96 protein-coding genes, 3 tRNA genes and 2 riboswitches are annotated in these 98,992 nt (G+C 63.0%); of the genes, 60 read left to right on the forward strand and 39 right to left on the reverse strand.

Annotation, left to right across the window (positions count from 1 at the left end):
- Positions 1–894, forward strand: an 894-nt coding sequence (locus GEU01_RS03070; RefSeq protein WP_019084899.1) for an IS630 family transposase, incomplete at its 5' end; no start/stop codon positions are given.
- 20 nt (positions 895–914) lie between these two features.
- Here GEU01_RS03070 and trmB read toward each other — a convergent pair.
- The 6 genes from trmB to GEU01_RS03100 all read right to left on the reverse strand — a co-directional run bounded on the left by trmB (position 915) and on the right by GEU01_RS03100 (position 8,205).
- On the reverse strand, positions 915–1,619 hold the full coding sequence (gene trmB / locus GEU01_RS03075; protein WP_019084900.1) for a tRNA (guanine(46)-N(7))-methyltransferase TrmB: 705 nt from the start codon (positions 1,617–1,619) through the stop codon (positions 915–917).
- Positions 1,620–1,876: 257 nt separating this feature from the next.
- Positions 1,877–3,064 (reverse strand): methionine adenosyltransferase, encoded by a 1,188-nt coding sequence (gene metK / locus GEU01_RS03080; RefSeq protein ID WP_010508604.1) that lies wholly within the window; start codon positions 3,062–3,064, stop codon positions 1,877–1,879.
- A 146-nt stretch (positions 3,065–3,210) separates the two neighbouring features.
- A complete protein-coding gene (gene dapB, locus GEU01_RS03085; protein ID WP_019084901.1) occupies positions 3,211–4,002 on the reverse strand; it encodes a 4-hydroxy-tetrahydrodipicolinate reductase in 792 nt (263 codons plus the stop codon).
- Between the two features lie 181 nt (positions 4,003–4,183).
- On the reverse strand, positions 4,184–5,311 hold the full coding sequence (dnaJ, locus tag GEU01_RS03090) for a molecular chaperone DnaJ (RefSeq protein WP_010508607.1): 1,128 nt from the start codon (positions 5,309–5,311) through the stop codon (positions 4,184–4,186).
- Between the two features lie 188 nt (positions 5,312–5,499).
- Positions 5,500–7,413 carry a molecular chaperone DnaK gene (gene dnaK / locus GEU01_RS03095; RefSeq protein ID WP_019084902.1) on the reverse strand — a complete coding sequence of 638 codons (1,914 nt, stop codon included), beginning with the start codon at positions 7,411–7,413 and terminating at the stop codon, positions 5,500–5,502.
- A gap of 186 nt (positions 7,414–7,599) precedes the next feature.
- Entirely contained in the window at positions 7,600–8,205 is a 606-nt protein-coding gene (locus GEU01_RS03100; protein ID WP_010508609.1) for a nucleotide exchange factor GrpE, read from the reverse strand.
- A gap of 247 nt (positions 8,206–8,452) precedes the next feature.
- Here GEU01_RS03100 and GEU01_RS03105 point away from each other — a divergent pair, with 247 nt between their 5' ends.
- Together GEU01_RS03105 and GEU01_RS03110 are read left to right on the forward strand one after the other, a co-directional pair.
- Complete coding sequence (locus GEU01_RS03105) at positions 8,453–9,163, forward strand: response regulator transcription factor (RefSeq protein WP_010508610.1); 711 nt, start codon at positions 8,453–8,455, stop codon at positions 9,161–9,163.
- A gap of 9 nt (positions 9,164–9,172) precedes the next feature.
- A complete protein-coding gene (locus GEU01_RS03110) occupies positions 9,173–10,951 on the forward strand; it encodes a stimulus-sensing domain-containing protein (RefSeq protein ID WP_026018463.1) in 1,779 nt (592 codons plus the stop codon).
- Here the strand turns inward: GEU01_RS03110 and pqqE are convergent.
- From pqqE to pqqA, 5 genes are read right to left on the reverse strand one after another with little or no spacing between them, the layout of a single operon-like run.
- On the reverse strand, positions 10,932–12,038 hold the full coding sequence (pqqE, locus tag GEU01_RS03115) for a pyrroloquinoline quinone biosynthesis protein PqqE (protein ID WP_010508612.1): 1,107 nt from the start codon (positions 12,036–12,038) through the stop codon (positions 10,932–10,934). The two genes, GEU01_RS03110 and pqqE, sit on opposite strands and share 20 nt — an antisense overlap.
- Positions 12,035–12,319 (reverse strand): pyrroloquinoline quinone biosynthesis peptide chaperone PqqD, encoded by a 285-nt coding sequence (gene pqqD / locus GEU01_RS03120; RefSeq protein ID WP_010508613.1) that lies wholly within the window; start codon positions 12,317–12,319, stop codon positions 12,035–12,037. Before pqqD ends, pqqE begins: the two co-directional genes overlap by 4 nt.
- Positions 12,316–13,053 carry a pyrroloquinoline-quinone synthase PqqC gene (gene pqqC / locus GEU01_RS03125; protein WP_019084905.1) on the reverse strand — a complete coding sequence of 246 codons (738 nt, stop codon included), beginning with the start codon at positions 13,051–13,053 and terminating at the stop codon, positions 12,316–12,318. The genes pqqD and pqqC overlap by 4 nt, the downstream gene beginning before the upstream one ends.
- Positions 13,050–13,973 (reverse strand): pyrroloquinoline quinone biosynthesis protein PqqB, encoded by a 924-nt coding sequence (gene pqqB, locus GEU01_RS03130; protein ID WP_019084906.1) that lies wholly within the window; start codon positions 13,971–13,973, stop codon positions 13,050–13,052. The genes pqqC and pqqB overlap by 4 nt, the downstream gene beginning before the upstream one ends.
- 55 nt (positions 13,974–14,028) lie before the next feature.
- Positions 14,029–14,109 carry a pyrroloquinoline quinone precursor peptide PqqA gene (pqqA, locus tag GEU01_RS22245; RefSeq protein ID WP_010508617.1) on the reverse strand — a complete coding sequence of 27 codons (81 nt, stop codon included), beginning with the start codon at positions 14,107–14,109 and terminating at the stop codon, positions 14,029–14,031.
- A gap of 298 nt (positions 14,110–14,407) precedes the next feature.
- Here pqqA and GEU01_RS03140 point away from each other — a divergent pair, with 298 nt between their 5' ends.
- Positions 14,408–15,670 (forward strand): AI-2E family transporter, encoded by a 1,263-nt coding sequence (locus tag GEU01_RS03140; RefSeq protein WP_373321365.1) that lies wholly within the window; start codon positions 14,408–14,410, stop codon positions 15,668–15,670.
- Here the strand turns inward: GEU01_RS03140 and GEU01_RS03145 are convergent.
- On the reverse strand, positions 15,667–16,431 hold the full coding sequence (locus tag GEU01_RS03145; protein WP_010508619.1) for a Crp/Fnr family transcriptional regulator: 765 nt from the start codon (positions 16,429–16,431) through the stop codon (positions 15,667–15,669). The genes GEU01_RS03140 and GEU01_RS03145 overlap by 4 nt on opposite strands.
- 229 nt (positions 16,432–16,660) lie before the next feature.
- On the opposite strand from GEU01_RS03145, the gene GEU01_RS03150 reads away from it, so the two are divergent.
- The 7 genes from GEU01_RS03150 (at position 16,661) to GEU01_RS03180 (ending at position 23,647) form a co-directional block, all read left to right on the forward strand.
- Complete coding sequence (locus tag GEU01_RS03150; protein WP_019084908.1) at positions 16,661–17,125, forward strand: hypothetical protein; 465 nt, start codon at positions 16,661–16,663, stop codon at positions 17,123–17,125.
- A gap of 119 nt (positions 17,126–17,244) precedes the next feature.
- Positions 17,245–18,030: an OmpW/AlkL family protein gene (locus GEU01_RS03155; RefSeq protein WP_019084909.1), complete on the forward strand. Its 786-nt coding sequence runs from the start codon at positions 17,245–17,247 to the stop codon at positions 18,028–18,030.
- Between the two features lie 4 nt (positions 18,031–18,034).
- Positions 18,035–19,402, forward strand: a complete 1,368-nt coding sequence (gene hemN / locus GEU01_RS03160; RefSeq protein ID WP_019084910.1) for an oxygen-independent coproporphyrinogen III oxidase — start codon at positions 18,035–18,037, stop codon at positions 19,400–19,402.
- A gap of 54 nt (positions 19,403–19,456) precedes the next feature.
- Entirely contained in the window at positions 19,457–20,098 is a 642-nt protein-coding gene (locus tag GEU01_RS03165) for a 2OG-Fe(II) oxygenase (RefSeq protein ID WP_042710766.1), read from the forward strand.
- Between the two features lie 146 nt (positions 20,099–20,244).
- Positions 20,245–21,885, forward strand: a complete 1,641-nt coding sequence (locus GEU01_RS03170) for an electron transfer flavoprotein-ubiquinone oxidoreductase (RefSeq protein ID WP_010508626.1) — start codon at positions 20,245–20,247, stop codon at positions 21,883–21,885.
- 71 nt (positions 21,886–21,956) lie between these two features.
- The gene (locus GEU01_RS03175; RefSeq protein ID WP_019084912.1) at positions 21,957–22,706 is read left to right on the forward strand and encodes an electron transfer flavoprotein subunit beta/FixA family protein; all 750 of its coding nucleotides are present in this window, start codon (positions 21,957–21,959) and stop codon (positions 22,704–22,706) included.
- Positions 22,707–22,708: 2 nt separating this feature from the next.
- Entirely contained in the window at positions 22,709–23,647 is a 939-nt protein-coding gene (locus GEU01_RS03180; RefSeq protein WP_010508628.1) for an electron transfer flavoprotein subunit alpha/FixB family protein, read from the forward strand.
- Positions 23,648–23,718: 71 nt separating this feature from the next.
- Here the strand turns inward: GEU01_RS03180 and GEU01_RS03185 are convergent, their stop codons facing one another.
- Positions 23,719–23,922 carry a hypothetical protein gene (locus GEU01_RS03185; protein ID WP_010508629.1) on the reverse strand — a complete coding sequence of 68 codons (204 nt, stop codon included), beginning with the start codon at positions 23,920–23,922 and terminating at the stop codon, positions 23,719–23,721.
- 520 nt (positions 23,923–24,442) lie between these two features.
- On the opposite strand from GEU01_RS03185, the gene GEU01_RS03190 reads away from it, so the two are divergent.
- Positions 24,443–25,876 carry an MATE family efflux transporter gene (locus GEU01_RS03190; protein WP_019084913.1) on the forward strand — a complete coding sequence of 478 codons (1,434 nt, stop codon included), beginning with the start codon at positions 24,443–24,445 and terminating at the stop codon, positions 25,874–25,876.
- A 112-nt stretch (positions 25,877–25,988) separates the two neighbouring features.
- On the opposite strand, the gene GEU01_RS03195 is transcribed toward GEU01_RS03190, so the two are convergent.
- From GEU01_RS03195 to GEU01_RS03205, 3 genes are all read right to left on the reverse strand, one after another.
- Entirely contained in the window at positions 25,989–26,585 is a 597-nt protein-coding gene (locus GEU01_RS03195; RefSeq protein ID WP_232272389.1) for a dTDP-4-dehydrorhamnose 3,5-epimerase family protein, read from the reverse strand.
- A gap of 423 nt (positions 26,586–27,008) precedes the next feature.
- A tRNA-Ala gene (locus tag GEU01_RS03200) sits at positions 27,009–27,084 on the reverse strand.
- Positions 27,085–27,182: 98 nt separating this feature from the next.
- Positions 27,183–27,827 carry a Maf family protein gene (locus GEU01_RS03205; protein WP_081499924.1) on the reverse strand — a complete coding sequence of 215 codons (645 nt, stop codon included), beginning with the start codon at positions 27,825–27,827 and terminating at the stop codon, positions 27,183–27,185.
- A gap of 406 nt (positions 27,828–28,233) precedes the next feature.
- Between GEU01_RS03205 and hemE the strand changes: the two genes are divergently transcribed.
- Genes hemE through hemJ form a run of 3 tightly spaced genes read left to right on the forward strand, consistent with a single transcriptional unit; the run spans position 28,234 to position 30,454 of the window.
- Entirely contained in the window at positions 28,234–29,295 is a 1,062-nt protein-coding gene (gene hemE, locus GEU01_RS03210; RefSeq protein WP_026018464.1) for a uroporphyrinogen decarboxylase, read from the forward strand.
- 3 nt (positions 29,296–29,298) lie between these two features.
- On the forward strand, positions 29,299–30,012 hold the full coding sequence (locus GEU01_RS03215; RefSeq protein ID WP_010509543.1) for an HAD family hydrolase: 714 nt from the start codon (positions 29,299–29,301) through the stop codon (positions 30,010–30,012).
- The gene (gene hemJ / locus GEU01_RS03220; protein ID WP_019084917.1) at positions 30,005–30,454 is read left to right on the forward strand and encodes a protoporphyrinogen oxidase HemJ; all 450 of its coding nucleotides are present in this window, start codon (positions 30,005–30,007) and stop codon (positions 30,452–30,454) included. Before GEU01_RS03215 ends, hemJ begins: the two co-directional genes overlap by 8 nt.
- Positions 30,455–30,480: 26 nt before the next feature.
- Here hemJ and GEU01_RS03225 read toward each other — a convergent pair whose 3' ends face one another.
- Together GEU01_RS03225 and GEU01_RS03230 are read right to left on the reverse strand one after the other, a co-directional pair.
- Positions 30,481–30,927 carry a YjjA family protein gene (locus GEU01_RS03225; RefSeq protein ID WP_019084918.1) on the reverse strand — a complete coding sequence of 149 codons (447 nt, stop codon included), beginning with the start codon at positions 30,925–30,927 and terminating at the stop codon, positions 30,481–30,483.
- 102 nt (positions 30,928–31,029) lie between these two features.
- Positions 31,030–31,335 (reverse strand): YggT family protein, encoded by a 306-nt coding sequence (locus GEU01_RS03230; protein WP_208620517.1) that lies wholly within the window; start codon positions 31,333–31,335, stop codon positions 31,030–31,032.
- A 159-nt stretch (positions 31,336–31,494) separates the two neighbouring features.
- Here GEU01_RS03230 and GEU01_RS03240 point away from each other — a divergent pair.
- A tRNA-Ala gene (locus GEU01_RS03240) sits at positions 31,495–31,570 on the forward strand.
- Positions 31,571–31,741: 171 nt separating this feature from the next.
- On the opposite strand, the gene GEU01_RS03245 is transcribed toward GEU01_RS03240, so the two are convergent.
- Positions 31,742–32,164 carry a RidA family protein gene (locus GEU01_RS03245; protein WP_019084920.1) on the reverse strand — a complete coding sequence of 141 codons (423 nt, stop codon included), beginning with the start codon at positions 32,162–32,164 and terminating at the stop codon, positions 31,742–31,744.
- A 36-nt stretch (positions 32,165–32,200) separates the two neighbouring features.
- On the opposite strand from GEU01_RS03245, the gene GEU01_RS03250 reads away from it, so the two are divergent.
- The 17 genes from GEU01_RS03250 (at position 32,201) to GEU01_RS26150 (ending at position 46,554) form a co-directional block, all read left to right on the forward strand.
- Entirely contained in the window at positions 32,201–32,644 is a 444-nt protein-coding gene (locus GEU01_RS03250; RefSeq protein ID WP_019084921.1) for an HPr kinase/phosphorylase, read from the forward strand.
- Positions 32,645–32,778: 134 nt separating this feature from the next.
- A complete protein-coding gene (gene rapZ, locus GEU01_RS03255; protein WP_019084922.1) occupies positions 32,779–33,750 on the forward strand; it encodes an RNase adapter RapZ in 972 nt (323 codons plus the stop codon).
- Entirely contained in the window at positions 33,747–34,205 is a 459-nt protein-coding gene (locus GEU01_RS03260; protein WP_010509528.1) for a PTS sugar transporter subunit IIA, read from the forward strand. The genes rapZ and GEU01_RS03260 overlap by 4 nt, the downstream gene beginning before the upstream one ends.
- Positions 34,198–34,494 carry an HPr family phosphocarrier protein gene (locus tag GEU01_RS03265; protein WP_019084923.1) on the forward strand — a complete coding sequence of 99 codons (297 nt, stop codon included), beginning with the start codon at positions 34,198–34,200 and terminating at the stop codon, positions 34,492–34,494. The genes GEU01_RS03260 and GEU01_RS03265 overlap by 8 nt, the downstream gene beginning before the upstream one ends.
- The gene (gene ptsP / locus GEU01_RS03270; protein WP_019084924.1) at positions 34,481–36,319 is read left to right on the forward strand and encodes a phosphoenolpyruvate--protein phosphotransferase; all 1,839 of its coding nucleotides are present in this window, start codon (positions 34,481–34,483) and stop codon (positions 36,317–36,319) included. Before GEU01_RS03265 ends, ptsP begins: the two co-directional genes overlap by 14 nt.
- On the forward strand, positions 36,312–37,694 hold the full coding sequence (locus GEU01_RS03275; protein ID WP_019084925.1) for an anthranilate synthase component I family protein: 1,383 nt from the start codon (positions 36,312–36,314) through the stop codon (positions 37,692–37,694). The genes ptsP and GEU01_RS03275 overlap by 8 nt, the downstream gene beginning before the upstream one ends.
- A complete protein-coding gene (locus tag GEU01_RS03280; RefSeq protein ID WP_019084926.1) occupies positions 37,691–38,503 on the forward strand; it encodes an aminotransferase class IV in 813 nt (270 codons plus the stop codon). The genes GEU01_RS03275 and GEU01_RS03280 overlap by 4 nt, the downstream gene beginning before the upstream one ends.
- Positions 38,504–38,616: 113 nt before the next feature.
- Complete coding sequence (gene purH, locus GEU01_RS03285; protein ID WP_019084927.1) at positions 38,617–40,197, forward strand: bifunctional phosphoribosylaminoimidazolecarboxamide formyltransferase/IMP cyclohydrolase; 1,581 nt, start codon at positions 38,617–38,619, stop codon at positions 40,195–40,197.
- A gap of 100 nt (positions 40,198–40,297) precedes the next feature.
- Positions 40,298–41,071 carry a hypothetical protein gene (locus GEU01_RS03290; RefSeq protein WP_019084928.1) on the forward strand — a complete coding sequence of 258 codons (774 nt, stop codon included), beginning with the start codon at positions 40,298–40,300 and terminating at the stop codon, positions 41,069–41,071.
- Between the two features lie 123 nt (positions 41,072–41,194).
- Positions 41,195–41,536, forward strand: coding sequence for an AtpZ/AtpI family protein (locus tag GEU01_RS03295; RefSeq protein WP_019084929.1), 342 nt, complete (start codon positions 41,195–41,197; stop codon positions 41,534–41,536).
- A gap of 12 nt (positions 41,537–41,548) precedes the next feature.
- The gene (locus GEU01_RS03300) at positions 41,549–42,298 is read left to right on the forward strand and encodes a F0F1 ATP synthase subunit A (RefSeq protein WP_019084930.1); all 750 of its coding nucleotides are present in this window, start codon (positions 41,549–41,551) and stop codon (positions 42,296–42,298) included.
- A 62-nt stretch (positions 42,299–42,360) separates the two neighbouring features.
- Complete coding sequence (locus tag GEU01_RS03305; protein WP_003616715.1) at positions 42,361–42,585, forward strand: ATP synthase subunit C family protein; 225 nt, start codon at positions 42,361–42,363, stop codon at positions 42,583–42,585.
- A 16-nt stretch (positions 42,586–42,601) separates the two neighbouring features.
- Positions 42,602–43,216: a F0F1 ATP synthase subunit B family protein gene (locus GEU01_RS03310; RefSeq protein WP_010509507.1), complete on the forward strand. Its 615-nt coding sequence runs from the start codon at positions 42,602–42,604 to the stop codon at positions 43,214–43,216.
- A gap of 30 nt (positions 43,217–43,246) precedes the next feature.
- Positions 43,247–43,741, forward strand: coding sequence for a F0F1 ATP synthase subunit B family protein (locus tag GEU01_RS03315; RefSeq protein ID WP_010509505.1), 495 nt, complete (start codon positions 43,247–43,249; stop codon positions 43,739–43,741).
- A 21-nt stretch (positions 43,742–43,762) separates the two neighbouring features.
- A complete protein-coding gene (locus GEU01_RS03320) occupies positions 43,763–44,512 on the forward strand; it encodes a glycosyltransferase family 2 protein (RefSeq protein WP_019084931.1) in 750 nt (249 codons plus the stop codon).
- Positions 44,513–44,525: 13 nt separating this feature from the next.
- Positions 44,526–46,193 (forward strand): ArnT family glycosyltransferase, encoded by a 1,668-nt coding sequence (locus tag GEU01_RS03325; RefSeq protein ID WP_019084932.1) that lies wholly within the window; start codon positions 44,526–44,528, stop codon positions 46,191–46,193.
- A gap of 124 nt (positions 46,194–46,317) precedes the next feature.
- Positions 46,318–46,554 (forward strand): hypothetical protein, encoded by a 237-nt coding sequence (locus GEU01_RS26150; RefSeq protein ID WP_198284438.1) that lies wholly within the window; start codon positions 46,318–46,320, stop codon positions 46,552–46,554.
- A gap of 91 nt (positions 46,555–46,645) precedes the next feature.
- Here GEU01_RS26150 and GEU01_RS03335 read toward each other — a convergent pair whose 3' ends face one another.
- From GEU01_RS03335 to gmk, 7 genes are all read right to left on the reverse strand, one after another.
- Positions 46,646–46,882, reverse strand: a complete 237-nt coding sequence (locus tag GEU01_RS03335; protein WP_010509497.1) for a DUF3297 family protein — start codon at positions 46,880–46,882, stop codon at positions 46,646–46,648.
- A gap of 57 nt (positions 46,883–46,939) precedes the next feature.
- On the reverse strand, positions 46,940–47,566 hold the full coding sequence (locus GEU01_RS03340; protein ID WP_019084934.1) for an IMPACT family protein: 627 nt from the start codon (positions 47,564–47,566) through the stop codon (positions 46,940–46,942).
- Positions 47,563–48,969 carry a DNA repair protein RadA gene (gene radA / locus GEU01_RS03345; protein ID WP_019084935.1) on the reverse strand — a complete coding sequence of 469 codons (1,407 nt, stop codon included), beginning with the start codon at positions 48,967–48,969 and terminating at the stop codon, positions 47,563–47,565. Before radA ends, GEU01_RS03340 begins: the two co-directional genes overlap by 4 nt.
- A gap of 192 nt (positions 48,970–49,161) precedes the next feature.
- Positions 49,162–49,956, reverse strand: a complete 795-nt coding sequence (locus GEU01_RS03350; protein ID WP_019084936.1) for an ABC transporter ATP-binding protein — start codon at positions 49,954–49,956, stop codon at positions 49,162–49,164.
- Positions 49,953–50,738 carry an MlaE family ABC transporter permease gene (locus GEU01_RS03355; RefSeq protein ID WP_019084937.1) on the reverse strand — a complete coding sequence of 262 codons (786 nt, stop codon included), beginning with the start codon at positions 50,736–50,738 and terminating at the stop codon, positions 49,953–49,955. Before GEU01_RS03355 ends, GEU01_RS03350 begins: the two co-directional genes overlap by 4 nt.
- 125 nt (positions 50,739–50,863) lie before the next feature.
- Complete coding sequence (locus tag GEU01_RS03360) at positions 50,864–52,147, reverse strand: multidrug effflux MFS transporter (protein ID WP_019084938.1); 1,284 nt, start codon at positions 52,145–52,147, stop codon at positions 50,864–50,866.
- 88 nt (positions 52,148–52,235) lie between these two features.
- Positions 52,236–52,898, reverse strand: a complete 663-nt coding sequence (gmk, locus tag GEU01_RS03365) for a guanylate kinase (RefSeq protein WP_010509485.1) — start codon at positions 52,896–52,898, stop codon at positions 52,236–52,238.
- Positions 52,899–52,982: 84 nt separating this feature from the next.
- Between gmk and GEU01_RS03370 the strand changes: the two genes are divergently transcribed.
- From GEU01_RS03370 to GEU01_RS03390, 5 genes are all read left to right on the forward strand, one after another.
- Entirely contained in the window at positions 52,983–53,825 is an 843-nt protein-coding gene (locus GEU01_RS03370; RefSeq protein ID WP_042710765.1) for an SDR family NAD(P)-dependent oxidoreductase, read from the forward strand.
- Positions 53,826–53,852: 27 nt separating this feature from the next.
- Positions 53,853–57,161, forward strand: coding sequence for an efflux RND transporter permease subunit (locus GEU01_RS03375; protein WP_019084940.1), 3,309 nt, complete (start codon positions 53,853–53,855; stop codon positions 57,159–57,161).
- Positions 57,162–57,216: 55 nt separating this feature from the next.
- Positions 57,217–57,293 (forward strand) — tRNA-Arg (locus tag GEU01_RS03380).
- Positions 57,294–57,498: 205 nt separating this feature from the next.
- Positions 57,499–58,713: a cytochrome b gene (locus GEU01_RS03385; protein WP_019084941.1), complete on the forward strand. Its 1,215-nt coding sequence runs from the start codon at positions 57,499–57,501 to the stop codon at positions 58,711–58,713.
- Positions 58,714–58,775: 62 nt separating this feature from the next.
- Positions 58,776–58,874, forward strand: a riboswitch (TPP riboswitch).
- A 75-nt stretch (positions 58,875–58,949) separates the two neighbouring features.
- Positions 58,950–59,903, forward strand: a complete 954-nt coding sequence (locus GEU01_RS03390) for an ABC transporter substrate-binding protein (protein WP_019084942.1) — start codon at positions 58,950–58,952, stop codon at positions 59,901–59,903.
- An 8-nt stretch (positions 59,904–59,911) separates the two neighbouring features.
- Here the strand turns inward: GEU01_RS03390 and GEU01_RS03395 are convergent, their stop codons facing one another.
- On the reverse strand, positions 59,912–60,427 hold the full coding sequence (locus GEU01_RS03395) for a DUF2721 domain-containing protein (protein ID WP_019084943.1): 516 nt from the start codon (positions 60,425–60,427) through the stop codon (positions 59,912–59,914).
- 92 nt (positions 60,428–60,519) lie between these two features.
- Here GEU01_RS03395 and GEU01_RS03400 point away from each other — a divergent pair, with 92 nt between their 5' ends.
- The 4 genes from GEU01_RS03400 to GEU01_RS27495 all read left to right on the forward strand — a co-directional run bounded on the left by GEU01_RS03400 (position 60,520) and on the right by GEU01_RS27495 (position 64,322).
- Positions 60,520–60,765, forward strand: coding sequence for a hypothetical protein (locus GEU01_RS03400; protein WP_019084944.1), 246 nt, complete (start codon positions 60,520–60,522; stop codon positions 60,763–60,765).
- A 471-nt stretch (positions 60,766–61,236) separates the two neighbouring features.
- A complete protein-coding gene (locus tag GEU01_RS03405; RefSeq protein ID WP_026018466.1) occupies positions 61,237–63,006 on the forward strand; it encodes a porin family protein in 1,770 nt (589 codons plus the stop codon).
- Between the two features lie 234 nt (positions 63,007–63,240).
- Positions 63,241–63,993: a Gfo/Idh/MocA family oxidoreductase gene (locus GEU01_RS22250; protein WP_265000621.1), complete on the forward strand. Its 753-nt coding sequence runs from the start codon at positions 63,241–63,243 to the stop codon at positions 63,991–63,993.
- Entirely contained in the window at positions 63,990–64,322 is a 333-nt protein-coding gene (locus GEU01_RS27495) for a Gfo/Idh/MocA family oxidoreductase (protein ID WP_265000620.1), read from the forward strand. The genes GEU01_RS22250 and GEU01_RS27495 overlap by 4 nt, the downstream gene beginning before the upstream one ends.
- A 125-nt stretch (positions 64,323–64,447) precedes the next feature.
- Here the strand turns inward: GEU01_RS27495 and GEU01_RS03415 are convergent, their stop codons facing one another.
- From GEU01_RS03415 to GEU01_RS03445, 7 genes are all read right to left on the reverse strand, one after another.
- Positions 64,448–67,042 carry an MMPL family transporter gene (locus GEU01_RS03415; RefSeq protein WP_019084946.1) on the reverse strand — a complete coding sequence of 865 codons (2,595 nt, stop codon included), beginning with the start codon at positions 67,040–67,042 and terminating at the stop codon, positions 64,448–64,450.
- A gap of 140 nt (positions 67,043–67,182) precedes the next feature.
- Entirely contained in the window at positions 67,183–68,193 is a 1,011-nt protein-coding gene (locus GEU01_RS03420) for a lysylphosphatidylglycerol synthase domain-containing protein (RefSeq protein ID WP_019084947.1), read from the reverse strand.
- Positions 68,194–68,272: 79 nt separating this feature from the next.
- Positions 68,273–68,758 carry a 6,7-dimethyl-8-ribityllumazine synthase gene (gene ribH / locus GEU01_RS03425; RefSeq protein ID WP_019084948.1) on the reverse strand — a complete coding sequence of 162 codons (486 nt, stop codon included), beginning with the start codon at positions 68,756–68,758 and terminating at the stop codon, positions 68,273–68,275.
- Positions 68,759–68,903: 145 nt separating this feature from the next.
- Positions 68,904–70,154, reverse strand: a complete 1,251-nt coding sequence (locus GEU01_RS03430) for a bifunctional 3,4-dihydroxy-2-butanone-4-phosphate synthase/GTP cyclohydrolase II (protein WP_019084949.1) — start codon at positions 70,152–70,154, stop codon at positions 68,904–68,906.
- Complete coding sequence (locus GEU01_RS03435) at positions 70,154–70,771, reverse strand: riboflavin synthase (RefSeq protein ID WP_019084950.1); 618 nt, start codon at positions 70,769–70,771, stop codon at positions 70,154–70,156. Before GEU01_RS03435 ends, GEU01_RS03430 begins: the two co-directional genes overlap by 1 nt.
- A gap of 2 nt (positions 70,772–70,773) precedes the next feature.
- Complete coding sequence (ribD, locus tag GEU01_RS03440) at positions 70,774–71,778, reverse strand: bifunctional diaminohydroxyphosphoribosylaminopyrimidine deaminase/5-amino-6-(5-phosphoribosylamino)uracil reductase RibD (RefSeq protein ID WP_019084951.1); 1,005 nt, start codon at positions 71,776–71,778, stop codon at positions 70,774–70,776.
- Positions 71,779–71,907: 129 nt separating this feature from the next.
- Positions 71,908–72,072: riboswitch (FMN riboswitch) on the reverse strand.
- Between the two features lie 107 nt (positions 72,073–72,179).
- Positions 72,180–73,070, reverse strand: coding sequence for an MIP/aquaporin family protein (locus tag GEU01_RS03445; protein ID WP_019084952.1), 891 nt, complete (start codon positions 73,068–73,070; stop codon positions 72,180–72,182).
- Between the two features lie 345 nt (positions 73,071–73,415).
- Between GEU01_RS03445 and GEU01_RS03450 the strand changes: the two genes are divergently transcribed.
- Entirely contained in the window at positions 73,416–75,212 is a 1,797-nt protein-coding gene (locus tag GEU01_RS03450; protein ID WP_019084953.1) for a hypothetical protein, read from the forward strand.
- Here the strand turns inward: GEU01_RS03450 and GEU01_RS03455 are convergent.
- Complete coding sequence (locus tag GEU01_RS03455) at positions 75,184–75,717, reverse strand: hypothetical protein (protein ID WP_019084954.1); 534 nt, start codon at positions 75,715–75,717, stop codon at positions 75,184–75,186. The genes GEU01_RS03450 and GEU01_RS03455 overlap by 29 nt on opposite strands.
- Before the next feature lie 292 nt (positions 75,718–76,009).
- On the opposite strand from GEU01_RS03455, the gene GEU01_RS03460 reads away from it, so the two are divergent.
- Positions 76,010–76,237 (forward strand): DUF3126 family protein, encoded by a 228-nt coding sequence (locus GEU01_RS03460; protein ID WP_010513711.1) that lies wholly within the window; start codon positions 76,010–76,012, stop codon positions 76,235–76,237.
- Positions 76,238–76,287: 50 nt separating this feature from the next.
- On the opposite strand, the gene GEU01_RS03465 is transcribed toward GEU01_RS03460, so the two are convergent.
- A complete protein-coding gene (locus tag GEU01_RS03465) occupies positions 76,288–76,911 on the reverse strand; it encodes a DUF2939 domain-containing protein (protein WP_019084955.1) in 624 nt (207 codons plus the stop codon).
- Between the two features lie 197 nt (positions 76,912–77,108).
- Between GEU01_RS03465 and GEU01_RS03470 the strand changes: the two genes are divergently transcribed.
- From GEU01_RS03470 to pyk, 4 genes are read left to right on the forward strand one after another with little or no spacing between them, the layout of a single operon-like run.
- Positions 77,109–77,933, forward strand: a complete 825-nt coding sequence (locus tag GEU01_RS03470; protein WP_026018467.1) for a HesA/MoeB/ThiF family protein — start codon at positions 77,109–77,111, stop codon at positions 77,931–77,933.
- Complete coding sequence (locus GEU01_RS03475) at positions 77,930–78,316, forward strand: DsrE family protein (RefSeq protein WP_019084957.1); 387 nt, start codon at positions 77,930–77,932, stop codon at positions 78,314–78,316. The genes GEU01_RS03470 and GEU01_RS03475 overlap by 4 nt, the downstream gene beginning before the upstream one ends.
- 15 nt (positions 78,317–78,331) lie before the next feature.
- Positions 78,332–79,300, forward strand: a complete 969-nt coding sequence (locus GEU01_RS03480; RefSeq protein WP_019084958.1) for an SH3 domain-containing protein — start codon at positions 78,332–78,334, stop codon at positions 79,298–79,300.
- A gap of 30 nt (positions 79,301–79,330) precedes the next feature.
- Positions 79,331–80,770 carry a pyruvate kinase gene (gene pyk, locus GEU01_RS03485; protein ID WP_026018468.1) on the forward strand — a complete coding sequence of 480 codons (1,440 nt, stop codon included), beginning with the start codon at positions 79,331–79,333 and terminating at the stop codon, positions 80,768–80,770.
- A 128-nt stretch (positions 80,771–80,898) separates the two neighbouring features.
- Here the strand turns inward: pyk and GEU01_RS03490 are convergent, their stop codons facing one another.
- The gene (locus tag GEU01_RS03490; protein ID WP_019084960.1) at positions 80,899–81,801 is read right to left on the reverse strand and encodes a prephenate dehydrogenase/arogenate dehydrogenase family protein; all 903 of its coding nucleotides are present in this window, start codon (positions 81,799–81,801) and stop codon (positions 80,899–80,901) included.
- Positions 81,802–81,844: 43 nt separating this feature from the next.
- Positions 81,845–82,921 (reverse strand): lysylphosphatidylglycerol synthase domain-containing protein, encoded by a 1,077-nt coding sequence (locus tag GEU01_RS03495; protein ID WP_010511506.1) that lies wholly within the window; start codon positions 82,919–82,921, stop codon positions 81,845–81,847.
- Positions 82,922–83,115: 194 nt separating this feature from the next.
- Here GEU01_RS03495 and hpnA point away from each other — a divergent pair, with 194 nt between their 5' ends.
- The 9 genes from hpnA (at position 83,116) to GEU01_RS03540 (ending at position 95,216) form a co-directional block, all read left to right on the forward strand.
- Positions 83,116–84,111, forward strand: coding sequence for a hopanoid-associated sugar epimerase (gene hpnA / locus GEU01_RS03500; RefSeq protein WP_010511505.1), 996 nt, complete (start codon positions 83,116–83,118; stop codon positions 84,109–84,111).
- Positions 84,112–84,121: 10 nt separating this feature from the next.
- Complete coding sequence (locus GEU01_RS03505; protein WP_026018469.1) at positions 84,122–85,354, forward strand: glycosyltransferase; 1,233 nt, start codon at positions 84,122–84,124, stop codon at positions 85,352–85,354.
- On the forward strand, positions 85,351–86,214 hold the full coding sequence (gene hpnC, locus GEU01_RS03510; RefSeq protein WP_010511503.1) for a squalene synthase HpnC: 864 nt from the start codon (positions 85,351–85,353) through the stop codon (positions 86,212–86,214). The genes GEU01_RS03505 and hpnC overlap by 4 nt, the downstream gene beginning before the upstream one ends.
- Positions 86,215–86,297: 83 nt before the next feature.
- Complete coding sequence (hpnD, locus tag GEU01_RS03515; protein WP_019084962.1) at positions 86,298–87,179, forward strand: presqualene diphosphate synthase HpnD; 882 nt, start codon at positions 86,298–86,300, stop codon at positions 87,177–87,179.
- 3 nt (positions 87,180–87,182) lie between these two features.
- Positions 87,183–88,496: a hydroxysqualene dehydroxylase HpnE gene (hpnE, locus tag GEU01_RS03520; protein WP_019084963.1), complete on the forward strand. Its 1,314-nt coding sequence runs from the start codon at positions 87,183–87,185 to the stop codon at positions 88,494–88,496.
- 49 nt (positions 88,497–88,545) lie between these two features.
- Entirely contained in the window at positions 88,546–90,579 is a 2,034-nt protein-coding gene (gene shc / locus GEU01_RS03525; RefSeq protein ID WP_019084964.1) for a squalene--hopene cyclase, read from the forward strand.
- A gap of 20 nt (positions 90,580–90,599) precedes the next feature.
- Positions 90,600–91,280, forward strand: a complete 681-nt coding sequence (locus tag GEU01_RS03530; RefSeq protein ID WP_010511493.1) for a phosphorylase family protein — start codon at positions 90,600–90,602, stop codon at positions 91,278–91,280.
- A gap of 312 nt (positions 91,281–91,592) precedes the next feature.
- On the forward strand, positions 91,593–92,804 hold the full coding sequence (locus tag GEU01_RS03535) for an acetate/propionate family kinase (protein WP_019084966.1): 1,212 nt from the start codon (positions 91,593–91,595) through the stop codon (positions 92,802–92,804).
- 42 nt (positions 92,805–92,846) lie between these two features.
- The gene (locus tag GEU01_RS03540; protein ID WP_019084967.1) at positions 92,847–95,216 is read left to right on the forward strand and encodes a phosphoketolase family protein; all 2,370 of its coding nucleotides are present in this window, start codon (positions 92,847–92,849) and stop codon (positions 95,214–95,216) included.
- A gap of 182 nt (positions 95,217–95,398) precedes the next feature.
- Here GEU01_RS03540 and GEU01_RS27240 read toward each other — a convergent pair whose 3' ends face one another.
- A complete protein-coding gene (locus GEU01_RS27240) occupies positions 95,399–96,433 on the reverse strand; it encodes a hypothetical protein (protein WP_042710767.1) in 1,035 nt (344 codons plus the stop codon).
- Positions 96,434–96,673: 240 nt separating this feature from the next.
- Between GEU01_RS27240 and rfbB the strand changes: the two genes are divergently transcribed.
- From rfbB to GEU01_RS03565, 3 genes are all read left to right on the forward strand, one after another.
- A complete protein-coding gene (gene rfbB, locus GEU01_RS22255; RefSeq protein ID WP_157212813.1) occupies positions 96,674–97,708 on the forward strand; it encodes a dTDP-glucose 4,6-dehydratase in 1,035 nt (344 codons plus the stop codon).
- Complete coding sequence (gene rfbA / locus GEU01_RS03560; protein WP_010510113.1) at positions 97,705–98,610, forward strand: glucose-1-phosphate thymidylyltransferase RfbA; 906 nt, start codon at positions 97,705–97,707, stop codon at positions 98,608–98,610. The genes rfbB and rfbA overlap by 4 nt, the downstream gene beginning before the upstream one ends.
- Positions 98,611–98,691: 81 nt before the next feature.
- A partial coding sequence (locus GEU01_RS03565; protein WP_039794389.1) for an IS5 family transposase occupies positions 98,692–98,992 on the forward strand: 301 nt, incomplete at its 3' end.

Here is a 98,992-nt window from a genome sequence, read left to right on the forward strand (position 1 = left end):
ACGGACCGTCTGGACGGGCTTTACGATGAACCCCGGCCGGGGACACCACGCTCGATCGGCGACGGGGAAATCGCGGAGACGATCCGCCGGACACTGGAAGAAACCCCGCGCGGTGCTACGCATTGGTCGCTGCGCTCGATGGCACAGGCCGTGGGATATGCACCGTCAACGATCCATCGCATCTGGAAAGCGTTCGGGTTACAGCCGCATCGAACAGAGACCTTCAAACTGTCGAACGACCCCCTCTTCGTGGAGAAGGTCCGCGACATCGTTGGTCTGTATATGGCACCGCCGGAGCGTGCGCTGGTACTGTGCGTGGATGAGAAGAGCCAGATCCAGGCGCTGGATCGCAGCCAGCCCATGCTCCCGATGCGGCCCGGCCAGGTCGAGCGGCGGACACATGACTATACCCGCCACGGTACGACCTCACTGTTCGCAGCTCTCGACATTGCCACCGGCACCATCATTGGAAAGTGTTATCCGAAGCACCGATCCACGGAATTCCGCAAATTCCTTGACCAGATCGAAACCAATGTGCCGACTGACCTCGATATCCATCTGGTGATGGATAACTATGCCACCCACAAGACGAAGCTGATCCGTGACTGGTTGGCCAGGCGCCCGCGCTGGCACGTTCATTTTACGCCGACCGGGGCCTCATGGATCAATCAGGTGGAGCGGTTTTTCGCTCTCGTCACTGAAAAGCAGATCAGGCGCGGCATTCACCGTTCGACCGAAGCCCTGGAGGCCGACATCAGGGCTTTCATCGCCGTCCATAACGAACAGCCCAAGCCCTTCAAATGGACCAGATCCGCCGACGACATCCTGCAGGCCGTCAAGCGATTCTGCCTCCGTACTACCAAAATCAGCGAAACTTCAGAATCAGGACACTAGAAGCTTTTCCAGACAGTCCTTCAGCGCCGGATGAAGGTCCAGTACAAGGGCTGGCGTCCCGCCTTCAGCGCCTTGGCTTCGTAACGGGTTGGCGGCCAGCCGTCGGGGCGCACCCTGGCGGGTGGCGCGGTGTCAAACAGGTCCTGCGCGCCCATCACTTCCTCGACCCATGCCTGATAGGTCGGATCGTCACTGGCCACGCGCCAGATCGCGCCGGGACGCAGGATCCGGGCGGCCAGTTTCACCGTCTCGGGGTGGACGAAACGCCGCTTCGCATGGCGGGACTTGGGCCACGGATCAGGAAACATCAGGAACAGGCGGTCAATCGACGCATCGGGCAGGCCGCGCAGCAGGATACGCGCGTCCTCATCCCAGATCCGCAGCATGTCCGGGACGGGCGCGGTTGCTTCCTCATCATCCGGCACGACGCGGGACAGCAGGGAACACAACCCGTTTTCAAAGACTTCGCACGCGATATAGCCAACATCCGGATGGGCGGCATTCTGGGCCAGCGAATGTTCGCCGCCACCAAAGCCGACCTCCAGCCAGATCTGTCCGGGCGCATGCCCGAAAGCTGACGCCGGGTCCGGTATCGCCGCCTCGGGAAAACGCATGCGCGGCAGTGTCTGGTCCAGAAGCCGCTGCTGGCGCGGGCGCAGCGGATGGCCGCGCTGGCGTCCGTAAAGCCGGTCAGGCGATGCCTTTACATCCACGGAGGCCGTCATATGTCCGAAAATCCTGCTCCTGCTGCCGTGGCGCACGCCGCACGGCATGATTGAAAAACACAGCGGGGGCCGCCATGACCGGCTTTTACAAGCAGTCACGGCAGGCCCCCAATGGCTCCGGCACGTTATAGGCCAAAGCGGACGGATTCATGAACCCGCCAGATCGTCAAAAAGTTTTTGGTGAAGCTTTTTTCAAAAAGCTTCACGGAACGCCGCCTTTTTAAAAAAAGGCGGCACCCAAAAACCTTTCCTGTTTTTTAGCGGTTGAACGCGCCACGCAGGGCGTCGACCAGATCGGTCTGTTCCCACGTGAAATCGTCCTTCGCCGCATCCGGCGTGCGGCCGAAATGGCCGTAGGCGGAGGTCTGGGTGTAGATCGGGCGGTTCAGGCGCAGGTGCTTGCGGATACCGCGCGGGGACAGGTCCATGACCTCACGCAGCACACGACCCAGCTTCGCCTCGTCCACATCCTTGCCCGTGTCATCAAGGTCAACATAGACCGACAGCGGGTGGGACACGCCAATGGCATAGGAAATCTGCAGCGTGCAGCGATCGGCCAGGCCTGCGGCCACGACGTTCTTCGCCAGGTAGCGACAGGCATAGGCCGCCGAGCGGTCAACCTTCGTCGGATCCTTGCCCGAGAACGCGCCGCCACCATGCGGTGCCGCACCGCCATAGGTATCCACAATGATCTTGCGCCCGGTCAGGCCGCAATCACCATCCGGACCACCGATGACAAAGACGCCGGTGGGGTTGACGTAGAATTCGTCTTCCGGCGGCATCCAGCCTTCCGGCAGGACATCACGCACGATGCTGCCCAGTTCCTCACGGATGGTGGCCTGGCTGGCCCCTTCAACGTGCTGGGTGGAAATCACGACGGAGGTCGCGCCAACCGGCTTGCCATTGACATAGCGCAGGCTGACCTGGCTCTTGGCATCGGGCTGCAGGGCCGCGGCGCGCGGATCACCCGCCTTGCGCAGGTCACGCACGCGGTGAAGGATGTCATGCGCGTAGAACAGCGGCGCGGGCATGAGGCTTTCGGTTTCACGCGTGGCGAAGCCGAACATGATGCCCTGGTCACCAGCGCCCTCGTCCTTCTCGCCCGCGCTGTCCACGCCCACGGCGATATCGGCGGACTGTGCGTGCAGGTAGTATTCCACCTCGGCATTGCGCCATGAGAAACCGGCCTGGTCGTAGCCGATATCCTTCACCGCGTCGCGCGCACCCTGGATCAGCAGGTCAGGGGTGACAGAGGCCGGGCCACGGACTTCACCAGCCAGGATGATGCGGTTGGTGGTGACCATTGTTTCACACGCAACGCGCGATTCACCGTCTGCGGTCAGGAATGCATCAAGAACGGTATCACTGATCCGGTCGGCGACCTTGTCGGGATGCCCTTCGGATACCGATTCCGATGTAAACAGAAAATCGCCTTTATTACGCATGATGGTCCTGTCTGCCTCGTATGGAGTAGGAGAAATAACGCCTGCGGAACCCGGCGTACGATCGCATGCGTTTGGCGGAAACCGGGTCAGGCGTCAAGCCATTTCCCTGAATACCACCCTCGCAGGGCGCGGGCCCCGTACCCCGGTTACGCCGGGCGTTCCAGCCCCAGTACATCTTCCATATTATAAAGACCCGCCACGCGCGCCCGCAGCCAGCGCGCCGCCCGCACGGCCCCGGTCGCATAGACCCGGCGGTCAAAGGACCGGTGGGTCAGGCTGATCTGTTCATGCCCCGATGTGAAAATGACGGAATGCTCGCCCACGATCTGCCCGCCACGCAGGGCGGCAAACCCGATCGCCCCATCGGCACGCGGGCCGGTATGGCCATCGCGACCGCTTTCGATATGGTCTTCCAGCCGGATTCCACGGCCTTCAGCCACCGCGCGGCCCATGGCCAGCGCCGTGCCGGACGGGGCATCGACCTTCTGCCGATGGTGCATTTCCAGTATCTCGGCATCATATTCGCTGCCGGGCAGGACGGCGGCCATCTGCCGGGCCAACCGGGTGACCAGCGTGACACCGGGGGAAAAATTGGCCGCCTGCACGACCGCGATCCTTTTCGCCGCCGCATCGACAGCCTGCTGCTGGACCGGCGACAGGCCGGTCGTGCCCAGCACCCATGCGATCCCGCTTTCAGCCAGTGCCGTGGCATGCGGGATGACCGTATCGGCGTGGGTGAAATCAATCACGACATCGCAATGGCGCGCAAGTCCGGCAATATCGGCATAAACGGGACAGTCGATCCCAACGACCGTCTGACCATTACGCGTCGTGCCCCCGGCCAGCACGGCGCCACCCGATGGCACTTCTTCCGCCAGAAGGCGACCGACACGCCCATTCAGGCCCGCGATCCCGATACGCAATGGCTGCGCGTCCATGCAGTCTTCTCCACCAGTCCAGATATAGAAATAGCGGCGCGACCGGGGGATCGCGCCGCCTGAGCCTATCCATGGTGCAAGTTGGGGGGGATTCACCATGAATAGTATGATGACCCTACACCTGAATAATCAGTCATTTCAACTGCCGCCCCGTCATGACAGGGCGGGGGAAAGGGCAGGTTTACAGCTTGCCTTCAAAAAAATCCTTCACCTTGCTGAAGAAACCGGTGCTTTCGGGGCTGCCCTTGGCATGGCCTGCGCCGTCGCCCTCGAATTCCTCCAGCAGTTCACGCTGGCGCTTGGTCAGGTGGCGCGGCGTTTCCACCACGACCTGGATATACATGTCCCCGCGCGCGGAAGACCGCAGGACCGAAAAACCCTTGCCCCGCAGGCGGAAATGTTCGCCCGTCTGGGTTCCCGCCGGGATCTTCACCTTGGTGCGTGACCCGTCAACGACCGGTACCTCGATCTCGGTCCCCAGGGCCGCCTGCGCCATGCGCACGGGCACGCGACAGTAGATATTGGCGCCATCGCGCTGGAAGATCGCATGCTGTTCGACCGATACATGGACATACAGGTCGCCCGCGGGCACGCCCTTGCCGCCGGATTCCCCCTCGCCAGAAATACGGATGCGGGTGCCGTCTTCCACGCCGGCGGGGATCGCGACCTCGATGGTACGGTTCTTTTCCACCGTGCCTGTGCCGTGGCATTCCTTGCACGGATTACGGATCAGGTGGCCCGAGCCATGACAGGTGGGGCAGGGACGTTCCACAAAGAAGAAGCCCTGCTGTGCGCGCACCTTGCCCGCGCCATGGCACGATGGGCAGGTTTCGGGCTTCGCATCCTTGTCCGCCGAACCGGTGCCGTCACAGCTTTCACAGGTGACGCGGGTGGGAACGGTGATCTTTTTCTTAACGCCGGAAAAGGCCTCGGCAAAGGTGATGGTGACCTGCACCTGCAGGTCGGCACCCGAGCGGCGGCCACCACGCCGGCCACCCATCATGTCGCCAAACATCTGTTCAAAGATGTCACCCAGGCCGCCACCGCCGAAATCGAAGCCGCCAGCACCGGGGCCACCGCCCTCGAACGCCGCATGGCCGAACCGGTCATAGGCCGCGCGCTTCTGGTCATCCTTCAGCACGTCGTAGGCTTCGTTGATTTCCTTGAACCTGTTTTCCGCATCCGTATCCCCGGGATTCCGGTCGGGGTGGTACTTCATGGCCAGCTTGCGATACGCCCGCTTGATCTCGTCACCATTGGCATCGCGAGAAACTTCAAGGACTGCGTAATAATCTATCTTGGTGGCCATGTGGGTCCTCTAGCAAACGCGATCGCCCGACATCCTCGCGGCACGATCCTCGCGTTCCAGATATTGTTGCTGGGCAGAATATGAAAAGCGCCCGCCTTCACAGAAGCACGGGCGCCACCTTGGTGGAAGGTGGGGCGGACCCGAAGGTCCACCCCTCATTCCGGAGCCTGTATGACGCCTTGCGGCGATCAGGACTTCTTGGAGTCGTCCACGTCTTCGAAGTCGGCGTCGACAACCTTTTCGTCCTTCGGCGCGCCGCCCGGGGCAGCGCCGGCAGCACCCGGTGCGCCTTCGGCCTGGCCTGCCTTGTAGACAGCTTCGCCAACCTTCATGGCAACCTGCGTCAGGCGATCGGTCGCCGTCTTCAGGGCTTCGGCATCGGTGCCTTCCAGTGCCTTGCGCACTTCGGCAATCGCTGCTTCCGCTTCCGTCTTGTCAGCCGCCGGAACCTTGTCGCCTGCTTCGCTCAGGGACTTTTCGACCTGATGGGTCAGACCTTCGGCCTGGTTACGGGCCTCGACCTGTTCCTTCTTCGCCTTGTCGGCGGCGGCATTGGCTTCGGCGTCCTTCACCATCTTTTCGATGTCGGACTCGGACAGACCACCAGAAGCCTGGATCTTGATCTGCTGTTCCTTGCCGGTCGCCTTGTCCTTGGCCGAGACGGACACGATGCCGTTGGCGTCGATGTCGAACGTCACCTCGATCTGCGGCACGCCACGCGGTGCGGGGGCGATGCCGGTCAGGTCGAACGTGCCCAGCAGCTTATTGTCAGCAGACATTTCACGCTCGCCCTGATAGACCTTGATGGTCACGGCGCTCTGGTTGTCTTCCGCGGTCGAGAAGGTCTGGCTCTTCTTCGTCGGGATCGTCGTGTTGCGGTCGATCAGGCGGGTGAACACGCCACCCAGCGTCTCGATACCCAGCGACAGCGGCGTCACATCGAGCAGCAGCACATCCTTGACGTCACCCTGCAGCACCGCGCCCTGAACCGCCGCGCCGATGGCGACCACTTCGTCGGGGTTCACGTTGCGGGCGGGTTCCTTGCCGAAGAACTCCTTAACGGCCTCGATCACCTTGGGCATACGGGTCATGCCGCCGACCAGGATGACTTCGTCAATCTCACCAGCGGAAACCGACGCGTCCTTCATTGCGGCGCGGCAGGGTTCCAGCGTGCGCTGGATCAGGTCGTCCACCAGGCTTTCCAGCTTCGCGCGGGTCAGCTTCACCACAAGATGCTTTGGGCCGGATGCATCAGCCGTGATGAACGGCAGGTTGATCTCGGTCTCCTTGGAGGAGGACAGCTCGATCTTCGCCTTTTCGGCCGCTTCCTTCAGGCGCTGCAGGGCCAGCTTGTCCTGACGCAGGTCGATGCCCTGCTCACGCTTGAACTCGTCAGCCAGGAAGCCGATGATGCGGGCGTCAAAGTCTTCACCGCCGAGGAAGGTGTCACCGTTGGTGGACTTCACCTCGATCACGCCGTCGGAGATCTCGAGGATGGACACGTCGAACGTGCCGCCGCCAAGGTCATAGACCGCAACCGTGCCGCCGTTCTTCTTCTGCAGGCCATAGGCCAGCGCCGCAGCGGTCGGTTCGTTGATGATACGCAGGACTTCCAGACCGGCGATACGGCCGGCGTCCTTGGTGGCCTGGCGCTGTGCGTCGTTGAAGTACGCGGGCACCGTAATGACGGCCTGCGTGACCTTCTCGCCCAGGTAGGATTCGGCAGTTTCCTTCATCTTGCCCAGAATGAAGGCGGAAATCTGCGCGGGGGCGTATTTCTTGCCCTGTGCCTCGACCCATGCGTCGCCGTTGTCGCCCTTTACGATGGCGTAGGGGACCAGTTCCTTGTCCTTCGCCACGGTGGGATCGTCATAGCGGCGGCCGATCAGACGCTTGACCGCATACAGGGTGTTGGCCGGGTTGGTGACCGCCTGGCGCTTCGCCGCCTGACCGACCAGCATTTCGCCGTTATCGGTGAACGCCACCATGGACGGGGTGGTACGTGCGCCTTCGCTGTTCTCGATAACCCGCGTCTCGTCGCCTTCGCGCACGGCAACGCAGGAATTGGTCGTACCAAGGTCGATACCGATAACCTTGCTCATTCAGATACTCTCCTTTTCAGCGGCCTGTCCTGACCCGAAGCATCGGGACAGACCCTTTCTTTCATATCGTCCGGTGACGGGGCGGACTGTCTGTTTCACATCCACCCGGCAGCACCGCTGTTACCATCCGATGTAGGCAGCCCCCGCGCAGCTTTCAAGGGCCTGAAGGCGTGCGCGGAAACGATTTCACCCTGCCTGCGCCGGTCCCTTTGACACGACAACCATGGCCGGCTTGAGCAGCCGCCCGTGCAGCGTCCATGCGGGGGTCCATGCCTCCATCACGGTGCCATGGGCGTGTTCGTCGCTGTGCTGTTCCGCCATGGCCTGATGGAGGTTGGCGTCAAAGGGCTTGCCCTTCGCGTCTTCCGCCTTGATGCCATTGCGTTCCAGAATGCCGATGAACGACCGCTCGGTGCTTTCGATCCCTTCGCGCATGCGGGTCAGGATGCTGTCCTCGCCCTCGGTGGGCTGGGGCAGGCTGGCCACCGCGCGCTTGAGGTTGTCAGCCGCCTCGACCACATCCTTGGCGAATTTCTGCACGGCGTACTGCCGGGCGTCTTCCACCTCGCGCTTGGCGCGGTTGCGGACGTTCTGGGTCTCGGCTTCCGCACGGACCCATTTGTCACGCAGGGTCGCGACCTCGGCCTCCAGTTCGGCCACGCGCGGATCGACCGCGGCGTGCCCGGCTTCGGCCTCCGGCGCATGGCCGGAATGCTCATCAGTCGCGGGATTGGGTGTGCCGTCGCCGGTTGCGGCATTGGCAAAGGGGTTGGGGTCTGTGTTCTCGCTCATGCTCTTACAAGTAGGTAACGGCTGGCCAATGGACAAGGCATTGCGCTCCCGGCAGGCATGCCGTTTTTGCGCAACTTGTCCCGATCCGATGGAACAGCCGGAACGCCAGCGGCGTTCCAGTGAAGCAGGATGCCCGCATCCCCTCATGACATGCGGGCGGATATGACGCTATGGTACATACGTGCGCCGGACAAGGAACCGGCAGACATGCCCCCCCATCCGGCAGAGGAGCGAAAAGAGAGCCCCCATGGAGCCAACGAAACAGACGATCGTGCTGGTTGACGATGACAGGAACATCCTGACCTCCGTGCAGATGACACTGGAGGCGGAGGGATTCATCGTCCGCACCTATACCGATGGCGAAAGCGCGCTGCACGGTCTGTCGTCACGGCCGGCGGATCTGGCGGTGCTGGATATCAAGATGCCGCGCATGGACGGGATGGAACTGCTCCAGCGCCTGCGCGCGCGCTCGCAGCTGCCGGTGATCTTCCTGTCTTCCAAGGATGAGGAAGTGGACCAGCTCATGGGCCTGCGGCTGGGGGCGGATGACTATATCACCAAGCCCTTTTCCCAGCGCCTGCTGCTTGAGCGCATCCGCGCGCTGCTGCGCCGCAATGAAGTCAGCCGCAGCGAGGCCGCGGGCGTAAGCCCCACCGGCACCATGGTGCGCGGCGGGCTGTCGCTGGATGAAACACGCCACCAGTGCCTGTGGCACGGGCGCGACATCCAGCTTACGGTGACCGAATTCCTGCTGGTCAAGGCGCTGGCGGCGCGCCCGGGACTGGTCAAGTCGCGCGACCAGCTGATCGATGCGGCGTATGGCGAGAACATTTATGTCGATGACCGCACGATCGACAGCCACATCAAGCGCGTGCGCAAGAAATTCCGCCAGGTTGATGAGGAATTCAACCAGATCGAGACCCTGTACGGGATCGGCTACCGCTACAAGGAAGAATGATCCAGCCGGATGCCGCGTCCCGTTCTTTCCCTCCCATTTGCAGTGCCCCCCCGACTGCGCCGTCTGATCCCGCGCCGGTGGAGCGGGGAGGGCAGGAACGCGGTCGCGGAATTCATGGAATACCGCACCCGGCTGGTCTCGCCGCTCATGCGGCGTATCCTGCTGGTCAATACACTCCCGCTGGGGCTGCTGGCGCTGACGCTGCTGTACCTGACGCAGTTCCAGAACAGCCTGCTGGAAGCCGAGGTCTCGGCACTGCGTGAACAGGCACGTATCTATGCCGGCGCGCTGGGACAGAGCGCCGTCATCATTTCCCGCCGTGATGTCACGCTGGAACCCACCTTGGCCCGCCCGCTGCTGCTGCGCCTGACGGAACCGAGCCCCAGCGCGCATGCCCGCCTGTTCGCCCCCGACGGGCAGGTCGTGGCGGACAGCCGCGTGGAACAGGCCGGCCACCATGGCGATGCGGGCAGGCTGCCCCCGCCACCGGCGGAAGATGACGAGCATTCGCTCCTGTACCCCCCATCGGTCAACATGGGCGAACGGCTGTACAACTGGCTTCTGGCGCAGCTGCCCACCCTGTCGGGTGAGCGGATCATGACGCTGGACACGCCGGATTCCGACCCCTCCATCCAGCCCGTGACCCAGCCTGATGGCACGCGGGTCATGGAAATCCCGCCCTATATCCGCCGCAATGCCAACCACCAGCTTATGGTCACGGTGGCCGAACCCGTGATGCATGACGGGCGGACGACAGTGGGCATCATCCAGCTTACGCGCGAAGCGCGTGACGTGGACCGTTCGCTGTTTGCCGTGCGGTCGTCCATCCTGTCGCTGTTCCTCATGGCGCTGGCGCTGACCATCCTGCTGTCATGGTACCTGTCGCTGACCATCGCGCGCCCGCTGCTGCGGCTGGCGGCGTCGGCCCATACCATGCGCGAATCCTCCAACCGGACGGACATGGTGCCCGAACGCCTGCTGGCGCGACGTGATGAAATCGGGGAAGTCGCCCGTGCGCTGCAGGACAGCGCCAGCGCGCTATGGGCCCGCATGGACGCCATTGAACGGTTTGCGGCCGATGTCAGCCATGAAATCAAGAACCCGCTGTCCTCCATCCGCTCGGCCATTGAAAGCCTGCTGCGCATCGACGATCCCGAACGCCAGCGACGGCTGCTGTCGATCATCAATGATGACGTGCGACGACTTGACCGCCTGATTACCGATATTTCCGATGCCAGCCGCGTGGATGCGGAACTGTCGCGTGCCCGGGCCGAACCGATTGCCATCGTGCCGCTGCTGTCGGTGCTGACGGAAATACACCAGGCGACCCGCCAGCCGGGACAGCCCTACATGGCCGTGGCCAGCAGTGGCGACAGCCCGGAACGGCGTCTGACCGTCCTTGCGGTGGAAGACAGGCTGGTGCAGGTGCTGCGCAACCTGATCGGCAACGCGATTTCCTTTTCCCCGCCTGATGGCAAGATCCTGCTCAGCGCGGTGCCGGCGGGCAGCATGGTCGAAATTGCGGTCAGTGACGATGGCCCCGGCATTCCGCAGGCCAAGCTGGACAACATTTTCGACCGTTTTTATTCCGAACGCCCCAGCAGCGAGAATTTCGGGCAGCATTCAGGTCTTGGCCTGTCCATCAGCAAGCAGATCATCGAAGCCCTGCGCGGCACCATCAGTGCGGAAAACCGCATTGACGCCGATGGTCACGTGCAGGGCGCGCGTTTCGTGATCTGCCTGCCCCGGGTGGACGTGAAGGCGGAGGTCAGCCGACCTCATCCGTAGCACGCGCGTACCGACGATACCGGAAGGGCGGTGGTTCGGCAGGCAGGGTTTCCAGCACCCTGACAACCCGTTCATGATCGGGCGCGCGGCTGCACACCGGATCGGTCGCCGCAGCATCGCCCGCCAGCGCCAGCGCCTGGCAACGGCAGCCCCCCCAGTCCTTTTCGCGCTGGTCACAGCTACGGCAGGGCTGCGGCATCCAGTCCGTACCCCGGAACATGGAAAATAGCGGGGAATCGCGCCAGATATGCGCCAGCGTGTCGTGGCGCACATCAGGGAAGGCGACATTGGGGATCGTCTCGGCCGCATGACAGGGCAGCACCCGGCCGGACGGGGAGATATTGATGAACCGGCGTCCCCAGCCCCCCATGCATGGCTTGGGACGGTCCGCGTAATAATCCGGCGTCACGTAATCTATGGTCAGGCGACCTGCATATTTCTCCCGTGCGGCCTCCACGGCCTGCGTGGTCTGTTCAAGCTGCTGTGCCGTGGGCATGAGGGCCGCGCGATTGGCCAGCCCCCAGCCATAATACTGCGTATGGGCGATCTCGACCCGGCGGGCACCCATTTCCACCGCTGCCGCCAGCATCTGCGGCACGCGGGCGGCGTTTTCGCGGTAGATGACGAAATTCAGCGTCAGCGGCATGCCATCCGCCACCACCAGTCCTGCCGCTGCCATCTTGCGGGCCTGAGCGCCCTTCATGCCGCCCACATGTTCGGCATTGGCGGTATCAATATCCTGAAAAGACAGCTGGACATGATCCAGCCCGGCATCGACCAGCGCGGGAAAGGTCTTTTCGTTCAGCAGCACGCCAGACGTGATGAGGTTGGTGTACAGCCCCAGCCCCACCGCGTGCCGGACCAGATCCGGCAGGTCCGGGCGGCTCATCGGTTCCCCGCCGGAGAAATGGACCTGCAGCACGCCCATTTCGGCAGCCTGATCCAGCACGCTGATCCAGTCCTGCGTGGACAGTTCGTTGCGGCGGGGTTCAAGTGCGATCGGGTTGGAACAGTACGGACACTGCAACGGGCAGCGATGCGTCAGTTCCGCCAGAAGGCTCATGGGGGAAAGAATGGTTTCTGTCATGCCACCAGCACCTGCCGGGTAATAAGGTCACTGACCATGACATGGACATCCCGGCCGATCACATCAACCGGGGCTGCAAACCGGGTGGCCAGTTCAGCCACGATCTGGCCCAGTGTGCGCGTGCCATCAACCAGCTTCAGCACCTCGGCTGCAATGGGGTCGGGTATGAAGGCCCGTTCCGGGGCCTGTATGATCCACCGTTCACGCACGCGGTCATGCTGCAGCCGGACCCCGCGCGCGAAGCGGATGATGCTGTCGTCTGTCAGGTCCGTGGTGGTCATGCCGCGTCCGGACGGAAGGCGCCGGGGGGAATGCGGCCTGGATTGACATAGGCGTATTCCAGTTCATCCAGCATGGCCCACAGGACACCGCACTTGAACTTCAGCGCATCCAGCACCGCTTTCTGCTGTTCGGGCGTGCGGGCATGTTCCTTTACATAACCCAGCGCGAAATCGGAATCACGCGGGGCCTGTGTCAGGCGCGGCTGGAAATAGGCCAGCGTCTCGGGCGTGATGAAATCATAATGCCGCAGCATGCCCGCCACGCGCTCGCTTATGATGGTGGGCGAGAACAGTTCGGTCAGGGACGAGGCAATGGCTTCAAGGATGGAACGGTCGCGCACGAAAGCCACATAGGCATCCACCGCGAAACGGGTGGCGGGCAGCAGCCCCTCCAGCGACTCCACATAGGTCCGGTCCAGCCCCAGCCCGTCGGTCAGCTTCAGCCAGCGCGCGACGCCGCCCGTGCCCGGTGCGTCACCATCATGGTCCACCAGCCGCCTGCGCCATTCACGCCGCAGTTCCGCCGTGGGCAGGCGGGCCAGCAGGGTCGCGTCCTTGGCCGGGATGCTGGCCTGGTAATAATAGCGGTTCAGCGCCCATGCCTGCACCTGCGCACGGTTCAGCCGTCCGTCATGCAGCGCACGATGGAAGGGGTGCAGGTTATGGTAGCGTTCCGCCCCGATGGCGCGCAGCGCGGCCTCGAGTTCATCGGGGGAAAGCAGTTTTCCGCTCATGCCGTAATCCTCATCCCGTCATGGGAGATTTCCCACCCCGCCGCCTCGACCTGGGCACGTTCGGGCGAGTCCGCCAGCAGGACAGGGTTGGAATTGTTGATGTGTATGAAAATCCTGCGCTTGATGCCCAGGTCACGCAGGGCCGCGATGGTACCATCCATGCCATCCATGGACATGTGACCCATGCGGCGGCCGGTCTTTTCACCCAGGCCCGCACGAACCATCTCGTCATCGACCCACAGCGTGCCGTCAAAGAACACGGCGTCCGCACCACGCAGGCGCACCCGCAGGTTATCGGTCATGCGCGCGCAGCCCGGCACGAAACAGACACGATGGCTACCATCGGATATTTCCAGCCCGACCGTTTCGCCATTTTCACAGATTGCCGCCGGATCAGGCCCGGACTCGGCATAAAGCGGCACCTTGCCGGGTACCGCGAACGGCACGACGGTCAGGCCCGCGGGCGTGCCATCGGTCAGCTTCAGCGCCAGTGGTTCGTCGAGTCCCATGGGCGTGCGGGTCACGACCGCGCGGTTCAGGGCTTCAAAAATGGGATTGGCATCCAGCATGGACAGCACTTCGGGCGTGGCCAGCAGGGTAAAGGGCTGGCGTTCACGCAGGGTGAGCAGCCCGGTAATGGTATCCACCTCGCCACCCGTCAGGATGACACCCGCGATGGGCGTTGAACGCAGGCCTTCGCTGGGATGCAGGGCAGGGGTCTGGTTTATCTGGGTCCGCAGGTCAGGGGAAGCGTTGACCACGAACCAGTTCTTTCCATCCCCACTTATGGCGATGGAAGCCTGTGTGCGGGGCAGGGCTGCCGGATCGCCGGCCCTGGCCCGCCTGCAACCGGGAGCATTGGAATTCCATTGCGGAAATCCGCCACCCGCCGCCGCGCCGAGAACGATAATGTCGATCATGGACGCAGACTGTAAAAGAAAATCGCCGCCTGTGCGAGACAGGCGGCGATGTTCCTTACTTCTTTTCGCCGCAGACGTAGCTGTTGATCTCGGCGCCCAGGGGGACTTCAACGATCTTGGGGGTATTCCAGGCCATGGGACTCTCCATTGATTGCAGTTCCAGAAGGCAGCAAGCCTTCGTCTTACGGTATTTGACCCCTGTCCAATCGTGCTTTCAAGTACCGTCTCCCGCCATATGGGGTCCAAAAATTCACGTTAGCGTGTACCCGGCCCCCGCCCCTGCAATGGCTGCGTAGCGGGAATGTGCCAAAAACCTTGGTCCTGCCTTTCATATATCGCCATAAGGAACGGATTGGTACGATACGAATGACAAGCGGGCACAGGAAACGCCAAACCCATTGGGGCCACGCCAGCACTACCTCAGGACCTGATTGATGCCGCCCGAGACAGAGCCAACCCCACCACAACAGCCCTCTTACGAACAGATACAGCAGCAGCGCGCCATAGAGGTCATGCGCCACAGCCGCATCGACACACGCACCGCCTGCCTGCTGCTGCTGAGTGTACTGGCGGTTTTCTACACCCTGTATTTCGCATCCGCCATCATCCTGCCCATGATCCTGGCGCTGGTGGTGAACCTGCTGCTGTCCACGCCGCTGCGCTTCCTGCATACGCGCCTGCATCTGCCCAAGCCGCTGGCCGCACTGTGCCTGATCCTGTGTGTATTCGGTGTCGTCGGCGCGGTGGGCACCGCCATTTCCGTGCCCGCCACCGGCTGGCTGGAACGCGCGCCAGAGGCGATCAATACGCTGCAGGAACGGCTGGCCTTCCTGCGCGGTCCGTTCCAGCTACTGAACAGCGCATCCGACCGCATCCACAATTTCATGACCATTGCGGGCGGCCACGTGGACCACCCGGCATCCGTGACCGATACGCCTGACGGGCATGTCATTGTGGTCGCGAACCCCGGCGGGGGCGGGCTGGACCGGTTCAGTTCCTCCATCCTGCTGGGCACGCAGGCATTCATGGGCCAGTTCTTCACCATGATCCTGATGCTGTTCTTCCTGCTGGCGCAGGGGGACAGCCTGCTGCGCCGCTTTGTGGAGATCATGCCCACCTTTGCCGACAAGCGCCGCACGGTACAGATCGCCTACCAGATCGAACGCAATGTCTCGCAGTACCTGGCCACCATCACCATCATCAACAGCCTGGTCGGACTGGTGAACATGGTGCAGTGCTGGCTGCTGGGCATGCCCAACCCGCTGCTGTGGGGGGTCATGGCGTTCCTGCTGAACTACATTCCCATTATCGGGCCGATGATGGGGATCATCATCTATTTCCTCGTGGGGCTGTTCATTTACCCGTCCGCGTGGCAGGCGCTGCTGCCACCCGCCATTTACCTGTGCATCCACCTGACGGAAGGCGAGACGATCACCCCCATGGTGCTGGCGCGTCGTTTCACGCTCAACCCGGTGCTGGTCATGGCGTCACTGATGTTCTGGGACTGGCTGTGGGGTATTTTCGGGGCGTTCCTGTCCGTGCCCCTGCTGGCGGTCTTCAAGATCATCTGTGACCATGTGGAGATCCTGACCCCGATCGGCCACATCGTGGGGGGACCGGCGCGCACCACCCCACCCAAACCGCTCTTTACGGATGCAGCCGACCTGTCCGACGACAGGCCGGCTGAAGATGATTAGCTATTGCCCGCCGCCAGCACATCAAGCTTCGCCACCGACAGGATGGTGATGGCATAGCCCTTGCCGACTTCGATCATGCCCTGGCTGCGCATCCAGCTCAGCGTGCGGCTGACGGTTTCGATGGTCAGGCCAAGGTAGTCGGCAATATCGCCCCGCGTCATGGGCAGGTGCAGGCGGCCGCCATTTTCCTGACCGGGCAGCTGGCTTGCGTGCATCTGGTCCAGCAGGAAGCTGGCCACGCGCTCACGCGCGGTCTTGCGTCCCAGCAGCAGCATCTGGTTCTGGGCCGCGACCAGTTCATTGGACGCCTCTTCCAGCAGGCGGCGTTCCAGCTTGGGAAAATCATCCAGCAGGTCGGCCATCTTGTCGCGTGAAAAACGGCATACCCTTACCGTATCCACCGCTTCCGCGCCAAAGGCGTAATTGTCCGACACCGCAAGGCCGAGGAAATGCCCCGGTGAGGCGAAACCCGTGATCTGGCGCCGTCCATCAGGCAATGCCTTGAACAGCTTGACCGTGCCGGAGGTGACATTGAAAAAGTCGGTCGCCGGCGCGCCTTCCTCGATAAAGCCGCGACCGGGGGGAATGATGGTTTCCACCGCCGCTTCGGACAGGCGGGAAATGTCATCCGGCCCGATCACGCTGCATACGCTGGTGGGCCGGACGCTGCATGTCGTGCAGAAATCGGTCTGTGCACCACCCGCGCCGATGACGATACGCCGAGGCCTCGATTCAAACTGACACGAAGGCATATCCGACATAATTATTCCTAATCACTTTCAGGCGCCTGCGTTCCGGCGCCGAAGTAACCGGACATGCCTGGCTCCCTAGAAATACACTAATGCATTTGCCAAGAGCGCCGAGTATGGCGGATGGTTTGATGTAAATCAATGCATTCCGCCGGGAAATATCGGGTAAACAGACACGTATCACAGAAAAATCCCCAAGCCTTTGAGGAAAATCCGACGCGTGCAGGCCGTCCCCCCGCCTATGGTCCGACGACTGGACCGTACAGATGTGCCGCTCCTTTATCCCCTGATCCGGATATCGCTGCCGCATATCTCGCTGCGGGACTGGATACGCATCGGACGCAGGATGGCCCGGCCGGGAACACGCGTGCATGAAGGCATCCTGGTCGCCCATTACGGCCCCGGCCGGCCACCCTGCGCCATGGCCACCTTCCGCCGCGGGTTCGACCTGTATTCGGGCGACACGCTGACGGCGGATTACATCCTGACCCTGTCCTGTACCCACCAGCAGAAGATCATTGATGCACTGCTGCCCGCCATGGAAACACTGGCCCGCGAAATGGGGTGTGATGCAATACGCACGCTGTCCCATAGTAACCGGGTGCTAAATCAGGACACCACGGTCCGGAAACTGTGTTCAACAAGCCACATTACCGAAAGAACAGTCAGGCTGGACCATAATAAGGAAATACTTCACCCATCCTGATTGATTCATATCAAAGCCGAATGTAAGGTGGGCGTGATTTCTGCACCTGACAAATCAAATTGAACATTCTTAACGATCCCGCCTGCATGCCAGCCGGAATAAACTAGGGTCTGCTCACGATGAAGAACATCCGTAAACTCGCCATGTCGGCAGCACTGGGCGCCACGGCACTGGCCCCTGTCGCGGTCCATGCGCAGACGACAGCTCCCTCCACCTACGTCAACGCACCGCTGGCAAAGCCCGTGCCCGTGGCACAGCCCAAGGGTCACTGCGGGATCTTCCAGACCTGCTCGACCACCAAGATCGGCCTGGGCAAGGGTGACTTCATGATCCGCCTGTCCGCTGTGGGCGTGCTGCCCGAAGATCGCGACAGCCGCGTCTGGGCCAACGGCGCGCCACTGGCTGGCACCCGGATTAAGACCACCAACCAGGTCATGCCGGAACTGACGTTCGAATACTTCGTGACCGACAACATCTCGCTGGACCTGATCGCGACCAGCACCCGTCATGAAGTGGCGGCCGAAGGCGGTGCCGTGGGCGGCAAGCTTGACGTGGGCAGCGCATGGGTGCTGCCGCCGACGGTGACCGTCGCGTGGCATTTCCGTCCGCACAAGCGCCTGAACCCGTATGTGGGTGTTGGCGGCACGTTCATGTGGTTCCACAACATGAGTGCTGCGAACAACGGCCTGACCAGCAAGCTGAACTCCGGCTTCACCGGTGGCCCGTCCATCAACGCCGGTGTGGATTACCAGCTGGTTGGCAACTGGTTCTTCAACTTCGACGTGAAGCAGATGTTCGTGCGCATGCACGCATGGGCTGAAAACTCCAGCGAAAGCGTGCATGTCACGGCCCACGACTCGCTGGATCCGACCGTCGTTTCCGCCGGTATCGCCTACCGGTTCTAATGGCATGAACGCGGCGGACAGTTCCCTGCTTTCCCGCTATGGGGGCAACCTGCCGCGTTACACCAGCTACCCCACCGCAGCGCAGTTCAGTGATGCGGTGGGGCCGCAGGACAGCCGCGTATGGCTGTCCTCCCTCCCGGCGGACCAGCCGGTTTCCCTTTACCTGCATGTTCCCTTCTGTGACACGCTATGCCGGTTCTGCGGGTGCAATACCGCCGTGCTGCGCAATGTGGATGCCCGGGCCGCCTATGCCGCCCTGCTGCATGAGGAACTGCGCCGCATCATCGCCCTGATCGGCCCCGGTCGCCGTGTCACTCACCTGCAATGGGGTGGCGGCACGCCCACGACCCTGCCGGGCAGCGCCATGCGCCGCGTGATGCAGGCCATCCGCCGGGATTTCGACATTGCCGCGGATGCTGAAATCAGCATCGAAGTCGATCCCCGTCATCTTCCCCCCGACTATCCCGCCCTGCTGCATGAACTCGGGTTCAACCGTGCCAGCATGGGCGTGCAGGATCTTGACGCGGACGTGCAGGACGCCTGTGGCCGGATCCAGAGCTGGGAACAGACCAGCGACTGCCTGAACGCCCTGCGGGATGCCGGGGTGGACTCCATCAACATCGACCTGATCTATGGCCTGCCACGGCAGGATGCGGCAGGTGTCGCGCGTACGGCGCGCGCGGTGGCCAGCCTGCGCCCGGACCGGCTGGCGGTATTCGGTTACGCGCATGTGCCATGGAAGCAGAAACGCCAGAGCCTGATGCCGGTGGGCGACCTGCCCGGCCCGCAGGCACGCATTGCCCAGCGCGCGGCGATTGACGCGACCCTGCGTGACGAAGGGTTCCTGCCGGTCGGGCTGGATCATTACGTCAGCCCGCGTGACAGCATGGCCCGCGCCCTGGCCACGGGCACCCTGCACCGTAATTTTCAGGGCTATACCACCGACAGCGCGCCAAACCTGATCGGGGTTGGGGCATCGGCCATTTCCTCGCTGCCCGGCGGCATGACGCAGAATGCGGTATCATCCGCCGCCTATGCCCGGCTCATGGCCGCAGACGCGGACACGCTACCCGTCGTGCGTGGCGTGCGCCTGGGACCGGACGATCACATCCGCGCCGCGATCATAGAACAGGTGATGTGCGACATGCAGGTCAATCTGGGGCAGGTCTGTGCGCAGCATCACCTGCCTGCCAGCCATTTTGCCCCCGAACTGTCCCGTCTTGCGCCCATGGTGGCAGACGGGCTGGTCAACATTGCGGACCAGCAGGTACGGGTTACGGAAAAGGGGCGCAGTTTCGTGCGCCACGTCGCGGCTGTCTTTGACCGCTACCTGACGGCCGACAGCGCCACCCGCCACGCCAGCGCCCTGTAACCACAGGCAGCAGCCCCCTGTGGCAAAATGGCCCAAGCAGCAGAATATCCATTCATGGAAACGAATTGCGTCATCGCGGCCCTTGCCGCCACACCGGTCACGCCACGGCCCTTTGCGCACTGGCAGCTATATGACGTGCTGCCCGCCCCGGTGGCCGCGGCGCTGGTGGCATGGGTCCCGGATCCACATTTCATGGGTGGCGACAGTGGCGGACAGCGGGCGGGCCGCAACGGGCACCGGCTGTTCATCACCCCGGCCCTGCAGGCGGCCGGCACAGCGCTGGCGCAACTGGCGGACCTGTTCGACAATGCACAGACCCGCGCCGCCTTTACCGACATATGCGGCGCGCACCTTGAAAACGCGGCCCTGCGGCTTGAACTATGCCTTGATACGGATGGGTTCTGGCTGGAACCCCATACCGATATCGGGGCCAAGCGGCTCACGCTGCTGGTTTCGCTGTCCATGGGGGCGCAGGCGGCGGAATGGGGAACGGACCTCATGACACCACGGGGCGACCCCGTCGCACGGGCTTCGGGCGTGTTCAACTCGGGGCTGCTGTTCATTCCGTCCGCGCAATCGTGGCACGGCTTCGTCCCCCGCCCGCTGGCCGCCACCCGCAGGACGCTGATCGTCAATTACGTCGGCCCCGAATGGCGGGCGACGGAGGAACTGGCCCGCAGGATACAGGCAGTGTAAACGCACCGCCATTGCACGCCCGTAGGGCACGGAATGCGCAACAAGCCTTTATTCGCGCCCCAAACGGTTCTAGGAAGCACAGTTATAAAATGTAATCCCATTCATCCCATGTCATCCCGGTCATGACGCAAGAGGACAACAGAGGTATGAGCGAGACCCCGCGCGAGACTATGGAATTTGATGTCGTTATTGTCGGCGGCGGCCCATCGGGCCTGGCGGCGGCAATCCGGCTGCGGCAGGTAGCCCCCGATGCCAGCGTCTGCCTGATTGAAAAAGGCAGCGAGATTGGCGCCCATATCCTGTCCGGCGCCGTGATCGAACCCCGCGCGCTGGCGGAACTCCTGCCGCACTGGCGCGAGGAAGGGGCCCCGCTGAACACCCCCGTGACAGAGGAGCAGATGCTCTACCTGACACGGAAGGGCAGCCTTGAAATCCCGTTCCTTGACCGCGTGATGCCGCATATGAGCAACCACGGCAACCATATCGTAAGCCTGGGCGATTTCTGCCGCTGGCTTGCGGGCCGGGCCGAGGAACTGGGCGTCGAGATCTATCCCGGTTTCGCAGGTGCGGAAGTGCTGGTGGATGACAGCGGCCGGGTAACCGGCGTCGCCACGGGTGACATGGGGATCGGCCGCGATGGCCAGCCGGGCGACAATTACGCGCCGGGCATGGAACTGCGCGCGAAATACACGCTGTTCGCCGAAGGCTGCCGTGGATCGCTGACCAAGCAGGTCACGGCGATGTACAACCTGCGCAAGGGCGTCGACCCGCAGACCTATGGGCTGGGCATCAAGGAACTGTGGGAAATCCCCAAGGAAATGCATCGCCCCGGCCTGGTGCAGCACAGCTTTGGCTGGCCGCTGGATGACCGGACCTATGGCGGGGCGTGGATGTACCATTTTGGTGACAACCTGGTATCCTACGGCTTTGTCACGGGACTGGATTATCCCAACACCTGGCTGTCCCCGTTTGATGAAATGCAGCGCGTGAAGCTGCATCCGGCCTTCCGCCCGTATTTCGAGGGCGGACGCCGCATCGCCTATGGCGCGCGTGCGCTGTCCGAAGGGGGGATCCAGTCGATCCCGCGCCTGACCTTCCCCGGCGGGGCGCTGATCGGTGACACGGCGGGCTTCCTGAACGTGCCCAAGATCAAGGGCACCCACACGGCCATGAAGTCAGGCATGCTGGCGGCGGAAGCCGTGGCGGAAGCACTGGCGACGGACCGGGTGGAACCGGGTTCCTATACCCGCCGCATCCGGGATTCCTGGCTGTGGACGGAACTGCGTTCGGTGCGCAACATCCGCCCAGCCTTCGCCAAATTCGGCATGAAGGGCGGCGCGCTGTATTCCGGCATCGACGCCATGCTGCTGCGTGGCCGTGCGCCATGGACGCTGCATACGCGCCACGGCGACAACGAAGTGCTGGAACCGGCCTCGATTTCGGAAAAGATCAGTTACCCCAAGCCCGATGGCAAGATCACGTTCGATCGCCTGTCCTCGGTGTTCCTGTCCAGCACCAACCATGAAGAAGACCAGCCGGTCCACCTGAAGGTGCGCAACATGTCGCTGTGGAAGACGGTGAACTGGGATGTCTTCCGTTCGCCCGAAAGCCGATACTGCCCGGCGGCCGTGTATGAAGTGGCGGATGAGGCCACGGACCCGCACCTGCAGATCAACGCGCAGAACTGCGTCCACTGCAAGACGTGCGACATCAAGGACCCCGCCCAGAACATCGACTGGGTCACGCCGGAGGGGGCAGGCGGCCCGAACTATCCCGGCGGGATGTAATCATGCGGCGGGTACGGTATGTATCCGCCACACCGATTGCCCTTATCCGAAGACAGACAGGCAAATATGCAATGAAGGTTCTTGTACCCGTTAAGCGCGTGATTGATTACAACATCAAGCCGCGAGTGAAAGCCGATGGTTCCGGTGTTGAAACCGCCGGCGTCAAGATGTCCATGAATCCGTTTGATGAAATCGCGGTCGAGGAAGCCGTGCGCCTGAAGGAAAAAGGCGTGGTGAGCGAAATCATCGCGGTTTCGATTGGCGAGCCCAAGGCGCAGGACACGCTGCGCACGGCCATGGCCATGGGCGCCGACCGTTCCATCCTGGTGGAAACCGATGTGGTGACCGAGCCGCTATCGGTGGCCAAGGTGCTCAAGGCACTGGTGGAAAAGGAAAAGCCCGACCTGATCATCCTTGGCAAGCAGGCCATTGATGATGACATGAACGCTACCGGGCAGATGCTGGCTGGCCTGCTGGGCCGCCCGCAGGCCACCTTTGCCTCCAGGGTGGAAGTAGCCGATGGCGCGGTAACCGTCACGCGTGAGATCGATGGCGGGTCGCAGACCGTGAAGCTGGCGCTGCCGGCCATCATCACCGCCGACCTGCGCCTGAACGAGCCACGCTACGCCTCGCTGCCCAACATCATGAAGGCGCGCAAGAAGCCGATGGAAAAGATCACGCCTGCCGATCTGGGCGTGGACATGACGCCGCGGCTGAGCGTGGTCTCGGTTGCCGAGCCGCCGGAACGCAAGGCGGGGATCAAGCTCGACTCGGCAGCGGAACTGGTGTCGCGTCTGCGTAACGAAGCAAAGGTGATCTGATCATGACCGTACTCGTTTATCTGGATCATGAAGGCGGGGCGATCCGCCAGGCATCGCGTTCCGCCATTGCGGCCGCAGCCCGGCTGGGTGATGTCGATGTGCTGGTCACCGGGCCGGACGCGGCTGCCGCCGCAAAATCCGCCGCCGCCATCCCGGGCGTGAAAAAGGTGCTGCAGGTGACCGACACCACCGGCAACAGCGAACTGGCCGAGCCGGTAGCGGCCCTGCTGGCGGAACTGGCGGCGGGTTACACGCATATCCTGGCTGCGTCCTCGGCCACGGCGAAGAACGTCCTGCCGCGCACGGCCGCCCTGCTGGATGTACAGCCGATCCCCGATATCGTCGCCATCAATGACGCCGATACCTTTGTCCGTCCCATCTATGCCGGTAGCGCGCTGGCGACGGTCAGGTCGGCGGATGCGAAAAAGATCATCACGGTCCGCGCGTCCTCCTTCGACCCGGTTGCAAGCGAAGGCGGCAATGCCACGATCGAGGAAGTGGCCCTGCCCGCGGGCCCGGGTGGATCGACCTTCATCGCCACCGAACTGTCGAAGTCCGAACGCCCGGAACTGGAATCCGCCCGCGTGGTCGTATCGGGCGGCAACGGCATGCTGAACGAAGAAAACTTCAAGCTGCTGGAACCACTGGCTGACCGTCTGGGTGCGGCAATCGGCGCATCACGTGCGGCAGTAGACAAGGGCTTCGTTTCCAACGAATACCAAGTCGGACAGACCGGCAAGATCGTGGCGCCGGAACTGTATATCGCCATGGGGATTTCGGGCCAGATCCAGCATCTGGCCGGGATGAAGGACAGCAAGGTCATCGTTGCGGTCAACAAGGACCCCGAAGCACCGATCTTCCAGGTGGCAGATTACGGAATCGTGGGCGACCTGTTCACCATCCTGCCGCAGCTTGAAGCTGAACTGGACAAGGCGGGCTGAAGCCTGATCGCTTCATAAGGCACGCGGAAGGGGCGCGGAGGGAAACTTCCGCGCCCCTTTTTCATGCGTGACTATTCCTCTTCCAGCACGGCATGGGCGCGGGCGACGACGGTATCGTATTCCTGCTGTGTCAGGTCACCGCGATGCAGCATTTCACTGGCGCGCGCCAGCGCGTCACGTGCGTGGGTTGCATCGGGTATCGGATAACGCCGCCCCGGCAGGGCAAAGGCTGAATCCGGCAAGGCGTTGCGTTCGGCCGCAGTCAGTCTGGACATTGGTATTTCTCCCTAAACGGAATGGTCCCCACAGGCTTGGAAACCAGCAACAGGGTAGAGAAAGCCAACGGTGACAAGATACGTAAAAGACGGATGGCACCCCGTTATTTTATGCCATACGCAAAAAAACAGGGTTCCCCCGTCATGAGGGAACCCTGCAGTGGAATGCTGACACTGGGGGTGTTGCATCCATTTCGGTATTTTTACCGAATGTTCTTTGTATTTATGGAAGCCTGATCGCTTCGTGTGATTCTGTATGCCATGCTTATTTTAACTGGTCAACATAAATATAAATAAAAATGAAATTTTACTTTTTTTGCACTGCACAATCATTCTGTTTATTTTGCACCGCACAATGCGCTGACAGTATATACGCGCCATCACAATGTTTTTTCAGGCTACATGGGAAAGACAGGCACGACATGGGCCTTGTGCCAGATTTCATTGGCCCGCATCATGCACCCAGAGATCGCGGCAGCTCTGGCCTGACCGTATGAACGCCAGCAGACAGGACACCCGAATGGGGGGACATACCGCAACCCGACCAAAAGCCGCCTTCTGCACGGGGCACATTGTCCGCCACGTCGTTGTCATGGCGGGGACCGGGGCCATCGGGCTCATGGCTGTCTTCATTGTCGACCTGCTGAATCTTTTCTACATCTCCTGGCTGGGGGATCCCGCGCTGACCGCGGCCATCGGGTTTTCGGGCGTGATCAGCTATGTGCAGATTGCCGTGTCCATCGGCCTGTCCATCGGCATCGGGGCCATTACCGGGCGGCTGATTGGCGCGGGCAGGATGGAACAGGCGCAACGGGTCGCGTCCTCCTTCGGGATTTTCATGATTGGCGCGTGCCTGGTGATCGGTATGTTCACGGCATGGCTGGCGGCACCACTGCTTGCGCTGCTGGGGGCCAGGGGGGAAGCGGCCCGCCAGGCCACCCTTTTCCTTGAGATCGTCTCGCCTGGCCTGCCGCTGATCGCGGCGGGCATGGGATGTTCGGGCCTGCTGCGCGCCATCGGGGCGGCACGCATTTCCATGAACGTGACCCTGATGGGGGCCATGATCTCGGCCATTGCCGATCCGCTGCTGATCGTGGTGATGGGGCTTGGGCTGAAGGGGGCGGCGATCAGCACCATCCTGTCACGTCTGGCGGTGGCGGTGGCGGGTTTCCTGTGCGCGCGCCGTCATGGATTGCTGGCGCTGCCGGTGCGCACCCATGTCATCACGGATACCCGGCTGGTGGCGCAGGTGGCCATGCCCGCCATCCTGACCAATCTGGCGACCCCGGTCGGCGGGGTGTTCGTCACCCATGCCATGGCCAGCTTCGGCCTGGCCGCCGTGGCGGGGCAGGCGACCATCGACCGGATCGTGCCGGTAGCGTTCGCCTTTGTCTTTGCCCTGACAGGGTCGGTGGGACCGATCATGTCACAGAACCTGGGGGCAGGAAAGCTGGACCGGGTACGCGCCACGCTGGTGGCGTCCCTGTGGCTGGTGGCGTTGTGCGTGGCGATTACATGGGCTGTCCTGTTCCTGACCCAGGACATGGTGGTGCAGGTCTTTTCGGCACAGGGCACGGCGGCGATGCTGATTCACCTGTTCTGCAACTGGACCATTGCCGGTTACGTCTTTATCGGCATGCTGTTTGTCGCCAATTCCGCCTTCAACAATCTGGGTTTCCCGCTTTATTCCACCCTGTTCAACTGGGGCCGGGCGACGCTGGGCACCATTCCGTTCGTCTGGTTCGGCATGAAATTCGGCCCGGCCGGAGTGCAGGTGGGACAGGTGCTGGGGTGTGTCCTGTTCGGATCCTGTGCGGTCATGACCGCCTTTGGCGTGGTCCGCAGGCTGCATCCGGGTGACAGGGCAACGCAGCAGGCCATGCCGGTTATCCCGCCTGCCCAGACGGGGGAGGCCGGGATGATCGAACTCGACGAACTCGATCATTCCACCTGACAGGCCGACATCCCCGAAAGGGCAAAGAAAAGAAGTTTCTGGTGAAGCTTTTTTCAAAGGGGTCACCAAAAACTTTTATTTTATCAACAACTTATAAAAAAATCTTTTATAATCAGGCATAATCAAACCAGTCGATCACGCTGAAAAAAGGCGCTGCCAACAGGTCCCGCCGGGACAGGACGGCCTGCGTGTCCGCCACGGGCCACCCGATCCCCAGTGCTTCATCATTCCAGCGCACGGTCCGTTCGTACTGCCGTTGTGGTGGGGTGGTGCAGTGGTAACGGATCGCCGTCCGGTCATCCAGCGTACATGATCCATGCAGGAAACCCGGCGGAATCCATAACCGTCTGCCATTTCCCGCACTCAGGGTCTCCGCAACCCATTGTCCGAAAGTGGGGGAGCCGGTGCGCACGTCAACCACCACATTCCACACCGCCCCACGTTCACACTGCACAAGCCTGCCCTGCGGGGCGGGTTCTATCTGACAGGACAGACCCCTGACATGATTCCTGTGATGTGACAGCAGGCAGGTACTGTACGTGAAATCTCCTTCCATACCGATCCGGTGCAAAAGGTCGGGATCGGGACTGGCATGGTGACCTGATCGGGATGTCAGCACATACACCCCGCTGAGCGACAGTGCCGCCAGTTCGGTGTCCTGCCCCCCATACCCGGCGGACGTGACAGGCAGGACGGGATGCCTGTCCATCATCCGCTCCGTGCCTGACATACGGGTGACAGGTCATGCCCCGATGCGGGCATGGGTGGGCGATCACTTAAAATCTGCATCCGGATCTGCTTTTCATTCGGTCGGGAACTCGCCGAACTGGTTACGTGTTTCATTCGTATGAAATGCAGTTTTAACGCAGCACGTATTACGAACCGATTAAGGCAGTCCGGAAACGGACTGCACGCACAGGTCCAGTGGCTGTTTCAAAACAGGCCGTTGATGAAAAGCAATAAAAGTTTTCAGGTACCGCCTTTTTCAAAAAAGACAGTATTCCTTGAAGCTTTTTGAAAGAAGCCTCACCAAAAACGTCTTCAGGACACTTCAGTTCGTAGAACCTTTTACCAGTCTACCAAGTGACCCGTCAGATGTTTTACTTTTAAAGGGGGTACCAGATAAGGAATCTGGTGGAGCCAAGGGGAGTCGAACCCCTGACCTCCTGAATGCCATTCAGGCGCTCTCCCAACTGAGCTATGGCCCCACTGTCCTGACTGAGCGACCATTTTTCATGGCCTGCCGTGGTCTGGTTCGCGGGGTATAACCGTAAGATCCTGGCAATGCAACCCCCTACAAACCAATTTATTGCATGATGAGACGCTGTGCCCGCAACGCCTGCAGCAATGGCAGCAGCGGCAGCCCCATGATGTCGGAATGTGCCCCTTCTATATGGGAAAACAGGTGAATGCCCGCGCCTTCCAGCCGGTAACACCCGACACAGGACAGAATCGCCTCCCCCTCCAGCGCCAAGTAACGTTCCAGAAAGGAATCGCTGAAGGCACGCATGTGCAGCACGGGGCAGGCGACGTGCCGCCATGTCTCGCACCCGTCACGCAGCATCACCACCGCCGTATGCAACACATGCGGCCTGCCGCGCAGCGTGCGTAACTGCTGCCGGGCGTCGTCCATGCTTGCCGGCTTGTCAAACCATGCCCCATCGCATGACAGCATCTGGTCCGCGCCAATCACCGCCGCGCCATTGTCCATGCTGATGGCCCGCGCCTTGGCCCGGGCCAGTTCAAGGGCTGTCTGGCCCGCTTCCATCCCGCGGGCGCGGGCATGGTCGCGAATGGCATGTTCATCCACATCCGCCGCGCGGTAATCCGCCCGTATCCCTGCCGATTCCAGCAGACTCCGCCGCGCGGCAGAACGGCTGGCCAGTACTATCGGCGGCGACTCCGCCTGTAATGGCGGCGGCTTTAGTACTAAATTCGAGTCGTCTGGCATCGCCCTCTCCGTACTGCCGAAGTGAAACAGGAAATTCGGCGCGTTCGAGTACTGGGGTACATGGGGACAGTACTCCAAACAATTCTGTGCCGTACCGAGTACCGTGGACAACGGGTACACCTCCGTTCGCGGTGGGTTGTACACAGGGTCATGTCGGTACAATCTGGATAACTTCCCACGCCCACGGGAATCCTTGGAGTCGGAAACTGTACACTCTGTGGGAAAAGTGGGGTACGTTTTCGGAAACGTGGGTACCCCGTCATCCACAGCACTTAAAGCACATCAAAAAATTTCTTTCTCTTTTCTTTTATTGTTTTGAAAGAAGCGCGCGCGTTTCACCTGCCCGCTATCCGTCACGGCGAAAGTACGAGATAGTCCGGCCACAACGAAACAGAACGACGGATCGATGACTGAAACACGCAAACCCCTGCTCGCCACCCTGTTGGGAGAGGCAACATGGCCACCTCCGGTATGGCTGATGCGGCAGGCGGGTCGGTTCCTGCCAGAATTCCGGGCATTGCGTGAAAAGGCGGATTTCATAACCCGTTGCATGACACCGGACATGGCGGTGGATATCACGCTGCAGCCCATCCGCCGCTTTGGCATGGATGGCGCGATCCTGTTTTCCGATATCCTCATCCTGCCATGGGCAATGGGGCAGTCCCTGGAATTTGTGCCCGGCCGGGGCCCCGTCCTTGGGGCTGTCCGTTCGATGGCCGACCTGGAACGCCTGGACCCCACGCGGGTGAAGCAGGCGACGCAGCCGGTCATGGAAACGCTGGCACGGCTGCGCAAGGCCGTTGACGGGCCGGATGCGATCGGTCCTGCAAAACCGGGGCAGGTCACGCTGATCGGCTTTGCCGGCGCCCCGTTCACCGTGGCGTGCTACATGGTGGAAGGCCATGGCTCGCGTGAGTTCGAGGAAACGCGCAGGCTGGCCTATACCGACCCGGCATTCTTCGACCGGCTGATCGAGTTGCTGACCACCGCCACGGCGGACATGCTGTGCGACCAGATCATGGCCGGGGCAGAAGCGGTCATGCTGTTCGACAGCTGGTCGGGGCTTCTGCCGCCGTCGCAGTTCCGCAGGCATGTCATCGAACCCGCGCGGCGGATTACCGAAATCATCAATGCGCGCCATCCCGGCGTGCCGGTGATCGGCTTCCCGCGCCTGGCCGGGCTTATGGCAATTGAATACGGGCATGTGACGGGCGTGAACGCGATGGCGCTCGACACCGGGGCGGACATGAAGGCCGTGGCGGAAAAGGTGCCCGATACGCTGGTGCTGCAGGGCAACCTCGACCCGATCCGTGTGCTGGCCGGGGGGGAGGGCATGCGCACCGAGGCCCGCTCCATCCGTGATGCGATGAAGGGCCGCCCCCATGTGTTCAACCTTGGCCATGGGGTCATTCCGACCACGCCGCCCGAACATGTGGGCGACCTGATCAAGACCATACGGGATGTATGAACGATGCTGCCTGCCGCCCTGCGTCCTGATGGCGCGCTCAAACTGGTCATTTTTGACTGTGATGGTGTCCTGATCGACAGTGAAGGGCCGTCATGCCGCATGATTGCCCGCAACCTGCGCGAATATGGCCTTGCCATAAGCGATGAAAACGCGGTCCACCGTTTTGCGGGCCATGCCCTGACGGCGCTGAAGCATGAGATCGAGCAGGCGGAGGGCATCACCCTGCCTGATGACTGGCCCGCGCAGATGCAGCACAACCTTGTCACCCTCATGCGCAGTGAGGCGGAGACCATAGACGGTGCCCCCGCCATGTTGCGTGGGGTAGCGGGCCTCGGGCTGCCCTACCGTATCGGTTCCAATTCCTCGGTCATGGAAATGGAAGCAAAATTCGGTCGTACCGGGCTCGATGCCCTGATCGCGCCCGCGCACATCCATTCCGCCCGCGACATGGGCCAGCCCAAGCCGGACCCGGCCGTCTACCTGGCGGCGGCGAAGGCACAGGGTGTTCCGCCTGAAAACTGCATCGTGCTGGAAGATACCGATACCGGTGCGCGCGCGGCGCAGGCGGCGGGCATGGGATGTGTGCTGCTGCGGGCGGCCGACCTGCCCGCGCCATCATGGCCGGGGTTGCTGCGGATCACACATCTTGATGAATTCGTGCCGTTGCTGCGGCGTATACTGGACAGCCAGAAACAGCAGGGCGCCGCGCATGATTGATGCGCTGGCCTCCATCATGCTGTGGCTGAAGGCATTCCACATCATGTCGTTCATCGCATGGATGGCGGGGCTGTTCTATCTGCCGCGGCTGTTTGTCTATCACTGCCAGGTGGCGGCGGGCACGGCTGAATCCGAACGCTTCAAGGTGATGGAATACAAGCTGCTGCGGTTCATCATGATGCCGGCCATGATCAGCACGTTCCTGTTCGGTGGCCTGCTGTCGGTCATTCCGGGGCTGATCGACTGGCATTCCGGCTGGTGGATCACCAAGCTTGCCTGTGTGCTGTTGATGGCGGGATTTAACGGCGCATGCGGGCGCTGGCGGCGGGATTTCGCCAATGACCGCAATACGCGGCCCGAACGGTTCTACCGCATGGCGAACGAGGTGCCGACCGTTCTCATGATGGTCATCGTAATCATGGTGGTTGTCCGCCCGTTCTGAACCGGGCGGACACACATTTGGCCGGGTCAGAGCAGGGACTTGCCCTGCTTCAGCACGGCGTTGCACACCTTGGTCGTAACCTTCTGCTTCAGGTTGCCGCTCAGCGATGACAGCGAGAACGTGTTGCCATTGCCGGTGTCAAGAATACCGTTCTGGCCGTTGGAATACTGGCTGCTGGAGGTATCAAGGCCCGCCTTCTGCTTCAGCGACGAAAGCAGCGTGGTGGGGCTGTTGCCCTTCAGGTAATTGTTCTCGACACAGTAGCTCAGCAGGCCCGTGACGTTGGAAGGGGCCAGCGACGAGACGGACGGCACGTTCAGGCCACTGCCCGAAAGCAGGCTGCCCGCCTTGCCCAGCCCGCCCGAACCACCGGTCAGGTCACCAAAACCCTGTGCATGTGCGGGCGTGCCGGACAGGGCGGCAGCGAGTGGCAGGGCCGCGGCGAGAGCCAGGAAACGGTGCATTTTTGTCATGTGATGATAAACTCCTGAAATCCGGGCCGAAGGAAAGCCAAGGCTTGTATGGCCTGTTATATCCGTCTCCGGCGCACGGTGGATAGCCCGCAGCCCCGGCTTTTATGCAATACCGACCATGAGCATCCCGTAAATCTTGCTCATGACCGGCATCAGCACGTACTGCAGCAGCAGCAGCAGGACGAGCGGGCTGAGGTCGATGTTGCCGATATTGGGCATGATGTTCCGGATGGGACGCAGGACCGGTTCGGTCATGCGGAACAGGAAGTTCGAGATGTTCCAGACAATCTGGTTGCGTGGATCCAGGATGCCGAACCCCAGCAGGAAGCTGAACAGACAGGCCAGCATCACCACATAGTAATAAAGCTGTATGAGTTCAGCCAGCAGGTTAAAGATAATGGTGATCAACGGGCCAACCTTCATGGATGATGGGAACTGGAATTTAGTGTCCGTCATGCCCGCATACAACCGCCATGAACAGGGCGGGGAGGGAAGGAAGGTGATTGCCATCCCAAAAATGGGTCTTGACTTGCGGCCCGTGCAGGGTATGTATCGCGCGAGGAATGTGGGGCTGTAGCTCAGATGGGAGAGCGCCTCGTTCGCAATGAGGAGGTCAGGGGTTCGATTCCCCTCAGCTCCACCACTTTCCTTTCCCCCGAATGATCGTATCCGACAGATCTGCCCATGGGGCCGGATCCGTGGTCAGGGGCTCGGGGACTGTTTCAGGCAGGCTGACCACAAGGATATTGTGGGAATCAGGGACGTTTCTGGTGACGCTCCCTGAAAAAAGACAGAACCCAGAAACGTTTATTTTTTAAACAGATTCCTGGAACGCTGCGTCACCAGGCTGTGCGGGCAGGGCCAATAGTTCGATTTCCGCCAGTTGCCCGTCCTGGTCGAACTGCCTGACCAGCCGCAGCGTCGTTGCTGGACAGGTCCTGCCGAACAGGTCGTTCAGAAGGGGAAAGCAGGCGCTGAAGCCATCGGTCTCACGCAGGGTGAAGGTGATGCGGGTCACGTTTTCCGCAGTCATGCCCTGCTGACCCAGCCGGGCCATGCCCGTTGCCAGTGCCTGCCTGATCTGGGGAAACAGTTCCGTCGGGAACTGCCCGGTCGTGGCATCGACGCCGGTCAGATGCCGGATATGTATTTCCGGCGAAGGGTGGAACGGCATGTTTTCTTCCATTGAAGCCAGAATCACAAAATGGTCATGTTTTGTCCATAAAAAATTTTCCATCCCCGAAATGATGACTTTGCGTTAAGTCCCTTTCCCATGAATGATCCGGTCCAGATCCATGCGTCCTGTGCGGCGCGGGGGGAGCACGGCATCGTGCTGGCCGGCCCGTCAGGGGCGGGCAAGTCCGACCTGCTGCTGCGCCTGATTGACGCAGGCTATGACCTGGTGGCCGATGACCGGGTCTGCCTGCACGAAGGCTGGGCCAGTGCGCCCGCCCCCCTGGCCGGACTGCTGGAAGTGCGCGGCATCGGGATCGTGCGCATGCGCTACCGTGCGCGCGTGCGCGTTGTGGCGGTTGCAAGGCTGGTTTCCCCGGCTGACCGTCCACCACGACTCCCTCCGCCGCCACACTGTGATAAGGTCGTGGGACAGCCGGTATTCTTCATTGATCCGGCGCAGCCTTCCGCTGTCGCCCGGATCGGGCTGGTGCTGGACTACATCGCCGGTCGCAGGCAACTGCTTGATGGAAGGCAGATGTGATATCGTCGCCACTTTCCATTGTCGCCCGTTCAGGGAACAATGGGTTCGAGAAAAGGTTTCGATCCCGCCATGATACAGCGATCTGTCATTGGGCATGTGGCTGACAGAAGTCAGGGTTTTGCGTGACTGACACCATGCATGAAGACACACCTCTTCCCCGTCGTATCCTGCTTGTCACCGGGCTGTCCGGTGCGGGCAAGTCCTCGATTCTGCGTATTCTGGAGGATCTGGGGCATGAGGTGATCGATAATCCGCCGCTGGGCATGCTCGATGAAATCGTGGCCCGTGCCGAACGCCCCGTGGCGGTTGGCGTGGATTCCCGCACGCGCGGGTTCGATGCATCCGCCGTGCTGGCGGCGCTGGCGCGGCTGCGCGTCAACCCGGGCCTGAATGCGGAACTGATCTACGCAACAGCCGAGGAAAGCGTGCTGCTGCGTCGCTATACCGCCACCCGCCGGCGTCACCCGCAGGCCGTCCATGGCACCGTGAAGGAAGGGATCGAGGCCGAAATCGCCCTGACATCCCCCCTGCGTGAAGCGGCGGATGTGGTGATCGACACCTCCGACCTGCCGCCGCCGGAACTGCGGCAGCTGGTCGAGGCCCGTTTCGGGGAATGGACGGCGGGGGGACTCGACGGCCTGACGGTCGCCCTCATGTCATTTGCCTTTCCGGCGGGCCTCCCGCGTGAAGCGGACATGGTGTTCGACGCCCGTTTCCTGACCAATCCCTATTATGACCCCGCCCTGTCCGCCATGACCGGGCTGGATGCGGATGTGGCGGCTTACGTAGCCCGTGATCCCGATTATCAGGAATTCCTCGACCGTATCGTGGGGCTGCTGGAACTGGTGCTGCCGCGTTTCGTGCGGGAAGGAAAGAAATACGCCACCATCGCCATAGGCTGTTCGGGTGGGCGGCACCGTTCCGTCACGCTGGTGGAGGCGCTCGCCCTCCGGCTTGCACAACGTGCGGACAATACCCATCCACATGATGCATGGCCGGTGGTGATCATGCATCGTGAACTGGCCCGTCAGGGCCGCAGCAGCTGGCGGTGGGCCAACCGGCCCCGCGGGCTGCCCGAAACAACGGAGCAGACGGACCCGAAATGATCGGTCTTGTGTTCGTGATGCATGGTGTGCTTGGCGAGACCCTGAAGGGAGAACTCGAACACGTGGTCGGCCCGCAGGCGCAGACAGCGGTGTTCAACGTCACCGCCACCGCCCTGCCCGGTACATGCCGCGATGCCCTGCAGCGGGCGATCGATTCGGTCGATAGCGGGCAGGGCGTCATCCTGCTGACCGACATGTTTGGCAGCACGCCATCGAATGTTGCGGTCTCCGTGCTGGAAACCGACCGGGTGGAAGTGCTGGCGGGGGTGAACATGCCCATGCTGGTCAAGCTGGCGCAGATGCGCATTCATGCGGATATGCGCGAATGCCTCAATGGCGCGGAATCGGCGGGCAGGCGTTACATATCCGTCGCCTCCCACCTGCCGGCGGCATGCCTGTCGGGTGTGGGGGAATGCGTGAATGAGGCGGACAGCGTGGCAGGCCACGGTGGCTGAACCGGCGATACAGCCCGTGCCGCACCGGATGGATGTGGGTATCGTGAACCAGCGTGGGCTGCATGCGCGGGCGGCCGCGAAATTCGTGACGGTCGCGGAAAAATTCGATGCAGGCGTTGATGTCACCCATGCAGGCATGACGGTTTCGGGCCATTCCATCATGGGACTCATGATGCTGGGTGCGGGCCGGGGAGAGACGATCACCATCACCACCACCGGCCCCCAGGGGCCGCAGGCGCTTGCGGCGCTGGCGCGGCTGGTCGGGGCCGGGTTTGATGAAGACGACTGAACGTCGTCCCCCGCGCCGTCCCCGCGCGGGTGAAGTCCGGCTGGAAGGCCAGCCTGTTTCCCCCGGCGTCGCGATCGGCCAGGCCGCCGTTGCGCATGAACCGGCCCCGCCGCCGGTGGACATGGCGCGCCGGGACTGTGACCCTGCCCATGAACGCACCCGCCTGCACGATGCCATAGGCCGTTCCGTGGCCCAGCTTGGCCGCCTGCATGACCGTCTGGCGCTGCTGCCGGAAGATGGTCAGGTGGAAATCGGCTCCCTGCTGGAAGTCTATCGCCGGATGCTTGGCCCCTCGCGGCTGCGGCGCGGGATCGAGGCCCGGCTGGAACATGGCATGCTGGTCGAAGCCGCCGTGATGCAGGAAACCGAGGCGCTGGCGACCCTTATGCTCGCCCCCCCCGGTCGTCCCGCGCCGCAGGGGGAGGACGCGGTGGCGGCCCGCAGGCGTGCGGGCGAATTCCGTGAAATCGGGCGCAGGCTGGTCCGTAACCTCAGTGGCACGCCCTACCGTTCCTTTTCCACCCTGCCTGATGGGGCCATTCTGGTCGCCGAGCAGTTGCGCCCCGCAGATGCCGCCCTGATCGATCCCTCCCGCATTGCCGCCGTCGTGACGGAAGAAGGCGGCAGTACCGGGCATACCGCCATCCTGCTGCGTGCGCTGGGCATTCCCGCCGTGCTGGCCGCCCACGGGCTGCTGGCGCAGGTGCGGCGGCGCACGCGCCTGGTGGTGGATGGGACGACGGGGCATGTCGTTATCCGCCCTTCCAGCCGCACGGCGGCGGCGGCACGGGTGGATGTCGCGGCCTATGCACGTGAACGCCAGATGCTGGGGCGCCTGCGTCGCCTGCCCGCCCGCCTGTCCAGCGGTGAGGTGCTGACGCTGCAGGCCAATCTGGAAATCCCGGCCGAACTGCCCATGGTGGCGCAGTCGGGGGCTGCGGGCATTGGCCTGCTGCGCAGCGAATTCCTGTTCATGAACACCGATACCCTGCCTGACGAAGCGCGGCAGGAAGCCATCTACCTGCCCCTGATCAAGGCCATGGCAGGCGATCCGGTCACGATCCGCGTGGTGGACTGGGGCAGTGAAAAGAACAGCGATGCCCTGTCGCGCGTGGGTATTGGCAATGGGGGCGATGTCAATCCGGCGCTGGGCGTGCGTGGCATCCGGCTGCTGCTCCAGCATCGCGCCCTGCTGGAAACGCAGTTCGCCGCCATCCTGCGCGCGGCCCATGCGGGGCCGGTGCGGGTCCTGTTGCCTATGGTGTCCGGGGTGGGGGAATTGCGGGCCGCGCGTGACATTTATGCCCGTGTCGGGCGCAGGCTGCGGCGCAGGGGGGTGGAAATCCCCGACCCGCTGCCGCCGCTTGGCATCATGATTGAAACGCCCGCCGCCGCACTCATGGCCGATGTGCTGGCGCAGGAAGCCGAATTCCTGGCCATCGGCACCAATGACCTGACCATGTATGCCCTTGCCGCCGACCGGGCGGCGGCGGATGTCGCGGCCCTGTATGACCCGCTGCACCCCGCGGTGCTGCGTCTGGTGCGCATGACGGCGGATGCGGGGCTGCGCCAGCGCAGGCCGGTTTCCGTCTGTGGGGAACTGGCGTCCGACCCGCTGGCGGTGCCGCTGCTGGTGGGGCTGGGATTACGGTCCTTTTCCATGCATGCCTCCGCCGTGCCACGGGTCAAGCGGGCGATCCGCGCGGCCGCCATGGATGACTGCCGCCGTATGGCCTGCCGTGCGCTGGAGGCGACGGATGGGGAGGAAGTCCGCACCATGCTGGCAACCTACACCCACGACCTGCGGCACCCCGGGGATGGCTAGGGACGGCGTAAGCCTGCCCCTGCCCTGGCGGGATGTGGACGCCATCCTTGCGGCGTGGGGACATCTGCCCTGGCTTGCCTGTCTGGATAGCGGGGGCGAGGTTGGTGACCGGGCACGATGGATCATCATCTGCCGCGACCCGGTACATGTGGTGGTCCAGCGTGCAGGCCGATGCTGGCTGGATGGCGTGGCGGCGGAACCTGACCTGCTGACGGTGCTGCGGGAAAGCCTGCCTGCTGGCGGCTGTCCCGCTGGTCTTCCCTTTGCCGGTGGCGCGGTCGGATTTATCGGGTACGGCGCAGGGCTGCGCGGGACGGGCATCATGACACGGCATGGGGACGACCCCATGCAGCCGGAAGCCGCGTTCGGTATTTATGACCATGCCTTTGTCCTTGATCGCCTGCATGGCCGGGCATGGCTGGCGGGTCATGACGCCATGGCCCTGCCTGCCGATCGTATCGCCCGTCTTGTGGCGCAGTGGGAAGCCGTTGGTTCGGCAGGGGCGATCCCCGCATTGCCCGCCCTGCCTTTCAGCCCGGATCAGGATGGCGCGGCCTATCGCGCCGGTGTGGCGGAGGCAGTGGAGCGGATCGCGGCGGGCGAGGTGTTTCAGGTCAACATGACCGGGCGCATGTATGCGGCCCGTCCCGCCGGCCTGGCGCCGGTGGAGGTGTATCGTGCATTGCGGGCCGGATCACCCGCGCCGTTCGGGGCTTTCCTGTCATGTGACGGGGCATTCGCCCTGCTCAGCGCCTCGCCCGAGCGGTTTCTCGCCCTTGGTCCCGATGGCACGGTGCGCACCCGGCCCATAAAGGGCACCGCCCCGCGTGGCCGGTCGGCGGCGGAAGACGCGCAACTGGCCCACCGCCTGCGACATGATGCGAAGGAGCGGGCCGAAAACCTGATGATCGTGGATCTCATGCGCAATGACATCGGCCGCGTGGCCCGTATCGGCAGCGTCAGCGTGCCCGAACTGTTCGGCGTGGAACGGTTTGCCCATGTCCATCATCTGGTGTCCGAGGTCACGGGGCAGCTGCATGCGGGGCGTGATGCATTCGACCTGCTGGCCGCCACCCTGCCACCGGGTTCGGTTACGGGCGCGCCCAAGCACCGCGCCATGCGGATCATTGATGAACTGGAGGCCTCCGCCCGCGGGGCCTATTGCGGCACGGTGGCATGGATCGGGTGCGATGGGGCCATGGACAGTTCCGTCATCATCCGCGCGCTGTCCATGACGGCGGAGCGCATCATCGCGGCGGCGGGTGGGGGCATCACCTTTGAATCCGACCCGATGCGCGAATACCGTGAAATGCAGCTGAAAATCGCGGCCCTGCTGGATATTTTCCATGACAGCCCGGATGGAGCGTCCCCATGACCGCACCCGTTTCCCTGCCCATATGGCTCAATGGCCGGATCCTGCCCCACGGGGGGGCAGGCGTGGACACGGCGGACCGGGGCTTCCTGCTGGGGGATGGCCTGTTCGAGACCATGCGCGTGGCGGGGGGACAGGTCCGGCATCTTGACCGTCACATGAACCGTCTGGCGCGGGGGGCGGCGGCCATCAGGCTGCCGCCCCCCGACCGAACGGCCATAGCTGTGGGTATTGCGGCCCTGCTGGACGCCTGCGGGCTGCAAACGGGGTCATTGCGCCTGACCTGCACCCGTGGTGTGGGACCACGCGGGCTGCTGCCGCCCGCGCAGGTCTCGCCGACATTGCTGCTGACTGCGGCAGCCGGCCTGCCGCCCGCGACCCCGGTGCGTCTGGTCACCGCCTCCCACCGGCGTGACGGGGGCAGTATCCTGTCACGGATAAAAAGCCTGAATTACCTGCCATCCATCCTGTCGCGGATGGAGGCGGCGGTACAGGGCGCGGATGACGCCATCATGCTCAACCACGCGGGTTTCGTGGCCGAAACCAGCGCCAGCACGCTGGTCGCCTGCATTGACGGGCAGGCTGTAACCCCCCCGGTCAGCGATGGCGCACTGCCCGGAACGGCCCGTGGGGTGCTGGTGGATGCAGGGATCGTGCAGGTGGGCCGTATTTCCCCCGCGCTGTTGCGGCAGGCGACGGCGGTCTTCACCCTTAACAGCCTGTCCGTGCGGGAAGTCGTGGAATGGGACGGGGTTGCATTTCCACGCCGTCCCGACCTGCTGGCGACCCTTCGGGCGGCCTGTCAGGGCTGATTTCCGCCCCAGACGGGCCAGTTATGGCATTTCGCTTATTGCCCCGCATCACGCGGTTGGACTAATCCACCCGGATTGGCCCATTTCCAGCTTGCGTGAAAGGTCACCTGCTGATGACCCCCCCGAAGACCGTGCCGGTTCGGCGTGCCCTGATTTCCGTTTCCGACAAGAAGGGCCTGCTTGACCTTGCCCGCGCCCTTGTCGCCCATGGCGCGGAGATCCTCTCGACGGGTGGTTCCGCCCGTACCCTGCGCGAAGCCGGCATCCCGGTGCGTGATGTGTCCGAACATACCGGTTTTCCGGAAATCCTCGATGGGCGCGTCAAGACACTGGTGCCGCAGGTGCATGGTGGCATCCTAGGCCGGCGTGACCTGCCCGCGCATGTCAGCCAGATGGAAGAACACGCGATCGCCCCGATCGACCTCGTGGCCGTCAACCTGTACCCGTTCGAGGCCACGGTGGCGTCTGGCGCGGGCGCGGAGGACTGCATCGAGAACATCGACATCGGCGGTCCGGCCCTGATCCGTGCGGCGGCCAAGAACCATGCCCATGTCGCCATCGTGACCGATCCGGCGCAGTATGGCGAAATCATCACCGCGCTGGAAAACGGTGGCACCACGCTGGCGCAGCGCAGGAAGCTTGCCGGTGCGGCCTATGCCCGCACGGCCGCCTATGACGCCGCCATCGCAAAATGGTTCGCAGGCCAGGAAGGCGAGGTGCTGCCCCCGCGCATGATCGTGGCGGGTGAAAAGCGCGAAAGCCTGCGCTATGGCGAAAATCCGCACCAGAAGGCGGCTTTCTACACCGATGGCTCCACCCGCCCCGGTGTGGCGACGGCGACGCAGGTGCAGGGCAAATCCCTGTCCTACAACAACATCAACGACACCGATGCGGCGTTTGAGGCCGTGGCCGAATTCGACGCCCCGGCCGTCGTGATCGTCAAGCACGCCAACCCGTGTGGCGTGGCCGTGGCGGCGACGCAGGCCGAAGCATGGGACCGGGCGCTGCGTTGTGACCCGGTTTCGGCCTTTGGCGGGATCGTGGCGCTCAACCGCACGCTGGAAGCCGAGGCGGCGTCACGCATCGTCGCGATCTTCACGGAGGTGATCGTCGCCCCCGACGCCAGTGCCGAAGCGCGTGAGATCCTTGCCCGCAAGAAGAACCTGCGCCTGCTGCTGACCGGCGCCCTGCCTGACCCGGCAGCCGGTGGCGTGGTTGTGCGTTCGGTGGCGGGTGGCTTCCTGGCGCAGACACGCGATAATGGCCGCATCACGCCCGATGCGCTGAAGGTGGTGACGAAACGCGCGCCGACGCCAGCGGAAATGGCGGACCTGATCTTTGCCTTCCGCGTGGCCAAGCATGTCAAGTCGAACGCCATCGTCTATGCCAAGGACCAGAGCACGGTGGGGATTGGCGCGGGACAGATGAGCCGCGTTGATTCCGCGCGTATCGCCGCGACCAAAAGCGCAGACGCCGCGAAGGCAGCGGGCATCGACCATCCACTGACCCAGGGAAGCGTCGTGGCGTCGGATGCGTTCTTCCCCTTTGCGGACGGTCTGGAAGCTGCAATCGCCGCGGGGTCGACCGCCGTGATCCAGCCCGGTGGCTCCATCCGTGATGACGAGGTGATCGCCGCCGCCGATAAGGCTGGCATCGCCATGGTCTTCACAGGTATGCGCCATTTCCGGCACTGATCCCACAGCAAGGCCCCTTGCCTGCGCGCCGAGGATGGCATGAGATAGCACGCCCGGTGGACGACCGGGGCTCTAAGACAGACGAAAGACGGGTACCCGCATGGACATTCATCGACGTTCCTCCTGCCGCCTGCTTGCGGGCGTGCTTGTGGCTGGCAGTCTGGCGGCGGGTAGTGCCCATGCCGCCAGCAGGGGTGGCGCACAGCCCGCACCGGCCGTACCGGCTGCGGCGCAGGTCGCGCCGGTGTTCGACATGACCCCGCTGCCGGTCACCACAGGGCAGCTTGTGCAGTATATCCTGACCCCGGCGGGTCAGGTGTCCGGCATGCTGCTGGGTGACGGGACACAGGTTTTCTTTTCCCACGATCTGGGGGAAGAACTGCCCGCCATCGCCCGGCCGGGCGAACAGGTCAGCGTCAGTGGCCTGAAGGGCATCAGCCAGCCGATCGTGCGGGCGTATGCCGTCAGCGGCCCGCGTGGGCGCCGTATTGCCGACGTGCATCCGCCCGCATCCGCCACGGCGCCGGTTGATTCCCCCAGCATCGGCCCAGACGTGCCGGTGGATGGCACCATCCTTGCCCCCCTGTATGACATGCAGGGCAAGGCGCAGGGCGTGATCATGCGCGACCACAGCGTCGTGTACGTGGGCGAAAAGAACGCGGCCCGCCTTGTCGCATGGCTCAGGCCCGGGGCGGCGCTGCACGCCATCGGCACCGGCGTGACAGGCGACCATGGGACCGCCATCAACGCGCGTGAGATCGGGCCGGATGTCAATCAGGCCATCCATGTCGAACCCGCCGACGCCCCGCCGCCAGGCGCGTTTCCCGGCAGTGCCGGCTATGATGTCATCCCCGGCGGTTCTTCCGGCGAATAAGGGCATATTGAACCCCTGCCGGGGAAAAAAGATGCAGGGATGGCACGTTTGTTTGCCACCCCTTGCTTGACAGGTTATTGCAGCATCGTTAGCTAGCGCCTGCACCCTTGGGAGGTGCGAGAAGTGGATAAGGATAACGACCCGTCCGACGAGTCCTTTGACCGGCGACTGGAAGCAGCCCGCGAGCGTATGAACCCGCCCGCGCCTGCCGTCCGTGACACCGGTGGGACAATGTCCGATCTGGGCCTGGTGATCAGGTCGGGAACGGAACTTGTATCGGCGCTGGTGGTCGGGGTTGCGATTGGCTGGGGGCTTGACCACTGGCTGCATACGAAGCCTTGGTTCCTCATCATCTTTTCGCTTCTGGGGGGTGTGGCAGGTGTGCTTAATGTCTGGCGTCTTGTCAGGCCCGATGCCATAAACGCTGAGGCAAAGGGGCCGGACGACGGCTCAGGACGGATATAGGGAAGAACGAAGTTGGCGGCCGGATCATCCATCGACGCGCTCGGTCAGTTCGAGCTCCATCCAGTTTTGGGTGCACTTGGCGAATCCCTGCGGTTCAGCCAGTCCCCCATGATGATGATTGTTGCCGCCATTGTGGTTCTGGCATTCCTGTACGTGGGCATGCGTCCCGCGGCGGTGGTGCCGGGCCGGCTGCAGTCCGCGGCAGAAATGTGCTACGACTTCATCCACAACATGGCGGTTGATACGATTGGTCCGGAAGGCCGGGCCTTCTTCCCGTTCGTGTTCACGCTGTTCTTCTTCATCCTGGCTGGCAATTACCTCGGCCTGCTGCCTTTTTCCTTTGCCTTCACCAGCCATATCGCCGTGACGCTGGCGCTGGCGCTGATGGTGTTCTGCCTCTCGATCATCGTGTCGCTCAAGGTGCAGGGGGCGAAGTTCTTAGCCCATTTCATGCCCGCCGGCGCCCCCAAGGCACTGGCCCCGCTGCTGATCCCGATCGAGATCCTTTCCTTTCTTTCGCGTCCCGTGAGCCTGTCGATCCGTCTGTTTGCCAACATGGTCGCCGGTCACGTGATGTTCGACATGTTTGCCGCCTTCACGATCATGCTGGCCGGTCTGGGCTTCTTCGGTGACATCATCGCCGTTGGTCCCGTGGTCATCAATATCGCGCTGATGGCACTCGAATTGCTGGTCGGTGCCTTGCAGGCCTATGTGTTTGCAATCCTTACCTGCATCTATCTGAGGGAGGCGGTGGCCCACTAACGGGCCCCAACCCCGCTTCCATATATTTCAATCCAGAACGTCTGAAACAAGGAAAACAAGACATGGATATCGCAGCAGCCCGTGAAATTGGTGCCGGTATCGCCGTTATCGCCCTCGCTGGCGTTGGCATTGGCCTGGGTAACATCTTCTCCACGCTGGTCAGCAGCATTGCGCGCAACCCGTCCGCGCGTCCGCATGTGTTCGGTCTCGGCATGCTGGGCTTCGCCCTGACGGAAGCCGTCGCCCTGTATGCGCTGCTGATCGCGTTCCTGATCCTGTTCGTCTGATACGCTGGAGGCGAACATGGCGCGCGCCGTGATGTATGACAACATCCGAAGGGCGGGGACAGTTCTGGCCTCGTCCGCGCTGGCTCTGCCGCTGATGGCCATGGTTGCCCCTGGCGCGCGCGCCGAGGGCATGCCCCAGCTTGATTTCGGCAATCCCTATGTCATCGGACAGGTGGTGTGGGGCGCTGGCATTTTCCTGGTACTTTACCTTCTGCTGAGCCGCTCGGCCCTGCCGAAGGTGGAAAAGGTCCTGTCGCTGCGTCGCCAGACGATCGAGACGGATCTCGGGATTGCGCACAAGGCCAAGACCCGCGCTGATGAAGCAGTGGCCGACCTGCATGAAGCCCGCCGCAAGGCACTGGCTGACGCACAGGCTAATGTGGACAAGGTTGTCGAGGAGGCGCGTCTTGCCGCCGCCCGGCAGACCGAGGAAATGAATGCGCGTCTGGCGACGGAAATCCAGGATGCCGAAACCCGCATTGCCCAGGCACGTGGGCAGGCGCTGGCATCCGTGCGTGAGATTTCGACAACGACGGCGGAAACGCTGATCCATCAGTTATCCGGCATTGCCGCCCCGGCCGATTTCGTGACGGCAAAGGTCGGTTCTGCTGCGGCAGCACGTGGTCTCTGACCCGCTGCCCAAGACAGACAGGTCATAATCATGTTTCATGATCCCCGTTTCTGGTCGGCTGTTGCCTTTGTCCTGTTCTTTGTCCTGTTCGGGCGTTCACTATGGAAACCCCTGGTGAGCGCGCTGGACGGACGGGCAGAGCGCATCCGTGCAGAGCTTGATGAAGCAGCGCGCCTGCGCCGTGAAGCCGAGCAGATGCTTGAGGACGCGACGCGTGACCGCGAAGCGGCATTGGCCGAAGCCAAGGAACTGGTTGAACATTCCCTGCGTGAAGCCGCCAATATTGCACTGAAGGCCCGCAAGGACGCCGAGGAAATCGCCGCACGGCGTGAACAGATGGCGAAGGACCGGATTGCTTCGGCAGAACGTTCCGCTCTGCGCGAAGTGCGTGAGACGGCTGTTGACATCGCCATTCAGGCCACGCGTGAAACGCTGGCTGCAAGTCTGCCCGCAGATGTGGACGGCAAGATTATTGACAAGTCCATCGGTGATCTGCCGACGGCCCTGTCCCAGCGTGCTGCCTGATCATCATTGGTGACAACCGGCATGTCAGGTAATGGGGCGGACGACCGTCCCATTGTCTCCATTATCGCGGCAGTACTGAACGAAGGGCCGAATATTCGGCCTGTATGTCAGGAAATTTCCGATGTCCTTGGCCAGTTGCCCGGGGCTGAAGTCATTTTCGTTGATGACGGCAGCACGGACGATACGGTCGCACAGCTTGAAGCCGTAAGGCGTGACGGTATCCTGCCTGACCTGCGTATCCTTGGCCATGATACGGTTTACGGAAAATCCGCTGGCCTGCGCACCGGCATTGAAGCCGCGCGCGGTGAGTGGGTCATCCTGATGGATGGTGACGGACAGGATAATCCTGCTGATTTTGCCGCCATGCTGGAAATGTGCCGCATGGCAAAAGGGCGCGCGCCCCTGGTTGTGGGTGTTCGGACCAGACGGCGTGACACCATGTCACGCAGGCTGGCCTCACGTTTTGCCAATGGCCTGCGTCGTCGCCTGCTTGATGATGGCTGCCCCGATACCGGGGCGTCGCTGAAGGCATTCCGGCGCGTGGATTTCCTTGGACTGCCCCAGTTTGAAGGACTGCACCGTTTCCTGCCGTCCCTCATGGGCAGGCGGGGCGTGCCGCTGGCCTGTCTTTCGGTCGATCACCGTACCCGGCTGCATGGATCTTCCAAATATACCAATCTCAACCGGGCCATTGTCGGCATCCGGGACATATTGGGTGTAATGTGGCTTAACAACCGCGCCAGGATACCGAAACGCGTTACCGAACGCTGAAGGGACCGTGCCCATGACGCGTCTGACATTGCGTCACTATATCCTTGTGGCGCTGTCCGTATTTATCCTGTTCCTGCCGGGGCGTGCGTCGCTTCCACCGCTGGACCGTGATGAACCGCGTTATATGGAAGCCACCGCGCAGATGCTGCACAGCGGCAACTATGTCGATGTCAGGTTTCTGGATCAGCCCCGCTATCTCCAGCCTGCTGGCATATACTGGCTTGAAGCCACTGCTGTCCGCCTGACGGGCATGCAGGACGCGCACGCGGTCTGGCCCTATCGTATTCCTTCCCTTCTGGCGGTGACCGCTTCTGCGGTGTTGACCGCGTGGATTGGCGCGGCCCTGTTTGGCTCCATGTGTGGCCTGCTGGGGGCGGCGCTGCTGGCGGTGTCGGTGCTGATGACGGCCGAAGGCCGGATGGCCACCATTGATACGACCCTGCTGCTGTTTGTACTGCTGGCGCAATGCGGGCTGCTGCGGGCTTATCTGGATCGTGAACGCGACCTTGCCACTCCGCTTGCCGCGGCCCTGTTATACTGGACCGCGCTGGGGTGCGGGCTGATGCTCAAGGGACCGGTTATCCTGATTCCTGGCTTTGGCACGCCCCTTGCGCTGGCGCTGGTGGAACGGCGCATTGACTGGTGGAAACGGCTGCGGCCGGCATGGGGCTGGCTGGTCATGCTGGCCATTGTGCTGCCATGGTGCGTCGCCATCGGGGTTATCAGTCACGGCGATTTCTTTTCACGGGCGGTCGGGCGCAATTTTCTGGGTAAGGTCGCCAGCGGGCAGGAAACGCATGGCCTGCCGCCGGGCTATCATCTGGCTGTATTTGCCATTGCATTCTGGCCCGGGTCGGTTTTCGCGGCCATGAGCCTGCCTTTTGTATGGGAACGCCGGTTTCAGCCGCATGTGCGTTATCTGCTGTGCTGGATCGTGCCGCACTGGCTGGTGTTCGAGGCAATTGCGACCAAGCTGCCGCATTACGTGCTGCCGACCTATCCGGCCATTGCGATCCTGACAGCGGCGGCGATTGTTTCCTTTCCTACAGACTGGGAATGGCCACGGGCAATATGGGGACGTAGCCTGCTGGCGGCTTATGGGCTGATCTGGTTCACGATCGGGTCGGTGCTTGCGTTCGCAGGGCCGGTTCTGTTGTGGCGTATGGAAGGCATGGTTTCCCCTGCCGCCATGCTGGTGCCTGCGGGCGCACTGCCGCTGCTGGGCCTGTCGGGTTACATGATCCTGCACCGTGATGCGCTGCGGGCGGCCATGGCGGCAGTGGCAGCCGCCATCATCATCCATGTCGGGCTGTTCACGACCGTCATTCCACGGTTGCAGACCATCTGGCTCAGTCCCCGCCTTGCGGCGATGGTGGATGCGCACCGCCCCTGCGCGCGGACCATCGTGGCCTCGACATCGGATTCGGAACCCAGTCTTGTATTCCTGCTGGGTCAGGATACGCGTCTGATCAACGCCACGGCCGCCGCCGATTTCCTGCAGCAGAACCCCAAATGCGGCATGGCGCTGGTAGGCGCGCGGGATCTGGGCGCTTTCAGTGCCCGCATCATGGAAAACGGCCTGGATGTGCATGAACTGGGACAACAGACGGGACTGAATTATTCAACGGGGAAGCATCTGGAAATCGGTCTGTATGCCGTCGTCCCGCCAGCAGCGCGATAACCATTTATAAAAAATGGGCGGCTGACATGGGATCAGGAGATTAAATAAGCACGCCGACCGGAATGCCAGCCTGTTTTGTGGGAAACAGGCATTTCCTGCTTCCCGCGTCAGGGATCATCACCGCATGAACATGGCCGCAGCACTTGGTCAGCCAGGAAACGGTGACCTGCCCGGCAGCGCCACGGCATCTTTTGCCTTTCCGATGTCCGCCGACATGGCGTTTATCGGCTTCGATCTTTCCTGCAGGGCATCATGCCTGGCCACGATGTCCCGAAGCCAGCAGCAGAGCAGGGTGGCCGTATCGCGCGTGATGCCGATGATCACTGCAATACTTCATGCGAATATGTCCGCAACGCAGTAATCCGGTAAGGCGGCCCGAGGGCAGCAGGGGCCAGCCGACTTGCCACGACGTGCTTTTGTCGTCTTACCTGTGCCAGCCCAGTGTAACAGGGTCAGGACTTGAACCAGACCTCGACCGGGCCCTTGACCTTCATGGCCATCGGGTTGCCGAAACGGTCGGTGCCGCGGCCCACGGCCAGACGCACCCAGCCTTCGCTTATGCAGTATTCCTCGACATTGTTTTTCTCGATTCCCTTGAAACGCACGCCAATGCCACGATCAAGCAGGGACTCGTTGTAAAAGGGGCTGGCGGGATTGACGGACAGACGGTCCGGCGGGGTATCGGTCATGATGGTCTTTTTCCGTATGGTGAACGTGAAACGCTGTCTGACATAGCGGCAATAGCGTTAGTCTCCAACACCCGGCGTGGTGTCTTCCTCCACCACGCGGATGGTGGCCTGCCCACGGGTAATGTCGGTGATGCGGGTGCGGACCTCCGCCTCGCGTATCGCGGGCAGGGTGATCTGCATGCCGACACCCTTGGCGCCGAAGTCTTCTTCCACGATCTGGCAGTCCATGCTTTCCAGTCGTGCACGCAGCAGGGCATGGTCGGAAAAACCGCAGCCAAACGTCAGGGACACCATTTCCACGATCGGGATGCGTTCCGCCGTGCGCAGGCATTCCGCTGCCGTCCCGCCATAGGCACGCACCAGACCGCCCGCCCCCAGCTTGGTGCCGCCAAACCACCGCGTGACCACGACCACGGTGCGGTCGAAACCCTGTCCTTCGATCACCTGCAGGATGGGCCGGCCCGCGGTGCCACCGGGTTCGCCCGCGTCATCACTGCGATAGGTCTGGCCGATCAGATAGGCCCAGCAGTTATGGGTGGCGTCGGGATCGCTGACGGCTGCAATGAATTCCATGGCGTCCGCCGGGGTTGCGACGGGGGCGGCCTGTGCAAGGAAGATGCTTTTCCTGACCTCCCGCTCCAGCATCGCGGGTTTGCGCAGCATGAAGCGTTCGGGCGCACTCACGCCTCCGCCTCCTCCATCGCCCCGGTAAACAGGCTGACCAGATCGCCCAGATGGCCGATTTCCTGTATGCCCAGCCCGTCGGGGGCGGTGGGCTTGCGGTTGCCGCGTGCGATACGGCGCGGCAGGAATGCCTGCTCGAACCCCAGCTTGTGAGCTTCCTTCAGCCTTGTGTCGGGTTGCGAGACCTGACGGATCTCCCCCGACAGGCCGACCTCGCCAAAATAGACCGAACCCGCGCTGGTGGGCTGCCCGGTGGCGGCGGATACAAGGGCTGCCGCCACCGCCATGTCGGCGGCAGGCTCCCCCACCCGCAGGCCGCCTGCAATGTTGAGATGCACATCCATGGCATTGAGCTTGATGCCGCACCGTGCTTCCAGCACCGCCAGCAGCATGTTCAGCCGCCCCGTATCCCATCCCACGACCGCGCGCCGCGCGCCGCCGTCGCCTGCCTTGGGCGACAGCAGGGCCTGCACCTCCAGCAGCACGGGGCGCGTGCCCTCCATGCCCGCAAACACGGCGGAGCCTGCGATATGCCCGCGCCGTTCAGCCAGGAACAGGGCGGATGGATTGGGCACTTCCTCCAGCCCCTGGTCGGTCATGGCGAACACGCCGATTTCGTCAGTCGCGCCAAAACGGTTCTTGGCCGCGCGCAGGATACGGAACTGATGGCCGCGATCGCCTTCGAAATACATGACCGCATCGACCATGTGTTCCAGCACGCGGGGACCGGCCAGCGCCCCTTCCTTGGTCACGTGCCCCACCAGGATCAGGCTGAAGCCACGCTGCTTGGCCAGGCGGATCAGTTCAAACGCGCAGGCGCGGACCTGGCTTACGGTGCCGGGCGCGCTTTCCACCGTTTCCATCCACATGGTCTGGATCGAGTCGATCACGACCAGGGCCAGATCCTTTTCCGCCTCCAGCGTTGCGACGATATCGGCCACGTTTATGGCGGCGGCAAGTTCCAGCGTCGGCGCTTCCAGCCCCAGCCTGCGCGCGCGCAGGCGGATCTGGTCCACCGCTTCCTCGCCCGATATGTACATGACCTGGCGTCCGGCGCGTGCCAGCGCGCAGGCGCCCTGCAGCAGCAGTGTCGATTTGCCGATACCCGGATCACCACCAACCAGCACGACGGATGCCGGAACCAGTCCGCCCCCCAGCACGCGGTCCAGTTCCCCGATGTGGGTTTCGATGCGGGGCGGCGGCGGGGTATCACCCGCAAGCCCCACAAGGTTGATGCGGGCCCCCGTGCGCCTGCGGGCGTTGGTGCCGCCTGTTGCCGTGGGTTCGACCGTTTCCTCGACAATGCTGTTCCACGCGCCACAGGCGTCGCACCGGCCCGACCACTTGGGAAAGACCGCCCCGCAGGACTGACAGACAAAACGGTTAGCGGGCCGACGCGCCATGAGGGCTCCCTGGGCAAGAACAGATCGTGTATATCATATATGGAACGACCGGCCGCGAAAGTCAGATGTGGTCTGAAAAACCCCTTCGGAAACATGAAAAAGTTTTTGGCGAAGCTTTTTGCAAAAAGCTTCGAAAGAATGCCGCCTTTTTGAAAAAAGGAGACACCCAGAAACTTTTGTCTTTTTTATCAGTCAGCTACGCACATCGATTTTTATCGGTCCTTCGCGGCGGCCATGGGTGAACTGGTCCACCACCGGGTTGCCACTGTCAAACAGGGTGGAGGGCGGTCCCTGCCAGATCAGCCGGCCTTCATACAGCATGCCCACCCGGTCCCCGATCCGCTGGGCGGACGCCATGTCATGCGTGATGGCGATGGCGGTTGATCCCAGCTTGCGCACGCAATCGGCAATCAGTCCGTCAATCACCGCGCCCATGATGGGATCAAGCCCGGTCGTCGGTTCATCAAAGAACAGGATTTCGGGGCGGGCCGCGATGGCGCGCGCCAGTCCCACGCGCTTCTGCATGCCGCCCGACAGTTCGGATGGCGACAGCGCGCCCACGGCGGGGTCCATGCCCACCTGTTCCAGCAGGGCGCCCGCGCGCACGCGGGCCTGCGCGCGGGTAATGCGTGGGCCATGCCCCGCGCGGGCGGCGGCAACAAGACCGAAGGTCACGTTTTCCCATACGCTCAGGCTGTCAAACAGCGCGCCGTTCTGGAACAGCATGCCGATCCGCGCCATATAGGGTTCGCGCTGCCGGGACGAAAGCGTCGTGACATCGACGCCATCAATCTCGATGGACCCCGCATCGGGCGTGATCAGGCCCAGTATGCAGCGCAGCAGCACCGACTTGCCCGTGCCCGAGCCACCGATGACCACGAATGACGTGCCACCCATAACATCAAGGTCCACCCCATCCAGCACCACCTTGGGACCGAACGCCTTTTTCAGGCCGCGAATGCGGATCTTGGGGGTTGCGTCACTCATTGGGAAAAGAACACATCCGTCAGAAGGTAATCAAACGTCAGCAGGAGGATCGAGGCCGCGACAACCGCCGCCGTGGTGGCCGCCCCCACGCCCTCGGCCCCGCCACGGCTGTGATAGCCATGGTAGCAGCCCATGAGCGCGATCAGGAACCCGAATATGGCCGCCTTCACCAGTCCCACCGTCACGTCCATGACCTTGAGCGAGGCAATCGTTGCCGTGATATAGGCGGAAGCCGAGAAATCCAGCTTCATCACGCATACGGTAAACCCGCCCAGCACACCCAGTATGTCGGCCACCAGCACAAGGAACGGCAGCGCCAGCGTGCCCGCCACCAGCCGTGGCGTGACTAGGTATTTGATGGGATTGGTAGACATGGTGGTCAGTGCATCGATCTGGTCGGTCACCCGCATGGTCCCGATTTCGGCCGACATGGCGGCGCCGACCCGTCCCGCCACCATCAGTCCCGCCAGCACCGGTCCCAGTTCGCGCGTGACCGCAAGGATGACAATCCCGGCAATGGCGTTCTGGGCATGGTACTGGGCGAACCCGGTATAGGACTGCAATGCGATCACGCCGCCAGAAAACAGCGCCGTCAGGGCCACGACCGGCAGGGAGAAAAAGCCGATTTCCACCAGCGTGCCCCACAGCGTGCGCCAGTAGAAGGGGGGACGGACCACATGCGACAGGGCGACGGCGGCAAACAGCGCCACCCGCCCCGCCATGCGGACGATATCCAGAACGGCCCTGCCCAGCCCGGCAATGAAATCGAGAATGCCGTTCACAACGCCTCCCGCGCATGTGGGTGATCGCCATGCCGGACAACAGGTTCAGCAGACATGTTCCTGCCGTAGCGCGGCAGGCCACTCACGTCAAAGCGAAAGCGCGTACCTCCGCCATGCCCGCGTGCTCAGGGTGCGTGGGATGCGTCCGCCCGTCGGTTGCAGGCATGACGCCACGTGTTGCACGCCACCATGCAGCCCACGCCCACCATGACCACCACCGCCAGCGGCGCGGGGGAATGGAAGGGCACGTGCCCGAGGATGAAACCGCTGCCCGCCGCAAGGGAAAACTGGATGGTGCCCATCAATGCCGACGCACTGCCCGCCTGGTGGCCATGATGGGTAAAGGCCAGCACCGTGGCGTTTGGCCCCACGAACCCCAGGCAGCCGGTAATGCAGCTGATCAGCACGCAGACCAGAGCGGGATGCGCGGGACCGGCAATGCCTGCAAGCGACAGCACCAGGCACGCCACCGCCGCCACCACGCTGCACGCGATGCCACCGTCCAGCAGCCGTGACAGGTCGATCCGGTGGACCAGGCTACCGTTCAGTTGCGCGCAGGCGATGAATATCCCGGCGTTCATGCCGAAAAACACCCCGAACTTGGTGGGCGTGAACCCAAGCAGGTGTTCAAACACCATGGGCGCGGAGGTGATGTAGGCGAACATGACGAACGAGGAAAAGCTGTTGATCAGCGCACTGGACATGAACACCGGTTCACGTATCAGGCCGGCATAACGGGCGATCGTGCCGGTCAGCGAAAAGGCGATGCGCTTTTCCACCGGCATGGTGTCGGGCATGGTCGCAAGCACCGTCAGCAGCCCCAGCACGCCATAGATGACCGCGATCGTGAAAATCCACCGCCAGTGGCCCATCATCAGCACCAGGCTGCCCAGTGACGGCGCAAGGATGGGCATGACCCCAAAGACCAGCATGAGCTGTGACATGATGCGCGCGCCCGCGGCCCCCGTTGCCACGTCGCGCACGATGGCGCGCGGCAGGACCGCGCACGCCGCCCCGCCCAGCGCCGAGACAAAGCGGCACAGGCAGAACAGGTCGAAGCCCGTGGCCACGGCGCACCCGACCGATCCCACCGTAAACAGCACCAGCCCCCCCAGCAGCGGCAGCCTGCGACCCAGCCGGTCGGAAATCGGGCCAAGGCTGAACTGTCCCACCGCCAGCCCCGCGAACCATGCCGCCAGCGTGACCTGGCTGGCCCCCGCGCGTCCCCCCGCCAGTTCCGCGTCCATGATGGGAAAGGCGGGCAGGTACATGTCGGTTGCCAGTGGACCGATGGCCGTAAGCAGCCCCAGCAGGGCAATCATCCAGAATGGCATGACGGGAACGGGGATACGACGCGTGGGCATGGGAATCCGGGCGGTCAGGGAGTGGCGCGGCGGATGCCGCGCCATCCCGCATATCAATTCCCGGCGGCTTGTCCATCATTCATGGCGCATGTAACACATGCATGACCCGAAGGATGGCTGACCGGCGGCGGCTTCAGACCCCGAAGCTGGCCACCAGGTCCGCCAGCCCCACCTGACGGTGGCGTTCCAGCCTGGCCGCCACCAGCACGGCGCGGGCTTCGGCGATGGCCTGGTCCAGGTCGGAATTGATGATGACGTGATCGAATTCATTCCAGTGCGAGATCTCGTCGCGCGCGGCCTGCATGCGGCGCGCGATTTCGTCCGCCTCATCCGATGCGCGGCCATGCAGCCTGCGTTCCAGTTCCGCGATCGAGGGTGGCAGGACGAACAGGCTGATCACATCCCCCGGTAGGGCGGCACGGATCTGGCGGTGCCCCTGCCAGTCGATATCGAACACCATGTCGCGCCCCTCCGCCAGGGCCTGCTCCACCGGGGCGCGCGGGGTGCCATATCCCCGCCCGAACACCGTGGCCCATTCCAGCATCTCACCCGCTTCCGCCATGCGGGTAAATTCTTCCATGCTGCGGAAATGGTAATGGATTCCGTCACTTTCGCCCGGGCGGGGCTGGCGGGTGGTGACGGATACGGAATGCAGCAGTTGTGGCTCCGACGCACGTAACGCATTCGCAATGGTTGACTTCCCCGCCCCTGATGGCGCTGAAATGACCAGACATACCCCACGGCGCCGGACCGGGGCGACTGGGGGCGTGCGGGTGGGGATGGTTGTCTGGGTCATGCGGTTCTCCTTGACGGTGCAAATGCGCGCCGGATGCGTAAACGGGGTAGCGTTGTTCTAACAGGGTGTATGTATTCTGCGAATATGAAACAGGATTCGATACTGATTACAGGTGCCTCGTCCGGAATTGGACGCGGGCTTGCCCTCGCCCTTGCGCGGCCGGGGCGTACGCTGCATCTGGGCGGACGCAATGCCGGCAACCTGCGCGCCGTGGCGACAGACTGCATCGCACGCGGCGCGGATGCCCGCATACGGGTGCAGGACGTCCGTGAACAGGCGGGCATGGAAGAATGGATCACGACCGCCGGCCCGCTGGACCTGGTCTTTGCCTGCGCGGGGATTACCGCTTCCACCAGGGGCGGGGACGAAGCCCCGCATGAACCCGATGCGCAGGTCCGCCGCATGTTCGCGACCAATATGGATGGCGTGCTGAATACGGTGCTGCCCGCCATCCACGTCATGCGCGCGCAGCCCCGCGCGGGTGATGGGGTGCGGGGGCGTATCTGCGCCATGTCCTCGGTGGCGGGGCTTGTCTCCTTTCCCGGCACGCCGTCCTATTGCGCGTCAAAGGCGGCGGTGGACCGCTTCATGGTGGCGACGGGGGCCAACATGAAACGTGCGGGCATTGTCATGTCCAGCGTATGCTGCGGTTTTGTCGCCACCCCCATGACCACGCAGAACAGTTTCCACATGCCCGGCCTGACCCAGACGGGTGACGCCGTGCGCGCCATCCTGTCGGGGATTGCGGCAGGCAGGCGGCGCATCTCGTTCCCGCGGTGGCTGGTGGCGGGATCCCGGTTCATGGACCTGCTGCCGATGCGGATCGCGGAATACTATTATTATCGCCAGCCTGCGGGACAGGCGGGCACCATGGCGGAAACCGGGCTGGAAACAGGCAGTCCCGCCGCTTGCGACAATCAGGAATAGCATGCATCCAGCACCCGGGAACAGGCAGTGAACCTGTGCCGTATTTTCATCCTGCGTCCGGTCGCGACCATTCTGCTGGCGGCAGCCATCGTCCTTTCGGGGCTTTTTGCCTACCGGGTCCTGCCGGTGGGCGATTTGCCCGACATCGCGGTGCCCGTCATTTATGTCGTGGCCAACCAGCCAGGGGCATCGCCACAGCAGATGGCCAGTTCCGTCACCACCCCGCTGGAACGCAGGCTGGGACAGATCGCGGGCATCAGCGAGATTGAATCCGATTCCAGCCAGGATAACGCCTTCATCCTGCTGACATTCAATGATTCAACCAATATCGATTCCGCCGCCAATGACGTGGAGGCTGCACTGCGCGCGGCCCGTGCCGATATGCCCGCGACGCTGGAATCACAGCCGCAGTACTGGAAGGCCAACCCGTCCGAAAATCCGATCATGATCCTGGCCCTGACATCGGACACGCAGCCGATGTCGGAACTGTATGATATCGCCAAGACACGGCTGCAGCCCCTGCTGTCACAGGTGCAGGGCGTGGGCTGGGTCGAGCTTATGGGCAGTTCCGCCCCTGCCGTGCGGGTGGAGATCAACCCGTGGCCACTGTTCAAATACGGGCTGGGGTTCGAGGACATCCGCTCCGCCCTGGCATCGGCCAACGCCAATACCCCCAAAGGCGTGATCGAGAACGACACCACGCGCTACACACTGGCCACCAATGACCAGGCGCGCAGTGCGGCGCAGTATCGCGACCTTGTCATCGGTTACCGCGACAGCCGCCCCGTGCGGCTGCAGGACGTGGCCTATGTGCATAACGGCGTGGAAAATGAACGCCAGGTCGGCTTCCTGAACGGACACAGGGCCGCCATGGCCATTATCCTTCCGCGTGCAGGCGCCAATGTCATTCGCGTAACCGACCAGATCAAGGCCCGCCTTCCCGCCCTGCGCGCGGCCCTTCCGGCCGGGGTGACGCTGACCCCCGCCATGGACCGTTCCATCACCATCCGCGCGTCACTGGCCGATACGCAGTGGACGCTGCTGGTGTCGGTGCTGCTGGTTGTGGCCGTTGTGCTGGTGTTTCTGCGCACGCCACGATCCACCCTGATCCCGGCCATTACGGTGCCCATTTCGCTGGCGGGCACGCTGGCGATCATGTCGCTGTTCCATTTCTCGCTCGATATCCTGTCCCTCATGGCGCTGACCATCGCGACCGGCTTCGTGGTGGATGACGCCATCGTGGTGCTGGAAAACATCGCCCGCCACATGGAGGCGGGCATGGGGCGGATGGAGGCGTCGCTCAAGGGATCGCGTGAAATCGGGTTTACCGTCATGTCGATCACCATATCGCTGGTGGCGGTGTTCCTGCCGCTGCTGCTGCTGGGGGGGACGCCGGGCAAGGTCTTTTTCGAATTTTCCATGACGCTGGCCATTACCGTCACCGTTTCGCTGGTGCTCGCCCTCAGCCTGACGCCGATGATGTGCAGCCTTTTGCTGGAAGTCAGCCATGACACGCCCCTGCCCCCCGACGCGCCGTGGTGGCGGCGCTGGCCCCGCATGGCGGGCGACTGGCTGGAAGCGGGCTACCAGCATCTGCTGCGGTTTTATGAACGCACGCTGGATGTGGCGCTGCGCCACCATGTGCTGACCGCCGTGACCCTGCCGCTGAGCCTTGCGATCATGATCGGGGTGATCGTGCTCATGCCCAAGGGGATACTGCCCAAGGAAGATGTGGCCATGGTCATGAGTTTCTTCCGCGCGGACCAGACCACGTCGTTTCCCGCCATGACGGAAAAGATCCGCGCCATAAGCAATGCCCTGACCGCCGACAAGGACACGCAGGAAGTCGTCGCCTTTTCCGGGGACACCAATATCGAGGGACAGGCCTTCGCCCAGATGGTCGACCGCACCCGGCGCGATGATGGCCCCGATGAGATGATCGAACGCATCCACAAGCGGCTAGCCGATATTCCGGGGCTTGACGTGTCCCTGTTTTCGGCGGGCGACATAAGCGGCGGTGGCGGACGGCAGAAGGAAGGCGCCTATCGCTACCTGCTGACCAGTGATGACGCGGACGCCCTTTACACATGGGTGCCTGCCCTGACATCGGCGCTGCGCACGGCCCCCGCCCTGCGCGATGTCACGACGGATGTCATGAACAATGGGGCCGCGATCCATGCCGACATCATCCGCGACCTTGCGGCGCGGTACCTGATTACGCCGCAACTGGTCAGCAACACGCTGTATGACGCGTTTGGCCAGCGCATCGCATCCAACATCTCCACATCGCTTGCGACCTATCATGTGGTGATGGAAGTGGCGGACCAGTACCGCACATCGCCCGACATCCTGCAGTCATTCCGCATTTCCACCGCCGGTGGCAGCCCCGGCGGCGGCACGGTGTCCAATACGGTCCGCGCCCGCATGGCCACCACCACGCAGGCCAGCACCAGCACGCAGCTGAGCCAGCAGTCCTTCCGCAACGAAATCGCCAACAGGCTGGCGGGCGGCACGGGCGCGTCAAACGGGTCGGCCGTGTCATCCAGCACCGAAACCATGCTGCCCCTTTCAAACGTGGCGCGGCTTGAACCCCGCCCCACCGCCATTACCGTGTCGCACAAGGCGGGGTTCGTATCGGCGGCCATTTCCTTCAACCTTGCCCCCGGCATGGCGTTGAGTGACGCCGCCGCCACCATTGCCGACACCATGGTGCGGCTGCATGTGCCACAGACCATCCATGGCGGCTTTACCGGGCAGGCGGCGCAGTTCCAGTCCGCCATCATCAACGAGGTGCTGATCTTCATCGCGGCCCTTGTCACGATCTATGTGACGCTGGGCATCCTGTATGAAAGCTACATCCATCCGCTGACCATCATGTCCACCCTGCCTTCGGCCGGGGTGGGGGCGGTGCTGGCGCTGTGGGCGCTGGGGCAGGAGTTTTCGCTGATCACCATGATCGGGATGATCCTGCTGGTGGGAATCGTGAAGAAAAACGCCATCCTGATCGTGGATTTCGCGCTGCATGCCGAACGTGACCGGGGGCTGGACGCCCGCCATGCCATTCGCGATGCATGCATCCAGCGCTTCCGCCCCATCCTCATGACCACGCTGGCAGCGGCCCTTGGGGCCGTGCCACTGATTACCAACAGTGGCTATGGCGTGGAAATGCGCCGCCCGCTGGGCATTACGGTGGTGGGAGGGCTTATGATGAGCCAGCTGCTGACCCTCTACACCACGCCGGTCATCTATCTTTACATGGAACGCATCCGGCTATGGACCCGGCGGACCATGGGCAGGCTGCTGTCGCGCACGAAGGGACAAGAAAATTTTCGATAATTGAAAATAGGGGGTTGCGGGGTCCGGCAGGGTCAGTTAAAAGCCGCCTCACAGCGCACCCGTAGCTCAACTGGATAGAGCACCAGACTACGAATCTGGGGGTTAGAGGTTCGAGTCCTTTCGGGTGCGCCACTTTCCTTGAAATCAGAAATTACCGTTGTGGCGCAGCCTTCTGGTCCTGTGCCTGTCCGCATGTCCGGGCGCATGGATGCCTGCCACCCTTGCGCTATATCGCGGCATGAAATCGTTCCTGATTCAAAAAGATGAGGTGCCTGCCGCCCCCGTGGCTGCTACACCGTTACCTGATTTTTCTTTCGTCTGAATTCAGGAAACCAGAATGAGCGGGTCCAGCCTCCCCGAAAACATTCCCCCACATGCGCCATCCGAACGTTCTGGCGGCATCCTGTCCTGGATCGACCGCAGGCTTCCGGTCATAAGCGGCTTCCGGCAGGAATATATCGACTTCCGCATGCCATGGAACCTGAATGCGCTGTGGAATTTCGGGGCGATCCTGACCGCAGTGCTGGTGCTGATGCTGGCCACGGGCATTTTCCTGGCCATGAACTATACCCCCACCTCCGCCGGGGCCTTCATGTCGGTGGAGATGATTGAACGCCAGCTACCGGGTGGCTGGATGCTGCGCGCGATGCACATGACCGGGGCCAGCCTGTTCATGGCCGCGCTGTATATCCACCTGTTCCGGGGGCTGTATTACGGGTCATACAAGCAGCCGCGCGAAATCCTGTGGCTGAGTGGCCTGGGGCTGCTGCTGATGGTCATGGTCACGGCATTCGCGGGCTATGTGCTGCCATGGGGGCAGATGTCCTACTGGGGGGCCGATGTCGCGGGCAAGGCGGTGGGCGCCGTGCCGGTCATTGGCGGAACACTTGAACACATCATGGAAGGCAGCGACCAGCTGGGGGATATCTTCATCCACCGCTTCTTCGTGCTGCACTTCCTCATGGCGTTCGCCATTGTGGCTGTCGTGGCCTTCCATGTGGCGGCGCTGCATGTCAGCGGGCCGAACAATCCCGATGGCAAGCCGGTGCCCGAACGCCAGACCGTGCCCTTCCACCCCTATTACACCACCAAGGACCTGACGGGCCTCGTGCTGTTCGCGCTGGTGTTCGTAGCCCTTGCGTTCCTGTGGCCCGACCTGTTGTCCGAGCCGGAAAACTACCGCCCCGCCAACCCCATGCACACGCCCGCCGATATTGAACCGGAATGGTATTTCCTGCCGTTCTATGGCCTGCTGCAGTCGGTGCCGTCCAAGTTTGGCGGTCTGCTGGCGGCGGCGGGGTCGATCCTGATCCTGTTTGCGGTGCCGTGGCTGGACCGTTCGCCCGTCCGTTCGGCGCGCTTTCGCCCGGCCTGCCGGATGGGCATGGCGGGACTGGTCATATCGTTCGTGCTGATGGGACTGGTGGGCCGTCACCATGCCGAAGGCGGCTGGATGATCGCGGGCCGGATCGCGGCACTGTATTATTTCGGTTATTTCCTTGTGCTGCTGCCCCTATGCGCACGGCGTGAACGGCAGCAGTCCGACGCCTGATACGGGATCGGGCATGGTCTTTCATCCGTGACTTGACGGATGCGGGCTGTGCCCACACTCTTCCTGCCTGACCGGGGTGCCCATGACATGTGTGGGCTGAGATCACACCCGTTGAACCTGATCTGGGTCATGCCAGCGAAGGGAGGCTGTCCCGATCGGGACGCAAGCACCCGTTCCCTGCCTGCCGTGGATCACGGACGTCATGGAAAGGGAGCCCGTCATCCATGCGAACCTTCATGCGCGCCTTCTGGGCAGCAGGTATCCTGTCCTGCACGGCGCTGGCGTTGCCTGCCCATGCCGCAAGCCAGCAGGTCACGGTCGTGCTGTACTGGTTCCTCAACGCCGATCACGCCGCCCTTCTGGCCGCCCGGTACAGCGGCGCATTCGCCCGTCATGGGCTGGATGTACAACTGGTCGCGCCAGCGGACCCCGGATCCCCCGCGCGCCTGGTCGCGGCGGGGCAGGCGGACCTGGCCATATCCTACCAGACGCAGCTTGGCATGCTGGCGGACCAGAACATCCCGCTGGTACGGGTGGGCACCCTGATCGATACCCCGCTGAATGTCCTGATTACGGGGGAAGGTGTCCACACCATCGCCGACCTGAAGGGCAAAACCATTGGCGTGTCCATGCCGGGGGTGGATGACGCGGCACTGGACACCATGCTGCATTCGGCAGGACTGGCCATGACCGACGTGCATCAGGTCAATGTCAATTTCCAGCTGGAACAGGCCATCATAAGTCATGCCGTGGATGGCGTGATCGGGGCGGTGCGGACATATGAACTGATCGACCTGCAGCAGAAAGGGATAAAGGTTTCCGCGTTTTTCCCCGAGGAACATGGCGTGCCGATGTCAGATGAACTGATCTTCCTGGCCGGTCGCGACCATGCGCACGATGCATGGATACGCCAGTTCATGGATGCGCTGGCGGAGGGGGCGAATACCCTGATCAACCACCCCGACGCCATGCTGGCCCAGACGATCCATGACCACCCGGAATTCGATACGCCGCTGAACCGGGCGGCATGGCAGGCCACCCTGCCGCGCATCTGCAAGCAGCCAGCGCTGCTGGACGTGCCCCGCTATACCGCTTTCGCCGCGTTCCTGCATGCCCATGGCATGATGACGCATGACATGCCGCTGGAACAGTACGCCATCGATCCGTTCAACCGGACTGCGGTACCCTGACCGGCATGTCAGTCAACGATGTTGTTCAGCATGTCCTGCTTGTGCGGCAGGAAGGTCGTGACCCGCAGGCCATGCCACGCAACAAGGCTGTCACCAAGGAACATGGCCAGCGCAATGACGGTGCAGACCAGCGCATTGCCGAACATCAGTACCAGCCACCATGCAATCGACGCATCGCGCACGCTGCCCATGAACAGCGCAAAGGCTGAGCCACAGGCCGATGCCCCACCCACGCCCGCGAACAGGATGGACGCATCCAGCAGCAGGGTACGGTAATGCAGATGCGTCAACCGGCGTAACAGCAGCACGGAATCCGTGCTGCTTTTGTCATCGGCATTTTCCAGCTTGTCGCGTACCGTCTCGATATGGTCACTGACACGGGCCAGTCGTGTATTGAACATGTTCAGCAACGTGCCGATACCCGACAGCATGAAAACCGGTGTCAGCGCGGTCTGGATCAGGTGGGCGACACCATCAACGGATGCATCGGGAACAAGGCCGGGGAAGGCAGACACGAAAGGCATATCCTTGGCTACGGGCAAAGCCTGCGTTTTTTGGGCTTATCACCGTCCACGTCAAGGACAGAGTCGATATTGCGCACACGTAAGGAGAGTCCATGTCACATAATTACGCAACACCACTGACACCGGAAAAACGGCTGGCGCGTGTTCTGGCGCGCATCCCGGTGGACTGGACGCTCAGCCTTGACCGCCAGCCTTCATCCACCGGTACGGTCCAGTGGCGTGCGCGCCTGGGCATGCCCGGACAGGACGCGGCGGAATGGACCAGGCCCCATGACACGATGGTCGATGCGCTGGAAGCCGCGTGGCGGCAAGCCCGCACGGCCCTGAATGCGGGATAGGGCATATGGGATACAGTCAATAATTAACCAATAGAATACAAACACAGCTTTGTGATGATATATTCTGTATTCCTGAATGCAGATAACGTACCTGTGTTGTTTTTTACTGATCACGGGGCAGAAAAACATGCGCACACGATTGTTTGATGCATCCTTCGAAATGTTACGATACCGACTCTTTCCCTGTCTCGCGGTCCCTGTCGTACTGCGATATCGTACGCTTCCGGTCGGAAAACGCACATGTGTTCTCCACTGACCATATTTTGAACATTGTATGAAAAAGAAGGAAGATTTGCCAACGAATCCATCCGGATACGGGAACACATGACCTGTTTTCATCCCCTGCGGGGGGAAGAGTCCCTGTGTTATTACATACATGTCATGTAGCTGGACGGCACCTGTTGCGCCTGATGGGGGCCATTGACCCGCAGGGTTTTATACAACATGAATGCTGGCAGGGAGTTTAATACTATGTCGGCAGGAAAATTGGCGCGTATTGGCGCGGTAGTTGTTATGGCAAGCGGGAGCGCGTCCCTTGCCTGCCCCGAAGATGCGCGGGCTGACGATTATAGTGAACTTCTCGACATCCTGAAGGCAAAGGGCAGCCTGACACAGGGTGAGTACAAGGGGCTTCTGGCCCATCACATGCAGCATGTGCGCGAAGCGGCATCCGCCAGCCGCACGACGCAGTACATGCCCGCACAGCGCCATATGGCCGTCCCCACGTCCGCCCATGCCCAGATGCGCACCGCCATGGGCCAGCAGGTCCAGCCCCCCGGCCAGATCGACATTGGCGGTGGCGGCATGGACCCCGACTATGTGCTGGCACAGGCGCAGCAGGCGGCAGCCAGCGCGCAGGCCAGCGCGGCATCGGCCGAATCCACCTGGCTGGCCGCCCAGCATTCCATGGGGCTTGGCGGCGGTCTGTCATTCGTGCGCATGGAGAAATATCAGCCCGGCAAGGGCCTGACCTTCAAGGCAGGTCCGGTCGATATCAACCTGTCGGGCTTCATCAACGGATTCTATACCTATAACAGTCCGGCGGGCGGCATGCCGGTGGCGGGTGGCGTCTCGACCGGGGCAAGCGGGTTCGATTCCTCAGCGCTGCGTAACGGCCTGCTGCCTGCTGGCCTGATCCTCAAGCTCTCGACAACGCAGAACGGCATCGACCTTGCCGCCGTCATGGGCATGTATCCCGGTATCGACAACGCCAAGAACGGCGCCTTCAACGCCAATACCGGCGGTAGCCCGGTGGGCCTTGGCACCGCCGGCATCGATTTTCGTCAGGTTTACGTGACGGCGGGCAACAAGAAATGGGGCACGTTCAAGATCGGTCGTGATCTTGGCATCTTTGGCGGTGACGCCATCCTCGATGACGCGACCCTGCTGAGCGTCGGTTCCACCGGCAGCAACTCGGCCCCGGGCAATACATCGCTGGGCCGTATCGGCGTCGGTTACGTGTATGCCGACTGGATCCCGCAGATTTCGTATCAGTCGCCCACCATCAAGGGCTTCCAGGGCACGATCGGTATCCTGCAGCCGCTGGATGAGTTCGATTTCTCCGGTGATGATCCCAACGGCACTGCCTATTCCGCCGGGTCCACCCAGCACAGTTCGCCCATGATCCAGGGCAAGGTGACCTATGACTTCAAGATCGGGGGGCTGAGTGCCCGTATCTGGGCCAGCTTCCTGACCCAGCACCAGCAGAACCTGACGGTCAGCAAGACGACCACGGTTTCCACCCAGTTGCTTGAAGAAAATGGTGGCATTTACAATATGACCACCAGCAGTACCGCTGATGTCGCCGTCATTCCCGGCCAGAAGCATGGCGTCACGGCGGAAGCGGGCGAAATCGGCACGAAGCTGACCTACGGCCCGGCGCAGTTCGTGGGCTACTACTATCGTGGCAGCGGGCTGGGCACGACCGGCCTGTTCTTTGACGGTGTGGCTGCCAACGGGCGCAAGCGTTCGTCGGAAGGCTACTATGTCCAGATGATGTATAACTTCACCAAGAAGTTCAAACTGGTCGGAAGCTATGGTGTCAGTAACCTCTACCTTGCACCGGGTGAAAGCAATCCCGACCTTGTCCGCCGCAATGAATCCGAAGTGGGCGCCGCCTACTACAAGATGACGGACTGGCTGAACCTTGTGGCCGAATACGCCCATACCAGTTCCGCAGCCCATGGCCCGTACAAGGAAAGCGACAACAGTGCATCCGGCGGTATGATCCTGCTGTTCTGATGTGCCGGGCTGCGTGATGGAAACAGTGCAGCCCACAAGCGTCTGACTGATGCCAGAGAAGTTTTTGCGTGCTGCCTTTTTTCACAACGGCGGCGTTCCTTGAAGCTTTTTGAAAAAGCTTCACCAAAAACTTTTATTATTTTCGTCAGTAGACTGTTTTGAAACGGCTTCTGATATTGTCCCCTTCATGTGCTGGTTTCCATCATCATGGGAAACCATAGGGAAGGGAGACGCATGTCCACACCACCACGCTGGCCATTACGGGTCGGCCTTGTCGGCTATGGCTTTGCCGGGCGTATTTTTCATGCTCCCCTGATCGCCGCGACGCCGGGGCTTGAACTGGTCGCCGTCTGTTCGGGACAGCGCGATGCGGTTTTACGTGACTGGCCGCAGGTAACGGTCACGACGACGCCCGAGACCCTGTTCACCCTGCCTGATCTGGACATGGTGGTCATCGCCACCCCGAATGCGACCCATGCCGACCTTGCCATCACGGCGTTACGCGCCGGGTTGCATGTGGTGGTGGACAAGCCATTCACCATCACGCTGGAACAGGCGCGCATGGTGGCACAGGTTGCCCGTGAGCAGGGGCGGTTCCTGTCCGTTTTCCAGAACCGGCGATGGGACAGCGATTTTCTTGGTATCCGCAACCTGATTACGACCGGTCAGGTCGGGCGGGTCACCGAACTGGAATCGCGCATGGACCGCTTCCGCCCGCAGGTGCGTGAACGCTGGCGCGAAACGGATGAAGCGGGCGGCGGACTGTGGTTCGACCTTGGCCCGCACATGGCCGATCAGGCCCTGCAACTGTTTGGCCTGCCGGATCTTGTGCAGGCCAGCCTGGCCCGCCAGCGCGACAATGCCCGTGGTGATGACTGGGCGCAGGTACTGCTGACCTATGGAGAAAGACGGGTCAGCCTGCATTGCAGCCTGCTGTCGGCATCGGTCCACGCTTTGTCGTGCATGGGACACGTGGCACGATCGTGAAACATCAGGCCGACCAGCAGGAAAACCAGCTTCGGGCCGGAATGCGTCCCGGTGACCCGGGCTGGGGCGACGACCCTGACGACATGCTTGTGTTCGATGGTGCCGATGCACCGCGTGCGCTGCCTGCACCGCCCGGTGACCAGCGGATCTATTATGCCATGCTGCGCGATGCGATCATGGGCCGTGGCCATAACCCCGTACCCCCCATACAGGCCGTGGCGTTGATGGCGGTCCTGGAAACCTGCGTCCTGTCCAGTCGTCGCCAGATGGCCCTTCCCCTGCCCCTGACGGAACAGGAAAGACAGGACTGGCTACAGGCAGGACCGTAACGGGAGACTGCGCCCGGAACCGTTCATGATCCGCAGGGCTTCGGAAGCCGTCCTGATCGGGGTCTGTATAAAAAAGGCCGCATCCTTTCGGGTGCGGCCTTTTCTGTTTTCCCGGCAGGATGGGATCATTCCTCATCAATCGGGCGCTTGGGCAGGAGCGCGGGCACGAAGATCAGCGTCGCCACCAGCGTGCACGCCAGCGACAGCAGCAGCAGCCGGCCCATGCTGGCCGTGCCCGGATGGTGGGACGCCGCCAGCGAACCAAAGGCCGTGCCGGTCGTCAGCGCGGAAAACAGCACTGCGCGTGCTGTTGGGCTGGACAGGGGCAGCCTGATTCCCGCCCGCCAGTTCATGACGAAATAGATGTTGAACGACACGCCAACCCCCAGCAGCAGGGGAAGGGCGATGATGTTGGCGAAGTTCAGCTGTTCGGGCACCACGATGATCAGGATGACCGTCATCAGCGCCGAAAGCAGCAACGGCGCCAGCACCAGCACCGTATCCAGCAGCTTGCGCAGGGCGACGGCAAGGATGATGGCGATCATCACGATGGCGGCGGCAGCCGCCGTGACAAAGGCATGCACCATGGTCGCCGCACTCTGCACGATGTCGATGGCGGAACCCGCCGCCATCGGGGCGACCTTCTGGATTTCATCCACATAGGTGTGCAGCGCCCGGTTGCCCTTCATCTCCTTGGTCGGGTGGACCTCGACCAGAGCGCGGCCATCGGGCAGAAGGTAGTCATGCGCCAGTTGCGCGGGCACGTCGGAAATCGCAACCGGCTTCACCTGCAGCATGTCGCGCAGCATGTTCAGCTGCATGGGCAGGAAGCGCACCAGCGCCTCATTGGTGGCCAGCACGCGCTGGTCATCCGCCTGCGACAGGTGGGCCAGTGCCGACTGGATGCGGCGCAGCGGGTCATTGGCGGGCAGCTTGTCCATCACGCCGCCAAGTGCCGCCGCCGTCTTGGCCGCCGCCGTCCGCAGGTCGTCCGCATTCGGCGCGGGTCTGGGGTTGGGGACCAGCAGGGTCGGCAGCATGATGTTCGCGGCATCCTGGATCAGGGGCAGCTTGGTCTTCTGGTCCGTGGGCACAAGCGACCCAAGCCACAGCGCGTCATGCACCATGGGCAGGTCCGACAGCTTGTCGGACATGGCGGCAGCCTGGTCCAGGTTCGGCATCAGCACATCCACCGTATAGGGCGAATACTGCGGTTCCGACATCAGCATGCCCAGCGTGACCATGCCTTCCGACCTGGGGTTCTTGGTATGCAGCGGGTCGGCGTCGAATGTCAGGCGGGGGACAAGGGCGACGCCCACCAGCGCGATCACGACGAAGGCGCCCAGGATCGGCCTGCGGTGATGGCGGATCGCAACGTCAATCGGGCGGGCGAAGGCAAACCCGATCTTGCCATGTCCCGAAGTCGGGCGGAACAGCCGCAGCAGCGCCGGCAGCAGCGTCAGCGTGCAGATGAAGGCGAACAGCATGCCGAAACCGGCAATCAGGCCAAGCTGGGCCACGCCGACAAAGGCGGTGGGGGTAAAGGCCAGGAACCCGGCCGAGGTCGCCATGGCGGCGACAAGGATCTGGTGCCCGGTTTCATTGCCGGTCTGCTCAAGCGCCTCCAGCAGCCCCGGTGAGGATCCATCCGGCAGCGCCTGCGCACGGAACCGGACCGAGAACTGGATGGCGAAATCCACCGCGATGCCAACGAACAGGATGGCGAAGGCGACTGAAATCAGGTTCAGCTTGCCCACCACGATCGCAGCAAAACCCGTGGTCAGCAGCAGCCCGGACACCAGCGTGATGATGATGGGAATGATAATGCGCCACGTATGCACCGCCAGGATCAGCCACAGCGTGACCAGCACCAGCGACCCCAGCAATCCGGCCACCATGCCTTCGGCCACGGTGGCGAATTCCTCATCCGCTATCTGGGTATCGCCGGTAATGTGGACATGCGCCCGGCCGCTCTTGACGAATGGCAGGTCATTGGCGGCATTACGGATGGCGTCCGACGCGGCGCCACCGGGCTGGAAGGAATCATAATCCAGCTTGGGCTGGGTTACGACAAACTGGTACTTGCCACCAAGGTCGGCCAGGTCACCCGCCAGCAGGCGTTCCCATGACAGGGGTTCGGGCGTGTCCGATACCGAATGCTGCAGCGTTGTGGCGAAACCGTCCAGTGCCGCATGGAAGGGACCAAGGTCGGCCTGTCCCTGGCTTATGCCCAGCGCGATCAGGTTCAGCGCGTTGAACAGGCCGCGCCCCGACGGGTCGGCGGCCAGTTCGCTCAGGAATGGCTGCGCGGTAATGGTGGTGTTGAGCACCCGTTCCAGCGCCTTGGGGTCAAGGAACATGAGACCGTTGCGCACCAGATAGGGATCTGTCTGCGGCGTGGTGACATAATTGAAATGATCATGGTCGTCACGCAGCTTCGCCGCCAGCGCCAGCGCGGTCTGCTGTGCCTCTTCAGGCAGGGCCGCGTCGATCACGGCGACAAGCTGGTCCTGTTTCTGCGGAAACAGCCGTCCCATCTCGTCCGAGCGCTTTTTCCAGTCCAGCGAGGCCGAGAACATCGTCCCAGTATCCGTGGTCACGCCCAGAAGCGCATAGCTGGCATAGGTCGCCCCCGCGATCAGGCAGGCGAATGCCAGTACCACCGCAATGGCACGACGGGAACAGAAAGCGACAAGGCGCCCAAGCGGTACCGATAGCATGACGAGTATTCAGCCCTTCAGAAACCTACGTCGTGCCGCATGAAGCGCGGCAGTCGGTGAAGAGGCCCGGTTTGGCCCATGATGTGGTCCCGATGCAAGGTGGTTCTTTGTCACACGATGTACCGCGCCGTACCCGGACGTCATGACTGACCGGGCAGGTGCATCTCCCCGGTGGTGGACGGGGCGGGACGGATCCAGCGTATTTCCATCACCTGCCATGCCACGAGCGAGGGCAGCCCCCATGCAATCTCCCGCAGGCGCTTGATGAGCGACAGCGCGATCCCGACCTGTGGCGACAGTCCGAACAGGCTGCCGATGATGATATATCCCCCTTCCGACACGCCCAGCGCGCCGGGTACGGCAAAACCGGCCGACTTCGCGGCCTGCCCCACGCTTTCGATCACAAAACTGTCAGCCAGCGAGAGCGGATGCCCCATGGCGGTCAGGACAAGGAACACCTCGAACGTGCCAAGCGACCAGCCAAGCAGTTGCAGGGCCCCCGCGCGCAGCGAATTTTCATGCGTGCGGTACAGGGCGATGATTTCGGCATGCAGGCCACGGATGTCTTCCACCCCGTCCCATCCCAGATGGGCGGCGATGCGCACCAGCAGTTTTTCCACAAGGGAAATGGCGCCCAGGTACTGGCTGCCGAAGAACACCGCACCCAGTGCTACGGCCGCCCCGGCACTTTCCATCAGTTCGTCCGTCACATGCGAACGGTTGACCAGGCAGAACAGCACCCCAAGCCCGATCAGCGTGAATGTCACCTGGCTGAGCAGTTCAATGGTCAGGTCGCAGATCGTGGCGGCGGCGGCGCGCCTGATCCCGAGGTTTTCACGCCGGGCCATGAGGCGGGTGGTAATGACCTCGCCACCAACCTGTGCCACCGGCAGCAGGTTGTTGATCCCTTCACGCGCGCAGCGCAGGGCGAAAAAGTCGGTAAAGGACAGGCGAGGGCGGCCACTCTGGGCCAGCAGGCGCCATGCCTGCGCGGAAACACAGACCTGGCTTGCATGGAAAATGATGATGACAGGAATGCTCCACCCCCCGGCCGCGATCAGCCGGAGGATGTCATGCAGGCCAAAACGCCCCAGCATCCATATCGTCAGACCGATACCGAATGCCCCGGCGATGAAGGTAAGCTGCCGCATTCGCCATCCCTGTCCATATTCCCAGAAACAGGACCATTAAAAGGCTGTTTTCAGCCATTTAATGGACTGCCAGCATATCTTAGCAGCCTCTGATTTTCTGAAGCAATGCGATACTTTCAACACAGGCGGCCACGGCTTCGCGACCCTTGTTGTGCACATCGTCACGCGAACGGACTACCGCCTGTTCGTCCGTGTAGGTGGTCAGTACGCCAAACGCGATCGGCACTTCCGTGTTCAGCGCCGCCTGCTGCAGGCCCACGGCGGCCCCCAGGCTTATGAATTCGAAATGCGCCGTATCGCCCTTGATCACGCAGCCAAGGCATACCACGCCGTCGTACCGGCCGGTGCGCGCCAGCGCCTGCGCCAGTAGCGGCAGTTCGTACGCACCCGGCGCATACATGACATCTTCATCACGCATGGAAATGTCATGTTCCCCCAGCCATGCCAGCGCGCCATCACGCAGGCCATGGGTCACGTTTTCATTGAAGCGGCTGACCACAATGGCGACGCGCGGCGGGTGGGCGAATTCAAGTGTTGCGGGGGTGGAAGGGATGTTGGTGCTCATATCCGGCGTTTTCCGTTTTCAGGTGTAGAGTGTGTATGAAAATAACCTGTTGATAAAAAACAATAAAAGTTTCCGGGTGCCGCCTTTTTTCAAAAAGGCGGCATTCTTCGAAGCTTTTTGGGAAAAGCTTCACCGGAAACTTTTGTCAGTGTGCGTCTGCTGTCGCGGGTTCGCACAGGGCATGCCCCATCCGGGTGCGCTTGGCTTCCAGATAGGCCCGGTTGAAGGGATTGGGCTCCACCGCAAGGGGAATGCGTTCACGCACGTCAAAGCCATGACGTTCCAGCGCACGTACCTTGTCGGGATTGTTGGTCAGCAGGTCGAGCCGGTTCACCCCCAGCGCGCGCAGGATGTCGGATGCCGCCTGCCAGTCGCGCGCATCGGTCTGGAAACCCAGCCGGTGGTTGGCGTCCACTGTATCCAGTCCTTCATCCTGCAGCGCATAGGCGCGGATCTTGTTGGCAAGGCCGATGCCGCGCCCCTCATGACCGCGCACATAGACCAGCACCCCGGATTCCGCGCGCCCGATCTGTTCCAGCGCGCCCTGGAGTTGCGCGCCGCAGTCGCACCGCAGCGATCCCAGCGCATCGCCCGTCACGCATTCCGAATGCAGGCGCACCAGTGGTACGGCGCCCGCACGGTCGGGTTGCCCCTTGACCATGGCGACATGTTCGGTGCCATCGGGCGCGCGAAAGGCGTGGATCATCATGTCCGGCCCGCCAAAGCGGCTGGGCAGGTGGGCGCGGGCGACCTGCTCGATGGCGGGTTTTGCCTCTGGCGTGGTGTGGATCGGGTTGGCTTCCAGCCATTTCGCCAGCTCCGCGATGGACAGGATCTGCAGCCCGTGGCGCGTGGCGTAGGGGCGCAGGTCGTCCATGCGGGCCATGGTGCCGTCCTCGTTCATGATCTCGCAGATCACGGCAGCCGGGATCAGCCCCGCCATGCGGGCCAGATCGACCGAGGCCTCGGTATGGCCGGGACGCGCCACCGTGCCGCCGGGCACCGCGCGCAGCGGGAAGATATGACCGGGTGAGACCAAGTCCCCGGGCTTCGCATCGGGGGCTGCCGCCACCAGTACGGTTTCGGCGCGGTCGGCGGCCGAAATGCCGGTGGTCACACCTTCACGCGCCTCGATGGATACGGTAAAGGCCGTGCCGCGCGGGCAGGTGTTCACCTGCGTCATCATCGGCAGGTTCAGCTGCGCAATGCGTTCGGGCGACATGGGCATGCACACCAGCCCGCGGGCATGGGTGACCATGAAGTTCATGGCGGCGGGCGTCATGAGTTCGGCGGCCATGACCAGGTCACCTTCGTTCTCGCGGTCCTCGTCATCCACAAGGATGATCATCCCGCCCCGGCGGATGGTGGCAACGGCCTGTGCCAGTGCCGGGGGCATCAACGATACTGACATACGCTCTCCACATATTTTGCGATGACATCGACTTCGATATTCACGGGGTCCCTGGCCTTCAGGGTGCCAAGGGTCGTGTGGTCCCATGTGTGGGGGATGATCATGAGCGCGATGCGGAATTCATCCGCGTCACAGCCATCTTCCCCCGGTGCGCCGACTTCATTCAGCGTCAGGCTGATGCCGTCGATCGTGATCGATCCCTTTTCCACCAGGTAACGGCGCAGGCGGGCGGGTACGGCAAAGGTGATGTGACGGGCCTCGCCGGCCTGTTTCACCGCCGCAAGACGTCCCGTCCCGTCCACATGCCCCTGCACGATATGGCCCGACAGGCGGGTGGTGGGGGTGACCGCGCGTTCAAGGTTGACGGTGTGCCCCGCCGCGATCCGCCCCAGCGCCGTGCGGTCCAACGTTTCGGAACTGATGAAGAACGTGGCCGTCCCCGCCGCGTCAAACGACGTGACCGTCAGGCACACGCCATTGACGGCAATGCTTTCACCCAATGCCAGGTCAGGAATGCCGGTGGCCACGGTTATGTCCAGGTCCCGGTCCAGCCGGCGCGCGGCGGTGATACGGCCCTGGTGTTCGATAATGCCGGAAAACATGCTTACTCCTTCACGGCGGCCAGTTCGGGGAACAGGCGCAGCGGCGTCGCATCCCCCGTCCGCACGCGTATGCTGTATCGGTCCGTGGCATCGGGGCGGGCGGTAATCGTCAGCCAGTCATGCCACAGGCCACGGGCCTCGATTTCCGCCAGCAGACGGGGGCCGGCTTCCACCATGGCCCATGTCACGCCCGCCATGCCCAGCATGTCGGGCAGGGCGTTGATGTCGGTACAGACCTGCACCGCAAAGCCGCGTGCGCGTGCGGCCTGCAGGTAAGCCTCGTCCACTTCCCCTGTCCGGGTGCAGATGGCCAGGACACGCGGCGCGCGGTCGGGGTGGTCGGCCACCCGGCGCACGTTCAGGCCCGGCCTGTCGGCGCGGATGGTACCGCCCGCGGTAATGACCGCATCCGTTGCGCGGCGCAGGCGGTGGGCAAGGTCCAGCGACGCGGCGGAGGTAAAGGTGGTGCGCCCTGCCGGCGGCACCATGGACCCCGTAGCGTCCAGCGCCTGCTTGACCGTGATCCACGGCTGTCCCGTGCGCATGAAATGGGCGAACGGGGCCAGAAGGCTGCGGCACATGGACTGGATTTCCGCCTGCGGGCCGGTCGGGTGCAGGACATGCACGTGGCGGCCATGCTGGCGCAGGTGATCCGCCCCGCCCCCTTCGACATGGGGATTGGGGTCACGCACGCCGATCCAGACATCGCGCACCGGCGTCGCCAGCAGCGCTTGTGAACACGGGCCGGTGCGACCGGTATGGTTGCATGGCTCCAGTGTCACGACCGCCGTGTGGGCGCGATCCAGCAACCCGCGTTCGCGGCACTGGCTTATGGCCTGTATTTCAGCATGGGGGGTACCGGCACGGTGGTGGCCGCCAACGGCCAGGATCGTGCCCGCAGCATCCAGTAAGGCGCAGCCCACCGGCGGGTTGGGGGCGGTCGCACCCACATGGCGCGCGGCCTCATCCACCGCGGCACGGAAGGCATGCGCGATAGCGGCTGGCATGTCTGGGCCTGAATGGGGTGTGACACCCTGTGGCAACGCGTCCAAAACACAGTACTCCATCCATCCGGACGGACTCAGGGCGCGTAAAACCATCCACCTGCCTTCACGGATGGAAGGCAGGGCCATAGTTTCCGTTCTCTCTCATCCGGACTGTAACCGTCGGTTCCGGAATTGCACCGGATCTGCTTGACCCCGCCCGCATGTCCCGCGGCCGGGCGCTCGCGGACTTATGTGCCCCTGTTACAGGGAACAAACACCGCCGGTGGGGAATTTCGCCCCGCCCTGAGAACGCCTGCGAACCGGGCTGGCTGCCCGATTCGTTATTCAGTGAAATGATCTTGGGAATGATTTTAACGAATTGCAAGTGCCACGTTGGCTAATCACTATAATTTATCGTGATTTCAGTCCTTCTCCCCGGCATGGTGTCCGGGGTGCAGCAGGGAGGGAATGCGGCCATGATGGCCGAAATTGACCAGTCGCGCTTCCTCCACCTCGATCCGGCCCAGCACGCGCGTGCGGATCAGCCATATCGCCAGCGCAGCCCCCATGAACGGCCCCAGCGCATAGATCCAGAACGACTCCCACTGTCCCGCGACCATGGCCGGGCCAAAGCTGCGCGCAAGGTTGGAACTGTTGCCCGAAAGCCATGCGGAAATCGGGTTGCAGACAAAAAAGAACAGGCCCCCCGCCCACGGCGTCACCCATTTCAGGACGGGATGGCCCGCAAGGTAGCACAGCATCAGCACCAGCAGTGCCGTTAGCACCACTTCGTTCACCAGTGGCCACACGATGGCGACCCCTGAAAAGGGCACGGTCGCGGCATAGGCGGAAGCCTGCGCCATCCGGCCCCATTCGGGCAGCACATGCCCCAGCGCCGCAAGAAGCAGGGTCGCGACATACGCCCCTGTCATCTGTGCCGCCACATACCCGCACAGGTCCACCACCCCCAGCCGCCCCGCAAGGCTGAATGCCAGTGAGACGGAGGGACTGACATGCGCCCCGCTGACCCGCCCGAACGGAGTGAATGCCGCAACCGTGCCCGACAGTCCGAAAAACAGACCGCACAGCGCCGTCTGCACGATCGGATGGGGGGCAAGCATCCGGCCAATGGCGGTATAGGGTGTCGTCAGTACCGTGACGGACACGATCCCGCAGATCATCAGGGCCACTGTCGCCACCAGTTCGCAGCCATACAGTTTCCAGTGGAAGGGATGATCGGGGTGCGGCGCCCCGGCGAGTGGCCGGTCCTCAATGGGGTGGGAACCGGGCAGCCGGGCTGCGGTCATGTCCATTACTCCTTCATTCAAGCAGGTAGAGGTCTTGAGTTAAGGGAAGAAATGGTGTGAAATAAACGAAATCATGCGAATATATGCCGTGACATGAGAATAGTTAATGCATAGCAGTTGAACGTTTTTTCTATATAGGGTGTCGGGCCATTCCTCTACTCCGTCCGGTCCATGACGGATAAGGAAGGGATCGGTTTTTATCTGTCGTGTCCGTCTGTTACTGTATTCACCATCAGTACATGCAGCGGGTGCGGACAGGTTTTTTTTATTAACCGCATGTTCAGGGGCAGACGCGCCAGACTGATGGATTACTGTTGGAAAGTGGATCGTTTTTCCTGTCATCCTGACGGAATGCGGCGGTCGCGCCTGCTGCTTGGCGGGTTGATGGTCATGCTGGGTGGCATGGCCGTATCCGCTGATGCGCGTGCGGACGACATGGCGGAAATCCGCGCCCTTCATGCCGAAATGCGCCGGCTGGAAGCCAAGGTCGAACAGCTGGAATCCCGTCATGGCATGACGCATGGCAGCCAGCATGTCCTGGCCGGTCACACGCTGCGTTCAGGCGGTCATGCGTCATCGGGCGGGGGGACGTCGGGTGGCAGTACGATGGGACAGATCACGGCCATGCCCGACCTGTCGCGCCTGACCATTGGTGGTCCGACCCTGTCGGATGACGCGCAGGCTCAGGCCGCGGCTGAAAACACCATGACGGAATCCATCGTCCCCGCGCAGCCCAAGCTTGACCTTGATTCCTCCAGTCCGCTGGCCATTACCCAGACGGGCGTGGACAGCCTGCCCCCCATCTTCCGCATTGGCGGGGTATCGGTGCGCCTGGGTGGTTTCATTGATTTTTCGAACATCTACCGCAGCAAAAACCTGACCAGCGGTCCCGCCACAAGCTGGGGCAGCTTCCCCTATGCCAACAGCCCCAATGCGCATACGGGGGAATATCGTCCCTCCGCGCAGCTGACGCGTCTGAGCGTGCTGCTGCAGGGATCCCCCACCAAGGACGAGACACTGTCGGGCTATATCGAAACCGATTTCGGGGGGGCCGCGGGCACGGCCAACAGCTACCAGACCAACAGTTACACGCCGCGAATCCGCCAGGCGTACATGACCTACAGCAACACGAAATGGGGCTTCCACGTGCTGGCGGGCCAGGCATGGAGCCTGACCACCGGCTATACGCAGGGCCTGCTGTCACGTCATGAACAGCTGCCGCCGGTGGTCGATAACAACCAGATACCGGGCATCGTGTTCACCCGCGTGCCGCAGATCCGCTTCATCAAGGATTTCGGGCGCAAATGGTGGCTGGGGCTGTCGCTGGAGGCGCCACAGGTGGCCTATGCCGCCAATGGTGGCAGCCACGCCATGCTGACGGGGGCCAGCGATGATACGATTGCATCATCCGGCACGACCCTGCTGTACAGCAATGCAGGCTCCGGCATGCTTAACCCCAATGCCAAATACAGTATGGATGTCGCCCCCGACATCGTTCTGAAAGGCGCGTTGGATACCAAACCCGCCCATTACGAAATCTATGGCCTTGCGCGCTGGTTCAAGGACATGGCGCAGGCCCCGAATGGCCCGATCCGCGAACGGGTGTCCTTTGCTGGTGGCGTTGGTGGCGATGTGACGGTGCATGTCATTCCCCGCTACCTGCAGTTTACCGGCAACGTGCTGGCGGGCGAGGGGATTGGCCGCTACGGCCCCGGCATGCTGCCCGACGCCACGTTCAAGGCCAATGGCACGCCCGCGCCGATTCCTGAAATCATCGGCAGCATGGGGCTGATCGGCCATCCGACCCCCAACCTGCTGGTCTATCTGTATGGTGGTGTGGAAAGTGCCGGGCGGCGCACCTATAACGCGAATGGCTACCAGTATGGCTATGGGGTGAATGACCTCGCGCTGAGCAGCTGCAACGTGGAACAGATCAGTGGCGGCAGCTGTGACGCGCAGACCCATACACTGGCCGACCTGACGGTAGGCGGCTGGTGGCATGTGCTGCAGGGTGGCTATGGCGCGGTGATGAGCGGCGTGCAGTACACCTATCTGCGCAAGCTGGCCTATAAAGGTGGTGACGGGGCATCCCCCACCACCGGTGGCAACACCATTTACGTCACGTTCCGCTATTTGCCTTTCCAGTAGTCGTCGTGCTGGCTGACAGCGCCGCGAGGCAGTCATTGACCTGATGGGTCAGGTGAATGTCATGTTCGGCGCTTATGGCGCGCATGCTGTCACGCGCCCAGCGTACGGGCATGCCATGGGGCGTGCACAGCGCGCCCGCGCCCAGCAGTGGCCCGTTTCCAGGGTCCAGCACGGACAGGACGGCATGCGGGTTACGGGGCAGCGCCTGTCGCAGGGCGGTGCGGAGCTGGCGGGCTGTCGCGTCATCCGTATGGGCGATCAGGTCGGGCACCAGTTCAATCCATCCATCCCACCCCGCCGCCACGGCCCGGCGCAGGCGGGGCCATGCCCGGTGCGTGTCCAGTGTCCTGACGGTGGCTTCCGCGCCATCTTCATGGATCTGGCGTGAAAGGCTGCGCGCGTTCAGGTCCATCCCGGTTTCGGTCGGGGAAGGACCGGACTGTGGCAGGCTGGCTGCAAGCGCTGTCAGCCCGATGGGGGGAGCAAGCAGGGCCACAAGCAGCATCAGCCGGGGAAAAGATCGTAGGCACATGGTCTTTGTTCTCCCTTCTTACTGGTGTTGCGCTATGGTCAGGGAACAGGGGAATCGTGGCGGGGACGCGGCGATGCCGGGGAAAATCATGGGCATGCGGTTGCAGGGGCGGACACATACGCCTATAGCCTGCGGCGATGCCCGCACGTGTCACGGGGCAGCCGCCCGATCCTGACCGGACCTGCCACGCGCGTTGACCACCGGGCCATATCCGGCCCTGATCCTATTTCTGGCGGGTCCTGCCATTTTGGAGAACATACGTTTCATGGCTGCCATGTCCTCTTCCGAAATTTCGCGTCTTCAGGTCTGCCTGCGTCGTCTGCTGGGTTCACCGGGGCTGACGGTCAATGCGCCGCCGCGTGCCGGTCTGTCCGTTGAACTCGCGGTCAATGGTGAAGTGGTGGGTACCGTCCACCGTGACGAGGACGAAGGCGAAGTCTCCTATGCCGTCCACATGACCGTTCTGGAAGAAGACCTGCCCGCCCCGAAGTAATCCATCAACCGGCCACATGGCGGGCGGAACGCCCGCCCGTTACAGCCGCGTCAGGGCTGGGTGACCGGCTGGGGCATGGGTCCGGCCGAAGCCTCGACCAGTGGGGCATGCCTGGGGGCAGGCAGGTCTATGTGATGGATTTTCCACTGGAAGGCATGGATGCGCATCTGCAGGCGCAGCGGCGTTTCATTTTCATGCCCGGGCATGATGACGCTTGCCTCGAACACGCCCGGATGGGTGAAATGCATATGCACATGCCGCATCAGGCCAAACAGTGCCTGTGGCGTGCCGGGTTGTTCGGACGGCATCAGGTGGTCCACCAGCATGCCCAGCTTGTCAGGGCGCACTTCCTCGTCAATGGCGTTCGACACGGCGGAGGACGCGAAGGATGCGCCGAATTCCGGCAGTTCGTCATCCGCATGCGGGGGGCCAAGCAGGCTGTCGACCGCCTGTGTCTTCAGCCCGTTGCGTACCGATTCCCATTTGAGACAGGTGTTCAGGCTGCCCATGTCATGCGTGCGGATGGCCGAGGTGATGGACCATAGCGTGAAAAAGGGCGATGCGGCGTAAAGCGAGGTCGCTGCCGCCAGCGTGCCCGCGCAGACCCATCGCGCCTGCTGGCGGCGCAGGGAGGCAATGCTGTCGGGAATTTCCATGCGGGAAAGATATGACATTGATTTATACTCCCCCCAGATGGTTTCACGGCTCTTCTAGACTATACTGGAAACATATCCGGCATGCATTGGTTTCATGATTGGCTGAAAGAATTATCACGTAATCGTGATTGCATGCCTATCGCTTCCGGCTGCATCACGCAACAGGCACGGTATACCGGCCATGGCTGCGCGACGGGCCGGGGCAGGAGGCAGGGATGAATTTTTCCGAGGACGAAATCCAGCGCTATGCACGCCACATCCTGCTGCCCGAAGTTGGCGGGACGGGGCAGGACGCCTTGAAAAAGGCCAGTGTTCTGATCGTTGGCGCGGGCGGACTCGGGTCGCCCGTTGCCCTGTACCTTGCCGCGGCGGGGGTGGGGCGTATCGGCCTGGTTGATGATGACGTGGTCGAACTGTCCAACCTGCAGCGTCAGGTCGCGCATGTGACCGACCGGATCGGTCAGCCGAAAGTCGAGTCGGCTGCCCGGGCCATGCATGCGATCAATCCGGGAACACGGGTCGATTGTCATAACGTCCGCCTGACTGCGGATAACGCGCGTGCGCTGGTGCGTGACCACGATCTTGTGTGTGATGGCTGCGACAATTTCGCCACCCGCTATCTGGTGGCCGATGCCTGCGCGCTGGAGGGACGGACCCTGATTTCCGCCGCCGTGCTGCGGTTCGAGGGACAGTTGTCCACCTTCCGCCCCGGTGGTCCGTGCTACCGCTGCCTGTATCCCGAAGCCCCGCCTGCGGGTACGGTGCCGTCCTGCGCCGAGGCGGGCGTGTTCGGCGCGGTGACGGGTGTGATGGGCACGCTGCAGGCGACCGAGGCGCTGAAGGAAATCCTTGGTATCGGTGAAAGCCTTGCCGGGCGGCTGCTGGTATGGGACGCGCTGGCCATGCGCTTCCACACCATTACCCTGCCGGCCGACCCCGACTGCGCGTTGTGTGGCGCGCATCCCACCATCCATGACCTGTCCGCCCATCATGACGCCGCCCCCGTGACCTGCGGCGTGTCCGAAGGGGTGGCATCATGATGGGGGACGACGGCGCCCTGGCCATCCTGTTATATGACGGGGCGTACGCCCGCGCGCATTATGCCTTCGTTCTGGCGGCGGGGGCGCTGGCCATTGGCCGGCCCGTCATCGTGTTTGCGGCGGGGCGCGGGGTGCATGCGCTGGCGCGTGACTGGAGCGGGCTGCATGATGCGGGTGACGACGCACTGGTGCGCGCGCGTGGGGTCGCGGGCATGGATACGTTGCGTGACGCGGCAATTGAACTGGATGCGAAATTCATGGCCTGTGAAGCGGCGCTGAAACTGTGCGATCTTCCGGCGTACCGCCTGCTGCCCTGCGTGCAGATGGCGGGCGTCCCGACTTTCCTTGAAGCCGCCCGGGGGCGGCAGATCATAACCCTGTAAGGACAAGAGAACACGATGGCGCAGTGCGTGCGGCATGAATTCCTTGCGCGACCGGCCCGCGTGCCGTCCCGCGTCCCCGTGCGGCGGGGGTATCTGGCAGCCTGTGCAGCCGTGCTGGTCATGGGTGGGGGGCATATGGACCGTGCCGTGGCGCAGGCCACGACGCACCATCATGCCCACCATGCCAGGACCGCCGAGGCCACGACGTCCGCCCATGCCCATGCGGGCAAGGAAAAGAAGGCCCACGCGGCCGGGGCGCATCACCACCATCATGCGGCCGCGGCCGCCGGTGCGGCGACGGGGGCTGCGACCGGGGCGGCAGGGGCTGCCGCGGTTGCCGGCGGCAGCGCTCCGCCGCCACCTGCGCATGCGGCCGCGCCGCCGGATGCGCCCGCGGCCCTTGCGCCGGTGGACAATACGAAGGGCAGCGTGACCGGCCTGCCGCTGCCGCGCTTCGCCGCCTTTCGCGCGGATGAGGTCAACCTGCGCACCGGGCCGGGCCAGCGCTATCCCATCGACTGGGTGTACCACCGCCGCGGCCTGCCGGTGAAGATCGAGCGGGAATTTGATGTCTGGCGCCTGGTGGAGGATTCGGACGGCCAGAAGGGCTGGGTCCATCAGGCAACCCTGGTGGGAACGCGCACGTTTGTCATTCCGGGACTGCCCCCACAGGGTGATGCCCGGCAGGCAGGACAGCCTGCCGCCAAGGAAACCGACGTGATCGGCCGGGCGGATACCCGTATTGTCGGTCATGTGGCGGATGCGGCTGACGCGGCGGATATCAGGGGGGCTGTCATGCTGCATTCGGATGCCAGCACGACATCACCCGTCGTCGCCGTACTGCGTCCCGGCGTGGTGGGCACGCTGCGGCAGTGCCAGACGGGTACGTCGTGGTGCAAGGTATCGGTCAAGCAGTACAGCGGCTGGCTGGAACGCAGCGCCGTGTGGGGACTGTTGCCGCAGGAGGTCATATCCCCCTCCTGACGGTTGATCGTAAACAGGCTGGAGAAGAAAATGCCGGATACACCCTATCGCGCCATGCGCCGGACCAAGATTGTCTCGACACTGGGCCCGGCCACGACAGATCACGCGACCATTCGTGCGCTGGCGGTGGCGGGGGTGGATGTGTTCCGGCTGAACTTTTCCCATGGCACCCATGCCGATCATGCCGCCCGTCATGCCGTGATCCGCAATGTGGAGGCCGAACTGGGGCGTCCGGTCGGCATTCTGGCCGATGTGCAGGGACCAAAGCTGCGCGTGGGCAATTTTTCCAATGGAAAGGTGCAGCTGAGCGCCGGGGCACGCTTCCGGCTGGATCTTGATCCCACCCCGGGGAACGAGACGCGGGTCTGCCTGCCGCATCCCGAAATCATTGCCGCCGCCGCCGTGGGCAGCACGCTGTTGCTGGATGATGGCAGGCTGGCGCTGCGGATATGTGACCGCGGCGACGATTTCCTTGTTACCGAGGTGGCGCTTGGCGGCCCGCTGTCGGATCACAAGGGGGTCAATGTGCCCGATGTGGTCCTGCCCATTCCCGCGCTGACGGACAAGGATCGGGCGGACATGGCCTTCGCGCTGGACCTTGGCATCGAATATGTCGGCCTGTCCTTCGTGCAGCGCCCCGAGGACGTGCGTGAGGCCCGGGAACTGGCGGCTGGCCGGGCATGGATCATGACCAAGCTGGAAAAGCCGCAGGCGATGGACAACCTGCATGAGATTGTGGCCCTGTCGGATGCGGTGATGGTGGCGCGCGGCGACCTGGGGGTCGAACTGCCGCCCGAACGCGTGCCGCTGGCGCAGAAGCGCATCATCCGCGTTGCCCGGCAGCTTGGCCGCCCGGTCGTGGTGGCGACCCAGATGCTGGAAAGCATGGTCCATGCCCCGACCCCCACCCGGGCCGAGGCATCGGACGTGGCGACGGCGGTGTTTGACGGGGCGGACGCGGTCATGCTGTCGGCGGAAACGGCGGTGGGGTCATACCCGCGTGAAACGGTCGCCATCATGGACCGGATCGTGCGCAGGGTAGAGGAGGATGAAGTCTGGCGTCGCCAGATGGAAACATCCAGCCCCGACCCCCAGCATGACGTGCCCGGCGCCATTGCCGCCGCCGCGCGCCAGATTTCATCCACCCTTGATGCCGCGGCCGTGGCGGCCTTTACCCTGTCGGGCCGCACCGCGCTGCGCATTGCGCGCGAACGGCCCACCTGCACCATCCTTGGCCTGACCCCGACCGATGACATCGCCCGCAGGCTGGCGGTGGCATGGGGGGTCCAGGCGGTATCCGTGGGGCAGGAAACGCCGGTCCACAATATCGAAAGCGTGGTGGACCAGGCGCTGGCGGTGACGAAGGGTGATGGTTATGGCACGGCGGGGGACGCGGTGGTGATCGTCGCGGGCCTGCCGTTCGGGGTGGCGGGCAGCACCAATACGCTGCGGATCGCCACGATTACCTGATCAGAAACTGTCAGAAGTTGTTGGGTGCCGCCTTTTTTCAAAAAGGCGGCGTTCCCTGAAGCTTTTTGAAAAAAGCTTCACCAAAAACTTCTATTTTCATAAATGGTATATTTAAAACAGATAGTTGATCAGGCCTGCCGGTTTTCGATCAGGCTGCGCCGGATGGCGCGGCCGCGCTGGATACGGCTGACGATCACGTCCGTATCCCCCGTGCGGATGGCGTCGCCCATGGCCTGCGCGTCCGCGATGAAGCGGTCAAGCATGTCCAGCAGCGCCTCGCGATTGTTCAGGAAAATGTCGCGCCACATGGTCGGGTCGGACGCCGCGATGCGCGTGAAGTCGCGAAAGCCCGACGCCGCGAAATCCAGCACTTCCGATCGTGTTTCATCCGCCAGGTCATCCGCCGTGCCGCATATGGTGAAGGCCAGCAGATGCGGCAGGTGGCTGACAATGGCGCAGACACGGTCATGATGGTCAACGGTCATGCTGCGCACGCGCGCGCCCATCATCTCCCACAATGCAGTGACGCGCGCGATGGCGGTGGCTGGCGTGTGTTCGGGCGGGGTCAGCAGGCACCACCGGTCCTCGAACAGGGTGGCGAAGCCTGCGTCCGGGCCTGAAAATTCGGTGCCCGCCATGGGGTGCGCGGGCACGAAGGCAATATCGGGATACCGGGCCAGCAGCGGTTGCATGGCCTCCATCACCGTGACCTTGACCGATCCCACTTCGCTCAGGATCGCACCCTTCTTCATGACGGGCATGACCTGGGCCGCCACCATCGCGATCGCGCCCACGGGCACGCATATGATCACGCAGTCCGCATCCCGCGCGGCCGTGGCCGGGTCGGCCTCGACCGTATCGGCAATGCCCAGTTCGGCCACGCGGGCGCGGACTTCTGGGCTTATGTCACAGGCCACCAGGCGGCGCGCGATGCGTCGGTCCTCCATCCCCCGGCGCAGGATGGACGACCCGATCAGGCCGGGGCCGATAATGACCAGCGTATCGAACAGGGGTACGGTTTGGTCCGTCATGGTGGGGAATGTCTGTCTGTCTGAAGGGGCACGGCGCGCGGGATCAATCCCGCGTGATGTCCGTGGGTGGGGTGGAATCATGAATGGATACGGGGGCGGCGGCCGGTGCGGTTTCCCCCTGTGCGGAGCGGCGGCGCAGGGCGCGCATTTCCATTGCCTGCCACAGCAGCAGCATGGGAATTCCAATCACCAGTTCGCGCCCGCGCCGCAGCAGCGACAGCCCCAGCGAGACGGAAGGGGCGATGCCAAAGGCGGAACCCAGGGCCATGTAGGCGGCTTCCTGCACACCCAGTCCCGCCGGCACCAGGAACGAGACGGACATGATGCCACACGCCACGCCCTCGATCGCGATGGCGCCGCCGAAGCCGAGATGCGCGCCAAGAAAATAATAGGCCACCCAGATCGTCGCCGCACTGCCCAGCCAGCCCACGTAATGCAGCAGCGCGCCCTGCACGATGCGGCTGGGATGGGACCAGATGGCGTCAAAGCGTTCCTGTATGCTGTCGGCGCTGCTCAGCATCGCGTCCTGCCACTGGGCGGCCATGTTGTGGCCCAGCATCTTGCCCGCGCGCTTGAGCAGGTCGCCACCCCGGCGCTGGGTATAGATGAATCCCGCGATGCCCATGCTCAGCAGCACAAGGCCGATCATGACCGGGCGGGCAAAGGGGCTGGACTGCTGGTGGGCCACCAGGCATGCCACGGCGGTCAGGATGAACAGGATCTGGCCCATGACTTCGGTGGTGATGTCCACCAGGTTGGCGCAGGCGGCCTCGCTCCCATCAACATGGCGGCCCTTCGGCCCGGCGAACAGGTCGCTCGAACACGTGGCCCTGATCCCCAGCACCATGCCGCCCAGCTGTGAAAACGGCAGGCAGGATGCGGCGGCGTCACGGATCATGCGCGAAACCAGCAGTTGCACGAACGGTATGTCCCGGCAAGCTGCGTGCCACGCAAGACCCAGTATTGCATCGACTGCAAGCTGGGCCATGACGGTCGCCATGAAACCGATGAACCCGATGGAGACGATGGCCTTCATGACCGAACCCGCGCCAAGCCACGCAGTGCAGCCTGTAAGCAGGGCCAGGCCAAGGATGGCCAGCAGGATGGTGAGCTTTCTCAAAAAAGATCCGTCTTGGTCTGTTGGCGTGGGAACACCGGGTAAAATTCGTGCCGCACTGGCCGGTTGTGCCTGACTTACACTACAGCAGGGTCTGGCGCCACCGGGAGGTGTCGGGATAAATGGAACGCCCGCTGGTTGCGAGTCCGTAATCGCAATCGTGATTTCTGTCCCCTGACGGAGCGATCGTTCAGACCATGACTGCCCCAACCCTTGTAACCGGTGCGACCGGTTTTGTCGGCTCCGCCGTTGCCCGTAATCTGGTGGAGCGCGGCCATACGCTCCGGCTCATGGTACGCAAGGGAAGCGACCTGACCAACCTGCGCGACCTTCCCGCCGAACTGGTGGAAGGGGACCTGTCCACCCCCGACAGCTTCGATGCGGCGGTGAAGGGCTGCCGCTACGTATTTCATGTGGCAGCGGATTACCGGTTGTGGGTGCCCGACCCGGTGCCGATGATGATCGCCAACGTGGAAGGCACGCGCGCGCTGATGCTGGCGGCGCAGAAGGCCGGGGTGGAGCGGATCGTGTACTGCTCGTCCGTCGCGGCCCTTGGCCTGATCGGGGATGGCACGATTTCCGATGAGGAAACGCCGGTCCATGAACATGGCGTGATCGGTATCTACAAGCGTTCGAAATACCGCGCCGAGCAGGAAGTCCTGCGCCTGGTGCATGAACGCGCGCTGCCTGCCGTGATCGTGAACCCGTCCACCCCCGTCGGACCCCGTGACATCAAGCCCACGCCCACGGGGCAGATGATCCTGGACTGCGCGGCAGGGCGCATGCCGGCCTATGTCGATACCGGCGTGAACATCGTGCATGTGGATGACGTGGCCGAAGGGCACGCGCTGGCGCTGGAACGCGGGCGGATCGGGGAAAAATACATCCTTGGCGGCCAGAACTACCTGCTGCGCGACCTGTTCGCCATGACGGCGGAAATCGCAGGCGTGGCCCCGCCGCGCATAAGCCTGCCGCAGGCCGTGATCTGGCCCGTGGCCGTGGCCAGCGAATGGCTGTCGCGCGCCTTTGGCATCGCGCCAAGGGTCACGACCGAAATGCTGGCCATGTCGCACAAGAAGATGTTCTTTTCTTCCGACAAGGCGATCCGCGAACTGGGCTATGCCCCCCGTCCCGCGCGTGAGGCGGTGAAGGATGCCATCGACTGGTTCCGACAGCATGGAATGCTGGATTGAGGACCCTGTCATGTTGCTGCTTCCCCTATCCATTCTGGTGTTCGTTATCTGGGTCGGGCTGATTTTCTGTCATGGCTGGTTCTGGCAGGCGGGGCCGATCCTCTCCCCCGTGCGTGGTGCGCAACTCAAACGCGCGGACTGCCCGGAAGTCTGCATCGTGGTGCCTGCGCGTGACGAGGCGGCATCGGTCAAGCAATGCGTGGGGTCGCTGCTGGCGCAGGATTATCCCGGCCTGCTGCACGTCATTCTGGTGGACGACAACAGCACCGATGGCACGGGTCGGCTGGCGCGATCCGTGCCCGACCCCCGGCGCCGGCTGACGGTGGTCAGCGGAAAGGCGCGGCCAGCGGGCTGGAGCGGGAAGCTGTGGGCCGTGGCGCAGGGCGTTGCGCGGGCGCGTGAGATGGTGCCCGATTCCAGTGGGTTCGTGCTGCTGACCGATGCGGACATCACCCATGACCCGCGCCATGTCTCGACACTGGTGGCCAAGGCGCAGGCGGGGAAGCTGGACCAGGTCTCGGAAATGGTGGAACTGAACTGCGCCAGTCCGGCCGAGCGCATGCTGGTCCCGGCGTTCGTGTTCTTTTTCGCGCTGCTCTATCCCTTCGCCAGCGTGAACAACCCGCGCAGCCGGGTTGCGGGGGCGGCTGGCGGCACGGTGCTGGTGCGCTGGAGCGCCCTTGCCCGCATTGGCGGGATCGAAAGCCTGCGTGGCGCGCTGATCGATGACTGCACGCTGGCCGCCCACATCAAGCACAGTGGCGGCCGCATCTATCTGGGGCATAGCTGCCTGGCCCGCTCCATCCGGCCCTATCCCCATCCGTCGGATATCTGGCGCATGGTGGCGCGCACGGCCTATGTGCAGCTTGGGTATTCGCCGCTCATGCTGGTGGGAACGGTGATCGGCATGGTGCTGGTGTGGATCGCGCCGCTGCAGCTTGCGCTGTTCAGCCATGGCCTGCCGTGCCTGCTGGGGGCGGGGGCATGGGTCATGTCCATGGCGTCGTACACCCCCACCCTGCGGCGTTTCAACCAGTCGCCGTCATGGGCGCTGTTGCTGCCGGTCATTGCCGGGTTCTATACGCTGGCGACGGTCGGTTCCGCGCTGGACCACCATCGGGGCCGGGGCACGGTGTGGAAAAACCGCGCCTATACCGAACCGGACGGCGCGATTTCGACACATATGCGCGGTGAGGGCACCGCAGCCGTAATGAACCGCAGCATGGGGGATGATGTAGGGTGAATACTGATGAGCGGAACGTGTGGGGCAGCGAGGATGTCTCGTCGGGCAAGGATGCCGGGGACGAGAACTTTCCCGTCGGCTCCCTGCTGATCAGCCGCAGGCTGCGCCCGCACGTCCATGCCTATTATGATTTTGCCCGCGTGATCGACGATATCGTCGATACCGACCGGCTGGATGCGGACGCCAAGATCACCCGTCTCAACGCCATGGAGGACGTGGTGCTGGGCAAACGCACCGCACCGCAGCGGCCGGATGCGCAGACGGCGGTGCGCGTGGGCCGCACGCTGGCGCAGACCGGGGTTTCCACCGATACCGCCACCGACCTGATCGTGGCCTTCCGGCAGGATGCGGTAAAGAATCGCTATGATTCATGGGAGGAATTGGAGGAATACTGCCGTTATTCCGCCAATCCCGTCGGCCGTTTCCTGCTGGAACTGCATGGGGAGAGTGCTGGCACGTTTGCTGCGTCCGACGCGCTGTGCACCGCGCTGCAGGTCATCAACCACCTGCAGGACTGCGCCGATGACCTGCGTGACCTTGACCGTTGCTACCTGCCGCGCCCGTGGCTGGAGCGTGAAGGGGTGGGCGTGGATGACCTGCGCCATGGCTACGCGCTGCCAGGGATGCGCCGGGTTTTCAATGCGCTGCTGGACCGGGTGGATGAACTCAACCGTCATGCATCGTTGCTGCCCGGCCTGATCCGTGACCGGCGCATGCGCATGGAGGCGGCGGTGATCGTGGGCCTGTCGCGGCGTCTGGCGCAGCGGCTGCGGACGGAAGACCCCATCGCGGGGCGGGTCAAGCTGTCGCGCATGGATGTGGCGCGCGCGGTGGCGGGGGCCGTGCGTACGCTGGTCTGACGTGACGGGATTTTGTCCTTGGTCGTGATTGCCGCTAAGAACAGGCGGAACTGAAATTCGTAAAGTGAACGGAACACGCGGGAATGGGTTTTTTGCGCGCGCGGCATGATGAGGCCCCGGTACTGGGCTGCGATCCCGCCGATCTGGCCGAGGTGGAGCAGATCGTGGTGCGGTCTGGCACCTCCTTTGGCAAGGGAATGCGTATCCTGCCGCCCGACCGGCGGTATGGCATGTATGCGGTCTATGCCTTCTGCCGCCTTGTCGATGACGTGGCCGATGACGAGGGCGAGCCGGACGACAAGTGCCGCAGGCTGGAAGAATGGCGCGCGCGGATCGCCCGGCTGTATGCGGGTGAGGCGCGTGATGGCATCGACCGCGTGCTGCTGGCGACCATCCGTCGTTTCGACCTGCGCCAGCAGGACTTCAACGACGTGATCGACGGGATGGAAATGGATGCCCGTGGTCCCATCGTCGCACCGGACGAGGCGACATTCGACCTGTATTGCGACCGCGTGGCCTCCGCCGTGGGGCGGCTGTCGGTAAGGGTGTTCGGTGATTCTTCGGCCCATGCGGATCAGGTTGCCTATCATCTGGGGCGTGCGCTGCAGATCACCAACATCCTGCGTGACGTGGCGGAGGATGCACGTCTGGGCCGGCTGTACCTGCCGCGTGAACTGCTGGAACGCTTTGGCATTCCGCCCGAACCCGACGCGGTAGTGCGCGCGCGCCGGCTGGAACAGGTGGGGCGCATCCTTGCAGGCCGGGCGCATGACCATTTCCGGGCGGCTTCGCGCGCCATGCGGCTGTGCGACCGCACGGCCATGCGGCCCGCGCGCGTCATGGGCGCGACCTATGCCGCCATCCTGGCCGCGCAGGAACGGCAGGGATGGGGCACGCCGGACAAGCGTGTCTCCCTTTCCCGCCCGCGCAAGGTGCTGGTCGCGCTGCGCGCGCTGGTGGCCTGATCCATGTCGGGGCATGTCCATATTGTTGGTGGCGGGCTGGCCGGTCTGTCGGCGGCGGTTGAACTGGCGGGCGGCAGCGAGCGTGTCAGCGTGTACGAAGCCGGTCCCGCCTGTGGTGGCCGGGCACGGTCCTACCTTGATCGGCAGCTTGGCTGCCGGATTGACAATGGCAACCACCTGCTGCTGTCGGGCAACCCGGCGGTGTACCGCTATCTTGGCCTGATCGGGGCGCAGGATACGCTGGTGGGGCCGAAGCGGCCGGTTTTCCCGTTCGTGGACCTTGCCGACCGGCTGCGCTGGACGCTGGACCTGTCACGCGGGCGGGTGCCGCTATGGGTGCTGTCGAAGCGCAGGCGCGTGCCGGGCATGCGGCTGGCGGAACTGCGCGGCCTGCTGGCGCTGATGGAGGCGACGCCGGACATGGTGGTGTCCGACTGCCTGCAGCCCGGCAGCCTTGCGCGCCGCCTGCTTGAACCCTTTGCCATATCCGTCCTCAACACCATGCCCGATACCGGCAGCGCCGCCCTGCTGGGTGCGGTGGTGAAGGAAAGCCTTGCGCGTGGCGGGCGTAACTGCCTGCCCCGCTTCCCGGCGGAAGGCCTGTCCGAAAGCTTCGTGGACCCGGCCCTTGCCCACCTGTCGGTGCTGAAGGCCGATGTGCGGACCGGCAGTCGCGTCAGCGCGGTCGAGATGGCTGATGGCAGCGTCGCGGCCCTGCATCTGGGGGATGAGCGGATTGCGCTGGGGCCGGAGGATACGGTGATCATGGCGGTGCCCGCACCCGTGGCGACCAGCCTGCTTGCGGCCGACCTGCCGGGGTTCAGCGCGCCGGATCAGTTCGAGTCGATCCTGAATGCGCATTTCCTGCTGCCTCAGGCCCCGGTGCTGACCGGCGGGCTGGCGCAGGCCCGTTTCATCGGGGTCGTGGGCGGTATCAGTGAATGGGTGTTCGTCAAGGACAGGATCCTGTCGGTCACGGTCAGCGCCGCCAACCGCTACGCCACGCGAGACCTTGATGAACTGGCGGCCATCATCTGGAACGAAGTCCGCGCCGCGATCGACCCGGCCGCGACGGTCCCCCTGCCGGTCGCCATGCCGCCGCTGCGTATCGTGCGTGAAAAACGCGCGACCTTTGCCGCAACCGTGCAGCAGGACCGCCTGCGGCCCGGCATGCGGACCATGGCGCCCAACCTGCTGCTGGCCGGGGACTGGACGGCCACGGGACTGCCCGCCACAATCGAGGGCGCGATCAGGTCAGGCCATGCCGCGGCACAGGCTGTCCATGCCCGCCGGGGTATGCCCGGCCGACCGAAATGATGATGTACGGATCTGCAACAGGCCCCCGTGACCACACGGGGAATATGGAATGATGGCAAAGAGAACCGAGACCGCGACCGTTACCCGTCCCCGCAGGACGACCCCCTCCACCCGCAAGGCCGCCACGCCGAAGGCGGCGCTGGACGCCCCGCTGGATCAGGCCGAACTGGATCAGGCCGTGACCCGTGCGCATGCGGCACTGGGCGGGCGGCAGGCGGATGACGGGCACTGGGTCTTTGATCTTGAGGCCGATGCCACCATCCCGGCGGAATACGTGCTGCTGGAACACTACCTGAACCGCATTGACCCGGATCTGGAACAGCGGATCGGCATATACCTGCGCCGTATCCAGGGGGACCATGGCGGCTGGCCGCTGTATCAGGACGGCACGTTCGACCTGTCGGCTTCGGTCAAGGCGTATTTTGCCCTCAAGGCGATTGGCGACAGCGTGCATGCGCCGCACATGGTGCGCGCACGCCATGCCATCCTGGACTATGGCGGGGCGGAACGGACCAATGTGTTCACCCGCATCCAGCTTGCCCTGTTTGGTGATGTGCCGTGGGAAGCCGCCCCCGTCATGCCGGTCGAGATCATGCTGCTGCCGCGCAGGGCGCTGTTCTCGGTATGGAACATGTCGTACTGGTCGCGCACGGTGATCGCGCCACTGCTGGTGCTGGCAGCACTCCGTCCCGCCGCGGTCAATCCGCGCCGGGTGCATGTGCACGAACTGTTCGTGACATCGCCCGGAAAGGTACGGGACTGGATTCGCGGGCCATACCGCTCCGTCTGGGGGCATGTGTTCCGGTATGCGGATGCGATGCTGCGACCCGCTGAACGCCTGATCCCCGAAAAGACCCGACGCCGGGCCATAAAGGCTGCGGTCGATTTCATTGAACCGCGCCTGAACGGGCTGGACGGTCTGGGGGCCATCTATCCCGCCATGGCCAACACGGTCATGATGTTCCGCGCGCTGGGGATATCGGACGAAGACCCGCGTGCAAAGGCCGCGTGGGAGGCAGTAAGGCGCCTGCTGGTCAATCAGGGCAAGGAAACCTACTGCCAGCCCTGCGTCTCTCCCGTATGGGATACCGGCCTTGCCGGTCATGCCATGATTGAGGCCGCATCCGGTCCCGACGGCATCGCGCCGGAGGAGACGAAGCAGAAACTGGCGGCCGCAGGCAGATGGCTGCGTGAACGCCAGATCCTGAACGTCAGGGGCGACTGGGCCGTCAACCGCCCCGATGTCCGCCCCGGCGGGTGGGCGTTCCAGTACGCCAATGACTATTACCCCGATGTGGATGATACCGCCGTTGTCGGCATGCTGCTGCATCGCGATGGCGACCCGGCCAATGCGGATGCGGTTGCCCGCGCGCGGGAATGGATCATCGGCATGCAGGGCAGCAATGGCGGCTGGGGCGCGTTCGATGTTGATAACAGCCGCGACGTGCTCAACCATATTCCCTTTGCCGACCATGGCGCACTGCTCGACCCGCCAACGGCGGATGTGACGGCGCGCTGCATTTCCTTCCTCGCGCAGCTGCGTCAGGTCGAGGACCATGCCACGATCGAACGCGGTATCGCCTATCTGCGCAGGGAGCAGGAAACGGACGGATCGTGGTTCGGGCGCTGGGGCACCAACTACATCTATGGCACGTGGTCCGTTCTGTGCGCGCTCAATGCCGCCGGGATGCCGCATGACGATCCCATGATCATCCGCGCGGTCGACTGGCTGCGCCACCACCAGCGCGCCGATGGCGGCTGGGGTGAGGGCTGTGAAAGTTATGAAGGCGGGATGCATGGCGATTATAAACAGAGCCTGCCATCCCAGACCGCATGGGCCGTTCTGGGCCTGATGGCGGCTGGCCTGCGTGATGATCCCGCCGTGGCGCGTGGCATTGCCTGGCTGGGTCGCACGCAGGGGAAAAATGGCGAATGGAAGGAAGAACCGTATAACGCCGTAGGCTTCCCCAGGGTGTTTTACCTGCGGTACCATGGCTACCGTCAGTTCTTCCCGCTGCTGGCCCTGTCGCGGTACCGGAACATGCAGATCGGCAATACCGGCCGTGTTGGCTACGGCTTCTGATAACGGGGGGAATGCTTACGATGTCCAACAGTGTATCTGCCACCCCGTTTTCCCGACTGGGTATCGTGGTGGGGATGGAGGCGGAAGCCGCCCTGATCCGTCCCTTCCTGCCGACGGCCCGTTTCGGGCTGAGTGGGGCGACCCTGTCCGGTGCGCGGCAGGCGGTGCTCGACCTGCTGGAAAGCGGGGTGGATGCGCTGCTGTCCTTTGGGCTGGCGGCGGGGCTGGACCCGGCGCTGCAGCCCGGGGCGGTCGTCGTGCCGCGTCATGTCGTGGTCAATGGGGAACGTCTGGCCGCGGCCCCCGCCCTGCTGGACTGGCTGGGCGCCGACCGGGCGGATGTCATTGATGGCGACCTGCTGCATAGTGACGTGATCGTCACCGCGGCTGCGCGCAAGATGGCGCTGTTCCGCCAGACCGGCTGCGTGGCGCTGGATATGGAAAGTGGCGTGGTGGCGGAAATGGCCGCGGTCCGTCAGGTGCCCTTTGCGGTCATGCGCGTCGTGTGCGATCCGGCGGACCGGACCCTGCCGCCTGCCGCGGTCGTGGCGCTGCGGCCCGATGGCAGTCTGGCGGTGGGGGCCCTTGCGCGCAGCATCCTGTGCAACCCGTTCCAGATTCCGGCGCTGATCCGGGTGGGGCGTGATGCGGGGCAGGCCCGTATGGCGGCAAAGGCCGCGCTGGAACGGCGCTTTTCCTGACGGGACCGCGCACCGACCTGCCGGTGGCACCCGGACCATACGCGGATGTGATATGCGTTGACGTGACGATCGGCCCCGCCCGCCATGGTGCGGGGCGCGGAATATTGATCATAACTGATTGATTCAGAATTAACTTTTGGGACAGTGCCGCGATAGGGTCCTGTCTGGCAGGAACATGGCATGCAGGGCGTTGCCTGTGATTGCGCTTTCCTGATGCTATCTGTGATGCAACCAATTGATTCGCATCAATGTCAGGTATGGCAGATCGGCGTGACATACTGCCGGTTGTAAAAATTACAGGGGGAAACAGGCATGACACGCGCTGTGCTGGCACTGAACGCAGGATCATCCAGCCTGAAGTTCGCCCTGTTTGCCATTGAACCGGGGGAAACGGCTGCTTCCCCCAGTCACCGCATTGCATCGGGGGAACTGGAGGGAATCGGCATCCATCCCCATTTCGTCGCCCATGACGCGTCGGGGCAGGTGCTGGTTGATGAAAAATGGGCTCCCGTGGCCGAGGGCGCCGGGGATGCGGCGCATCACGGTCCCATGGCGACCCTTATGGAATGGGTTGGCAAACAGCTGGGGAGCGTTGACCTTATGGCGGTTGGCCACCGTGTGGTGCATGGCGGGCCGGAATTCATCGCTCCCGTGCGGGTGACGCCTGATGTGCTGACCCGTCTTGCGGCCCTGACCCCCTTTGCCCCCCTGCACCAGCCCGGCAGCCTTGCCCCCATCCGTGCATTGCTGGCCCAGCATCCGGACCTGCCGCAGGTCGCATGCTTCGATACCGGCTTCCACCATACCATGCCGCCGGTTGCGCAGGCGCAGGCCCTGCCGCGTGATTATGCCGCCCGTGGCGTGCGCCGGTATGGGTTCCATGGGCTGTCGTATGAATACATTGCCTCCGTCCTGCGCGCGCGCGCGCCGCATCTGGGGCAGGGGCGTACCATTGTCGCCCATATCGGCAGCGGGGGCAGCCTGTGCGCCCTGCAGGCTGGCCGCAGCATCGACACCACCATGGGCTTTTCAGTGCTGGATGGGCTGGTGATGGGGACGCGGTGCGGGCACCTGGACCCCGGCGTGATCCTGTACATGCTCAAGGAAGAAGGGCTGGGGGCGGCGGAGATCGAAAATATCCTCTACCACCGCTCCGGCCTGCTGGGGGTGTCGGGGGTTTCGGCCGACATGCGCGACCTGCACGCCCGCGCCGGGATCAGCCCGGAGGTGACGCAGGCGCTTGACCTGTTCGTCTATCGCTTCGCCCAGCAGGCGGGGGGCATGATGGCGGCCCTGCAGGGGCTGGACGGGCTGGTGTTTACCGCGGGGATCGGGGAACATGACGCCGTGATCCGCGCCGCGATCTGCAAGCGGCTGGAATGGGCGGGTATCCGCCTTGATGCGCGGGCGAATGCCGCGCACAGCGAAATCATAAGCATGCCGGATAGTGCCGTGGAGGTGCGGGTCATCCCCACCGATGAGGAAACGACAATCCGTCGGCATGTGCTGATGTGTCTGTCCTGAATGCAGGCCGGACAGGGATAGAATGTCTCGGAAGGAACGGAAATGAGTGAAACTGCATCCGCAACGCCGCTGTCCGCAGCGGATGTCGCGCTGTTCAACAAGTGGTGGCATGCAGCAAACTACCTGTCGATTGCCCAGATCTATCTGCTGGCCAATCCGTTGCTGCGTGAGCCGCTGAAGCTGGAACACACCAAGCCGCGCCTGCTGGGCCACTGGGGCACCACGCCGGGGCTGAACTTCCTGTACCTGCACCTCAACCGGATCATCCGTGAACAGGATCGCAGCATCCTGTTCGTCGCGGGGCCGGGCCACGGGGCGCCGGGCGTTGTTGCCAGCACCTATCTGGAAGGCACGTACAGCGAATATTTCCCCGCCGTGACGCAGGATGCGGACGGTCTGGCCCGGCTGGTCAAGCAGTTCTCCTTCCCCGGTGGCATTCCCAGCCATGCGGCGCCGACCACGCCGGGATCCATCAATGAAGGCGGCGAACTGGGTTATTCGCTGTCGCATTCCTATGGCGCGGTGTTCGACAACCCTGACCTGATCGTGGCCTGCGTGGTGGGCGATGGCGAGTCGGAAACCGGCCCGCTGGCAACATCGTGGCACAGCAACAAGTTCCTTGATCCGAAAACCGATGGTGCGGTCCTGCCGATCCTGCACCTGAACGGCTACAAGATCGCGAACCCGACCATCCTTGCCCGTATTTCGCCCGAGGAACTGCTGAGCCTGTTCCGTGGCTACGGCTACGACCCGATCGTGGTGGAAGGGGACGACCCGGACACCATGCACCAGAAAATGGCCGTGGCGATGGATACGGCCTTTGCCGCGATCTCGAAGATCCAGAAGGCCGCGCGCGAGAACAATGACACCACGCGTCCCATGTGGCCGATGATCATCATGCGCACGCCCAAGGGCTGGACCTGTCCCAAGACGGTCGATGGCCTGCGTACGGAAGGATACTGGCGCGCCCATCAGGTGCCCATTACCGACCTGACCAAGCCCGAACACCTCAAGCTGCTCGATACGTGGCTGCACAGCTATAAGCCTGAGGAACTGTTTGACGAAAACGGCACCCTGATGCCGGAAATCGCGGCGCTGGCGCCCAAGGGCGACCGCCGGATGAGCGCCAACCCCCACGCCAATGGTGGCCTGCTGCGCCGTGACCTGCGCCTGCCGGATGTGACGGAATATGCCGTAGCCGTCTCATCCCCGGGGCATGAACTTGGTGAGGCCACGCGTGTGCTGGGGTCGTGGCTGCGCGACGTGATGAAGGAAAACCTGTCGTCACGCAATTTCCGCGTGCTGGCCCCGGACGAGAACAATTCCAACCGCCTGAACGCGGTGCTGGATGTGACCAATCGCGCATGGAACGCCGAGACGTTCGATTATGATGACCATCTGGCGGTCAATGGCCATGTGATGGAAATCCTGAGCGAGCACACCTGCCAGGGCTGGCTGGAAGGCTACCTGCTGACGGGCCGCCATGGTTTCATGTCGTGCTACGAGGCGTTCATCCACATCGTGGATTCGATGGTCAACCAGCACGCCAAGTGGATCAAGCAGGCGGATGAGGTATCGTGGCGCGCGCCGATCGCATCGCTGAACTACCTGCTGACATCGCATGTATGGCGCCAGGACCATAACGGGTTCAGCCATCAGGATCCCGGCTTTATCGATCATGTGCTGAACAAGAAGGCCAAGACGGTGCGGGTGTACCTGCCGCCCGATGCGAATACCCTGCTGTGCACGGCGAAGACCTGCCTTGAAAGCCGTGACCGCGTGAACGTGATCGTGGCGGGCAAGCAGCCCGAACCGCAGTGGCTGGACATGGATTCCGCCATCGCGCATTGCGCCAAGGGCATCGGGATCTGGGAATGGGCCAGCAATGACAAGGGTGGTGAACCCGACGTGGTCATGGCCTGCGCCGGTGACGTGCCGACCATGGAAACACTGGCGGCGGTGCAGTTGCTGAACAAACACCTGCCGGACCTGAAGATCCGCGTGATCAACGTGGTTGACCTGCTGACCCTTGAATCGAAGTCCCAGCATCCGGACGGTCTGGAGGATTATGTATTCGACAGCCTGTTTACCACGGACAAGCCGGTGATCTTCGCGTTCCATGGCTATCCCGCGCTGATTCACAAGCTGATCTACAAGCGGACCAACTGCCGTAACTTCCATGTGCATGGTTATCGTGAGGAAGGATCCACCACAACGCCGTTCGACATGACAGTGCGCAACCACCTTGACCGCTTCCACCTGGTGCAGAATGTCATCCGTCGCGTGCCGGGACTGGCGAACAAGGCGGCTTACGCCAATCAGGCCATTGCTGACAAACTGGTCGAACACACGCGCTATGTGGCCCAGTATGGCAAGGATATGCCCGAAATCGAGAACTGGCGCTGGTCATAAGGCGTCGGAACCCAAGGGGTCATGAAAAGGGGGGAGCGGTTATGCTCCCCCTTTTTTTTATGTCCATATCGGGTCGGGTTGCCCTGTTGCATATGGATGGGATTCAGGATGTGACCGCGGAAATGGAAATATTCACAAATAAAAAATTTCATGAATGGGTATTTTTATTTGCGCAGGCCTGATCAGTTGGGCCAGTCATCAGGAGCAGGAGCAGGAGCAGGAGCAGGAGCAGGAGCAGGAGCAGGAGCAGGGCCTGTCTGCTGCGCGGACGTTGTCGTGGCAATCGCGGTTGACGCGGATGGGTCGGGTGCCTGCGCCGGACCTGCGGGCTGTGGAGCGGTCGCGGCAAGGAACTGCGCGAAGCTGTCCTGCATTTTCTGCGCCATCGCCGGATCGGACAACCGGGTTGCGGGGTTGGATGAATCCACCACGATCACCCGGTCCCCTTCCAGCGGGGTGGGAATGTGGTTGCGCCCAAGCAGCGCGCGTACGGCGCGTGCCTTCTGCGGATCATCCTGCTGGACGATCAGGTCAAGCTGCCGGTCCAGCAGGCCATGACGGTCAATGAAGCTGTTGATGCGCGCGGGAATGCGGATGCAGCCTTCGGAATCAGCCCGTCCCAGCCGGGGTTCAAGGAACGTGGGATCGGTTGCGTGCATCTCCAGCCGTACCACGGCCACAGCATCCTTGCGTCGCCAGTCCTCGGTCGTCTGCCAGCCGAAATCCCATACCCGCATGCCTTTTTCGCCGTTGCCACGGATACCATGTTCGTTTTTCGTGCCCTGGGCGCGGTAGCCGTATATCTGCCCGTCATTGATGAATATGCCCGCAGGCGTGCGGAAATGTTCCTTGCGTCCCGGCAGGCCCGTGCTGACGGGCACCATGCCCAGTGGCGTCAGCCGGTGCGCGGCAGGGGTGGCCAGCACGATCCACATCAACTGGACCCTGGGCGCGCGGTCCACGACCAGCATGACCTGCTCATCCTGTGGCCATGCGTTGGCATGGTCCAGCATGCCATCTGCCAGCGCCATGGCGCGTTCGGTCTGTTTCGGGCGTGTCAGGGCGGATTGCGCCTCCAGTTCCTGCTGCATGTCGTGCTGCAGCATGACCGCGGCATCGGGCAGGGGGGCGGCATGGGCCTGTGCGGCGGCATCTGTCATGAACACGGTGATCAGGGGCAGGGCGCGTAACCAGATCAGGCGTATGGGAAGCATCATGCAGGCGGCATACCTTGGTCGAAAAAATACAGGCCCGGCCTGTATATCGCATTTGGACATGCCTGCGCTGGGTAGCGGCAGTTCATCCACGGCATATCCTTTCCGCGCATCATACCGGAATCCCGATGGGGCGGCAAAAGGGGCGGGCAGGCAGGTAATGTTGGCCGGATATTAACATTTTTCCTGTCTGCTACCCTTTTTGACGTAACGGATTATCATGCGCATTCTGGTAACCGGCGGATGTGGCTTTATCGGATCGGCGGTCATNTACGCCACCTGATCGCACGGACCCGCCACGAGATCCTGAATCTTGACTGCCTGACCTATGCGGCCAGTCCGCATGCGGTGGGTGTCGCGGCAGCCAGCGACCGCTATGCGTTCAGCCAGGTCAATATCTGCGAGACTGCGCGCCTGGGGGCCGTGTTCGCGGCCTTCCGCCCCGATGCGGTGATGCATCTGGCGGCGGAAAGTCACGTGGACCGGTCCATCGACAATGCCGGTGCCTTTGTGCAGACCAACGTGACCGGCACGTTTGCCATGCTGGAGGCCGCGCGCGCGTACTGGCAGGCCCTGCCCGCGACACGGCGCGCGGCCTTCCGCTTCCATCAGATCTCGACCGATGAGGTCTTTGGCGCGCTTGGCCCGCATGAGGCCCCCTTTACCGAGGCCACGCCCTACGACCCGCGCAGCCCCTATTCCGCCAGCAAGGCCGCATCCGACCATCTGGTGCGGGCCTGGTGGCATACCTATGGCCTGCCGACCTTTGTTACGAACACGACCAACAACTATGGAATCTGGCATTTTCCCGAAAAGCTGGTGCCGCTCATGATCATCAATGCGATCGAGGGACGCGAACTGCCTGTTTATGGTACGGGTGAGAATATTCGCGACTGGCTGTTTGTCAGCGACCATGCCGAGGCCCTGGTCCGCGCGGTGGAACAGGGCCAGCCGGGCGAGACGTACGCCATTGGCGCCCGGCAGCCGCGCACCAACCTTGAAGTGGTCCATGCCATCTGCCGTACCCTCGACCGGCTGCGTCCCGATCCTGCGGGGCCGCATGCACGGCTGATCCGGCACGTGGCCGACAGGCCGGGCCATGATTTCCGTTATGAAATCGACCCTTCCCATGCCGAACAGGCACTGGGGTGGAAGGCACGGCATGATTTTGAAACGGGCATGGACCTGACCGTTCGCTGGTACCTTGACCATGCACAATGGTGGCAGGCCATACGGAAACAACGCTATGGCGGGCAACGGCTGGGGCAGGTGGCATGACCGGCGCGCCGGGACTGAAGGGGATCGTGCTGGCGGGCGGGTCCGGCACACGGCTGTACCCCATGACGCTGGCGGCCAGCAAACAGCTGTTGCCAGTCTATGACAAACCGATGATCTATTACCCGATCTCGACACTGATGATGGCGGGTATCCGTGACATCATGATCATTGCAACACCGCAGGACATGCCCCAGTTCCAGCGCCTGCTGGGGGACGGGTCACTGCTGGGCGTGTCCTTTACCTACCGTATCCAGCCTGCGCCCGAGGGGATCGCACAGGCATTCCGGATTGCGGGTGACTGGCTGGCGGGTGCGCCATGCGCGCTGATACTGGGCGATAACCTGCTCTTTGCCGATCATCTGCCCGCCATGCTGCGGGTCGCGGCACGGCGGGCACATGGGGCCACGATCTTCGCCTATCAGGTGCGTGATCCCGAACGCTATGGCGTGGTGACGTTCGATGCGGACGGGAAGGCGCTGGATATTCTGGAAAAGCCTGAACACGCACCATCAAACTGGGCGGTGACGGGGCTGTATTTCTATGACGGGCGCGTGGGGGAACTGGCGGCCGGGCTGCGTCCTTCGCCACGGGGCGAACTGGAAATCACCGATCTCAACCGGATTTACCTCGAGGAAGGCAGCCTGAGTGTCGAACGCCTCGGGCGTGGGTGCGCATGGCTGGATGCCGGCCTGCCCGATAGCCTGATGCTGGCGTCCTCGTTCGTGCAGACGGTGCAGTCGCGGCAGGGAATGCTGGTTGGTTCCCCCGAGGAGGCGGCCTTTCGCATGGGGTATATTGACGTAACCCAGCTACGCGCCCTGGCCCGGCGCATGATAAAGACCGAACTGGGGCGTACCCTCATGGCTATTGCCGGACGGGCATCCGCGCAAGCCGTAAAATGAAGAAGTTTCTGGTGAAGCTTTTTTCAGGGTCTGTTGGGAATTGTGCTTTTTCAAAGTCACCAAATGTGATTCAAAATCCGTATGGATCGCTTCGTACTGACAGACGCCCAATGGGCGAAAATGGAACCGCTGTGCCTTGGCAAGAAAACGGATCGGGGGCGCAGCGGGCAGGACAACCGTCTTTTTATCGAGGCGGTCTTATGGATTGCCCGGACCGGCAGCCCATGGCGGGACCTTCCGACGTATTTCGGGCATTGGAACTCGGTCTATTCCCGTTACAGCGACTGGATGAAAGCCGGTGTTTTCAAACGGCTTTTTGAAGCGGTCTCTGACGAGGCCGACATGGAATATGCGATGATCGACGGCACGGTGGTCCGGGTTC

Source organism: Komagataeibacter europaeus LMG 18890 (assembly GCF_000285295.1).
Taxonomy (GTDB): domain Bacteria; phylum Pseudomonadota; class Alphaproteobacteria; order Acetobacterales; family Acetobacteraceae; genus Komagataeibacter; species Komagataeibacter europaeus.

Coding starts and splice junctions, on each gene's coding strand:
- GEU01_RS26150 (WP_198284438.1), top strand. CDS start 46,318: ATGAACATGGCCGCAGCACTTGGTCAGCCAGGAAACGGTGACCTGCCC.
- hemN (WP_019084910.1), top strand. CDS start 18,035: ATGAACGCGGCGGACAGTTCCCTGCTTTCCCGCTATGGGGGCAACCTG.
- GEU01_RS03320 (WP_019084931.1), top strand. CDS start 43,763: ATGTCAGGTAATGGGGCGGACGACCGTCCCATTGTCTCCATTATCGCG.
- pqqE (WP_010508612.1), bottom strand. CDS start 12,038: ATGACAGAAACCATTCTTTCCCCCATGAGCCTTCTGGCGGAACTGACG.
- hpnA (WP_010511505.1), top strand. CDS start 83,116: ATGACTGCCCCAACCCTTGTAACCGGTGCGACCGGTTTTGTCGGCTCC.
- GEU01_RS03420 (WP_019084947.1), bottom strand. CDS start 68,193: ATGCGGCAGCTTACCTTCATCGCCGGGGCATTCGGTATCGGTCTGACG.
- hpnE (WP_019084963.1), top strand. CDS start 87,183: ATGTCGGGGCATGTCCATATTGTTGGTGGCGGGCTGGCCGGTCTGTCG.
- GEU01_RS03170 (WP_010508626.1), top strand. CDS start 20,245: ATGAGCGAGACCCCGCGCGAGACTATGGAATTTGATGTCGTTATTGTC.
- trmB (WP_019084900.1), bottom strand. CDS start 1,619: ATGACGGCCTCCGTGGATGTAAAGGCATCGCCTGACCGGCTTTACGGA.
- GEU01_RS03335 (WP_010509497.1), bottom strand. CDS start 46,882: ATGACCGATACCCCGCCGGACCGTCTGTCCGTCAATCCCGCCAGCCCC.
- GEU01_RS03385 (WP_019084941.1), top strand. CDS start 57,499: ATGAGCGGGTCCAGCCTCCCCGAAAACATTCCCCCACATGCGCCATCC.
- GEU01_RS03395 (WP_019084943.1), bottom strand. CDS start 60,427: ATGCCTTTCGTGTCTGCCTTCCCCGGCCTTGTTCCCGATGCATCCGTT.
- pqqD (WP_010508613.1), bottom strand. CDS start 12,319: ATGACCACCACGGACCTGACAGACGACAGCATCATCCGCTTCGCGCGC.
- GEU01_RS03305 (WP_003616715.1), top strand. CDS start 42,361: ATGGATATCGCAGCAGCCCGTGAAATTGGTGCCGGTATCGCCGTTATC.
- GEU01_RS03185 (WP_010508629.1), bottom strand. CDS start 23,922: ATGTCCAGACTGACTGCGGCCGAACGCAACGCCTTGCCGGATTCAGCC.
- pqqC (WP_019084905.1), bottom strand. CDS start 13,053: ATGAGCGGAAAACTGCTTTCCCCCGATGAACTCGAGGCCGCGCTGCGC.
- GEU01_RS03505 (WP_026018469.1), top strand. CDS start 84,122: ATGTTGCTGCTTCCCCTATCCATTCTGGTGTTCGTTATCTGGGTCGGG.
- GEU01_RS27240 (WP_042710767.1), bottom strand. CDS start 96,433: ATGATGCTTCCCATACGCCTGATCTGGTTACGCGCCCTGCCCCTGATC.
- GEU01_RS03280 (WP_019084926.1), top strand. CDS start 37,691: ATGACCGCACCCGTTTCCCTGCCCATATGGCTCAATGGCCGGATCCTG.
- GEU01_RS03175 (WP_019084912.1), top strand. CDS start 21,957: ATGAAGGTTCTTGTACCCGTTAAGCGCGTGATTGATTACAACATCAAG.
- radA (WP_019084935.1), bottom strand. CDS start 48,969: ATGGCGCGTCGGCCCGCTAACCGTTTTGTCTGTCAGTCCTGCGGGGCG.
- metK (WP_010508604.1), bottom strand. CDS start 3,064: ATGCGTAATAAAGGCGATTTTCTGTTTACATCGGAATCGGTATCCGAA.
- GEU01_RS03475 (WP_019084957.1), top strand. CDS start 77,930: ATGATGGGGGACGACGGCGCCCTGGCCATCCTGTTATATGACGGGGCG.
- GEU01_RS03530 (WP_010511493.1), top strand. CDS start 90,600: ATGTCCAACAGTGTATCTGCCACCCCGTTTTCCCGACTGGGTATCGTG.
- shc (WP_019084964.1), top strand. CDS start 88,546: ATGATGGCAAAGAGAACCGAGACCGCGACCGTTACCCGTCCCCGCAGG.
- GEU01_RS03455 (WP_019084954.1), bottom strand. CDS start 75,717: ATGCTGCTTGTGGCCCTGCTTGCTCCCCCCATCGGGCTGACAGCGCTT.
- rapZ (WP_019084922.1), top strand. CDS start 32,779: ATGCATGAAGACACACCTCTTCCCCGTCGTATCCTGCTTGTCACCGGG.
- GEU01_RS03360 (WP_019084938.1), bottom strand. CDS start 52,147: ATGGCGCGGCATCCGCCGCGCCACTCCCTGACCGCCCGGATTCCCATG.
- GEU01_RS03155 (WP_019084909.1), top strand. CDS start 17,245: ATGAAGAACATCCGTAAACTCGCCATGTCGGCAGCACTGGGCGCCACG.
- pqqB (WP_019084906.1), bottom strand. CDS start 13,973: ATGATCGACATTATCGTTCTCGGCGCGGCGGCGGGTGGCGGATTTCCG.
- GEU01_RS03275 (WP_019084925.1), top strand. CDS start 36,312: ATGGCTAGGGACGGCGTAAGCCTGCCCCTGCCCTGGCGGGATGTGGAC.
- pqqA (WP_010508617.1), bottom strand. CDS start 14,109: ATGGCCTGGAATACCCCCAAGATCGTTGAAGTCCCCCTGGGCGCCGAG.
- GEU01_RS03110 (WP_026018463.1), top strand. CDS start 9,173: ATGCCGCGTCCCGTTCTTTCCCTCCCATTTGCAGTGCCCCCCCGACTG.
- dnaK (WP_019084902.1), bottom strand. CDS start 7,413: ATGAGCAAGGTTATCGGTATCGACCTTGGTACGACCAATTCCTGCGTT.
- rfbA (WP_010510113.1), top strand. CDS start 97,705: ATGACCGGCGCGCCGGGACTGAAGGGGATCGTGCTGGCGGGCGGGTCC.
- GEU01_RS03250 (WP_019084921.1), top strand. CDS start 32,201: ATGAATGATCCGGTCCAGATCCATGCGTCCTGTGCGGCGCGGGGGGAG.
- GEU01_RS03470 (WP_026018467.1), top strand. CDS start 77,109: ATGAATTTTTCCGAGGACGAAATCCAGCGCTATGCACGCCACATCCTG.
- GEU01_RS03245 (WP_019084920.1), bottom strand. CDS start 32,164: ATGGAAAATTTTTTATGGACAAAACATGACCATTTTGTGATTCTGGCT.
- GEU01_RS03480 (WP_019084958.1), top strand. CDS start 78,332: ATGGCGCAGTGCGTGCGGCATGAATTCCTTGCGCGACCGGCCCGCGTG.
- GEU01_RS03460 (WP_010513711.1), top strand. CDS start 76,010: ATGGCTGCCATGTCCTCTTCCGAAATTTCGCGTCTTCAGGTCTGCCTG.
- GEU01_RS03325 (WP_019084932.1), top strand. CDS start 44,526: ATGACGCGTCTGACATTGCGTCACTATATCCTTGTGGCGCTGTCCGTA.
- GEU01_RS03390 (WP_019084942.1), top strand. CDS start 58,950: ATGCGCGCCTTCTGGGCAGCAGGTATCCTGTCCTGCACGGCGCTGGCG.
- GEU01_RS03315 (WP_010509505.1), top strand. CDS start 43,247: ATGTTTCATGATCCCCGTTTCTGGTCGGCTGTTGCCTTTGTCCTGTTC.
- GEU01_RS03290 (WP_019084928.1), top strand. CDS start 40,298: ATGGACATTCATCGACGTTCCTCCTGCCGCCTGCTTGCGGGCGTGCTT.
- GEU01_RS03400 (WP_019084944.1), top strand. CDS start 60,520: ATGTCACATAATTACGCAACACCACTGACACCGGAAAAACGGCTGGCG.
- GEU01_RS03415 (WP_019084946.1), bottom strand. CDS start 67,042: ATGCTATCGGTACCGCTTGGGCGCCTTGTCGCTTTCTGTTCCCGTCGT.
- GEU01_RS03140 (WP_373321365.1), top strand. CDS start 14,408: ATGCCGCCCGAGACAGAGCCAACCCCACCACAACAGCCCTCTTACGAA.
- GEU01_RS03445 (WP_019084952.1), bottom strand. CDS start 73,070: ATGGACATGACCGCAGCCCGGCTGCCCGGTTCCCACCCCATTGAGGAC.
- hemJ (WP_019084917.1), top strand. CDS start 30,005: ATGATTGATGCGCTGGCCTCCATCATGCTGTGGCTGAAGGCATTCCAC.
- GEU01_RS03150 (WP_019084908.1), top strand. CDS start 16,661: ATGGTCCGACGACTGGACCGTACAGATGTGCCGCTCCTTTATCCCCTG.
- GEU01_RS03260 (WP_010509528.1), top strand. CDS start 33,747: ATGATCGGTCTTGTGTTCGTGATGCATGGTGTGCTTGGCGAGACCCTG.
- ribD (WP_019084951.1), bottom strand. CDS start 71,778: ATGCCAGCCGCTATCGCGCATGCCTTCCGTGCCGCGGTGGATGAGGCC.
- hpnD (WP_019084962.1), top strand. CDS start 86,298: ATGGGTTTTTTGCGCGCGCGGCATGATGAGGCCCCGGTACTGGGCTGC.
- gmk (WP_010509485.1), bottom strand. CDS start 52,898: ATGACCCAGACAACCATCCCCACCCGCACGCCCCCAGTCGCCCCGGTC.
- GEU01_RS03540 (WP_019084967.1), top strand. CDS start 92,847: ATGAGTGAAACTGCATCCGCAACGCCGCTGTCCGCAGCGGATGTCGCG.
- GEU01_RS03225 (WP_019084918.1), bottom strand. CDS start 30,927: ATGACAAAAATGCACCGTTTCCTGGCTCTCGCCGCGGCCCTGCCACTC.
- GEU01_RS03105 (WP_010508610.1), top strand. CDS start 8,453: ATGGAGCCAACGAAACAGACGATCGTGCTGGTTGACGATGACAGGAAC.
- GEU01_RS03490 (WP_019084960.1), bottom strand. CDS start 81,801: ATGACGGACCAAACCGTACCCCTGTTCGATACGCTGGTCATTATCGGC.
- GEU01_RS03405 (WP_026018466.1), top strand. CDS start 61,237: ATGTCGGCAGGAAAATTGGCGCGTATTGGCGCGGTAGTTGTTATGGCA.
- GEU01_RS03430 (WP_019084949.1), bottom strand. CDS start 70,154: ATGCCCCCGGCACTGGCACAGGCCGTTGCCACCATCCGCCGGGGCGGG.
- hemE (WP_026018464.1), top strand. CDS start 28,234: ATGACTGAAACACGCAAACCCCTGCTCGCCACCCTGTTGGGAGAGGCA.
- GEU01_RS03465 (WP_019084955.1), bottom strand. CDS start 76,911: ATGTCATATCTTTCCCGCATGGAAATTCCCGACAGCATTGCCTCCCTG.
- ribH (WP_019084948.1), bottom strand. CDS start 68,758: ATGAGCACCAACATCCCTTCCACCCCCGCAACACTTGAATTCGCCCAC.
- GEU01_RS03205 (WP_081499924.1), bottom strand. CDS start 27,827: ATGCCAGACGACTCGAATTTAGTACTAAAGCCGCCGCCATTACAGGCG.
- GEU01_RS03535 (WP_019084966.1), top strand. CDS start 91,593: ATGACACGCGCTGTGCTGGCACTGAACGCAGGATCATCCAGCCTGAAG.
- GEU01_RS03190 (WP_019084913.1), top strand. CDS start 24,443: ATGGGGGGACATACCGCAACCCGACCAAAAGCCGCCTTCTGCACGGGG.
- GEU01_RS03180 (WP_010508628.1), top strand. CDS start 22,709: ATGACCGTACTCGTTTATCTGGATCATGAAGGCGGGGCGATCCGCCAG.
- GEU01_RS03215 (WP_010509543.1), top strand. CDS start 29,299: ATGCTGCCTGCCGCCCTGCGTCCTGATGGCGCGCTCAAACTGGTCATT.
- GEU01_RS03145 (WP_010508619.1), bottom strand. CDS start 16,431: ATGTCGGATATGCCTTCGTGTCAGTTTGAATCGAGGCCTCGGCGTATC.
- pyk (WP_026018468.1), top strand. CDS start 79,331: ATGCCGGATACACCCTATCGCGCCATGCGCCGGACCAAGATTGTCTCG.
- GEU01_RS03195 (WP_232272389.1), bottom strand. CDS start 26,585: ATGGACAGGCATCCCGTCCTGCCTGTCACGTCCGCCGGGTATGGGGGG.
- GEU01_RS03370 (WP_042710765.1), top strand. CDS start 52,983: ATGAAACAGGATTCGATACTGATTACAGGTGCCTCGTCCGGAATTGGA.
- GEU01_RS03450 (WP_019084953.1), top strand. CDS start 73,416: ATGCGGCGGTCGCGCCTGCTGCTTGGCGGGTTGATGGTCATGCTGGGT.
- GEU01_RS03350 (WP_019084936.1), bottom strand. CDS start 49,956: ATGAGTGACGCAACCCCCAAGATCCGCATTCGCGGCCTGAAAAAGGCG.
- dapB (WP_019084901.1), bottom strand. CDS start 4,002: ATGGACGCGCAGCCATTGCGTATCGGGATCGCGGGCCTGAATGGGCGT.
- ptsP (WP_019084924.1), top strand. CDS start 34,481: ATGAAGACGACTGAACGTCGTCCCCCGCGCCGTCCCCGCGCGGGTGAA.
- purH (WP_019084927.1), top strand. CDS start 38,617: ATGACCCCCCCGAAGACCGTGCCGGTTCGGCGTGCCCTGATTTCCGTT.
- dnaJ (WP_010508607.1), bottom strand. CDS start 5,311: ATGGCCACCAAGATAGATTATTACGCAGTCCTTGAAGTTTCTCGCGAT.
- GEU01_RS03100 (WP_010508609.1), bottom strand. CDS start 8,205: ATGAGCGAGAACACAGACCCCAACCCCTTTGCCAATGCCGCAACCGGC.
- GEU01_RS03165 (WP_042710766.1), top strand. CDS start 19,457: ATGGAAACGAATTGCGTCATCGCGGCCCTTGCCGCCACACCGGTCACG.
- GEU01_RS03310 (WP_010509507.1), top strand. CDS start 42,602: ATGGCGCGCGCCGTGATGTATGACAACATCCGAAGGGCGGGGACAGTT.
- GEU01_RS22250 (WP_265000621.1), top strand. CDS start 63,241: ATGTCCACACCACCACGCTGGCCATTACGGGTCGGCCTTGTCGGCTAT.
- GEU01_RS03435 (WP_019084950.1), bottom strand. CDS start 70,771: ATGTTTTCCGGCATTATCGAACACCAGGGCCGTATCACCGCCGCGCGC.